At 61.6% G+C, this 115343-nt stretch carries 110 protein-coding genes, 2 tRNA genes and 1 pseudogene (1 of these 113 running past the window's edge); 46 read left to right on the top strand and 67 right to left on the bottom strand.

The window, feature by feature from the left end:
* Positions 1 to 433, top strand: the 3' portion of a protein-coding gene (locus tag E3T39_RS01250) for a methyltransferase (RefSeq protein WP_241979441.1). It extends 593 nt beyond the left edge of the window; only the last 433 of its 1026 coding nucleotides appear in the window; its start codon lies beyond the left edge, outside the window; it ends in the stop codon at positions 431 to 433.
* 100 nt (positions 434 to 533) lie between these two features.
* Here the strand turns inward: E3T39_RS01250 and E3T39_RS01245 are convergent, their stop codons facing one another.
* Together E3T39_RS01245 and E3T39_RS01240 are read right to left on the bottom strand one after the other, a co-directional pair.
* Complete coding sequence (locus E3T39_RS01245; RefSeq protein ID WP_134512957.1) at positions 534 to 1241, bottom strand: histidine phosphatase family protein; 708 nt, start codon at positions 1239 to 1241, stop codon at positions 534 to 536.
* 81 nt (positions 1242 to 1322) lie between these two features.
* Positions 1323 to 1395, bottom strand: a tRNA-Glu gene (locus tag E3T39_RS01240).
* Between the two features lie 141 nt (positions 1396 to 1536).
* Between E3T39_RS01240 and E3T39_RS01235 the strand changes: the two genes are divergently transcribed.
* The 3 genes from E3T39_RS01235 to E3T39_RS01225 all read left to right on the top strand — a co-directional run bounded on the left by E3T39_RS01235 (position 1537) and on the right by E3T39_RS01225 (position 4340).
* Positions 1537 to 2187, top strand: a complete 651-nt coding sequence (locus E3T39_RS01235; RefSeq protein ID WP_134512956.1) for an MBL fold metallo-hydrolase — start codon at positions 1537 to 1539, stop codon at positions 2185 to 2187.
* Positions 2188 to 2295: 108 nt separating this feature from the next.
* Positions 2296 to 3051: an ABC transporter ATP-binding protein gene (locus tag E3T39_RS01230; protein WP_134512955.1), complete on the top strand. Its 756-nt coding sequence runs from the start codon at positions 2296 to 2298 to the stop codon at positions 3049 to 3051.
* Positions 3048 to 4340 (top strand): ABC transporter permease, encoded by a 1293-nt coding sequence (locus tag E3T39_RS01225; protein WP_134512954.1) that lies wholly within the window; start codon positions 3048 to 3050, stop codon positions 4338 to 4340. Before E3T39_RS01230 ends, E3T39_RS01225 begins: the two co-directional genes overlap by 4 nt.
* Positions 4341 to 4457: 117 nt before the next feature.
* Here E3T39_RS01225 and E3T39_RS16060 read toward each other — a convergent pair whose 3' ends face one another.
* The 3 genes from E3T39_RS16060 to E3T39_RS01210 form a co-directional block, all read right to left on the bottom strand.
* Positions 4458 to 5360, bottom strand: coding sequence for a response regulator (locus E3T39_RS16060; RefSeq protein ID WP_166784005.1), 903 nt, complete (start codon positions 5358 to 5360; stop codon positions 4458 to 4460).
* 4 nt (positions 5361 to 5364) lie between these two features.
* Positions 5365 to 8205, bottom strand: a complete 2841-nt coding sequence (locus tag E3T39_RS01215) for a response regulator (RefSeq protein ID WP_134512953.1) — start codon at positions 8203 to 8205, stop codon at positions 5365 to 5367.
* A 312-nt stretch (positions 8206 to 8517) separates the two neighbouring features.
* Positions 8518 to 11124 (bottom strand): hypothetical protein, encoded by a 2607-nt coding sequence (locus E3T39_RS01210; protein ID WP_134512952.1) that lies wholly within the window; start codon positions 11122 to 11124, stop codon positions 8518 to 8520.
* Between the two features lie 279 nt (positions 11125 to 11403).
* Here E3T39_RS01210 and E3T39_RS01205 point away from each other — a divergent pair, with 279 nt between their 5' ends.
* Positions 11404 to 12165, top strand: coding sequence for a ParA family protein (locus tag E3T39_RS01205; protein WP_134512951.1), 762 nt, complete (start codon positions 11404 to 11406; stop codon positions 12163 to 12165).
* Positions 12166 to 12191: 26 nt separating this feature from the next.
* On the opposite strand, the gene E3T39_RS01200 is transcribed toward E3T39_RS01205, so the two are convergent.
* Together E3T39_RS01200 and E3T39_RS01195 are read right to left on the bottom strand one after the other, a co-directional pair.
* Entirely contained in the window at positions 12192 to 12410 is a 219-nt protein-coding gene (locus tag E3T39_RS01200) for a three-helix bundle dimerization domain-containing protein (RefSeq protein WP_134512950.1), read from the bottom strand.
* Positions 12411 to 12568: 158 nt separating this feature from the next.
* The gene (locus E3T39_RS01195) at positions 12569 to 13243 is read right to left on the bottom strand and encodes a haloacid dehalogenase type II (RefSeq protein WP_134512949.1); all 675 of its coding nucleotides are present in this window, start codon (positions 13241 to 13243) and stop codon (positions 12569 to 12571) included.
* A 348-nt stretch (positions 13244 to 13591) separates the two neighbouring features.
* On the opposite strand from E3T39_RS01195, the gene E3T39_RS01190 reads away from it, so the two are divergent.
* The 8 genes from E3T39_RS01190 (at position 13592) to E3T39_RS01155 (ending at position 23116) form a co-directional block, all read left to right on the top strand.
* On the top strand, positions 13592 to 16306 hold the full coding sequence (locus tag E3T39_RS01190) for a winged helix-turn-helix domain-containing protein (protein ID WP_134512948.1): 2715 nt from the start codon (positions 13592 to 13594) through the stop codon (positions 16304 to 16306).
* A gap of 121 nt (positions 16307 to 16427) precedes the next feature.
* Positions 16428 to 17117 (top strand): hypothetical protein, encoded by a 690-nt coding sequence (locus E3T39_RS01185; protein WP_134512947.1) that lies wholly within the window; start codon positions 16428 to 16430, stop codon positions 17115 to 17117.
* 43 nt (positions 17118 to 17160) lie between these two features.
* A complete protein-coding gene (locus E3T39_RS01180) occupies positions 17161 to 17403 on the top strand; it encodes a hypothetical protein (protein ID WP_134512946.1) in 243 nt (80 codons plus the stop codon).
* A 2-nt stretch (positions 17404 to 17405) separates the two neighbouring features.
* A complete protein-coding gene (locus E3T39_RS01175; protein WP_134512945.1) occupies positions 17406 to 18086 on the top strand; it encodes a DUF2306 domain-containing protein in 681 nt (226 codons plus the stop codon).
* 133 nt (positions 18087 to 18219) lie between these two features.
* Complete coding sequence (locus E3T39_RS01170) at positions 18220 to 18606, top strand: hypothetical protein (protein ID WP_174845076.1); 387 nt, start codon at positions 18220 to 18222, stop codon at positions 18604 to 18606.
* 516 nt (positions 18607 to 19122) lie between these two features.
* The gene (locus tag E3T39_RS01165; protein ID WP_134512944.1) at positions 19123 to 21315 is read left to right on the top strand and encodes an alpha-ketoacid dehydrogenase subunit alpha/beta; all 2193 of its coding nucleotides are present in this window, start codon (positions 19123 to 19125) and stop codon (positions 21313 to 21315) included.
* Complete coding sequence (locus E3T39_RS01160; RefSeq protein ID WP_134512943.1) at positions 21315 to 22565, top strand: dihydrolipoamide acetyltransferase family protein; 1251 nt, start codon at positions 21315 to 21317, stop codon at positions 22563 to 22565. Before E3T39_RS01165 ends, E3T39_RS01160 begins: the two co-directional genes overlap by 1 nt.
* Positions 22566 to 22585: 20 nt before the next feature.
* Positions 22586 to 23116: a VOC family protein gene (locus E3T39_RS01155; protein WP_241979440.1), complete on the top strand. Its 531-nt coding sequence runs from the start codon at positions 22586 to 22588 to the stop codon at positions 23114 to 23116.
* Positions 23117 to 23237: 121 nt separating this feature from the next.
* On the opposite strand, the gene E3T39_RS01150 is transcribed toward E3T39_RS01155, so the two are convergent.
* The 5 genes from E3T39_RS01150 to E3T39_RS01130 are packed head-to-tail and all read right to left on the bottom strand — an operon-like array spanning position 23238 to position 28943.
* Positions 23238 to 24947 carry an acetolactate synthase catalytic subunit gene (locus tag E3T39_RS01150; protein ID WP_134512941.1) on the bottom strand — a complete coding sequence of 570 codons (1710 nt, stop codon included), beginning with the start codon at positions 24945 to 24947 and terminating at the stop codon, positions 23238 to 23240.
* Positions 24948 to 24966: 19 nt separating this feature from the next.
* Positions 24967 to 25806: an SDR family NAD(P)-dependent oxidoreductase gene (locus E3T39_RS01145; RefSeq protein WP_166784004.1), complete on the bottom strand. Its 840-nt coding sequence runs from the start codon at positions 25804 to 25806 to the stop codon at positions 24967 to 24969.
* 8 nt (positions 25807 to 25814) lie between these two features.
* A complete protein-coding gene (gene lhgO, locus E3T39_RS01140) occupies positions 25815 to 27011 on the bottom strand; it encodes an L-2-hydroxyglutarate oxidase (protein ID WP_134512939.1) in 1197 nt (398 codons plus the stop codon).
* Positions 27012 to 27013: 2 nt separating this feature from the next.
* Positions 27014 to 27988, bottom strand: a complete 975-nt coding sequence (locus E3T39_RS01135; protein WP_166784003.1) for an ornithine cyclodeaminase family protein — start codon at positions 27986 to 27988, stop codon at positions 27014 to 27016.
* Positions 27972 to 28943 carry a zinc-dependent alcohol dehydrogenase gene (locus E3T39_RS01130; protein WP_241979473.1) on the bottom strand — a complete coding sequence of 324 codons (972 nt, stop codon included), beginning with the start codon at positions 28941 to 28943 and terminating at the stop codon, positions 27972 to 27974. The genes E3T39_RS01135 and E3T39_RS01130 overlap by 17 nt, the downstream gene beginning before the upstream one ends.
* On the opposite strand from E3T39_RS01130, the gene E3T39_RS16345 reads away from it, so the two are divergent.
* Positions 28839 to 29054 (top strand): hypothetical protein, encoded by a 216-nt coding sequence (locus E3T39_RS16345; RefSeq protein ID WP_241979486.1) that lies wholly within the window; start codon positions 28839 to 28841, stop codon positions 29052 to 29054. The two genes, E3T39_RS01130 and E3T39_RS16345, sit on opposite strands and share 105 nt — an antisense overlap.
* A gap of 23 nt (positions 29055 to 29077) precedes the next feature.
* On the opposite strand, the gene E3T39_RS01125 is transcribed toward E3T39_RS16345, so the two are convergent.
* From E3T39_RS01125 to hisD, 18 genes are all read right to left on the bottom strand, one after another.
* On the bottom strand, positions 29078 to 29782 hold the full coding sequence (locus E3T39_RS01125) for an ABC transporter ATP-binding protein (protein ID WP_134512936.1): 705 nt from the start codon (positions 29780 to 29782) through the stop codon (positions 29078 to 29080).
* Positions 29782 to 30507, bottom strand: coding sequence for an ABC transporter ATP-binding protein (locus E3T39_RS01120; RefSeq protein WP_134512935.1), 726 nt, complete (start codon positions 30505 to 30507; stop codon positions 29782 to 29784). The genes E3T39_RS01125 and E3T39_RS01120 overlap by 1 nt, the downstream gene beginning before the upstream one ends.
* Positions 30504 to 31547, bottom strand: coding sequence for a branched-chain amino acid ABC transporter permease (locus E3T39_RS01115; RefSeq protein WP_134512934.1), 1044 nt, complete (start codon positions 31545 to 31547; stop codon positions 30504 to 30506). Before E3T39_RS01115 ends, E3T39_RS01120 begins: the two co-directional genes overlap by 4 nt.
* Positions 31544 to 32431, bottom strand: a complete 888-nt coding sequence (locus tag E3T39_RS01110) for a branched-chain amino acid ABC transporter permease (protein WP_134512933.1) — start codon at positions 32429 to 32431, stop codon at positions 31544 to 31546. Before E3T39_RS01110 ends, E3T39_RS01115 begins: the two co-directional genes overlap by 4 nt.
* A gap of 18 nt (positions 32432 to 32449) precedes the next feature.
* Complete coding sequence (locus E3T39_RS01105; protein ID WP_134512932.1) at positions 32450 to 33718, bottom strand: ABC transporter substrate-binding protein; 1269 nt, start codon at positions 33716 to 33718, stop codon at positions 32450 to 32452.
* Between the two features lie 43 nt (positions 33719 to 33761).
* Entirely contained in the window at positions 33762 to 34523 is a 762-nt protein-coding gene (locus E3T39_RS01100; protein WP_134512931.1) for an SDR family oxidoreductase, read from the bottom strand.
* A 17-nt stretch (positions 34524 to 34540) separates the two neighbouring features.
* Positions 34541 to 35992 carry an aldehyde dehydrogenase family protein gene (locus E3T39_RS01095; protein ID WP_134512930.1) on the bottom strand — a complete coding sequence of 484 codons (1452 nt, stop codon included), beginning with the start codon at positions 35990 to 35992 and terminating at the stop codon, positions 34541 to 34543.
* Positions 35993 to 36049: 57 nt separating this feature from the next.
* The gene (locus E3T39_RS01090; RefSeq protein ID WP_134512929.1) at positions 36050 to 37267 is read right to left on the bottom strand and encodes an iron-containing alcohol dehydrogenase; all 1218 of its coding nucleotides are present in this window, start codon (positions 37265 to 37267) and stop codon (positions 36050 to 36052) included.
* Positions 37268 to 37558: 291 nt separating this feature from the next.
* Positions 37559 to 38215, bottom strand: a complete 657-nt coding sequence (locus tag E3T39_RS01085; protein ID WP_134512928.1) for a GntR family transcriptional regulator — start codon at positions 38213 to 38215, stop codon at positions 37559 to 37561.
* 133 nt (positions 38216 to 38348) lie between these two features.
* A complete protein-coding gene (locus E3T39_RS01080; protein ID WP_134512927.1) occupies positions 38349 to 39110 on the bottom strand; it encodes an SDR family NAD(P)-dependent oxidoreductase in 762 nt (253 codons plus the stop codon).
* Positions 39103 to 39870: an SDR family NAD(P)-dependent oxidoreductase gene (locus E3T39_RS01075; RefSeq protein ID WP_134512926.1), complete on the bottom strand. Its 768-nt coding sequence runs from the start codon at positions 39868 to 39870 to the stop codon at positions 39103 to 39105. The genes E3T39_RS01080 and E3T39_RS01075 overlap by 8 nt, the downstream gene beginning before the upstream one ends.
* A 105-nt stretch (positions 39871 to 39975) precedes the next feature.
* Entirely contained in the window at positions 39976 to 40374 is a 399-nt protein-coding gene (locus E3T39_RS01070) for a hypothetical protein (RefSeq protein ID WP_134512925.1), read from the bottom strand.
* Positions 40375 to 40423: 49 nt separating this feature from the next.
* Positions 40424 to 40693 (bottom strand): hypothetical protein, encoded by a 270-nt coding sequence (locus E3T39_RS16620; RefSeq protein ID WP_338145254.1) that lies wholly within the window; start codon positions 40691 to 40693, stop codon positions 40424 to 40426.
* A gap of 316 nt (positions 40694 to 41009) precedes the next feature.
* On the bottom strand, positions 41010 to 41903 hold the full coding sequence (locus E3T39_RS01065) for an acetamidase/formamidase family protein (protein WP_134512924.1): 894 nt from the start codon (positions 41901 to 41903) through the stop codon (positions 41010 to 41012).
* Positions 41904 to 41911: 8 nt separating this feature from the next.
* Positions 41912 to 42745, bottom strand: coding sequence for an amino acid ABC transporter ATP-binding protein (locus tag E3T39_RS01060; RefSeq protein WP_277612781.1), 834 nt, complete (start codon positions 42743 to 42745; stop codon positions 41912 to 41914).
* A complete protein-coding gene (locus E3T39_RS01055) occupies positions 42738 to 43391 on the bottom strand; it encodes an amino acid ABC transporter permease (RefSeq protein WP_134512923.1) in 654 nt (217 codons plus the stop codon). Before E3T39_RS01055 ends, E3T39_RS01060 begins: the two co-directional genes overlap by 8 nt.
* 89 nt (positions 43392 to 43480) lie before the next feature.
* Positions 43481 to 44281, bottom strand: coding sequence for an ABC transporter substrate-binding protein (locus E3T39_RS01050; protein ID WP_134512922.1), 801 nt, complete (start codon positions 44279 to 44281; stop codon positions 43481 to 43483).
* Positions 44282 to 44363: 82 nt separating this feature from the next.
* The gene (gene hisD / locus E3T39_RS01045) at positions 44364 to 45701 is read right to left on the bottom strand and encodes a histidinol dehydrogenase (RefSeq protein ID WP_134512921.1); all 1338 of its coding nucleotides are present in this window, start codon (positions 45699 to 45701) and stop codon (positions 44364 to 44366) included.
* 72 nt (positions 45702 to 45773) lie between these two features.
* Here hisD and E3T39_RS01040 point away from each other — a divergent pair, with 72 nt between their 5' ends.
* The 3 genes and pseudogenes from E3T39_RS01040 to E3T39_RS01030 all read left to right on the top strand — a co-directional run bounded on the left by E3T39_RS01040 (position 45774) and on the right by E3T39_RS01030 (position 47948).
* Entirely contained in the window at positions 45774 to 46679 is a 906-nt protein-coding gene (locus E3T39_RS01040; protein ID WP_134512920.1) for a LysR family transcriptional regulator, read from the top strand.
* A gap of 245 nt (positions 46680 to 46924) precedes the next feature.
* Entirely contained in the window at positions 46925 to 47374 is a 450-nt protein-coding gene (locus E3T39_RS01035; protein ID WP_134512919.1) for a single-stranded DNA-binding protein, read from the top strand.
* Between the two features lie 7 nt (positions 47375 to 47381).
* Positions 47382 to 47948 (top strand): annotated as a pseudogene (locus E3T39_RS01030) (hypothetical protein).
* Between the two features lie 55 nt (positions 47949 to 48003).
* On the opposite strand, the gene E3T39_RS01025 reads toward E3T39_RS01030, so the two are convergent.
* The 8 genes from E3T39_RS01025 to E3T39_RS00990 all read right to left on the bottom strand — a co-directional run bounded on the left by E3T39_RS01025 (position 48004) and on the right by E3T39_RS00990 (position 57493).
* The gene (locus E3T39_RS01025) at positions 48004 to 48696 is read right to left on the bottom strand and encodes a DUF6994 family protein (RefSeq protein WP_134512918.1); all 693 of its coding nucleotides are present in this window, start codon (positions 48694 to 48696) and stop codon (positions 48004 to 48006) included.
* Between the two features lie 133 nt (positions 48697 to 48829).
* A complete protein-coding gene (locus E3T39_RS01020) occupies positions 48830 to 49633 on the bottom strand; it encodes a GIY-YIG nuclease family protein (RefSeq protein ID WP_134512917.1) in 804 nt (267 codons plus the stop codon).
* A 736-nt stretch (positions 49634 to 50369) separates the two neighbouring features.
* The gene (locus E3T39_RS16340; RefSeq protein WP_241979438.1) at positions 50370 to 50852 is read right to left on the bottom strand and encodes a tyrosine-type recombinase/integrase; all 483 of its coding nucleotides are present in this window, start codon (positions 50850 to 50852) and stop codon (positions 50370 to 50372) included.
* A gap of 268 nt (positions 50853 to 51120) precedes the next feature.
* Entirely contained in the window at positions 51121 to 51759 is a 639-nt protein-coding gene (locus E3T39_RS16335) for a helix-turn-helix transcriptional regulator (RefSeq protein ID WP_241979437.1), read from the bottom strand.
* Positions 51760 to 52824: 1065 nt separating this feature from the next.
* Positions 52825 to 53868 carry an alcohol dehydrogenase catalytic domain-containing protein gene (locus E3T39_RS01005; protein WP_134512916.1) on the bottom strand — a complete coding sequence of 348 codons (1044 nt, stop codon included), beginning with the start codon at positions 53866 to 53868 and terminating at the stop codon, positions 52825 to 52827.
* Positions 53869 to 53896: 28 nt separating this feature from the next.
* A complete protein-coding gene (locus E3T39_RS01000) occupies positions 53897 to 55177 on the bottom strand; it encodes a four-carbon acid sugar kinase family protein (RefSeq protein WP_134512915.1) in 1281 nt (426 codons plus the stop codon).
* Positions 55177 to 56442, bottom strand: a complete 1266-nt coding sequence (locus E3T39_RS00995; protein WP_134512914.1) for a RuBisCO large subunit C-terminal-like domain-containing protein — start codon at positions 56440 to 56442, stop codon at positions 55177 to 55179. The genes E3T39_RS01000 and E3T39_RS00995 overlap by 1 nt, the downstream gene beginning before the upstream one ends.
* Before the next feature lie 22 nt (positions 56443 to 56464).
* Positions 56465 to 57493 (bottom strand): 2-keto-3-deoxygluconate permease, encoded by a 1029-nt coding sequence (locus tag E3T39_RS00990; RefSeq protein ID WP_134512913.1) that lies wholly within the window; start codon positions 57491 to 57493, stop codon positions 56465 to 56467.
* A 130-nt stretch (positions 57494 to 57623) separates the two neighbouring features.
* Between E3T39_RS00990 and E3T39_RS00985 the strand changes: the two genes are divergently transcribed.
* Positions 57624 to 58469 carry a GntR family transcriptional regulator gene (locus E3T39_RS00985; protein ID WP_134512912.1) on the top strand — a complete coding sequence of 282 codons (846 nt, stop codon included), beginning with the start codon at positions 57624 to 57626 and terminating at the stop codon, positions 58467 to 58469.
* Between the two features lie 288 nt (positions 58470 to 58757).
* On the opposite strand, the gene E3T39_RS00980 is transcribed toward E3T39_RS00985, so the two are convergent.
* A complete protein-coding gene (locus tag E3T39_RS00980) occupies positions 58758 to 59759 on the bottom strand; it encodes a LacI family DNA-binding transcriptional regulator (protein WP_134512911.1) in 1002 nt (333 codons plus the stop codon).
* A 223-nt stretch (positions 59760 to 59982) separates the two neighbouring features.
* Between E3T39_RS00980 and E3T39_RS00975 the strand changes: the two genes are divergently transcribed.
* The 9 genes from E3T39_RS00975 to E3T39_RS16250 all read left to right on the top strand — a co-directional run bounded on the left by E3T39_RS00975 (position 59983) and on the right by E3T39_RS16250 (position 68152).
* Complete coding sequence (locus E3T39_RS00975; RefSeq protein ID WP_134512910.1) at positions 59983 to 61008, top strand: zinc-dependent alcohol dehydrogenase; 1026 nt, start codon at positions 59983 to 59985, stop codon at positions 61006 to 61008.
* Between the two features lie 131 nt (positions 61009 to 61139).
* Complete coding sequence (locus tag E3T39_RS00970; protein ID WP_166784001.1) at positions 61140 to 61754, top strand: TRAP transporter small permease; 615 nt, start codon at positions 61140 to 61142, stop codon at positions 61752 to 61754.
* Positions 61754 to 63013, top strand: coding sequence for a TRAP transporter large permease (locus tag E3T39_RS00965; RefSeq protein WP_134512908.1), 1260 nt, complete (start codon positions 61754 to 61756; stop codon positions 63011 to 63013). The genes E3T39_RS00970 and E3T39_RS00965 overlap by 1 nt, the downstream gene beginning before the upstream one ends.
* A 115-nt stretch (positions 63014 to 63128) precedes the next feature.
* A complete protein-coding gene (locus E3T39_RS00960) occupies positions 63129 to 64151 on the top strand; it encodes a TRAP transporter substrate-binding protein (RefSeq protein WP_166784000.1) in 1023 nt (340 codons plus the stop codon).
* Between the two features lie 75 nt (positions 64152 to 64226).
* A complete protein-coding gene (otnK, locus tag E3T39_RS00955; protein WP_134512906.1) occupies positions 64227 to 65501 on the top strand; it encodes a 3-oxo-tetronate kinase in 1275 nt (424 codons plus the stop codon).
* A complete protein-coding gene (locus E3T39_RS00950; RefSeq protein WP_166783999.1) occupies positions 65491 to 66120 on the top strand; it encodes a class II aldolase/adducin family protein in 630 nt (209 codons plus the stop codon). The genes otnK and E3T39_RS00950 overlap by 11 nt, the downstream gene beginning before the upstream one ends.
* Positions 66121 to 66914: 794 nt before the next feature.
* Positions 66915 to 67574, top strand: coding sequence for a hypothetical protein (locus E3T39_RS00945; protein WP_134512904.1), 660 nt, complete (start codon positions 66915 to 66917; stop codon positions 67572 to 67574).
* A 30-nt stretch (positions 67575 to 67604) separates the two neighbouring features.
* Entirely contained in the window at positions 67605 to 67826 is a 222-nt protein-coding gene (locus E3T39_RS16055) for a hypothetical protein (RefSeq protein ID WP_166783996.1), read from the top strand.
* Positions 67823 to 68152: a hypothetical protein gene (locus E3T39_RS16250; RefSeq protein ID WP_241979435.1), complete on the top strand. Its 330-nt coding sequence runs from the start codon at positions 67823 to 67825 to the stop codon at positions 68150 to 68152. The genes E3T39_RS16055 and E3T39_RS16250 overlap by 4 nt, the downstream gene beginning before the upstream one ends.
* Positions 68153 to 68425: 273 nt before the next feature.
* On the opposite strand, the gene E3T39_RS00935 is transcribed toward E3T39_RS16250, so the two are convergent.
* Complete coding sequence (locus E3T39_RS00935; protein WP_206751153.1) at positions 68426 to 69631, bottom strand: IS30 family transposase; 1206 nt, start codon at positions 69629 to 69631, stop codon at positions 68426 to 68428.
* A gap of 975 nt (positions 69632 to 70606) precedes the next feature.
* On the opposite strand from E3T39_RS00935, the gene E3T39_RS00930 reads away from it, so the two are divergent.
* Complete coding sequence (locus tag E3T39_RS00930) at positions 70607 to 71005, top strand: hypothetical protein (RefSeq protein ID WP_134512902.1); 399 nt, start codon at positions 70607 to 70609, stop codon at positions 71003 to 71005.
* Positions 71005 to 71262, top strand: coding sequence for a hypothetical protein (locus E3T39_RS00925; RefSeq protein ID WP_134512901.1), 258 nt, complete (start codon positions 71005 to 71007; stop codon positions 71260 to 71262). Before E3T39_RS00930 ends, E3T39_RS00925 begins: the two co-directional genes overlap by 1 nt.
* A 30-nt stretch (positions 71263 to 71292) precedes the next feature.
* Here the strand turns inward: E3T39_RS00925 and E3T39_RS00920 are convergent, their stop codons facing one another.
* Entirely contained in the window at positions 71293 to 71763 is a 471-nt protein-coding gene (locus E3T39_RS00920; protein ID WP_134512900.1) for a hypothetical protein, read from the bottom strand.
* 271 nt (positions 71764 to 72034) lie between these two features.
* Here E3T39_RS00920 and E3T39_RS00915 point away from each other — a divergent pair, with 271 nt between their 5' ends.
* Positions 72035 to 72646, top strand: a complete 612-nt coding sequence (locus tag E3T39_RS00915; RefSeq protein WP_134512899.1) for a hypothetical protein — start codon at positions 72035 to 72037, stop codon at positions 72644 to 72646.
* Between the two features lie 768 nt (positions 72647 to 73414).
* Here the strand turns inward: E3T39_RS00915 and E3T39_RS00910 are convergent.
* Together E3T39_RS00910 and E3T39_RS00905 are read right to left on the bottom strand one after the other, a co-directional pair.
* Positions 73415 to 73939 carry a hypothetical protein gene (locus tag E3T39_RS00910; RefSeq protein ID WP_134512898.1) on the bottom strand — a complete coding sequence of 175 codons (525 nt, stop codon included), beginning with the start codon at positions 73937 to 73939 and terminating at the stop codon, positions 73415 to 73417.
* 448 nt (positions 73940 to 74387) lie between these two features.
* Positions 74388 to 74504, bottom strand: coding sequence for a DUF3761 domain-containing protein (locus E3T39_RS00905; RefSeq protein ID WP_134513253.1), 117 nt, complete (start codon positions 74502 to 74504; stop codon positions 74388 to 74390).
* A 457-nt stretch (positions 74505 to 74961) separates the two neighbouring features.
* Between E3T39_RS00905 and E3T39_RS00900 the strand changes: the two genes are divergently transcribed.
* Together E3T39_RS00900 and E3T39_RS00895 are read left to right on the top strand one after the other, a co-directional pair.
* Positions 74962 to 75567, top strand: a complete 606-nt coding sequence (locus E3T39_RS00900) for an HIRAN domain-containing protein (protein ID WP_134512897.1) — start codon at positions 74962 to 74964, stop codon at positions 75565 to 75567.
* Between the two features lie 170 nt (positions 75568 to 75737).
* Positions 75738 to 76253: a recombinase family protein gene (locus E3T39_RS00895; protein WP_478213410.1), complete on the top strand. Its 516-nt coding sequence runs from the start codon at positions 75738 to 75740 to the stop codon at positions 76251 to 76253.
* Positions 76254 to 76331: 78 nt separating this feature from the next.
* On the opposite strand, the gene E3T39_RS00890 is transcribed toward E3T39_RS00895, so the two are convergent.
* From E3T39_RS00890 to E3T39_RS00880, 3 genes are all read right to left on the bottom strand, one after another.
* Positions 76332 to 76403, bottom strand: a tRNA-Gln gene (locus tag E3T39_RS00890).
* A 104-nt stretch (positions 76404 to 76507) separates the two neighbouring features.
* Entirely contained in the window at positions 76508 to 78031 is a 1524-nt protein-coding gene (gltX, locus tag E3T39_RS00885) for a glutamate--tRNA ligase (RefSeq protein WP_134512896.1), read from the bottom strand.
* 88 nt (positions 78032 to 78119) lie between these two features.
* Complete coding sequence (locus tag E3T39_RS00880; RefSeq protein WP_134512895.1) at positions 78120 to 79061, bottom strand: LysR family transcriptional regulator; 942 nt, start codon at positions 79059 to 79061, stop codon at positions 78120 to 78122.
* A gap of 82 nt (positions 79062 to 79143) precedes the next feature.
* Between E3T39_RS00880 and E3T39_RS00875 the strand changes: the two genes are divergently transcribed.
* Complete coding sequence (locus E3T39_RS00875) at positions 79144 to 80217, top strand: aminotransferase class V-fold PLP-dependent enzyme (protein ID WP_134512894.1); 1074 nt, start codon at positions 79144 to 79146, stop codon at positions 80215 to 80217.
* Positions 80218 to 80321: 104 nt separating this feature from the next.
* On the opposite strand, the gene E3T39_RS00870 is transcribed toward E3T39_RS00875, so the two are convergent.
* Genes E3T39_RS00870 through E3T39_RS00860 form a run of 3 tightly spaced genes read right to left on the bottom strand, consistent with a single transcriptional unit; the run spans position 80322 to position 83248 of the window.
* A complete protein-coding gene (locus tag E3T39_RS00870) occupies positions 80322 to 81050 on the bottom strand; it encodes a fumarylacetoacetate hydrolase family protein (RefSeq protein ID WP_134512893.1) in 729 nt (242 codons plus the stop codon).
* 33 nt (positions 81051 to 81083) lie between these two features.
* The gene (locus tag E3T39_RS00865) at positions 81084 to 82181 is read right to left on the bottom strand and encodes a branched-chain amino acid aminotransferase (protein ID WP_134512892.1); all 1098 of its coding nucleotides are present in this window, start codon (positions 82179 to 82181) and stop codon (positions 81084 to 81086) included.
* Positions 82178 to 83248: a 3-isopropylmalate dehydrogenase gene (locus E3T39_RS00860; RefSeq protein WP_134512891.1), complete on the bottom strand. Its 1071-nt coding sequence runs from the start codon at positions 83246 to 83248 to the stop codon at positions 82178 to 82180. Before E3T39_RS00860 ends, E3T39_RS00865 begins: the two co-directional genes overlap by 4 nt.
* 112 nt (positions 83249 to 83360) lie before the next feature.
* On the opposite strand from E3T39_RS00860, the gene E3T39_RS00855 reads away from it, so the two are divergent.
* The gene (locus E3T39_RS00855) at positions 83361 to 83612 is read left to right on the top strand and encodes a DUF6458 family protein (protein ID WP_134512890.1); all 252 of its coding nucleotides are present in this window, start codon (positions 83361 to 83363) and stop codon (positions 83610 to 83612) included.
* Here E3T39_RS00855 and E3T39_RS00850 read toward each other — a convergent pair whose 3' ends face one another.
* A complete protein-coding gene (locus E3T39_RS00850; protein ID WP_241979471.1) occupies positions 83613 to 85133 on the bottom strand; it encodes an MFS transporter in 1521 nt (506 codons plus the stop codon).
* A 247-nt stretch (positions 85134 to 85380) separates the two neighbouring features.
* Here E3T39_RS00850 and E3T39_RS16580 point away from each other — a divergent pair, with 247 nt between their 5' ends.
* Complete coding sequence (locus E3T39_RS16580; RefSeq protein WP_134512889.1) at positions 85381 to 85980, top strand: TetR/AcrR family transcriptional regulator; 600 nt, start codon at positions 85381 to 85383, stop codon at positions 85978 to 85980.
* A gap of 143 nt (positions 85981 to 86123) precedes the next feature.
* On the opposite strand, the gene serA is transcribed toward E3T39_RS16580, so the two are convergent.
* Positions 86124 to 87716 (bottom strand): phosphoglycerate dehydrogenase, encoded by a 1593-nt coding sequence (serA, locus tag E3T39_RS00840; protein ID WP_134512888.1) that lies wholly within the window; start codon positions 87714 to 87716, stop codon positions 86124 to 86126.
* Positions 87717 to 87802: 86 nt separating this feature from the next.
* On the opposite strand from serA, the gene E3T39_RS00835 reads away from it, so the two are divergent.
* On the top strand, positions 87803 to 88198 hold the full coding sequence (locus E3T39_RS00835) for a DoxX family protein (RefSeq protein ID WP_134512887.1): 396 nt from the start codon (positions 87803 to 87805) through the stop codon (positions 88196 to 88198).
* Here the strand turns inward: E3T39_RS00835 and E3T39_RS00830 are convergent, their stop codons facing one another.
* The 9 genes from E3T39_RS00830 to E3T39_RS00790 form a co-directional block, all read right to left on the bottom strand.
* Positions 88199 to 88567, bottom strand: coding sequence for a hypothetical protein (locus tag E3T39_RS00830; protein WP_134512886.1), 369 nt, complete (start codon positions 88565 to 88567; stop codon positions 88199 to 88201).
* Positions 88564 to 89073, bottom strand: a complete 510-nt coding sequence (locus tag E3T39_RS00825) for a DNA polymerase III subunit gamma/tau (RefSeq protein WP_134512885.1) — start codon at positions 89071 to 89073, stop codon at positions 88564 to 88566. The genes E3T39_RS00830 and E3T39_RS00825 overlap by 4 nt, the downstream gene beginning before the upstream one ends.
* Before the next feature lie 24 nt (positions 89074 to 89097).
* The gene (locus tag E3T39_RS00820) at positions 89098 to 90396 is read right to left on the bottom strand and encodes an Nramp family divalent metal transporter (protein WP_134512884.1); all 1299 of its coding nucleotides are present in this window, start codon (positions 90394 to 90396) and stop codon (positions 89098 to 89100) included.
* A 241-nt stretch (positions 90397 to 90637) separates the two neighbouring features.
* The gene (locus E3T39_RS00815) at positions 90638 to 91327 is read right to left on the bottom strand and encodes a DUF998 domain-containing protein (RefSeq protein WP_166783998.1); all 690 of its coding nucleotides are present in this window, start codon (positions 91325 to 91327) and stop codon (positions 90638 to 90640) included.
* 100 nt (positions 91328 to 91427) lie between these two features.
* Complete coding sequence (gene ilvC, locus E3T39_RS00810; protein WP_134512882.1) at positions 91428 to 92456, bottom strand: ketol-acid reductoisomerase; 1029 nt, start codon at positions 92454 to 92456, stop codon at positions 91428 to 91430.
* A gap of 45 nt (positions 92457 to 92501) precedes the next feature.
* The gene (ilvN, locus tag E3T39_RS00805) at positions 92502 to 93011 is read right to left on the bottom strand and encodes an acetolactate synthase small subunit (protein WP_134526991.1); all 510 of its coding nucleotides are present in this window, start codon (positions 93009 to 93011) and stop codon (positions 92502 to 92504) included.
* Between the two features lie 2 nt (positions 93012 to 93013).
* Positions 93014 to 94822: an acetolactate synthase large subunit gene (locus tag E3T39_RS00800; protein WP_134512880.1), complete on the bottom strand. Its 1809-nt coding sequence runs from the start codon at positions 94820 to 94822 to the stop codon at positions 93014 to 93016.
* 66 nt (positions 94823 to 94888) lie between these two features.
* Positions 94889 to 96583, bottom strand: coding sequence for a dihydroxy-acid dehydratase (ilvD, locus tag E3T39_RS00795; protein ID WP_134512879.1), 1695 nt, complete (start codon positions 96581 to 96583; stop codon positions 94889 to 94891).
* 62 nt (positions 96584 to 96645) lie between these two features.
* Complete coding sequence (locus tag E3T39_RS00790) at positions 96646 to 98907, bottom strand: bifunctional alpha,alpha-trehalose-phosphate synthase (UDP-forming)/trehalose-phosphatase (protein WP_134512878.1); 2262 nt, start codon at positions 98905 to 98907, stop codon at positions 96646 to 96648.
* A 105-nt stretch (positions 98908 to 99012) separates the two neighbouring features.
* Here E3T39_RS00790 and E3T39_RS00785 point away from each other — a divergent pair, with 105 nt between their 5' ends.
* The 8 genes from E3T39_RS00785 (at position 99013) to E3T39_RS16615 (ending at position 105390) form a co-directional block, all read left to right on the top strand.
* Positions 99013 to 99201 (top strand): hypothetical protein, encoded by a 189-nt coding sequence (locus E3T39_RS00785; RefSeq protein ID WP_134512877.1) that lies wholly within the window; start codon positions 99013 to 99015, stop codon positions 99199 to 99201.
* A 117-nt stretch (positions 99202 to 99318) separates the two neighbouring features.
* Entirely contained in the window at positions 99319 to 99828 is a 510-nt protein-coding gene (locus tag E3T39_RS00780; protein ID WP_134512876.1) for a hypothetical protein, read from the top strand.
* A gap of 69 nt (positions 99829 to 99897) precedes the next feature.
* Positions 99898 to 101673 carry a glycoside hydrolase family 15 protein gene (locus E3T39_RS00775; RefSeq protein WP_134512875.1) on the top strand — a complete coding sequence of 592 codons (1776 nt, stop codon included), beginning with the start codon at positions 99898 to 99900 and terminating at the stop codon, positions 101671 to 101673.
* An 86-nt stretch (positions 101674 to 101759) separates the two neighbouring features.
* A complete protein-coding gene (locus tag E3T39_RS00770; RefSeq protein ID WP_134512874.1) occupies positions 101760 to 102362 on the top strand; it encodes a biotin transporter BioY in 603 nt (200 codons plus the stop codon).
* A complete protein-coding gene (locus tag E3T39_RS00765; protein WP_134512873.1) occupies positions 102359 to 103039 on the top strand; it encodes an energy-coupling factor ABC transporter ATP-binding protein in 681 nt (226 codons plus the stop codon). Before E3T39_RS00770 ends, E3T39_RS00765 begins: the two co-directional genes overlap by 4 nt.
* Positions 103040 to 103049: 10 nt before the next feature.
* A complete protein-coding gene (locus E3T39_RS00760) occupies positions 103050 to 103643 on the top strand; it encodes an energy-coupling factor transporter transmembrane component T family protein (protein WP_134512872.1) in 594 nt (197 codons plus the stop codon).
* 133 nt (positions 103644 to 103776) lie between these two features.
* Positions 103777 to 104778, top strand: a complete 1002-nt coding sequence (locus tag E3T39_RS00755) for an FKBP-type peptidyl-prolyl cis-trans isomerase (protein ID WP_134512871.1) — start codon at positions 103777 to 103779, stop codon at positions 104776 to 104778.
* 444 nt (positions 104779 to 105222) lie between these two features.
* On the top strand, positions 105223 to 105390 hold the full coding sequence (locus E3T39_RS16615) for a hypothetical protein (protein WP_166783997.1): 168 nt from the start codon (positions 105223 to 105225) through the stop codon (positions 105388 to 105390).
* 68 nt (positions 105391 to 105458) lie between these two features.
* On the opposite strand, the gene E3T39_RS00750 is transcribed toward E3T39_RS16615, so the two are convergent.
* The 4 genes from E3T39_RS00750 to E3T39_RS00735 form a co-directional block, all read right to left on the bottom strand.
* A complete protein-coding gene (locus tag E3T39_RS00750) occupies positions 105459 to 106367 on the bottom strand; it encodes a glycine betaine ABC transporter substrate-binding protein (RefSeq protein WP_134512870.1) in 909 nt (302 codons plus the stop codon).
* A 115-nt stretch (positions 106368 to 106482) separates the two neighbouring features.
* Positions 106483 to 107430: an ABC transporter permease gene (locus tag E3T39_RS00745; RefSeq protein WP_134512869.1), complete on the bottom strand. Its 948-nt coding sequence runs from the start codon at positions 107428 to 107430 to the stop codon at positions 106483 to 106485.
* Positions 107427 to 108749 carry a quaternary amine ABC transporter ATP-binding protein gene (locus tag E3T39_RS00740; protein ID WP_194085988.1) on the bottom strand — a complete coding sequence of 441 codons (1323 nt, stop codon included), beginning with the start codon at positions 108747 to 108749 and terminating at the stop codon, positions 107427 to 107429. Before E3T39_RS00740 ends, E3T39_RS00745 begins: the two co-directional genes overlap by 4 nt.
* 338 nt (positions 108750 to 109087) lie before the next feature.
* Entirely contained in the window at positions 109088 to 110485 is a 1398-nt protein-coding gene (locus E3T39_RS00735) for a cation:dicarboxylate symporter family transporter (RefSeq protein WP_134512868.1), read from the bottom strand.
* A gap of 135 nt (positions 110486 to 110620) precedes the next feature.
* Here E3T39_RS00735 and E3T39_RS00730 point away from each other — a divergent pair, with 135 nt between their 5' ends.
* Both E3T39_RS00730 and E3T39_RS00725 read left to right on the top strand, forming a co-directional pair.
* The gene (locus E3T39_RS00730) at positions 110621 to 112300 is read left to right on the top strand and encodes a sensor histidine kinase (protein ID WP_134512867.1); all 1680 of its coding nucleotides are present in this window, start codon (positions 110621 to 110623) and stop codon (positions 112298 to 112300) included.
* Positions 112297 to 113013, top strand: coding sequence for a response regulator (locus tag E3T39_RS00725; protein WP_134512866.1), 717 nt, complete (start codon positions 112297 to 112299; stop codon positions 113011 to 113013). Before E3T39_RS00730 ends, E3T39_RS00725 begins: the two co-directional genes overlap by 4 nt.
* Here E3T39_RS00725 and E3T39_RS00720 read toward each other — a convergent pair.
* The 3 genes from E3T39_RS00720 to E3T39_RS16310 form a co-directional block, all read right to left on the bottom strand.
* Positions 113010 to 113816, bottom strand: a complete 807-nt coding sequence (locus E3T39_RS00720; RefSeq protein ID WP_198416071.1) for an enoyl-CoA hydratase — start codon at positions 113814 to 113816, stop codon at positions 113010 to 113012. The two genes, E3T39_RS00725 and E3T39_RS00720, sit on opposite strands and share 4 nt — an antisense overlap.
* The gene (locus tag E3T39_RS00715) at positions 113813 to 115021 is read right to left on the bottom strand and encodes an enoyl-CoA hydratase/isomerase family protein (protein WP_134512865.1); all 1209 of its coding nucleotides are present in this window, start codon (positions 115019 to 115021) and stop codon (positions 113813 to 113815) included. Before E3T39_RS00715 ends, E3T39_RS00720 begins: the two co-directional genes overlap by 4 nt.
* Before the next feature lie 142 nt (positions 115022 to 115163).
* Positions 115164 to 115343: hypothetical protein (locus tag E3T39_RS16310; protein ID WP_206751152.1), on the bottom strand; the 180-nt coding region annotated here is incomplete at its 5' end.

Here is a 115343-nt window from a genome sequence, read left to right as displayed (position 1 = left end):
CGCATCCGCTCGAGAAACGGTATCGCTTCTAAAACTCGACGGGCGGGTTGAGGTCCAACTGACCAATCTCTTCCCCGAGGGGCGGGCCGATCTCATCGTCTGCAATCCACCATGGATCCCGGCGACCGCTCACTCCCTGCTCGATGCGGCGGTCTACGACCCTGGATCTCGCATGCTCAAGGGATTTCTGGCGGGCGTGCTCGACCATCTGGAGCAAAACGGTGAGGTCTGGTTGGTGCTTTCCGATTTTGCCGAGCTGGTGGGGCTACGCTCCCGCGGCGACCTCCTGAACGTGATCGGTGCGGCCGGCCTGCGCGTGATTGGCGCACTTGAAGCGCCCGCCAGACACTCGCGAGCGAGCGACACGAACGACCCGCTGCACGCGGTGCGCGCGAACGAGGTCACGTCCCTCTGGCGCCTCTCTGCCAGCTAAACCCTGCGCTCAACCCATCGGTCTGCGATAGCAGTGTGCTCTGAGCACCGCCTGAAAAGTAAGTCGACCTGCCCCACGATCTGTGGGGCAGGCAAAGATTTTATGAGCGCACGGTCTGTGGCGCAGCGTGACCGGGCCCGCCGCCGACCGGCGCGTCGGCCCCTGGGGCACTCGAGCGCAACCAAGACAGATCTCCGGCGTCGGTATTGGTGGCAAAGACCGTCGGACGATTGGGCCCGTAGCGCACGATCGACACCGAGGCCGGACCGACAGAAATGCGCTGAAACAGGTCCAGGTGCATGCCGAGCGCATCGGCCAGGATCGACTTGATAATGTCGCCGTGGCTGACTGCCGCCCACACCGCGTCCGGCCCGAATTCCGCCTCGACCCGTGCGTCGTGGCGCCGGATGGCGGCGACCGATCTTGCCTGCATGGTCGCCATTGACTCTCCGCCGGGAAAAACGACGGCTGACGGCTGCGTCTGCACGACCGGCCACAGTTTCTCCAGGGTCAGCTCACCGAGCGATCGGCCCTGCCAATCCCCGTAATCGCACTCCGTGATGTCCACATCCTCGGACGTCGCCGGGGAACCCGCCTGGTGCTGCAGAATCAGGGCCGAAGTCTGCTGGCACCGCTCCAGCGGGCTCGAGACCAAACCGACCAGGGGAACGGCAGCAAGCCGCTCGGCCGTGCGGGCGGCTTGGTCACGCCCCACCTCGTCGAGCCCGACGCCTGGAGTTCGTCCGGCTAACACACCGGTGGCATTGGCTGTGGTGCGACCGTGCCGCACAAGAATGACTGTGGCCATGCCTACGAGCCTATACAGGCGCACCGACGCCTTGAACCAGGAAAGCCCGGCGCCTTCACAGAGTAGGCAGCCGGGCAATTGTGACCCCAGCGGGATTCGAACCCGCGTTACCGCCGTGAGAGGGCGATGTCCTAGGCCGCTAAACGATGGGGCCGTTTTTGCAACTTACCGAGTATGCCACACACCGGAGCCCTCTTCCAAACTGGGTGCCCGCGGCGCGCCGTAGCGGCTGCCGACAGCATTCAAGAAAGCGGATGCTGTTGCGCCACGACACGAATCGGGGTTAGCTCAGGGCATGAAACTGACCAAGCTGGAGCATGCCGCCCTGATCATCGAACTTTCCGGCAAGAAGCTCTACGTCGACCCAGGTTCGTTTACCATTGCGCTCACGGGCACGGCGGGTGCCGTGGCCGTAGTCATCACCCACGAACACGCCGATCACTGGACTCCGGAACAACTGGGCCGCATCATCGAAATGAACTCCGATCTGCGCATCTTTGCGCCGGCCGGCGTTGCGCGGGCCATTGCCGCCGTCAACGCTGATCTTGAAGTGACGACGGTGCAGGCCGGTGACGTGATGGAAGTCGGCCCTTTCACCCTGCGCTTCTTCGGCGCCACCCACGCGGTCATCCATGAATCAATCCCGGTGATCGACAACGTCGGAGTTCTCGTCAATGACGAGCTCTACTACGCTGGCGATGCCTTCACCATTCCCGAAGGGGTCGAGGTCGGCACGCTCGCTGTGCCGGCCGCGGCACCCTGGATGAAAATCAGCGAGGCGATGGACTACATTTTCGCGATCAAGCCCAAGCGCTGCTTTCCCACCCATGAAATGCTGCTCTCTCGCGCCGGCAAAGACCTGTCCAATGCGAGATTCCAAAACGTCACCCAACTTGGCGGTGGTGAGTTCTTCCCCCTCGAACCGGGCGACAGCCTCGACCTGTAGACCGACGCGGGCCGCAGCATCCCTCAGCAAACGTGCAGTAACTGCAATTTAGAGTGCAGTTACTGTATATGAGGCCCGTATGGGTCGCACAGAACCGAGGGAAGCACGATGAACTCCGAGTGGGTAATTGATGCACAGGGCCTGGAGAAATCCTATGGGTCGGGTGCGAGTCGTTTCGACGCACTGAAAGGCGTGTCCGTTCAGATTGCACCCGGCGAGACCGTGGCAATCGTCGGCAAGAGCGGGTCAGGCAAGTCAACCCTCATGCACCTGCTCGCCCTGCTCGACGAGCCCGATAAGGGATCGCTGCAAGTTGCCGGCACAGACGCCAAGTCGCTCTCCAAGCGCGCGGTCAACGAGCTGCGCAATAAGGAATTCGGCTTCGTCTTTCAGCAGTTCTTTCTCACCCCCAACGTGAGCGTGCTCGACAACGTCATTCTGCCGCTCAAGATCGCCGGCATCGGCTCCAAGGAGCGTCGCCGCCGCGGCATGGAAGTTCTCGAACAGCTCGAACTGACCGACAAGGCCGGCAACAAGGCCACGACCCTTTCGGGCGGGCAAAAGCAGCGCGTCGTGATCGGTCGCGCCCTGGTGAATGCGCCGCGGGTGATCTTTGCCGACGAACCTACCGGAAACCTCGACACCGCCACCGGCACCGTGGTCGAAGACATCCTGTTCGAGCTCAATCGCAGCCAGGGCATCACACTCGTCATCGTCACCCACGACGAGGAACTCGCCGCCCGTTGTGACCGGCAGGTCTACATTCGCGACGGACTGGTCGTGTCCCACCCCGGTTCGCCCCCCGCGGGGACGCACGCGCTGCACACCCCGGAAGCACGAACCACCGCCGGAGGCACAGCATGAGAGCCAAAGACCTCGTCGCCACCGCGATCTCCAACACTTTTCGCAGCAAGCTTCGCACAACGCTGACCGTTCTGGCCATCTTCGTCGGCGCGTTCACTCTCACCCTCACCAACGCCGTCGGCGCCGGCGTCAGCCAGTACGTCGACGCTCAGGTAGGCGCCCTCGGCTCCCCCGACGTATTCATCATCACGCAGGCGAGTGACGCCACGACGGCCGGCGACGGCCCGGTCAAATATGACCCGAATAGTTCAGCGTCCGTCTCCAGCCAGCAGGGTCCCCCCGGCACCACGACCAAGGCGCTGACAGATTCCGACCTCACCAAGATCGGCGAGACCGCGGGTATTGTGTCGGTCGATCCGATTCGCGCTGTTCAGCCCGACTACATCCAGTACGACTCCGGTGCGCAGTTCGAGTTCAGCATCAACGCCACCTCCGCCGTCACTACGGCCGACCTCACGGCGGGCGCACAACTCGACGGCGGCGCCACGGAGGCCCAGCTGGTCTTGCCCGACAGCTTCGTGACTCCGCTCGGGTTCGCGTCGGCAGACGACGCGGTGGGGGCATCCGTTTCTATCGGAATCACCGACATTCTCGGCGCGAAACACACAGTGAACGCCACCGTCGTCGGCGTCTCGCTCGAGAGTCTGCTCGCTGCGGGCGCGGGGGCCAACGACGCGCTAATAGCCGAACTGGCTGACGCGCAGTCCGGCGGCATCGACACCGCCGTCACGAGTTACGGTGTGGCCGTGGCTCACTTCGACAATTCCCTGTCAGCGGATGCCGTCACCGCGCTCAAGGCTGACCTCGCCACCCAGAACTACGCTGCGAGCACCATCGAAGACCAGCTCGGCGCCGTGCAGACGGTGATCAACGGCATCGTGGGGGTGCTCAACGCCTTCGCCGTCATTGCCCTGATCGCGGCGGCATTCGGCATTATCAACACCCTGCTGATGAGCGTGCAGGAGCGCACCCGCGAGATCGGCCTAATGAAGGCCATGGGCATGAGCGGCGGCAAGGTGTACACCCTGTTCAGCCTCGAAGCGATCGTTATCGGATTCCTCGGCAGCGCCATCGGTGCTGGTGTAGCGATCGGGCTCGGCTCAGCCTTGAGCGCCGTCCTGTCGCAGGGGTTGCTCTCTGGGCTGCCGGGATTGAACATCCTCTTGTTTGAGCCGGCAGCTGTGGCCTTCGTCATTCTGTTGGTCATGCTGATCGCGTTCCTCTCCGGTACCCTGCCGGCTCAGCGGGCGGCCAAGCAGAACCCGATCGAGTCGCTGCGGTACGAGTAGCGCTATACCGAGTAAGGCATGACCGCCACCCCGACGCCACGCACCCAGGTACCCGTGCGCCCGCAAACTCGTGAAGACAAGCGTCACGAGACGAGGCTGCGAGTGGAACAAAGCGGGTCAATGCTCGTGGTCGGATTCCAGGGGTAACCATTTCAATAGAGCCGCCCGCAGCTTGGCGAGATGGAGGGGGCGTATGAGATAGTCGTTCATGCCGACGGTGCGGGTGTGGTCGGCATCGCCGCGCACCGCGCTGGCTGTCATCGCCAGGATCGGCATATGTACACCTGGCCCCTCCGCCGCTCGAATGGCCGTGGCCAATTCGAAGCCGTTCATCTGTGGCATTTGGAGGTCAGTGATCACCAGGTGGTAGTCGCCCGTTGTCCACAGCTCGAGGGCTTGAGCACCGTTGTCCGTCAGGTCGGCCTCGTATCCGAGCAGGTTCAGCTGCCACAGAATAAGCTTTTGATTGGTCGAATTACTGCCGGCTACGAGAATACGAGTGGCATCCGGGGAGCGAAGTGTCGTCGCTCTTTTCCCTCTGGGAAAATCCTCACCCGTCGACCGGTCTTGCACCGAGAAGCCGGAAGACGAATCCATCGGGTTCGAACCGTTGCCTACTGTGGAACACACTTCTTCCGACGCGTCCTCATCGTCAGCGTGCGGCAGTAACCAGTGGATCGCGTCTTGAAGCTCCTGATAGTGCAGCGGCTTGGTGATGTAGGCGTCACAAGCAGCCTGACGCGCCCGGTCCTGATCCCGCGACATGGCCATCGCTGTCAGGGCGATCACCGGAATTTGGGCGGTGGCGGGGTCGCTCTTCAGCAGGGCGGTGGCGGCGAACCCGTCCATTCCCGGCAGCTGGATATCCATCAGAATCAAATCTGGCAGTTCAACCCGGGCGAGCAATAAACCGCTCTCAGCATCGACGGCCTCCGACGTCGTGTGGCCGGCCCGATGCACCAGCAGCGTGGCGAGCTTCATATTGATGGGATTGTCTTCAATGACAAGAATTCTGGCCACATTGCTACCCACCTTCCGGGTCGCCGCGAAGTTCGCCAGACTTCAAAGCGCGCTTGACCTCGGCGATGAAGGAAGTTCGGTTGAACTTCTCTGTACCGAGCACGCGCACCGGCTGGGTTGGGTCACTGTCAACAGCCGCCGATTCCCGCTTGGTGAGTGGCTTGCCAGACACGATCAACACGGGGATATGTTCGGTACTCTCGTCGCTCTGCAACGCCAACACCACCTCGTAGCCGCTAAACCCTTCCATCATGAGATTGAGCAAAACCAGGTCAGGATGCAAACGTTGCGCCATCTCAATGGCCTCGTCTTTTGTGAAAGCGCGCTCGACCGCATACTCCGGGCGAGTCAGAAAGCGTGCGATCACATCAACAGTTTCGGGGTCATCGTCAGCGACCAGAACACGTCGGGTGCGCCGGGCGTCAGGGCTGAGGCCGAGCGCTTTCAACGACTGTTGCAGCGCCTGTCGGCTGATCGGTTTCTCCAGTACGGCGGCCGCGCCGTGCGTCAAGGCCAGGCTCACATCGGTGTCCCCCGCAATTATCACAATCGGAACGGCGGCAAGATCCGAGAACTCGTGCAGGCGAATCAGAAAACCCCAACCGTCCATTCCCGGCAGACGGATGTCGAGGGTTATGAGGCTGAGACGCTGTTTCGGGGCAAGGTTCAAACCCTCTTCACCGCTACGGGCGACGATGACCCGAAACTCTTCAGCCTCCAGCAAAAGCCGAAGAACCTCGGCCCCCTTGGCGTCGTCCTCAATCACGAGAACAACGTGCTTGTCGGTTTGCTCCTCACTTGCGCGCGACTGCTGAAAGCTCTCGGCCACATCGGAAACAATCCCTGTCGCCGTATCCGGGGATTCGACCCCTGAGTCAGTCTTCACCTGCTTCGTGGCAGGAACCGCGTCGCTCTCGTCTCCGCCGGTGCGGGCCTCTTCCTTCGCCGCTTCCGGCGCCGCTTCGGCCAATTCGCCGACAGTGGGCAGCTTTCCGTTTCCCACCACACTGGCCGCGCCACCGGGGTCGCGGCGCACCGAAGCCTTGGGCTGAACGTCGGAGCTGGAAGCTCCATCTAGCGTCTTCGAGGCTTCTGACACTCCGTCGGAAGTCGATGTTTTTGTCGCCCTCCCCGGCCAAGCTGGCGCCTGGCCATCGGTTGCGCCCAGTGGAAGCCAAACGGCAAAACTAGATCCCGCGCCGGTCTCGCTGGCCACAGCAACGGTGCCTCCCTGCAACTCCACCATCTGTTTGACCGTGGCGAGACCGAGTCCGGTGCCTTCGAACTTGCGCGCCAAGGTGCTGTCGATCTGACTGAAAGCGAGAAAGAGCTTAGACATATTTTCACGTGAGATGCCCATTCCCGTATCGTCGACGCGAATTTCCAGAAAATGATCGACGTCGCTCTTCGGAAGTGGAAAATCATGCACCGGTCGGGTGCCGACAATTTTACCCACTGCACTGCGCGGCACCCTTCTCGCCGTGAGCGTGACCGCGCCGAGGTCAGGTGTGAACTTGACCGCATTTGACAAGAGGTTATAAACGATTTGCCTGGTCTTGCGTCGGTCAAGCAGTGGCATCCCCAGATCGTCTGCCCCGTCGAATACAAGGTGCAGCCCATGGACCAGAGCGTCTTCTCGCACGATCAACAAGCTTTGATCCAACAGCGACCGCACATCCACCGTTTCCAGCTCAATGTCCATCATCCCCGCCTCGACTTTGGACAAGTCGAGGATGTCGTTGATCAGCGACAGGAGGTGGTGCCCACTGGAATAAATGTCTCCGATGTACTCGCGCTGCGTCGCGGTAAGCTCCCCGATGAGTCCATCCTTAAGCGCCTCTGAAAAGCCGATGATGGCGTTCAATGGAGTGCGCAGTTCGTGGGACATCGTTGCCAGGAACTCCGTCTTCATGCGGCTGGCGTGTTCCAAATCGATGTTCGTCTTTTGGAGTGCTTGTTCGAAGCGCTTGCGTTCTGTCACATCACGGGCCGAAGCAAATACACCCTGCACCACTCGATCTCGATCGTAGAAGGTCGCGGCATTGTACGACACATCGGTCTCGTCGCCATCTATGGAGCGCACCGTCAGTTCGTAGTCGCTCACCTTGCTCTCGGTCAGAGCACGTTTAATGGCCGTGTCTGCCCGGGCCGGATCGGTAAAAAAATTGCGGCACGGGGCGCCGATGAGCTCGTCCCTGGTGCGCCCAGTGAGTTTGATCATCTGCTGGTTCACGTCAGAGATGATCCCCCGGGTGTCGGTCATCATAAGCGCATCGATGTTCGATTCGATGAGCGACCGCGTGTAGAACTGCTGGTCGCGCAGCCGTTGGTCGAGTACAGATTGGGCCATCGATACCTGATTACGCGCTGTGTCGTCGGTGCTGATCAGCAGATATCCAATAATCTCCGCATCGTCGTGACGTAACGCCGTGACCGACATCGTGGTCGGAAAGCGACTCCCGTCCTTTCGAATCGTCGTCAATTCATAGACATCTTCGATTCCACGACTCGCCTTATAGGCCAGGGCCTCAAAGCCGGGTTGAATTTTGGTGCCGAATTCGGCGCTCAACTGCGCCGCTCGAGCGATGATTTCGTCTGTGTCGTGCAAATCTCCTGGCACCGCCGTGTTCACGACGTCTTCGGACGTGTAGCCGAGCATGCCTTGCGCGCCCACACTGAAGATTTGTATGACTCCCCTGGCGTCGGTAGCGACACATGCAAAATTGGCGCTGTTGAAGATGGCATGCTGCAGGCTCACCGCCTGTTCCAACATGTTCTTGTCCGCGACATTCTTCTGTGCGCTCGAATACTCGTCGCTGGCGAGAGTCGACTTTTCTTTATTCATTCCGTAGTGGCCCGACGACCGAGAGTCGCCCGCACCTCGGGGATTTGTCATTTCCGTCACGCCCTCCGTGATCTATCAATGCGCTAACGGCGATAAATGAAGTGAAACATTTTGCAGTTAGATTGAGAGATACGGTGTCGGCACGTTCACCGAGCTTGATTGCCGCGAGTCGACCGAAGAATTTCCCTCGCCTCAATCTATATCATGAAACATTCTCAGCTGACCCCCGCCTGGGGGTGGTGAGAACGCCCACCCCCGGGCATAAAAAAGTTCGGGTTCGGCGCAAGCCGAACCCGAACCTCTGATGCTCGGTTAGTAGAGCGAGGTCACCACAACCTCACCGTCGACGACGTTCACTTCAGCGCTGATCGTGAGGTAATTCTCAGTGGTCTCATGACGGATCTCGGTAGAAAAGCCGTAGTCGACGTCGTACTCCATATTCACGACACCGTAGGTGTCGGAGGAGACGGTCAAACCGCCGTCCTCGTACGACAGATCCACGGTGAGGTCGGGCGCTGTAACGAGGGTGTAGACCACGTTGGAGTAGTAGGAAGAGATGTACCCCATGTTCGGGCAGTCATCAGACGCGGCCTCTCCCTCGGCGAGGCAGGTCGTGATGAGCGTGTTCACGGCCGCCAAGGCGGCGGCTTCGTACTCGGCCGTTGGGTTGGCCGTGAACGCATCGTCGCTCGATTCGAACTCTCCGTACCCCCCGAGAAGCCCGCTCACGACATAGGTCACCGATGATTCTTCGAAATAGTCCGTGGCTGGAATGGCCACTTCGTAGGTGCCGGGGAAGGCCGGCAGGGTCAACCCGTCGTCCTTGGTCGTACCGATCGACAGGCCGTTCGCCTCGAGCTCCACGTCGCCCAGTCTGGTCGGTACGTAGACGTCGATCTGACCAGGCTCGGCGTTCAGAATGGACCAGTTATCGGCAACCAGCCAGTCGGTGCTCGTTCGGGTGAGCTTCAGCACGGCGGAATCAGAAACTCCGCCCTGTTTGAAGTGCACCTCGATCTGAGCGACATCCTCGGTTATGGTGATATCCGAAATGGCGGCGTCTTCGATGCGATCTGTCGCCAGCCCGAAGATTTCGTTGGAGAGCAGGCCGTCACCGGCATCCGCTGAAGACCCGAGCAGTTTCAGGGCCGTCGAGGCGTTGCCCTTTTCCAACGCATCGAGGTAGGCGGTCGCAACATTCTGCGGGCCAAAGACCGAGGAACGCACGATACCGCCAGCCACACTTGCCGCGATGATGAGCAGCGCAGCGGCACCGACGATGATGGCGCCGATCTTCACTCGCTTCGCGGTGGCCGGAGACATGGTACTGGTCGCGAACGGGAGCGGCACAGCACCCGGCTGGCCGGCCGCGGTGACATCGGTTGTGACGGGATAGCCAGTGATGGGATCGATGCCGTACGCCACCTCTGTTTCAGGAAGGGCCGCGCCAGCTGCAACGGTTCTAACCGGCGCGAGGGGTGCCGTCGGCACAACGGGCAAGAGGCGTTCCTGACCCGATAGCTTCACGAGAGCGCCGATTGCCCCTGGCGTTGCATAGGCCAAGATAACCGGTGCGACAAAGCGCGTCAGGGCCTCAATAGCAGCGCCCCAGAGTGCGAAGATCAGAAAGGTCCACGCAGCGGGCCCAAACGTTCCCGACGCCGAGGCATTCTCGGGTGCGGTCATCGACGCCGTAACCAGAGCGCTGCCAAGAAGCTGCAGCACTAAACCGAAGACCAGGTACGTAGCGATGGTGGCCAGCCATGACAGGGGTGCCGGGCGCACGCGATTGCGACGAACGGCGAGCAGCAGCGAGGCGGCGACTGCCAGAATCAAGGCGAGTAGCACGATGAGCCAGATATAGCCGGTGATTCCCTCGCTGAACACGGAGAGATTTTGCTTCGTCTGCTCGTTGGACGCGCCGCCCAGGCTGGCCAGCACACGGTCCAGATCACTCAGATCGGCGGAGAAAGCTCCCAACATGCCGATGACGACGGCGTTGATGGCGAAGGTGAGCAAGAACACGGGAAGCACTCCGACATATTCGTCGGCCTCGGACAGCGGGGTCAGAATTGCCAGCACGACCGCCAGCACGGCGATGAAGGCACCGAGGTGCAGGGACGCAATACGCACGGTGCCCCACGGTAGCCAGGTGGCGCGGGCAAGAAGACGCGACCATCCGTCTGTGGCTTGCAGCCGGGCCACGTAGGAGACGGTGAATCCGATGACGAGCGCGCCGAGGAACGAACCGACTGATGCCGCGGAGGTCGAGCCGACAGGAATGTCCAACTGCAGGTCGGGGAACCGCACAGGGAGCACCGCGGCCAGCACGGTCACCCCGATGGCGAGCGTGAGCCCAGACACGGCCGACAGAATGAGGACCGAGGAGCCCTGCCAGACGCCGCGCCCCACGAAACGACTGGAAAGATAGCTGCCGACCAGTAGAGCGGCAAATACCAGCAGCGGCAGCACTCCCACAGTGACACTCGCGGCGAAGGAGATGATGTAGTCAACTTCGGTCGACGCGCCAAGCTGGCCGAACGTTGCCATTGCGACCAACTGCACTGGACCGGAGACAAGCCATCCAGCCGAGAACATCTCCCAGCCGGTAAGAAGTCCGGTCAGGGCAACAGTAAGAAGCGCGACAACAAACGCTGCCCCGTACCCGATCCCAGCGGATGCGACGGCTCCCCGCCACGCGCCCGGTGCGATCACGGAAAACGCATTCGGCCCGCTCGGCCCCTGAGCGAGCGGCTGCCCGGCCGGACCAGCGTACGGATTGGCCTGCGTGAGCGCGGGCTGAGCGGGCTCTGAATTCACTGCGGGCTGGCCCGGCGCAGTCGGAGTCGGAGTCGGCGGTATCGATCCGGCCTGAAATGGATTCGGTGGCGTGGTCGGCGGCGTGTTTTCAAGCGACATGAATGTCGTGATCTCCCCAAGATTGGTGTGTGCCAACACAGGGTGAACATCACCTGTGTATTCCATGAGAAATTAGTGGCAATTATCAGCCTATTGCACCCCAAAGATGCCTCTCACCGGCTCCTTCGAAGCTCCAGACCGAGAATGTGGAGAGTCTTGGACTCGTCCCCTACTGGAACCAAGGCACGTACCTGGCCGCTGAGGGCGCCTCCAGCGCGACACGGTATCGAGGCGCCAGTGGTCCCCCGGCGCCGCGAAGTTGACTCCTATGATGGGCTCATGAAGACCGTCGCGGTGTACAGCACCAAGGGTGGCGTCGGCAAGACAACGACGGCGGTCAATCTCGCCTGGGAGGCTTCCCACGAGTGCCGAGTGCTGCTGTGGGACCTGGACCCGCAGGGCGCCGCGACGTATCTCCTCAATGTCAAAGCGAAGGTCAAAGGCGGCGTGGATTCCCTCATTCGAGGCAAAAGCCACGCGGATGCTGTCATCCGGCCGACCGCGTACGAAAACCTCGATGTGCTGCCGGCGGATGACACCTATCGAGATCTCGATCTGTTCCTTGACTCAGCCAAGAAGTCGACGCAGCGTATCGCCAAGGTGCTGAAGTCGGTCTCGAACCAATATGACGTCGTGATCCTCGATTGCCCGCCCGGGGCGTCCCTCGTGGCTGAAAACGCACTCAACGCGGCCGACCTTGCCGTGGTCCCCCTGGTACCGTCGCCGCTTTCACTACGTTCGCTGGCCCAGGTCAACGAAATCATCGCGGCATCGGATCGGCCGCCTAAGGTATTCGCATTCCTTTCGATGGTGGATCGCCGCAAACTTGTACACCGCTCTGCCGCAGAGGCGCTGCCGCGCGAACATCCACAGGTGATCGACCTCGTCGTTCCCGCGACCGTCTTGATCGAACGGATGGGCGCCGAACGCGCGCCGATAGGAACGTACGCACCGAGCACTGAGGCTGCGCGGGTATTCGCCCAGCTCTGGAAACACGTTCGCTCCGCGTCGAAGGTCAAGCCGGGCTCGCGGCCCGGGTAGGACGTTGCGCTGCAGCGCAATCAACGCTAGGCCGCGCGCGGAGCTGCCTTCCGCTCCGCGCGCAGCTGCGATCGCGCTGCGTGTTCAACCAGCACCGGGATGAAGTCCCGGATGGGTTTGTCAGAGAGGGAAGCGTGGCACGCCGTCACGACCGCTTTCACCCGATCCGCCGGCAGATCGGCGTATCTGATCTCAAGCCGGCGAACCATATCGTCGACCGCATTCTTTTCCTGCTTTGAGTCCATAACTCATTGTGCCCTGCATGCCGTGTTGTTTATAACCAGATTCGCCACCCTGTATTGCGCGCGATGACGACGTCGAGGGCGACGACCGCTCTCCCGCGAGGTGAGAACCATGGGCGTGAGTTGCGGCGTCGCATTCATAGCCACCGAGCACGGACTTCCTAAGCCTGAAGGCGCTCGGCGAGCTCGCTGAGATTTGGAACGGTGTAATCCGGTGTCGCAAAGTAGCTCGGATAAAGTGCATCGGTTCGGTTCAGCCAGGCGGTGCGCAGGCCAGCCCGGGCTGCCCCGTGGATGTCCCAGGGGTGCACGGCCACCAGGAGCATGTCGGCTGGTCGAACTCCGAGAGCCTCCGCCGCGTATTGGTAGGCGGAACCGACTGGTTTCCATTGCGGGGCATCCTCGACAGTGAGGAGGGCCTCAAAGTCAGTCCGGATCGCCGCCGCGGTCAGCATGGTCTGGGCCAGCTGGGCGGACCCGTTGGAGAGGGTTGCGAGGCGACATCCCGCATCCTTGAGCGCCCGCACCCCGTCTGCAACGTCCGGGTGCACCCTCAATGCCCCGAGGCCGTCTAAGACGTGGTTTATCGCCTCGTCGATAGGTCTGGTCAGGGCAACGTCGCGGAACAGGGCACGCAGGATCTCCGCGCCCACCACGGAGAATCTCACGCTGCCCCCAGACGCGGCGAGGGCGAACCCATCCCGCAGCAAGGATGCGAACCAAATGCGGGCCAGGTAGCCCGGGGCACCGACCTCTACGAAGCGATTCTCCATCGGAGACATGTCAGAGAGGGTTTCATTGACATCAAAAACTATTACCGGCATGGCTGGGTTCATGGTGGACTCCTCAAGTTTGGTCAATGTACCAGCTGCTGTGAACCGACCGGTCGTGCCTCGGTCCAATCACAAAGATGGACGAGCGTTTTGTTCGCGGTTTCCCCTAAAGCAGCACAGACAGGACGGTGAACACTGTGCGGTCCACCATTTCACGGTCCTCCAGTTTGCGCAAAGCGTCTGCCAGGAGCTGTTCCATATTGGCCCTATTCGACCACTTTCTTGTCCGCAGCTGTCTGTCAAAGTCTGGCGTGCGGCCGCTCGCTGTCACGACGACGAGCCTCACGTGGGTGCGGTGTCCAATCCAGCGGTTAGGCCGACAATACGGCCTCACATCCCTAGGATGAGGTCATGGCGATGCCGGTCCTGGCCACCAAGTTCTTCATCCCGCTGCTCCGGACCCGAGCCGTGCCTCGACCGCGCCTCGTTGACCAATTAGCCGAGGGGCTCTATTCCGGTCGAAAGCTGACGCTGGTCTCTGCCCCGGCCGGGTTCGGTAAGTCCACGCTGCTCAGCGAGTGGATCGCCGATGCCCAGCTAGGAGACCCACAGCTGAGGGTCGGCTGGCTGTCGCTGGACGCGAGCGACAACGACCCGGCCCGCTTTTTCTCCTACCTCCTCAGCGCCGTGCAACGGGCTGATCCCGCCATTGGCGCCGACGCGCTCGCCCTTCCGTCCTCCTCATTGGAGCTGACGCTGACGGCTCTGATCAACGACGTCGCGCAATGCTCCGGCGCAATCATTCTGGTTCTCGACGATTTTCAGGTGATCGAAGACACATCGATTCGAGAAGCCCTCGTGTTCCTCCTCGATCACCTGCCGTCCAAGCTGCACCTGGTTATCGCGAGCCGCTCCGATCCGTTGCTCCCGGTAGCCCGCCTCCGCGCCAGCGGAGAACTTACCGAGCTGCGTGCGGCCGACCTGCGTTTCACGCCGAACGAGGCCGCCTCCTTCCTCAACGAGACAATGGCCTTGGGGCTTTCCGCTGAGGATGTCGGCGCGCTCGAAACGCGCACAGAGGGTTGGATAGCCGGGCTCCAGTTGGCCGCCCTGTCGATGCGGGAGCGTGCGGATGTCTCCGGTTTCATTCAGGGATTCACCGGAAGTAACCGCTTCGTGATCGACTATTTAGCCGAAGAGGTAGTGCAGAGCCAGCCCGAACGGGTGCGCGAGTTCCTGCTGAGCACCGCGATCCTGGACAGGCTCAGCGGCCCCCTCTGTGATGCGGTCACCGGACAGACGGACAGCAACGGCATGCTCGATTCACTCGAGCGGGCCAACCTGTTCCTTGTGCCACTCGATGACCGGCGCGAGTGGTACCGGTACCACCACCTCTTTGCGGATGCTTTGCGAGCGCGATTGTTGCGGGATGGGCCGGTTCGCCTGGCCGACCTCCACACGCGCGCTAGCGCGTGGCACGAGCAGAACGATCTAGCGGAGGACGCAGTCACGCATGCGTTGGCGGCAGGTGATTTCGAACGGGCCGCCCGGATCATTGAGGGAGTCGTTCCGGCAGTTCGCAAGAGTCGACAAGACGCCACTCTGCTGCGCTGGCTGACGCTATTGCCGGAGCGCGTGATCGCTCGCCGGCCCATTCTGGGCGTCTATCGAGCGTGGTCCGCACTCGTGGCCGGTGACGTGGATGCTGTCGAACCCCGGCTTCACGCTGCCGAGAAGTCCCTTGGTGCCCGGAATGATGATGGAAGCCCTGCGCACGAGTCCGTCGAGGGCGACGAACTGCGGATGCTTCCCGTGACGATCGCCGTCTATCGGGCGGCCGTTGCGCAAGCACGGGGCGATGTGATCGGAACACGGGAACACGCTCAACGAGCGTTCGACCTCACCCAGCCTGACGATCATCTCGGACGCGCTTCGGCGGCCGGTTTCCTCGGGCTGGCATCATGGGCAACCGGCGACCTCGAGGCGGGGGTGCGGGCGTTCGGCGAGGTTAGAACGAGTCTGCGTCTGGCCGGGAACACCGCTGACTTGCTGGGCACCACGATCGTGGTGGCCGACATGCTCATCCCGCAGGGCAAGTTGCGGGAAGCTCAACGGTTGTACGAACGGGCCCTGCAGCTGGCTGCCGAGCAGGGTGAGCCACCTCCGCAGTCAACGGCCGACCTGCACGTGGGGATCAGCGAACTGCTCCGGGAACACAACGACCTTTCGGCCGCCACCGATCATCTGGCGGGCAGCGAAGCGCTGGGCGACGATGCCTCCACGCACGAAAATCGGTACCGGTGGTTCGTGGCGATGGCGCGGATCAGAGAGGCCGAGGGACAGCTGGACGCCGCCGTTGACCTGCTCGATTCGGCGGAACGTCTGTATCGGCGGGGGTTCTTCCCAGAGGTGCGCCCGATCGCCGCGATGAGAGCTCGCGTTTGGATCACACAGGGCAGGCTGGCTGAGGCTAGGGCCTGGGCTTCGGAGCGAGGTTTGTCGACAGCGGATGAGCCGAGCTATCTTCGCGAGTTCGAACACATCACGCTCGCGAGGCTCGTGATCGCGCGGCACCCGGTCGACCGGGACCAGGGCACCATCCAGGAGGCAACGGGGCTGTTGGACCGGCTGCTCGCGGTGGCGGAGGCAGCAGAGCGCACGGGTACCGTCAACGAAATTCTCATCCTGCAGGCCCTCGCCCACTCAGCCCAGGGCCACGCGGCCCAGTCACTCCGCGCCCTGGACAGAGTTCTCGTCCAGGCCGAGCCGGAGGGGTATGTGCGACTTTTCCTGGATGAAGGGGCGCCCATGGCCGTGCTGCTCCGTGCTGCCACCAACAAGGGACTCGCGCCGGCCTACGTTCGTCTCCTCGATCGAACCTTCAGACAGGCCGGGAATACGACCGTGCCCCGGACCGCGACGGCCCAGCCACTCGCGGCTCTGAGTGAGCGAGAACTGCACGTGGTCAGGCTGATGGCGACCGAGCTGACCGGCCCGCAAATCGCCCGCGAGCTGTACGTCTCCGTGAACACCCTGCGCACACACATCAAGCACATCTTCGGAAAGCTTGAAGTAAACAGCCGCCCGGCGGCCGTGCGCCGCGCCGAAGCCCTGGGCTTGATCTAAGACCTTAAATCACCACATGCATCACCGTGCGGGGTGATGCCGGGTCACCACCCGTCTTCGTAAATTCAGTGGTGTACCCAGGTAACCGCCCGGGGCAACTCCAGAATCGAGGAGAACACTCATGAGTATCACGACCTCCGCACTGACCCGCGGGACCGCCATCGCCGCCGCCTTCTCCGGGCTGATCTTCATCGGCATCCAGTTCATCCACCCCGCTGACGAAATCGCCTCCCTCGCCACGCAAATGTGGGTGACCGTGCACATCCTCAGCTTCGGCATGGCCGTCCTCGGCCTGATCGGCCTCACCGGCCTCTACCTCCACCAGTGCAAACAGGTCGGAGTGCTCGGTCTGATCGGCTACGTCATGTTTGCGTTCTTCTTCGTTCTGCAGTCGGCTTTCAACTTCGCCGAAGCGTTCATCGCCCCGTTGATCGCCAAGGACGCTCCGCAACTCGCCGGAGACTTCGTCGGACTGTTCGGCCGACACCCCGCGGTGACCGACCTCGGCCCGCTCGCCGCACTGCCGGCTGTAGGAGGCGCGCTGTACGTCATCGGCGCCCTGGTGTTCGGCATCGCCATTCTTCGCGCCCGCATCCTGTCGCGCGGGGCCGGCATCCTGCTGATCGTCGCGGCGGCGCTGACACCCGTCGCCGGCCTGCTTCCGCACACTATCGAACGGATGGCCGCCATCCCTATGGGCCTGGCCTTGATCTGGCTCGGATACTCGCTGTGGTCGGTTCAGCGCAAGAACACAGCACAGGCCCGACTCAGCCAGCAGGCCGCCCGCCTGCATCAGACGCCCACGATCTGACGAAACCAGTGCAGGATTTCGCCACCCGAAAAGGAGCAGTGCTATGAGCGACGCACCCACGCCTCCGCACGAGCACACCGCCGACCAGTATGAAATTCGGCTCCAGGGGCAGCTCGACGAAACCTGGGGCGAGTGGTTCGAAGGCTTCACGCTGATCAACGAGAACGACGGAACCACCACCCTGACCGGCCCAGTCATGGATCAGTCTGCCCTGCACGGGCTGATGCGGCGGGTCGCCAACCTGGGCGTGACATTGATCTCGGTCAACGTTGCACGGAGACAGTAACCATGACGAAAAGCACCGCGACTGTCGCGTCAGCCCGCGGCACGCAAACGAAGCGTCCTCAACGGCAGTGGCTCGCACCAGCCGGACTGATCCTCCTCAGCCTCATCCCTGTGCTGGCGGGAGCCGCGCGACTCACCGAGTTAACTGGCGGAGCCGTCGCCACCCCGCAGAACGCCCGGTTCCTCGACTCCCCCGTGCCCGTGGTGACACACATCGTCAGCGTGACCGTGTACAGCCTGCTCGGCGCTGTCCAATTCGTTCCCGCACTTCGCCGACGCGCCAGCGGCTGGCATCGCATCATTGGACGCATCCTCATCCCCGCCGGTTTGCTCGCAGCCCTCTCGGGGTTGTGGATGGCGGCCTTTTACCCGCACCCGCCTGGCGACGGCACGCTCCTGATGGTCCTTCGACTGGTCTTCGGTTCCGCGATGGTGGCGAGCATCGCCCTGGGCATTCGCGAGATCGTACGGCGAGACTTCATCCGGCACAGCGCGTGGATGACGCGGGCCTACGCGATAGCGGTGGCCGCCGGCACCCAAGCCCTGCTACTCATCCCCGCTTCGGTCATTTTCGACTCGACCAACGAACTCTCCCGCGCAATATTCATGGGTGCCGCCTGGGTCATCAACCTGTTGATCGCGGAGCATGTCATCCGTCGGCGAGCGCGGCCGGCCGGACGATGATTATGCAATTCACCCCCAACCAACCTCGTGGGAAGACAACCATGCCAAATGCAACATTGCCTGCCACGAACACGGAACTCACCCACAGCCGAAGCCGTGCTCACTTTGTGCCGGACACCAGGATGGACTCACAATGCCGTTGAATCAGCTTCTCGCGATACTTGCCTGCGCAGTTCTGGCCGGCCTGACCATTTTCCAAGCCGCGCTCATTGCCGGAGCGCCTCTGGGAAAGCTGGCCTGGGGCGGACAGCATCGCGTCCTTCCCGCCAAGCTGAGAACCGGGAGCGCCATTTCCATAGCCATATACGCACTCTTCGCCTATGCGGCTCTGGCCAAGGCGAGCCTCGTCCCGCCGATGATCAACGGACCTCTCACAGCGATCGCCATGTGGGTGATAACGGCATACCTACTGCTCGGCGTCGTCATGAACGGGATCTCCCCCAGCAAACCAGAACGCCTCATCATGACCCCGACCACGCTGGCTCTCGCAGTGATCTACCTAGTCCTTGCGATCCGATGACGGTCGGCGCGGTCACGACATTCCTGTGAGGCCATTCGCCGACCAACCCTGCTCGACCGTCCGGGTCGACGAGGACGGCCGCCTCCAGCGCCGCACAACGGGCAGCATTCCACGTCGGTGGCCGTGCCCGGTTGAGACCCGGGCACCGACGACAGCTTTGCGGATGTCGACGCCGCCGAGTTCATCGCGCCCGATCGATCGACGTGGACGGCTCGGGTGGAGTTTATCTCCACACCGGCGAGGCCATGACGAGGGACAGTCCTGGCAACCGCGCCAAGTAGACCAGAGTGCTCCCCGAAAAGCCCGAGCCACTCTTCGCGGTACATGGCATTGGAAGTCAAAGTCGGCTATTCAACGTGAATGTATCCAAATATGTCAGTGAAGACGGATGTTGACGGTAATCTCTTCCGATTTGCCTTGCATTGGATCCATTCGGTCCGTAATGTTGAACTCGGCGTCAATCGCTCCAACCGTTCCTAGGCGCGCTTGAAGTCCACTGTCAAAGGAGAAAGTGGAATGGCACAAGAGAAGCAGCTGCAGCCAGGGTCGACTTGGGTCGAGCTCAGATCGACGAGTGACGACTGGAAAGGCGCTGATCCAAACTTTCTCCTCACGATGCTCGGGCAGCTACACCTCATTCGCGCCTTCGAGGAGACGGTGCTTGAGCTTGCCGGTGAGGGACTCGTGCATGGCCCTGCACACTCGAGCATCGGCCAGGAAGGAGGCGCCGTCGGATCGATAGCCGGCCTGCGATCAACCGATGCCGTGAACGGATCGCACCGAGGACATCACCAATTCTTGGCGAAGGCCATCACTCACGTATCGCCGCAGGGCCTGAACCCTCAGTCGCTCGTGACCGGTGACATTCAAGTCGTTCTACAGCGCACCCTCGCCGAGATTCTCGGTTTGGCACAAGGCTATTGCCGGGGGCGCGGTGGTTCGATGCACCTGCAGTGGTTCGAGGCCGGAGCGCTCGGAACGAATGCAATTGTTGGCGGCGGGGTGCCGCTTGGCGCCGGAAATGCCTGGGCCCAAAAGGCTTCCAAGACTGATGATCTGACAGTGAGCTATTTTGGGGACGGCGCTGTGAACATCGGATCGGTGCTAGAGACACTCAATCTGGCATCTGCTTGGAAGCTCCCCCTGTGCTTCTTTATCGAGAACAATTTGTACGCGGTGTCAACGTCGGTTACCGAAGTGACGGCCGAGCCGCGACTCTCAGCGCGTGCGCTCGGATTCAATATCCCTGCCTGGCGGGTGGACGGAATGGACCCGCTCGCGGTTCACCTCGCCATGAAGAAGGCCGAAGAGCACATGCGTTCGGGCGCCGGTCCTGTCGTCATCGAGGCCGAGGTATATCGGTTCTTCCACCAAAACGGCGCATACCCGGGGAGTGCCTTCGGCTATCGCAGTAAGACGGAGGAAGCGGAGTGGCGCGCTCGTGATCCGCTGGTTCGTACTGCCGCCGAACTGACAAAACTCGGGCTCATCGACGAGGCGGGGACAACATCCATCCGCGCGCAGGCCCAGAGCGCGATGAGTGCAGCTGTAGCAATGTTGGTCGAAGGTGATCCCACGGGCAAGCCCGGCACTCGGCGCATTCGCACTGATCTGTGGCCAGATGCGGGGTTCAGGGACGTCGGTGTCCGCGGGGACCTTTCGGAGCTCCACGGCGCACAAACCCAGGAGGAATGGGACTACACCGGACCAACCACCCAGGGCAAGTTCATTGACGCGGTGGCAGCGGTCATGGATCGCCGAATGAGTGTCGATGACCGAATCGTCGTGCTCGGGGAGGACGTACACCGACTCAAAGGCGGAACGAACGGCGCGACAAAGGGACTGTCCGAAAAGTTTCCCGAGCGCGTACTGGGCACGCCGATCAGCGAAAACGCCTTCGCCGGTTTGAGCGGTGGCATCGCTTTGGACGGAAGATTCCGCCCCGTCTTCGAGTTCATGTATCCGGATTTCCTCTGGGTGGCTGCTGATCAGGTCTTCAACCAGATCGGCAAAGCCCGGCATATGTTCGGAGGGGATAACCCCGTGCCCGTCGTGCTTCGCACCAAAGTGGCGATGGGATCCGGATACGGGTCGCAGCATTTGATGGACCCTGCTGGAATTTTCGCAACAAGTCCAGGGTGGAGGATCGTAGCGCCCTCGACGCCGCACGACTATATCGGGCTTATGAACGCGGCACTCGCGATCGATGACCCCGTGATCGTCATTGAGCATGTCGACCTTTATGCACAGTCGGGCTCCTACCCGACCGACAACCTCGATTACCAGACCCCGTTCGGAAAAGCCGCGATCCGCCGAGTGGGCAACGATGTCACGGTCATTAGCTACCTCTCCATGGTGCACAGCGCACTCGAGGCCATAGAGCAAACCGGCATCGACGCCGAGCTGATCGACTTACGCTGGCTCGATCGTGCCAGCATCGATTGGGAGACCATCGGTGCAAGCGTGCGCAAGACCAACAGCGTGTTGATCGTTGAGCAAGGTGCGATGGGCACTTCCTACGGCGGGTGGCTCTCTGACGAGATCCACCGACGATTTTTCGACTGGCTTGATCGGCCAGTTGCCAGGGTCACCGGCGGCGAAGCGTCACCAAGTATTTCCAAGATTCTCGAACATGCTGCTATTGCCCAGACTGAGGACGTGGTCGCAGCTCTCTTCTCTGCGCAAAAAGACTTCGGCGGTCGCAGCTGATGGCACAAGTAATCCGAATGCCTGAAGTATTTGCCGGTTCCAGCGAAGCAGCGCTCTCCAGCTGGCTAGTGCAGGCAGGTGATCACATCGAAGTCGGAACCCCTCTCGCTGAAATCGAAACGGATAAGGCGAATGTCGAGTACGCCGCCGAAACGGCTGGAATCATCGGCACAACTCTCGTGGTACCGGGCGACTCAGTGAGTGTCGGTGCCCCAATCCTGGTGCTTCTTCAGATTGGCGAGGCCCACTCCGAGATTCAACCATTTCTCGACGCGCTCAGCAATGACCGGCCAACGCCCGTCTCCGCCACGGACGAGAAAGCAGACTCCATCGAGCTGGGCCATCAAGTGGAAGTGATGACCACATCTGATCAACGGCTCTTCGCGAGCCCAATCGCGCGCCGAATCGCCCGGGATGCCGCAATCGATCTGAATCGGTTACGCGGAACGGGACCTGCAGGACGAATAACTCGAAGGGACGTCGAAGCAAGTATGGCCGCGAGGCCAATGCACACGGCTTCCGTTGTCGCGCAGTCGACGGAGCCAGGCCAGCCCGCCACCGGCCGTCAGGTCAGCTACGAAGAGATCCCTCACTCTGGAATGCGACGGGCTATCGCTCGTCGACTCACTGAGAGCAAGTCGACCGTTCCACACTTTTATCTGACCGCCGAATGTCGCGTGGATGAGTTGTTTGCCGTCCGTGCTCGCATCAATGAGACTTCAACGACCCGCATTTCCGTCAACGACCTGATCGTAAAGGCTGTTGCTGGTGCATTCGTTGAGGTGCCTGAAGCGAATGTGACCTGGACAGATTCAGCGATGTTGCGTCACCGCGCCGTTGATATCTCCATCGCGGTAGCAACACAGGAGGGCCTATACACTCCCGTGGTGCGAGCAGTCGAAACTCTCACGATCTCGGCGCTCAGTCAGCAAATTTCCGAGCTCGCGACCCGGGCCACAGAACGTCGATTACGGCAGCATGAGTTGGAGGGCGGGAGCTTCTGTGTGACGAACTTGGGGATGTACGGAACGTTGGAGTTCTCAGCGATTCTTAACCCACCTCAGTCGGGAATTCTCGCGGTCGGCGCCGCGAACCAACAACCTGTCGTCGCCGATGGAGCTTTGAGTATCGCCAAGGTAATGCGCTTCACGCTCTCCGTTGACCATCGCGCCATTGACGGAGCGATGGCCGCAACATGGCTCGCTGCATTTACTCAGCGGATCGAAAATCCGCTCTCCCTGCTCGTCTAACTCTTGAAAGGAGAATCGTCGTGAATCGAGGGATTCCCGGTCTACGCGGCACTGAACACATTGGCTTTACCGTTCCTGATCTTCTTCAGGCCCACGATTTTTTTGTCGACGTCATTGGCTGCGACTTCATCTACTCGCTAGGCCCAATGCAACACGACGACGACTGGATGACAGAGCATCTCAACGTCGATCGCCGAAGTGTCGTCAAAGAGCTGCGATTTTATCGTTGCAAGTTCGGCCCGAACTTCGAGGTATTCGAGTACTCCGCTGATCCACCGCAACAGCCCCAACCTCACAACAATGACATTGGTGGTCATCACATCGCCTTCTATGTCGACGACATTGACGCCGCAGTGGCGTACCTGCAGAATCGCGGAATTCGGATCTTGGGCCAGCCCGTTGCGAGTCAGCGAAGTGCAGAAGGGCAGCGCTGGGTGTATTTTCTGAGCCCGTGGGGCATGCAGTTCGAACTCGTCAGCTACCCCACCGGTAAGGCCTACGAACTTGTCGACACCAAACGCCTCTGGCATCCTGCTCAGCCAGACCTGTAGAGCAACGACTTCACTCTCCGGAGCGAAACGCCGCCGAATCTTTCGCCACTAAGCATGCGTCAAGGGCCATACCGTTCTGCCAAAGGCAGAGCCGCATGGCCCTTGACGTTCAGGACTTCAGTCAGGCCGTGGCCACGGGCGGGTGTTCATCCCACGCTGCGATTGGCGGATAGGCGTCGGGGTCGGTCATGACCTCGATGAGAAAGAACTCCCGCATCGCGAACGCCTGAGTCAAAGCCAGCTCCAGTTCAGCCACGGTCGAAACGCGGCGCGCCTGCGCGCCCACAGCGAGGGCAATGGCGGTGTGGTCGACCGGAGAAATCTCAATCGCACTCGTCGACATCGCAAATGCGCTGAGTTCGGCGTGCTTTTGAAAGCCGAAGATGGAATTGTTGAGCACAATTGAGATAACTGGATGATTGTTCCTGACTGCGGATTCCATTTCGGCCCAGACGTGGCCAAAGCCGCCATCGCCGCTCACGCACACCACCCGTTTGTCACTCTGCGCTGTCTGCGCGCCCATCGCCATCGGCAAGCCCCAGCCAAGGCCGGCTAGTCCACGAGGGGAGATAAAGCGCTGACCGACTGATTTGGCGGTTAGGAAGTTAGTCATCCAAATACTCGAATAGCTGGCGTCAGCCACTGCAATGTCGCCGGCACTCATGTGCTGGTCCACCACGGCCATCACGTGCTGGGGGGTCAATAGTGCCGATGCGCTATCCGACCTGAGTCGGCTCGAGCGTTCTTTCGCGGCCTCTTTCGCCAGCCGGATTTGGCTGACAGCGGCCCGTCGTGATTGCTCCCGCATGGTCAGGTCGCGAGCTGCCAGCTCATCGATCAGGTCCTCGATACCCAGAAGAGCGTCGCCGACAAGCCGAATGGACTGATAATTGCGCCCGACCTCGATGCCATCGACGTCGAGGTGAATGTAAGTTGCATTCGAAGGAAAGAGAGTCCAGGCGTCGGTTCCGTTTTCGTTGGTACGAGTTCCGATGAACAGCACTACGTCGGCCTCTGTGACGAGGGAGCGCGCCAGATAGTTGGGTGCCTGCTTGCCGAAAGCATTTCCCACGACGCCGATCGAGAGCTCATGAAGTTCGCTTACCGAGCCTTTACCCATATTCGTCGTGGCCACGGGGATGCCGCTGAGTTCTTGCAGCCGTGTCAGCGCACCGGATGCACCAGACAAGTGCACGCCGCCGCCAGCCACAATGAGCGGATGTTTGGCTTGCGTCAAAGCGTTCGCGGCTAAGACGACGCCCGAGTGCGCTGGCCGTGTTCTATCCAGAGGGAACCTGCCGAGAGATGCGGTTCGAGGCGTCGTGTCGTGTTGTGCAACCTCCATCAGGAGGACGTCGCGCGGAACCAGCAGCACGACCGGGCCTGGACGTCCCGTTGTTGCTATCGTGACGGCGAGGTCGATGTACTCGTTGATTCTGGTTGGATCATCCAGCTGCTTGATCCACTTCGTACATGCTGAGAAGAGACCTACGTGGTCGAATTCTTGAAATGCATTTCGATCACGTTGGGCAACCGGAACTTCTTGCACAATCGCGATGACAGGAGAAGATGCCTTCATCGCTTCCGCGAGCGGCGCCACTAGCAAGGTTGCAGCTGGGCCATTTTGAGCGCCCACGAGGGCAATCCTTTGCGAGACACGAGCGTACGCATCTGCCATCGCACCGCCGGCATTTTCTGTCCGATAGGCGATCTGACGCATTCCGGCTTTCTCGGCGGCCAGAAAGAACGCCGTCGGCAGGGATTGTCCGAAAATGTCGGTAACACCGTGTCGTTGGAAACTTTCAACCATTAGTTGGGCAACATTCATCATTGAATTCCTCGTTCTCTATTTATTGACGTGACGTAGCGAAATTGAGGGATCCCCCGTCAACTTTCAGGGTTTGACTCGTGATATATCGAGACCCCTCCCCCGCAAGAAATTCAATCGCTGACGCGCAATCTTCGGGTGTTCCGATCCGGCCCAGTGCAATCCGGTTCTCGACACTCTTTTCACCGACTTCAGCGAAAACCTTGGACAAGCGCCCAGTGGCGATATAGCCAGGTGCTACGACATTGACTCGGATTCCGCGTGGGCCCAGTTCATTCGCGAGAAAGCGTGAGTAGTGGGCGACGGCCGCTTTAGCGCTCCCGTACGCCGAGTACATGGCCTCAGTTGCGGCTTCTCCCGCTTGGGAGCCTATATTGATGATGCTGGCTCCCGAACCCATGATTGGAATCGCGAGCTGACATGCTATTACCGTCGAAACCAGATTGCGTTCAAAATTGTCACGGAGATCTCGGATCGGGAGGGTACTCGGTCGAGTGTCGAGACCCTGAGAATAGCTACCACCACCGACGTTATTGACGAGAACGTCCAAGCCGCCCCACGCCGTCTGGATTGAGTCGACCACGCCCTTCATGGCTTCCTCGTCTGTTGCATCCACTTCGTAGCCCAACGCTTGAACTCCGATGTCGTGCAGTTCGCTCACAACAGTGTCACCCCGCATCAGAGCGGCTTCCGCTTCGTACTCACGGAATGAGTGCAAGCTAAGGTCGGTCACCGCAACGTCCGCTCCGGCACGGGCGAGATGCAGGGCGTAGCTGCGACCAAGCCCCCGGCCGGCGCCGGTAATCAGCACGCGCTTTCCCTCCAGCGTGCCACGGACGAGCTGTCGAAGGTCGGGGTTCACTTGTGACGTCATGGCTTCACAGCCATATACGTTTCGAGCACATAGTCGGCAATAGCCATTGCCGACGTGGCCGCCGGTGACGGCGCATTGCGCAGAAGAGTGACCGGCCCCACCTGGTCGACTGCGAAGTCATCAAGCAGGCCACCATCACGGCCCCACGCTTGCGCGCGCACGCCCGCTGCGGTCTTTGCCACGAGGTCGCTCATCCGCAGCTCTGGGACAAACCGTCTGGCCTCCCGAAAATACAGCGGCTTGAAGAGAGAGGCGGAGATCTCTTTGGCACCCATTCGCCAGTGTTGTTTGGCCAGTGCCGGCGCCCCGGGCCAAGTGAGAGATCCCCACGAGTCCTTCAGAGAGATGCTCGACCATTTGTAGCCTTCGCGTGCCAATGCCGGTACCGCGTTCGGACCAACGTGCACGTCGTCGTAAACACCCCGTGTGAAATGAACACCAAGAAATGGAAACCGCGGATCCGGCACAGGGTAGATCATGCCGTTAACGAGGTGTTGACGGGAACTATCGAGCCCCCAATACTCGCCCCGGAACGGCAGGATTCTTGGGCTGGGAGAGGCTCCGATCATCGCAGCGACAACATCGGATTGTAGCCCGGCGCACACAATGAGCCGGTCGAATCGATGTTCCTGAGAACTCGTAACGACGGTGATCTTGCCAATTTCCTGTGTGATGCGGAGGACTTCTTGCCCGAGCAAAATCTCGCCACCATTCTTGCGAACATCATCGGCCAGAGCCTCTGTGATGGACGCGTAGTCAACAACCGCCGTGTGTGGCGAATGCACTGCCGCCACCCCGGCAACATGTGGTTCAACTTCTCGCATCTCGGCCGCCGACATCCGGCGAAGGCCCGGCACACCGTTCAGACGCGAGCGATCTTCGATTTGGTCCAGCCGGACAATTTCTTCCGCGTTCACGGCAACAACCGTTTTACCAACTTCACGATACGGCAGGTTCTTGTCGATACAAAAGTCCCTCGTCATCTCGCGGCCAGCGGAGCAGAGGCGCGCTTTCAGCGACCCGGGTGCGTAGTACAACCCCGCATGCACGACCCCCGAGTTGTGACCTGTTTGGTGCATGGCAACGCGATGTTCCTTCTCGATCACAGTGACTCGGATCGATCGCGAGGCGAGCGCTCGCGCGACGGCAATCCCGACGATTCCTCCGCCGATAACACCAATGTGTTCAGCCACGACTACCGCCGCCCCGCGACGACGCCGCCAGAAATCGGTAACACCACGCCGCGCCCCTGGGCCGTCGCTTTTTCGAAGGCGACTCGACCGAGGGCGGTGTCCCACGAGCCTGCACCGTGGGCGATGAAGGCGGTAGTTTGGTTGTCACCCTCGCGCCCGATGGCTCTTCCTGCAATGACGTCGCCGAGCAAACCAACGGTCTCCCAGCCGATCGTTCCGGCGTCGACCGCACGCAGCAGTGTGCCGCCTTCGATCCGTGCCTGGTCCAGGTCATCTGTGACCAAGACGTCGATACCCGAAAGTACGGCTGGCGCAGCCTCGCTATTGAGCGGATTATTGGACCCGGCGAAGACGTAGTGCGTGCCTGGTCGCAGGTGGCTAGCCTCGATGATCGGATTGTGTGACGAGGTCATGGTGACCACAATGTCGGCGCCATCGATCGCGCTGTCGACCGACGTCACCGGTTCGACTGACAGGGAGAACCGTTCCGAGAAGTCGGTCGCGAATTTCTGAGCATTCTGTGGGCTTCGGCTGAACACTCGAATTTTGGAGATATTTGAAGACCGCACGATGGCTTCAGCCTGCGTCCAGGCCTGGTAACCGGACCCGATGAGGCCAAGTTCGTCTGCATCTGCTCTCGCTAGGGACTGCGTGGAAATACCCGACGCGGCGCCCGTGCGCAATTGGCCGAGACGATCTGCTTCCATCAGAGCGTCACAGGTTCCGTCTGAGGCAAAGAGCATGAACCAGAATTTCGCTGCACCAGAACCGGTCACGTAGATCTTGGCGCCAAGACTCTGCATCTCGTCTACAGCACCACCCAGAATGTTCAGGTTAAGTGGTCCCAGACTCGCTCGGGACCGAATCGCATTGTTTGTCGTTCCTCGGCCCTGCCCACCCAGCGCGGTGCGCACAGCTGTCAGCGCGTCATCCATGGAGACAAGGTCGTTCACGTCATCTTCAGTGAGAAAGATCATCTTTGGTGCTCCCTGTAATAGTTTTCGTGGCGCCTCCGGGCACGACGACGGCCTTGATGACCGAGGCTTGTTCCGTAGCGCTGATGGCGGCATCAACGTCAGTGAGGTGGTAAGTAGAAACCATTGGTTCGAGGCGGTCTTGCCACCCGACAAGAAGCTCGTGGGCCGTGGAATAGTCGGCACGCGTGTAGCCGTACGTTCCGTACAGCCGGAGTTCGCCCCTGACCATCTGATTGACATCGAATGACGGCGCTCTCGCAAAAAGAGCAACGACAACCAAGGTTCCTCCACGGCGTAGGCTCTCGACGGCGCCGCTGAACGCCGCTTCGGCCCCGGACGCCTCGATCCAAGCGTCAACGGGCGGTCCTGCAGCCAGCCCATGATGTCCGTAGATAGTTTTGATGCCCAAATGTTCGGCAAATTCCCGTCGAGTCTGAGGGCCAGCCTCCGGGCAGACAAGTTCCACGTCAGCGCCCGCTGCTGCCGCAAAAAGACACGACAGGATGCCTACAGCACCGGGTCCCGAGACTACGACTCGGCGCCCTCGAAGATTTTCGGCGAGCTGGCCAACCGCGTGAGCTGCCACAGCGGCCGGTTCGATTAGCGCCGCTACCGACGCCCTCAAGCTGTTGTCGATTACAAAGACTCGGTCAGCGTCCAACACAAAATACTGCGCTAAAGCACCGTCAAAGGACAGTCCGAGGCAATCGCGCTCGAGACACAGCTGCGGCGCGCCACTGAGACATGTCTCGCACTCCAAACAGCCGTCAATTGCCATGGGGACAACGCGGTTTCCGATGCATGCCGAATCGACGTTGGCGCCGGTTCGGACAATGCGCCCTACCGCCTCATGGCCGAGAGTCACACGCTCGGGCATCCACTCGTAGCCGACGTGCCCATTTATGGCATGGATATCGCTGCCACACAGGCCGACAGCTTCGGTCTCTATAAGCACCTGCCCAGGACCCGGCAAGGGAACCGGGAGCACTTCAAGCCCAATATCTCGACGATCTCTGCTCTTCTTGACGAGAGCGTGCATCTGCTCAAGAACGAATGGATCTGCTGACGCAGTGTCTAAGTGCACCATCATCAGTGGCCTAGGTACGATTCTCGAACCAACGCGCTCTCCATGAGTTCCTGCGCTGTGCCGGCCACTCGAGTCACACCACTCTCAATGATGAACCCGTGATGGGACACAGCCAGGGCGTTCTGAACGTGCTGCTCAACGATGAGAACGCACACGCCCTCTAACGCGATCTCCTGGACGAGAGAAAACATCTGTTTGACAATCAAGGGCGCTAGGCCCAAAGACATCTCATCGATCATTAGCACTTTAGGTTGCGCCATCAACCCTCGCCCCACGGCGACCATCTGCTGTTCCCCTCCCGACAGCAATCCCGCATCCTGATTGCGGCGTTCCTTAAGCTTGGGGAAACGCTCATAAACCCGTTCCAACCGGGACCCAGTCTTGCGGTCTTTGCGCCCACAGTAGCCGCCGAGCAAAAGGTTGTCCTCGACGCTGAGCGTACCGAAAAGTTTTCTCCCTTCCGGCACGTGAACGAGTCCCAACTCAACTCGCTCCTGCGGTGAGGCAGTGGTAATGTCCTCCCCGTTAAAAGTTACGCTCCCGCTGGCGGCCGGAAGAATGCCGCTGATCACACGTAACGTTGTCGATTTTCCGGCGGCATTGGGCCCGAGAAGAGCTACTACCCCTGATTCTGATACCGCGAGACTCACGTTCTCGAGTGCTTGCGCATCGCCGTAGTACGCCGAGATATTCTTGACCTGAAGCATTAGTCTTCTTCCCCCAAATATGCCGCGATGACGCGGGGATCGCTGACGACATCAGCCGGCAGGCCGTGTACGAGCACGCTTCCTCTATCGAGGACCATCATTCGATCGGAAACTTCCATGACAGCGGAAACGAGATGTTCGATCATGAGAATTGATACACCACGATCCCGCACCTTCTTAATGAAGGGGAGCACATCAATCACCTCTCGGCTGTTGAGTCCCGCGAGCACCTCGTCAAGCAACAGCAGTTTTGGGCCAGTCGCCAGCGCCCGAGCGACTTCCACTCGTTTTCGTTGAGCCAGAGTCAAGCCCTCAGCCGGCTTCTTGGCGAGGTCTGCGATGCTCAGCTCGTCGAGCAATTCCATGGCCCGGAGCCGTGCTCGTCGCACACTCGAGTCATTGACCAGGAGCGGCACCATCACATTTTCGGCCACGGTCATCCCGGTGAACGGCCGGACCACCTGAAACGTACGCCCGATGCCACGTCGGGCACGGCTGGCCGGATCCAATCGAGTGATGTCTCCGCCTGCGAAAGCCACTGAGCCAGCATCCGGATAGTGCATGCCAGAAATTAGATTGAAGAAGGATGTCTTACCTGCACCGTTGGCGCCGATCAGACCTACAATTTCACCGTGCTGCAGGGTCAACGAGACGTCACTAACCGCCTGCACTCCACCAAAACGCTTAGAAACTCCCTCGACTTTGAGAATGGTCGCGTTCGTCATGAGCGCCCTCCTTCGGAATTGGCGAGTTCCTGTTCGGGCTGGATCGGTCCTGACGCGTCTGGAGCCGTGCCGTCACTTCTATTTTCTGGGCGGAAACGCCGATACAGCTTTTTCATACCCGATACGATCCCTCCCGGCATTACCCGAACAATGATGATCAGCGCAACACCGTAGATCACAAAGTTGAGGCCTTGTGTGGTGCCCGAGAACGTGGTGCGCAACCACTCACCGAGTGGTGTCATGACAATCGCTCCCACGATTGGCCCGGCGACGGTCCCCATCCCGCCGATGATTCCGTTCAGCGCTGGCTGGATCGAGTAGAGCGGAGTGGAAAAGTTTGTTTCCGGGTCAATGACAAAGAGATACATGGCTGCGAACGCGCCAAAGGCTCCAGTAAGGGCGGCGCTGATAACCAGCGCCGCGAGCTTAAGACGAGGAGTCCTAACCCCGAGGGCACGAACGGCTTCATCATCGGAGGCCGAGGCTCGCAGGTGGTATCCCATTTTGGAGTAATAGATCCAGATGGAGATGCCAATCGCGATCAGTGCCATCGCCAAGACGATGTAGTAATACGGTTCGCGTGAGGAGAACGAGATGAGAGCAAATCCCTGGGTGGGCGGAGTCGTAATGCCGACCGACCCGTTGGTCAGTGGAACAGCATAGATCGCGATCAAGCGCAGTGATTCTGCAAAAGCCAGTGTTGCCAGGGCAAAGAATGGTCCACGCAACCGTAAAAGCGGCACAGCTAGGAGCAAGGAACCAAGCGCAGCGGTTACCATCGCCGCCAAGATTCCGAGCCAAGGGTTGACATCCATTTTTACGTAGAGGATCGCCACGGTGTACGATCCGATCCCGAAAAAGGCGGCATGCCCGAGCGAGAGAATTCCACCAAAAGCGAGAATGTTCCAGGCCACGGTGACCCCCACGTAGATGAGGATCATCACGCACACATGCAGGATGTATTGATCCGATGTGAAGACGGGGACGAGCCCGGCTGCAGCCACCAACCCGAGAGTCCAAATAAGGCTTTTTTTCTTCATTTGAGACCTACTTCCGCGTTGCGAGCTGACCCACCGAAGATTCCTTGCGGGCGAACCAAAAGAACGATGATGAAGACCGCGAACACAGCGACTTGTTGCAGGGCCGGGTCGATATAGGTACCCGCCAGCGTTTCAACGGCACCAAGGAACAGCCCACCGATCAAGGATCCGGCCATGTTCCCCAGGCCCCCGAGTACAACAACGACAAACGCCAGAAGCGTGAAATGGGCACCGGCCAGTGGGAAGACTGATTGGAAGGGTCCAATCAGTACTCCAGCGATCGCCGCCATCGCCGTTCCCAGCCCCATCGCGACTAGATAGTACTTCTTCACGGGAATACCGATGAGTCCTGCCGTCTCACGGTCCTCCGCCAAAGCGCGAAGGACCTTTCCCGTGAGGGTCTTCTTCATGAGGTAGAACAGCGCGATGACCAAGGCAATGGCCACCAGGAATGCGGTGATGCGACCGTAGGTGGCTGTGACGCCAAGCACGCTGAAGTTTTGTTCGGCCCAGGGGAACGTGGTGCTTCTGTATTGCCCCCCAAAGAGTACGAGCGCAAGGTTTTGGAGCAAAACGGATAAGCCCAAAGTCACAAAAATCTTGATCGTCGGAGAGGAGTTCTGCATGGGCTGAAGGATGAACCGCTGTAGCAGAACACCGAACCCAAACATAAGCGGCGTGATGATGAAGATTGAAATGTAGGGGCTGAGACTCCAGGCCGTCCACATCCAGAACGTGGCATACATTGCGATCATGACGAGCTCACCGTGCGCGAAGTTGATGATCTTCACGACTCCAAAGATGAGGTTCAGGCCCACGGCGATCAATGCGTAAACTCCGCCGAGGAGGAGACCGGCCACGAGTGTTTGAACGAGGAGATTCATATTTGACTTCCCGAAGGGTCAAACGCCGAATGGCGTTGCGGGCAGTGGGGCGCGGATGGCGGCTTGTTCCGGCCAGACGGTTTCGAGCTGGTCGCCGTTCCACTGCATGACGTAGACATCGGCGAGTTCGTTCTGGTTGTTTTCGTTGAGCGAGAAGCCCCAGCCCGACGACGTGGTGCCGATTTCCAGCTTGAAGTTCTGGGCGGCTTGACGGAATTCTTCTGGGTCGTCGCTGCCGTTCGTTTCTTCCAAAATGTCAAAAAGCAAGTTCGCACCGGTGAAGTTGGCGAGGGCGTGGCCCGAGGCGGGAAGCGAGTCGTAGCGTTCCTCGTAAGCGGCCGTGAACTCGGTGATGCCGGGAGTGAACTCTTCGTTGACATGGATCTGCGTGAAGTCAACGTCATAGACGCCATCGGCCGCCTCGCCCAAGGCATCGTGGAAGCCCTTGAGGCTGTGGCCCCCGCCGGTGCCGATGAACGCGCCCAGCTGCAACCCATTGTCACGAATCTGGCGTCCGAGCAGGATCGCATCCGCCGCATACGACACGGCAATGACGATATCCGGCGCCTTAGCCTTCAGGCGCAACACCGTCGACGACAGGTCGGTGGACTTGGCGTTATAGGGCTCCAGCGAGAAGTTGACCAGGCCGGCTTCCGCCGCATCGATAACGGCGTTTTCTGCGACGGACTGCCCATACGCCGAGTCCTCGTGAGCCAAAATCACATTCAACTCAGACACAGGCTTGCCAAGTTCCTCCGCGAGGTGCTCGGTAATGAACCGCATCTGAAGTTTCGTAAACGAGCCTGCTGCCGGGTTGAACCGGAAAACGTTCTCATAATCGCGGTCAGTGATCGCCTCCGAGACTGCACCCAGCTCGACGAACGTGCTGCCGCCACGAGCGAACACCTCCGACGCAGCCAAGCTCAGCCCGGAAGAGTAGGAACCGACGGCGAGGTTAATGTCTGAATCCGACGCCAAACGGCGAGCCTCCGACGTCGCTGCGTTCACGTCGGGGACATCGGCAAAGACCATCTCAATGGACTTATCGGCCACACCCCCGGCTGCGTTGCGCAGGTCGGTCGCGATCTGCACTCCGCGCCACGATTCCTCACCCAACAGGGCAAGCGAACCCGACACCGGGAAGAACGCCCCAATCTTGATCGAATCCGACGACGACGACGACGCCGCCGTCGAACACCCCATCAACAGCGGAAGGGCAACAACAGTCGCCACCCCCAACGCCGAAAGCCGCACAAGCTTGCGCTTTGCAATCTTCTTAACACCCATTTTCTAAGTCCTTTCGTCATTGAAAAGTAAAAAAGTAAATCGTTTACGCGGCGGTCCATCCGCCATCGACCATCAGCAGCTGCCCGGTCACATAACCGGCAGCGGGAGAAGCGAGAAAGATGGCCGGACCGACGAGGTCTTCTGGCTTGCCGAAACGCCCCATAGGTATTCGGGCCAGCATCTTTTGCTTCCGATCGGAATCGTTAAAAGCCGCTTCGGTGAGTTTGGTGTGAATGTAGCCAGGACCGATTCCGTTCACTCGAATGCCGCGCGAAGACCATTCACTACTGAGGCTTCGCAAGATTCCATACACACCCGACTTGCTCGCGGTGTAGGCCACGACATCGGGAACGGATAGGTGACTGGTCAACGAGCCGACGAAGATATGGCTGCCCTCCCGCGCGTCGCGGAGCTGGCGTTTGCCGATTTCCTGGCTCAGCATGAATGGCGCGGTGAGATTCACGGCCAGGACGCGATCCCATTCGGTGTGGGAGAAGTCCTCCGCCGCTTGTCGGTGTTGTATGCCTGCCGCGTGCACAACAATGTCCAGTCCGCCGTCCATTTCGTGCTCAATTTCATCGATCAGTGCGGGGATAGAAGGCGTGTGCGAAACATCGCCGACGAAAGCCGTTGCGTAGTGACCGATGCCCGCGGCCACCTCTTTGATCTCAGAGGCGGTGCGAGAGACCAGGGCTACTCGCGCCCCAGCGGCAGCGAATCCTTCTGCAATAGCTCGACCAATTCCCCGGCCCGATCCGGTGACCAGAGCGCGCTTGCCCTGCAGCGTAAGTCCTGTGTCTGACATGGGTCCCTTGGTTCGCGTTAGTGCGTTCGGATTGCTGCAGTTTTGGTGCGGCTATAAAAGCTCAAGGCGATGAGCCCCTGTTCTTTGAACGGCGAGCCAGAGTCGTTGAAACCTCCAAATGGATGGTGAATATCCCAGCCTGTTGTTGGCTGGTTCACGGAGACCTGCCCCGTATCAACTGCTTCCACGAACTGGAACGCTCGTTCCAGGTCTCGAGTGAAGATGGCGCTAGAAAGCCCATAGGTGGAGTCGTTCACCGCAGCAATAGCGTCTTCGGGTGTGTCGACGACCAGCATGGACAGGACCGGACCAAAGACTTCTTCGTGCCAAATGGAACATTGATCCGTCACGCGCAAGAATGTCGCATCAACAAACGACCCGCCGCGAGCCAAACCGTCTGACGCCGACGTGGTCGCGAGAGTTGTTGCTCCCTGATCAAGAGCTCCGGCAACAAGCTTCTCGATCGAGCACTGGGCGTCAACGCTGATAACCGGCCCGAGATCGACACCCGGCTGGTCGCCAGCTCCGATGCGCAGGGCCTCCATTGCGACCCGGATGCCTGCGACCAAGTCAGCTTCAATATCGTGTTGAACGATTAGTCTGCTGGTCGCGGTGCAACGCTGGCCGGCTTGAGCGAACGCCCCGGCCACGATTGCGGGAATGGCCAATTTCAGGTCGGCGTCGTTGAGCACCACGACTGCGTTCTTTCCACCCATCTCCGTTTGCACGCGGATATTTCGCCCCGCGAGCTTTTTCCGGAGAGCGGTGCCGACGGCAGTAGACCCGGTGAATGACACTGCTTTGATGGCAGGGTATGAGACCAAGCGGTCGCCAATCTCTGCTCCTCGCCCGGTGACGGTTCCGAGAACTCCAGCTGGCAGCCCGGCAGCGTCCAAGATCTGAGCCAGAGTGAGAGCGATGAGCGGAGTAGCCGTTGCCGGCTTGAGTACAACGGCGTTCCCCGCGAGCAATGCCGGCGCCAGCTTTCGTGCGGGGGTGAGCAGCGGGTCGTTCCACGGCGTGATGAGAAGTGTGACGCCGACGGGCTCGCGCAGCTGACTGGTGAAGGTTCCCGGCCGGGCATCCGCTAGATATTCACCGAACGGCAGTCTGGCCATGCCCCCGTAATACTCAAAAAACTCGGCTGTCTTTGTGACTTCTCCCGTGGCCTCAGCGCAGGTCTTGCCCATTTCACCGACGATGATGTCAACGAGTTCGGCGCTTCGCAGGCGGATGGCCGTGGCCGCCGCCAAGAGCACTTGTCCCCGTTGAAGCAGTCCCGTCGCGCGCCAGACCTTGGCACCCGCCTCTGCGGCGGTGAACACGGCGTCGAGATCGGTTTTGCTCATCGCCGGCACGCGGCCCACGACTGTTTGGTGCGTGGCCGGATTGCTGACGGTGATCCACGATCCATCCGCTGATTCAGCAAACGTGCCATTGACAAGATTCTTTATGGAACCGAATTTCATGTGAGTAGGACTCCTTAACAACGTTGGTGAGGAATTACGCGGCTGGTTGCCGTGTCGCTAGTGCTGGTCCGAGCTCGCAAGGACCCCAGTCACCGCGAAGGCGCCTAAGACATCACCCGAGCGCATTGATTGAAGCATCTCGAGAATGGTGGACTCATCGAAGGCAACCGGGTTGTTGGGCCGCGGGTAGTCCGTTACGCAGCGGCTCGCCATTGATGCTTCTGTGCTTTCCGGCACCCGCGCCTCGTCGAGACTGGTTGGAAGCCCCAATCTCCGCGTGAGTCCCTGTATAGCAAGGGCCGCGTCGAGCAGATTGTCGCTCTCCCCCTGGGTGAGCAACTGGGCCAATTTTATAGCCACTCCGGGGTTCAGCGACTGGTTGTAGGCGATGCAGTACGGGAGTGCCAAAGCGCATGACGTGCCGTGCGGCATCGGCTGCTCGTGCGCAAGGCAATAGGCCAAAGAATGACCAAGAACGACACCGGCGTTGATCGCCTGGCCGCCGAGGTGTGCGCCCCAGAGGCAGCTAGCCAAGGCGTCCTGATCTCCACCGAATGCCTTCTCCAGATTCCCGACGAGGAGCTCGATGGCCAGCACGGCGTGATGAGCTGACATCGGTGATCCTGCTGTCGACATGAGCGCTTCGACGGCGTGTGCCAAGGCGTCCATCCCTGTCGAAGCGATAACGCCCCGCGGCAGCGACGCCACCAGATTGGGATCGATGATGGCAATCGCCGGGAGAAATTTCGCGCAGGAGACGACTCGCTTCGATCCAGCCACGGTAACCATCGCAATGCGGGTGGCTTCGGCACCGGTACCGCATGTGGTCGGGACGAGGATGAGGGGTGCGACGCCCTCCCCTGGCTCGACAACACCGAGCCAATCCGCAGTATTACCGTCGTTGCGAATCAGCAATGAGAGCATCTTCGATGAATCCAGTACGGATCCACCGCCCATGCCAATCACGATATCTGCACCGGCATTGCGGGCCGTTGCAGCAGCCGAATCGATGACCTCGCTCGTTGGTTCGCTGCCAAACCCAGAAACGAGTGTTACCGCGTATCCGTTCCGCTCGAGGTCTGTAACCAGATCACGCGCCAGGCCCGCATTGAGTACGGCGTCATCAACCGCGACAACGACATTGCCTGAATCCATCCCTACATGAGCACGGAGGAGGGACGCGACATTGCCGGAGGAGCCTCGCCCGCACACTACCGCCGACGGCGATAGAAAAACTGAAGTGGTCTCGATATTTGGTAGCCATTCGTTTGACATCTTTGTCACCTTTTTTCTATTGGATCCAATCTACATCAGAACTGTAGACATCGAATACATATTTTCAAGACTCAATCTGACGATGTGGTTGACTCGCGGCCAACTATGAATCATATATCCTTCAAAACTCCTGTTCATAGGCATTTTTATGCCATTCTGCACAGCAAATGCGTCAACAACTGCGTAGAGCGCTCACCCACCTCAATGCGCAAGAACCTTCATTTAGGATCCAATACACGAAGTGGAGTCATCAGCGCGACGGCTCCCCCGCCGTCATCGGCATAAACCCGACTACTGAAAAATGTCTTTTCGCTCGCGCAAGTCCAGCCGTGTGCGTCTGATGTGGCCCTGGACCAGATTCCCTGCAGTGTCGCGATCGCGCCGTCTGATGCTCTCCACGATGAGACGATGCTCAGCATCGGTGACCCACTTTCGTTCGACCAGGAATGCCTCGGCGAACGCACGGCGGTAGTGCTGCGTTGAATTCCAAAATCGCTCAACGAGTTCGTGCATAAGGGTAAAATTGGCCCCGGCGTAAGTCAGGAGGTGGAACTCACGATCCAATCGCAAAAAGGATTCAACGTCCTTTGCAGCGGCGATTTCTTCGGCCAGCGCCTCCAACCGGTCGATCTGTTCGTCAGAGAGTCCATCGACACTTTCGCGGACAGCGAAAGATTCAACTCGTTCCCTCAGTTTGTATATTTGGTCAAATTCAAACGCATCTAGCTTCGATACCCATGCGCCGCTGTTGGGGACAATACTGACGAGCCCTTCGGCCGCCAGGAGTTTCAGCCCCTCTCGAACCGGAATGCGGCTCGATCCAAACTTGCGCGCGAGCATCTCCTGGCCGATGCGTTCCCCCGGAGCCAACTCACCATTCAAGATCAAGACACGCAATTGATCCGCAATACGTGCGCCAGCCGCAATATTCTTTTTGCCATCATTCATCGGTGTATCTCCAGTCCCGATCGTGCTCGGATACCAATAGTTTTGAAGACGCGCGTGTTTCGCTTTCAAGGACGCCTCTACGCCGTGTGCTCGGTACCGCGCCCTGGGTGACTCGTATCTTCTCTCTATCGAGTCAACCGGCCATGAAAAGGCCGCCGTTCACATGGATCACTTCACCGGTAATAAACGATGCGCCATCGCTGCACAGAAACGCAGCCACCTGCGCAACTTCTTCTGGTCGTCCGTGTCTCCCGAGTGGTGTTCGTGATAGCGCAGAAGCGCCTTGCGACTTGACGAACTCGGCGGTCATGGGTGTCTCGATCGTCCCAGGAGAGATTGCATTGACGCGAAGATGGGGGCCGGCTTCGAGCGCGAGACTGCGTGTGAAACCGATGATGCCGGCCTTGCTGGCAGAGTAGTGCGCGTGGCCGAAACTCCCACGATGCCCTGCAATAGAGGCAAAGTTGACAATCGAACCACCCTCTTGCATATCAGGCAACACTCGACTCAGGAGATAGAACACTCCATCCAAATTGAGCGACATGACCGCTCGCCATTGTGCGTCTGTCATCTCACTGACTGTAACTTCTGGGTATATGCCGGCTGCGGGAATCACAAAGTCGAGATGTCCAAAGCGCCTCCGCGCGACATCAAGGGCATCATCGATGTCTGAAGAATTCGAAGCATCCCCGACGACGATTGCAGCGCGCTCTGGATCTGAAAATTCCTTCCCCAGTGCCCTGAGCTGTTTCTCGTCACGATCGAACATCACCACGCTCGCTCCGGCTGCGTAAAACAAGCGGGCGATCGTGCGGCCAATTCCACCCGACGCCCCGGAAAGAAACAATACTTTCCCGGTGAAATCAAAATGAATGGACTTAGCGCGTTCAGTCATACCAGTTCCCGTCCACGGACATTCCGCCATCCGCCATGAGTAGATGTCCGTTCACGTACGACGCAGCCGGTGTAGCAAGAAAGTAGATGGCTTCAGCAATTTCGGCCGCTTCAGCGAAACGGCCCAGGGGCGTTCGGTCAGTAATGAGGCCATCGCTGAGCCTTCCCGAGGCCACAAGTGCATCGGTAAGGTTTGTGCGCACGTATCCGGGCCCGACTGCGTTGCACCGGATACCCCTCCTCGCCCATTCGACGGCAAGTGTGCGGGTCAGCCCGGCAATGCCAGCCTTTGCAGTCGTGTAGCTCGCTCTTCCAGGCATGCCAACCAGGCTGGCAACTGAGGCGATGTTGACTATTGAGGCTCGGTTGGATTCGATTAACAACGGGAATGCTGCTCGACAGGATCGCATTGAGCCGGTCAAATGAATGTCCAACATATTCATCCACGACTCATCAGTCACATCTTCACTGGGAGATGGTGCGGCAACGCCAGCACAATTGACGACTGCGTCGAGGCGGCCTTCATTTTCTCGTATCGAATCGTAGGCGGAGACGACTGTCACGTTTATGGTGACGTCGACGATGATTCCGCGCGCGCTTGGCCCGAGCTCACGGACGGCTGCATCGAGGGACGCCGGTTGATAGTCCATCAGAACAACTTGACCGCCGCATTCGACCCATTTGCGGGCAAACGCAAGGCCGATGCCTGAAGCGCCACCCGTCACCGCTGCGACCGGTGCTGTCGCTGTCTTTGCATTCACTAAACTCTCCTTTGAGTGCGTGATTGGTCCGGGTAAATTCTGCGTGAATTTCGCAAATGGATCCCAAAAGCCCCGATTACCTGTCACAGAGCAATTATTGCACCTTCATTTACCACTTTGGGATACATACCTGTACATTTCAACGTCTGCGAGCGTCAGACATTGGGAACTGGACCATTTCCTCGCGTGTTCGTTTAAGTCGAAGTCAAGCTCGACGATCTCGTGCTGGCGAGACACTTCCTGGCGGCCGAAAAGTAGCAGGCTACCCGAGCGGTCGGCGGTGAACGGGGATATCTTTCGCGTTCTGAGCAGTTGGAAGGGGATAGAAATGCGCAGCACCGCTGTCCGCGCAGCATTCCGAACATCTTCTACGGTGAGTAGGCCGGTCGCCACGCGCTCGACGATTTCCTGCATGGCGAAGTGCGAAATTAATGTGGACCGCTCGCCGCGACGCCAAAGCGCTGCGGGCGAACCGCGAGGGAATGGAAAGGTTGATGCGGGCACCGACTCGAAGCTTGTCCGCGCCGAAATCGGTCGACGACCTGGAATGACATCACGCGCTCCAAGACGCGCCCGACTGCCTCCGCATACGGCGGATATCTTTATCGGCGATCATCCGTTCCACCTGCGGGACCGCGCCCAACACGTGGTTACCCCGGCGTGAGGACACAGATCTCGTCGCCCGTGGGGTCAGTACCGCACACGACACGTCGCCCTGCCCAATATCTGCATCAGCCGCGCCCAGCGTTCGTGACCGAGGTACCTCGGCCGCTTGGTCATCACCGAGATACGGTCGCAGGTCGAGGCGGACGCGGGTCCACACGGTAATCTCAGGCACGCGAACGAAATCTAGATATGGACCGCCCCGCGGCCGACCTCAGCCAGGCTAAATCGTCGGTGGACTCATGCAAGGTCCAGTCCAGCGCCGAATTCACCGCGGCAATCGGCCCGGTGTCCCCGGAGATCGCTCGAGGCTCATGCACGCAAGACAAATTGGCCTCCACGTCGGTCGGAACCGTCCCCGGCACCTCGCCCTGGCCAATGTGCGCCCCGCGTCTTCAGCCGCTCGCGCCGCCAATCCGAACCGATGAGCACCGAAGGTATTGCGGTGCTGTGCCTGAGACTGTGGCGGCACCGAGTCAACGCGTGGTGGACGACGGCCCGAGCGCGGTATCCGCTGCACCCGTGAGCGAGAGCGCCAAACTACGGCGGGGGTTCACCACCTGGCACACTCGCACTTCGAGCAGCAGGCCCACGGCCAAGTAGGCGTCGGGTTGAGTCATGCCAGCATGCGCGGCGAGCAGGCGAGTGCATTCGCTCACCCCGCTCCTGAGGGCCTCATCGAAGGTATCGCCGGTCACGATGATCCAGTACTTACTGTCGCTGTCAATCGTGGCAAAGCGGGGCGCCCAGCCGCTCTGCACTCTCACGCTTAGCTGCACCTCAGCCGCCACTTCTATGCCGGTTCCGCACACCTCAGCGTCCCCCATCGCCGCGTGCACGTCGCCCAGGAAGAGACCGCCGCCCGGTACCTGCGCGGTGATCCACACGGTGGAACCAGACCGCGCCAGCACGGAGTCGAGGTTGCCGCCGTAGCTACCCAGTGTGCGCGGCTGCTGGCCCACGGCGGGCAGCAGCCCGATCGTGCCAATGTGCAGCTGAGGTGGCACGCTGATCGGGGCCCCCGAACCCCAGCCGATGGTGGGGTGCTGCGCCGACAACCGCCGCACGTGGGACTCCGGTGGCGCGTTCACGCCGAGGCCCGGCCGGGTCCAGGTATGGCCCCACGGCGACGCCGCGATCGAGCGGATGCTGATACCCACGGCATCGCCCACTTGCACCCCTGCAACGCCCAGGGCTCCATTCACGGGAAAAACCCGGGCGGAGTCGAGGTCGGCGTGGTTCCTGCCCTCGGCGATCTGGTTGCCGGACGCGTCGAGCGTGACACAGGAAAAGACCTCGCCGGCACTGACCGTGTTCGACAGTGCCAGCTCGGGGGAGAGCGCGTAGATCTGGTCGCGGAACACACGCATGGGCGTGCTCAGTTGGGGGACGTTTGCGACCGGCTCAGCAGGGCCCGGGTCTTGTCGTGCTGGGGATTGGTGAAGATTATCTCGGGCGGGCCCTCTTCCACGATAAGGCCTTGGTCCATCACCACAATGCGGGTGGCGATCTCGCGGGCGAACTGCATCTCGTGGGTAACGATCACCATAGTGGTGCCCTCCTCGGCGATGCGCTTGATCACAGCGAGTACCTCCCCCACCAGTTCGGGGTCGAGCGCCGAGGTCGGCTCGTCGAACAGCATCACAGCCGGTTCCATGGCTAGAGCGCGGGCAATGGCTACGCGCTGCTTCTGACCGCCAGAGAGCTTGGTGGGGTAGTTGTCGAGTTTGTCGCCGAGCCCCACCATCTCGAGGTGGTGCACGGCCTTGGTGCGGGCATCCGCTGCCGACATCTTCTTCACGTCGCGGAGGGGCGCCATGACGTTGCCCAGCGCGGTTTTGTTAAGAAAGAGGTTGAAGTGCTGAAACACCATGCCCACGTCGGTACGCTTCTTGGCGGTGATCGAGGCGCGCTCGGCGACGAGCTCGCCGTTCTGTTCGCGGTAGCCCACCAGGTGGCCGTGCACGTAGATGCGGCCGGAATCGATGGTCTCGAGTTTGTTTATGCAGCGCAGCAGCGTGCTCTTGCCCGAGCCGCTGGAACCGAGGATGACCACGGTCTCGCTCTGGGTCACCTGAAGGTTGACCCCCTTGAGAACTTCCACCCGGCGGGCTTCGTGCGTGCGACCGCGAAAACGATCCCACAGGGACTGCTTGTCTTCGGAGACGAAGGTCTTGTGCACTTCATGCACATTGATGATGTTGTCAGCCACGAGACCGCGCCTTTCGTTCCATGAGTACGACAATTCGAGCGAGCGGAAGACTGAGCATGAGGTAGAGAATCGCCGCTGCAGTGTAGATTTCCGTGGTCTGAAAAGTTTGGCTATTCAAAATGTTCGCGGTCTTGAGAATCTCGGTGACGGCGATCACCGAGGTGAGGGCCGTGTCCTTGACCATGGCAATGAAGTAGTTGCCGATGGGGCCGAGCGAGACCACGAACGACTGCGGTATAACCACGCGCCAGAGCGCCTTGGTGGGCGTGTAGCCGAGCGAGAGCGCTGCCTCGGTCTGGCCGGCCTCCACAGAAAGAATCGCCGAACGGAACACCTCAGAGAGGTACGCTGCGTAGTTGATACCGAGCCCGAGAATGCCCGCGGGCACCGGGTCGATGGCGATGCCGATGCTCGGTAGCACGAAAAAGATGTAGACAAGTTGCACGAGCAGCGGCGTACCACGAATCACCTCCACGAAGAACACCGCGACGGCCCGCAACACCTTGGACTGCGATATGCGCGCCAGGGCGGTGAGCAGCCCGAGTACGAGGGCAAGCAACATGGCTCCGGCAGCGAGCTGCAGAACAATCGGTACCGCGCCGAACAGGGCGGGGAACACGGCCAACGTGTCGGTAATGAATTCCATTTGGTGCGCCTAACTTGAAGGGTGATCCACGTTCGGAGCTGGCCGCCCCGACTTTTCAGTCGTAGCGGCCAGCACGGGTGAAGCGGTATCTACTCCGAGAGGTTGTCTTCGCCGAGTCCGTACTTCTGCAGAATTTCGAGGTACTGCGGCGTAGCCTTCAGGTCGGCCAGACCCGCGTTGATGTCTGCGAGCAGCTCGGTGTCTTCCATGCGCAGTCCGGCGCCGATGGTACCCGGGAAGTACGCTTCGTAGGGCGAGACAAGCTTGATCTTCGGGTTGGGCTTCTGCACCAGGCTGTAGGCGAGTACGGCACTGTCTGTGAAGGCCGCGTCGATCTGGCCGTTCTCCACAGCGGTGATGAGCGCCGCCTGCGAGTCGAAGTACTGGGTCTCGCTACCGCCCAGGGTATCGATCAGGTCTGTGAACACAGTACCGGTCTGGGCGCCGAGCACGAGGCCCGCCACGTCATCCCGGTCTTCCACGGTGGAGCCAGCCGGAACAAGCAGTCCTTCACCCTGCATGTACCACGGGTCGGTAAAGTTGATCTGCTCCTTGCGGGCGTCTGTGATGTACATAGCGTCCACGATCACGTCGGCCTTGTCGGCCACCAGTGCGGGAATGAGCGTGTTGAAGTCGGTCACGAAGACCTCCACGTTCCAGCCCTGTTGCTCGGCGATGGCGAGGAACATCTCACCGTCGATGCCAGAGAGCTCGCCGGTGGTGGCGTCGGTGAACGAGAACGGCGCGTCGTTGGAGGTGGCGATGGTGATGGTGCGCGCGGCACCGTCTGCACCGGCATCCGTGGTGTCAGCGGCACACGAGGTGAGCGCGAGTACACCGATAAGTGCCATCGGTACCAGAACCTTGAGGCGTTTAGCGAAGGGATTCATTGGATTTCCAACTTTCGGTTGCTGTGTGTGCGGTGCTGTGAGGGTAGGAGAAAAGCCGATGCCTGCGGCCGCGGTGGCGGCCTCAGACGAGGCTGGCCACCGTGCTCGCCAAGCGATCGAGCCGCAGGGTGGCCGTTGCCCTGTGAGCTTCCATCCCCTCGAAAGCGGAGATGGTTGCGACGTGGTTGGCCAGCATGGGGGTAGCGGCCCTCTCGACGCGCTGCCAGGTGAGGGGCTTGAGAAATCGTGATACCGAGAGGCCGGCCGATGAACGGGCACCCCGACCCGTGGGTAGTACGTGGTTCGTTCCAGAGATTCCCTTGTCGGAATAGGCCACCGTTGACCATTCCCCAAGGAACAGCGATCCGTAGTTCGAAAGGCTTTCCTGATAGTAGTCGTCATCGGCTGTCTGGATTTCCAGATGCTCGGGAGCGAGCATGTCCATCAGCTCGACGGCGGTCTCCTTGTTCTCGGCCACGTAGACGGTGCCGAAGTCGCGCCAGGCCGGGCCCGCGATTTGCTTGGTCGCCAGCGTTTCGAGCATCCGTTCGATGTGACGGATTACATCTTCGCCGAGCTGGCGAGAGGTGGTCACCAGGCACGCCGGGGACTGCGGGCCGTGCTCGGCCTGGCCCAGCAGGTCGGCCGCGACCAGTTCGGCATCCGCTGTGTCGTCGGCGATGACCGCCACCTCGGAGGGGCCGGCGAGCAGGTCGATCCCAACTCGGCCGAACAGCTGGCGCTTGGCTTCGGTCACGTAGGCGTTGCCGGCGCCGACCAGGATGTCGGCGGGCTGCTCGCCGAGCAGTCCGAATGCCATGGCAGCGAGGGCCTGCACGCCGCCGACGGCGAACGCGCGGTCGACGCCGGAGAGGTAGGCGGAGTGCAGCACGGCGGGGTGTGCTGCGGTGGGGCTCATGGGCGGGGAACAGGCGATGACGCTCTGCACGCCGGCGGCCTTGGCCACTCCGACGGTCATGAAGGCGCTGGCGAGAATGGGAAAGCGGCCGGCCGGTAGGTAGGCGCCGACGCGGGGGACCGGAATGTACTTCTGGCCGGCGATGACGCCGGGGAGGATCTCGATCTCGAAGTCGGTGAGGTGCTTGCGCTGTTCCAGGGCGAACACGCGGGTACGTTCGGCGCCGGCCGCGAGGGCCTCGCGCAGCTCGGGGGTGAGCTGGTCGCCGGTGCGGGCGAGCTCGGCCTGGCTGATCTCGATGTCGGCGCCCTCCCACTTGTCGAGCTGCTGGGAGTACTTGATGACGGCGTCGATGCCGTTTTTCTCGATGGTGCTAAGCATCTCCGAGACGGTTTTGATCACCTCGGGCAGACGTTGGGCGGGAATACCGCCGACGGCCGGTTCTTTGAGAACGGTGAAGGTGCCCGTGATGTGTTTCTTGTCGGCCTCGTTAATTTGCATAGTCGAAACCTAAGTTAATTGCGTGCTATCGCACAACCCGATATGAAGCGATCAAACCTATAAGGTAACCCTATGACAATTGTTCAGCTGCGCGCCTTCCTAGCCGCCTACACACTGGGCTCGTTCACCGCGGCGGCCAACGATCTGGGCACGAGCCAGGCGTCGATCTCCGAACTCATCCGCCGGCTGGAGGAGATTGTCGGCCTAAGCTTGTTCATTCGCGGCGGGCGGCGGCTGATCGCCACGGCGGCGGCCGACGAGTTACGGCGGCACGCCGAGCAGTCGGTGCGCTCGATCGACAATGGGCTTGAGGCGCTGCGGTCGATGGCCGCACTGGAGGGCGGGGTCTGCACGTTCGGCGTGCTGCGCAACGCAGGCTACTACGATCTCTCCGACCTCGTGCAGCGCTTCCACGTGCTCTATCCACAGGTGAAAGTGCGGCTGATCGGGCTGAATTCTGCCCTGGTGGCGGAATCGATTGCTAGCGGCGAGCTCGAGGCCGGACTGGTAGTGCTGCCCGTGCTCGAGACCGGGCTACTGATCAAGCCCCTGTTCCAAGACGAAGTTCTCTACGCGTCGGCCACGCGCGATCCGGCCCTGGGGCCGATGACCATGGAGGAAATGGCACAGTCGCAGCTGGTGCTCTACGACGCCTACGCCGGCTGGACCGATCCCACGCGCAAGCAGATTCTGGAGCGGGCGCAGATGCGGGGCCTGTCGATCGACCCGGTCATGGAGGTTGAACACGTGGAGACGGCCCTGAGCCTGGTATCGACCGGGGCGGCGGACACCATCGTGTGCCGCACCATCACTGAGGGGTCATCGTTTCCAAAGAATATTAACCTGGTTCCCTTCAAGGAACCGCTCTACGACACGATCGCGCTAGCCCAGCGGGAATCGACCTATCTGTCACCCGCCACGCTGAAGATCGCCGAGCTCGCCGAGAAGACGTTGCTAGCGCGGATGCAGATCGTGTAGCAGCCGGCCCGGGTCTGGCTACGGGCTGCGAAGCGCTGGGCTTGCCAGTGCGCGTGAGCGCCTCCGCTCGAGCTCGAGGGATAGAACCGCCGGGTGCGCAGTGCGGGCCCGGTTCTAAACAACGCGTCGGCTTTTTCGCTGCCAAAACCTGTCTCGTTCGCCTGCGACGGCTAGGGAGCCCTTGACGCACCTCCTAGGGAGCGCGGACCACGATGGTCCGCCCGAATCACAGGAGGTCAAGTCCCATGACACTTCACACCCAGCAATCGCTGTCCGGCTTCATGGCTTCCGACCCGCAGCAATCGGTCACCGAGAACGGCGACACCCGCTTCTACGTGCGCGTTGGCCAGCCGCACTTCCGCCACGAATACAGCGGCAGCTTCACCGCGCTCGAGCCGACGTTCCACGACCTTGTCGCCTATCGCGCCACCGCCGAATGGGCACTCACCCGCTTTGCCAAGGGCGACAGCTTCGTCGCCGAGGGCTATGTACGCACTTTCCAGGTCCAGCGCGATGGCGGAGTCATTCAACGCGAAGAATTCGTTGCTAAGAAGATTGGCCACGACCTCGCGCGCACCAACTATCAGGTCGACCGAGCTTATCGCTCTGCTCCGGGCAGCGAACAGGATGCGGCGACAACGATGACTGCAATCGCGCACGAGACGGAAGCGGCTCACGCCGACTCGGGGTGGTGAAGCAGCTATGACAGAGTCCCTGATCGAGTGGGCGTCCGGCGATCACGACGACCCGTTCGGCGCGAGCTCGTTGGACGACCTGGACGGGCCGCTCACGGCCGAGCCGCCGCATCCGATCAACTGGAACCTCCTCAGCGCCGACAACGCCGAGGCCGAATGGATCGAACTCAACCGCTGAGTGAACTGGCTGCGACGCACCTACGAACTGCCACCATCCGTCGTGCCGCCGTTCGGGCATCGGCACCCCGAACTCGTCTGGGAACTCTCGGCGCTGCACCTGCACTGGCTCGGCGCCTATAACCCTGACCAGCACGGATCCGCACCGCTCGGCTGGCATCGCGATTTCGCGGATGCCCGCCAGCGACTCCGCGACTGGGTCGCGATCTCGGGCACTCGGCTGGAGCGCGACCGATCGACGCGGCAGACGTCATGGCCAGGCGAAGCGCCTGCCGACGCCGTCGAGGACGTGGTCATCGGGGACCGCGACGAGGACTTCCTGCAATTTGTCGCCGACAACGTCGTACGGCGGCGCGAGTCCGAGGCTGCCTTTTACGCTCGCGACGGGACTGCCTGACGAACGCCGAGCAAGTCATTGATCTTGTGCTTACAGGGCCGCACGCCGATCCTCCTCACAGGCATGTGTCAGCGATTCGAGCGTTTCTGGCGCTGACGAAGGCAACGCTATTGGAGCGATACTGCTCATATGCCTTGAAATTCCCAGGGAGAGCAGGCGTTGAGAAGTCGTCGAACGTAGTGAAAAATTCGACGGTCGAACTATCCGGGCTGACGAGGTCTTGAAGCAGGAAGAATTGCACATATCCCGCAAAATCTCTGTAGAGACTGAAGAAGTCCGCGTATCGTGCAAGTGTTTCATCGAGCGGGCTGAGTTCGCCGTGGTAATGGCGCCGGATGCATTCAAGGGTCAAATCAAATCGGTCGCAAATCCGCGGATGCATACCGCGCGCGCCGTTGATCGTCGGCTTCCCCTCTATCCGATTGCCCGGAAAGATTATCGTGCCGCCGATCGTGCGCCCGATTCTATGAAAAGCCGCCCGGTCCACGTCCTCCACCTGAGCCATAATGTCCGCCATCCGAATCCAAGATGCGAACGTGTGAATAATCGTGTCGCTCGCCAGAAAGAATTCTCCGACACCGGAACTATGGTGCAGGTAGGAGCCTTCAGTTGATATGTCCAAAGTAAACAAGGCGCCGCCAGGCAGTTGCCTGCTCCATAGGAGCTGGTGATAACGCCGCAACGTTGGGCTGTGTTGGTCGGGGTCACGTCCGCCGGCATCCGATCGCACGTCGAAGCCAGTGTCGATCTGGCAATGCTGTGTCAGGACGTCGAGCCGAGAGGAGTGGCCCCAGAGCGACGTTGCACGCCCTGTTTTGAGTCCCCGGTTCGCCGTGTGCCGATAATCGCCACGTGATTCACCCCGCTCGAGTCAGAACAGTTCATTTGTCCGTTTGCTTGACGGCGTCGCCTGCCACGAGTTGGGCTGACGCAACATCAGCGTCGACATTCAGTACGTCTTCCTCACCGTCAAGTTGAGCGAGGAGCACTGCCGCGTTTTCCGCAAGTCGCCTGGCAGACTTCCACCTCAAGTCGACCGGGTCTCCGTCAATGCCGAGGATGACATCCGTGGCAATCGAAAAATGAACTTCGCCTCCAACAGAAAGATGACGGACCAATTCCTTGTGAATGCGGCGGCTCGTACGTTGACTTGAACGATCCGACTTCGCGTTTCGGTAGTCTCTACTCCGCCGGGCGAGACTAACGGACTCACCGATGTAGACAGTGCCGCGCCCACTTGAAGCGAGCGGCAAAAACGTGAAGCGGTAAAGCCCCGGCTCCTGGGGAAGAGGTGGAAAGACTGGCCAGCCGTCACCGTCCAAGATAATCCCGCCAGCGTAAAGCCACGTGAAGCTCGTCGTGGCCGAGACCGAACCAGCTTCACTTAGCAGACTGGCATCGAAAGTGCGTGAGCCGCCAGCGGACGATATGGGCAGGATGGCAGAAGCGGATTGCACGGAATCGGTCCGATATCCTAGCCTTCGCAGTTGACGCCGCGCGACTTGAGAAGTGAAATCGCTGTGGGGCAAGCCTGCCGCAATGCCAAAGGCCTGTTTGACGGGCCAGGCCTGTCCATCGATATAAACCGAGTACTCGAAGATGCGATCCGGTGTGTGTCCGCGGAGGCGAGCGCTTACTTCGGGCGCAGTAAGGTCACGCCGAGACCCGTTTACAATAAACTCCACGCGCGCATTCCCCCACTGATAGGTAAGAGTTGAGACTATCCCGCCCGTACGGATTCGACGAACGCGAGAACGCTGCTCAGCGGCAGTTCGTCCGTCGCCCTAGCTGACATCAGAGGGAATCACACACAGCGCTAATCGACCCGGCCATCGGAAGCACCTCATCTATAACTACGTTGTTTCGAGTTAGACGGCAACCCACGATATCGCCGTCTTGGGTGTAAGACGCGCCTCCTGAGAGATGGGGATTTCCAGATATCGGACTTGGCCCGCTATTCAAAACAACTTCGTAGGGCAGAATGACGACTTCTTGGATAATCTGGGACCCATCGCGAACGTAAACAATGTTGGCCGATCCTTCTCCTAGAAACTCATATTTGGTTACGAACGTTACGGGGATAGGGTCCGGCTCCGCGGTGGGTTCTTCAGCCTCCGGTATTGGAGTCGTCGGCGTCGTGGGAACTTCGGTTCTGGTGTCAGACGGCGTCGATGAAACCGGTCTTGGCGCGGCGGTGCCGGCACATCCGGTTAGGAAGAGCGAGGCTGCACAGAAAAGAGCCAGAAATACCGGTCGACGAATGGGTTGCATAGTCTCATGATGCTTCGTTCGCGTCTCCTGAAGCAAAAGCACCGGCACAAAGCGTTGCACCCTTTCCTCACTTGGGTGGCGCCAACCGCCGCCGCAACGCTGCTGGCCAACGAACTCGGCATACGGGCTGCCGCCGACATTGATCCCGATTTAGCCGCCGAGCACTTCATCGAGGATCTCGGCGGTCACCGGGTCGACCATGTAGGCGGTGACCACGTAGCTGTTTCGCGTGGTCTGCTCGTTGGCGTGGCCGAGCAGACGCGAGGCCAGCGTGATTCCGGCCGCACGCTCGATCAGCGTGGCGGCCGTGCGCCGATAGATGTGCGTCGTGTATTCATCGACGTCGACGCCCAGGTCAACAAGGTTGGCGCGCTCGTCCTCCACGAATGCGCGCAGTAGCCGCTCATAGTTGCTAACGCTCAACGAGCGGCCGGGCTTGGTGGGGAACAAGAACGCCTCCGGATCCGCCTCCGCAAGCACCAGACGGCGGCGCACCGCTGCCGCGGCCATCGACGGAAGTGCAGTGCTCCGCCGTCGGCGCGATCGCTTGGGAGAATTCTTCCGGTGCGTTCCTCCTGCCTTGGTGCTGACGATCGTTCCATTCACGATGAGGGTCGGCGGCAACGTTGTCATATCCACGTCACAGCGGCGCAGGCCGAGGCACTCGCCGATGCGCAGAGGGGGCCTATCATGACGTCCATTCCGTCAATCAGCGCTCGATAGTTGGGCCGCGGGCCGTCGTCGCGTGTGAGCCGCCATACCTGCGTGTGCGCGCGGATGCTAGTGATCTGCGTCGGGGTGAGCGCGGATTCCTTGCGCGGTGACATCGGCAGGTGTTGAACGTCCCACACGGGGTTCTGGGGCATGGCGTCGTCGCGCACGGCGTAGTTACAGAGCAGGCTCAAGACTGCGCGAGCTCGCCGCGCTTTGAGATGGTCTCCTCCTCCAAAATGCGCTGCAGGATGCGGTCGCAGCGACCGACGGTCAGGTGGTCAAGCCGCACTCCCCCGCACCGCGGCACGATGATCACGCGGGCAGTCGTCTCGTAGGATTCGCAGGTCGAGTACGACAAGCTGCCAGCCTCGGCACGGGTGAGAACCTGCGACAACCAGAGCTCGACCGTGTCGGCGATGGTGCTCGACGGCGAGAGCGCTCCGGAACCACCCGTGGCCATCGCCCTCGCTTGTCGATAGATCTCGGCGATAGCTTCATCGCGCGTATCGGCCGTCACGGCGTGGCGGTGCCGTGCCCCGCTATCGTCACGGCTGGTGCCGCGGGCGCGGTATCGGCCGCTCGCCAACTGTTGCACGTCGATTGAGGCCACTTCGCCAGCCATGATCTGTGGCCTAACCATGGCGGTGTTCGTGAACCCAAGTGAGCACGTCCTGCACGACGTAACGCACGAACGGCCGAGCTTGAGATAGGGCGGTCCGGTCTGCATCAGGCGCCAGTTCTCGAGCGTGCGCTCGGGCATTCGGAGCAGCTCGGCGAGTTCGCGCTGGGTGAGAAACGTGGGAGTGATTTGCGTCGTCGTGTCCATGCACACTAGGTGCGGCAGAGAGTTCGTGAGTAGCCCGACCGGGCCGGGACAAGCCCGTATTGGGCAGGGCACAACGACGTCCAAACAACCACCGACGGGGCTTTTGGTGTCGTTTACGGAAATTCGGCCTGTTTTAGGCCTGTCGGTCGGGATGGGCGATAAGTGATTTCGCCGCGGAATCCTTCGCCTGTTAGTGCTGGGGTACCTGGACTCGAATCAAGAACAAATGATAGCCGTCTTAGCTTTGTCGCCAACCCGCAGTAGGGGCAGACTCCCGCGGAATTCCGCGGTTCTCATGGATTTTAGGGTACGCATTGTACGGAGAAATACAGCCTGAATCTGGTTAGATTTTGGGGTTTATGGTGCGTTTCTGGTCACGTATTCCCAGCATCGCAAGTACTCCCGCCCCGGGGGGAGTAGCAATGCGGCGGTAGCTCCGTCCGCCCAAAGAACGATCCGGAGTCCCCGGCGGCCCAACGGAGTATACGCCGCGCTTTCCGTACACTGCTAGCTTGTCGTTCTTTGGGGATGGTGATAGTGGGGACGCGACATAGGGCAGGGTCCGAGAGACTGGAAACCGCCGGGGTACCGGGATGGCCAGCGTCAGTACACGATCTCCCCGTGCGTATGCCACCACAAAGCCAAACGCTCGGTCGAGCAACGTGATCGGCCTGCTAGCAGTCGAGTCCTGCAACGTCAGATTCGCCTGGCGGCTGCTTCGTGTCCACTGCCGTTCGTCGATCGTGCCCACTTCGCCGGCGGTGATCTAAGGCTTAGCCATGCCGGTGCTCCTGAACCCACGCGAGCACGTCTTGAACGTCAAACCGCACGTGCCGGACGAGGTTCATATACGGCAGCCCCGTCTGCGTCAGGCAATAGTTCGACTTCAAAGCGAAAAGTGGCTGAAGTTGTCCTCCCGACGTGGCATTCTGATCGCGCCTCTCGATGCTGCTGAGCTCCGAGAGGTCTACGAGGTTCTCATTGGGTTGGAAGGTCTCCTCTTGCACGATAGGCGATGATGCCGAAGCCGCGACGGTCCCGAAGCTTCTCGCCGCACACTTAAGTTCAGGTAAGCGATGGTACGAGCAGAACTTTTCCGGCTTCACCCGTAAGTAGATGGACGGCCTCTTCAGCTTGCTCGAGTGGAAGGCGATGTGTGACGAGGGAATCTAATTCGAGTCGTCCTGATTCAACAAGGAGTAACAGCTGTTCCCAGGAGTCCCAGAGTCGCCGGCCAAAGATGCCCCGGAGGGTGATGCCCTTCTTATTGATCTGGCCGGCGATGTCTACCTGCGCGTGCTCGCTGGGGTGTCCGATCGTGACGAGGGTTCCCTCAGGACGTAGAGCATCGAACATCGGCGCTAAGACTCCGCGCACGCCCGACACCTCGAACGCAACATCGAATCCTCCGCGTCGCCCGCCGATGTCCCGACACATTTCTACAACGTGTTCTCCCGGATGCGTCACCCGCGCTCCAATGCGCTTTGCTTGTTCCTGCCGGAACGGGTTGGGCTCGACCGCGATAACGTTTGCGGCACCCATGGCCAGAGCGATCTTGGCGATAACGAGCCCCACGGGTCCGCAGCCATTAATTAGAACGTTTTGGCCCGCTACGGCGTATCCGGAGCGCTGCACCGCATGCATGGCGACTCCGGCGCTTTCTAAGAGAGCTCCGGTCTCAAGCGAAACCGACTCGGGAAGCGGAACACAGATACCTTCGGGTACGGCGACCCGTTCGGCGAAGACCCCGTCGATGTGCATGCCAAGTATGCGTGTGCGCTCGCACATATGCGCAGTTCCCGTGCGGCATGGGTAGCACCGCCCACATACGATGTGACTCTCAAGGGCGACCCGGTCGCCGACCGCAAGGGACCGAACGTTTTCTCCTACGGAGAGGACTGTGCCCGAACCCTCGTGGCCGAGCACGACCGGAACCTTGGCGTTGAACGCCTGTGCGGACGGAGTCCACTCGTAGAGTTCTCGGTCAGTACCACAAAGCGAGGCGGCAGCGACGTCGATGAGTACATCATGGGGGCCCACAGTCGGTTCCGGGAGATCCTTATAGATCTCGAATCCACGCTGGGCGGCGGTCTTCACTACTGCTCTCATTGTTTCCTTCTTCCTAAATCACGGTGCTTCAGCGCTGTCCTGCGAAGCGTTGGAACGTGTTGATCGGTCCAACCTGCCCGCCCTTGAGAAGGAGCCGGCATCCGGCGAGATCCGATGCAGAATCGGTGCTGCAGATAGGGCCCGCGGTGACGAATTGCTCGTGCACGCGAAGTTCAGTGACGTTCATTGCGAGAAGTGCGTGACTAGACGTGTCGCCGCCGCAAACAACGACGTCCTGGGTCAAGCCCTGCCTCGTCATCAAACCAGCGAGCCTCCCAACGGTCCTTCCAATTTGGGCGGTGCTGGCGCTGCTACGACCAAAGCGTGGATCATCACTTCCCCGCAACGTGTGAGCAACCACGTCCTTTCCATCGCGCAGAGCGCGCTCGACGCACTCGACCCATGCTCCTCTAGGCTCCCCCTGAGTTAGTGCCTCTACGGGAATTGGAACGTCGACCCAGCCGCCTTCCAGAGCGTGCTCGATTTGCTGAGCTGTCGTTGACGAGGCCGACGCACTCGCTACGAGCGTAGGCCCAGACGCCGCGGTGAAAGACGGAGCGAAGCGATGCTGGCGAGACTTCATTCGAGCTAGTGCCGCCATGATGCCACCCGAGCCCACGACGACCGACGGGGCAACATGCTGCTCGAGCAGGACGGCGGCGACAGAATCAAGGTGCGCCGGGTCTACTGCGTCGACGACAAAAGCGGGGATGTCTGCTCGGCTCCGCAGTCGCGCCCACTCCGCGTCGAACAACCCGGCAGCATAGGCGGAGAGATGCAATCCGGGTGGGGGCATGCCATCAGACAACTGTGCTGCGAGCACCAGCCGAAGGTCTCCCTCTGACATCGGAGTCGAGGGGTGGCGCGACATGATTGGATGCCGGTCGAGCCGATAGACCTCTCCCTGGTAGACGCCGAAGTGTTGGCTGAAGGCGGTGTAGCGACCAAATTCTGGCTGTGCAGGGACGACGGGGATGGGTCCATGCTCGGGCAAGATCTCGTGAATTAGGTCGAGAGCACGACCAATGCTGCCGATGGTGGGCGAGGAATCGAACGTCGAGCACACTTTGTAGAGCAACACCTCGAGGTCCGCCGCCGCGAGCCGGGTAATCCCGGACCTCACGGCGTAGTCGAATTCTTCACCCGCAAGGGAGCGCGTGGGTCCCGCGATTCCAACAACATCGCCGCCCAAAGGAAGATCACGAGAGGCGTCAAGGATAAGTGTGCCGTCTAGGCCGAAGGCATGGGCTTGGGCGAGAACATCGGCGGCACCGGTGAGATCGTCAGCTAGGAAGCCGATGCGCGTCATCAGTTCTTGACCTCGAACGCGCGGACCGCGTGCTCAAGAGCCCTGTCACCGCGTGCTGCGCTCTCACGTGCCGAATCTCTTATGGGAAAATTGGCGACAGCCGCAGCCCAAGACTGTCGTAGGCTTCGAACCCCGGCGCCCGGGCCATCCGGGTGTGCTGCGATGCCGCCTCCGGCGAGCATCAGCAAGTCGGTGGTGGGCAGCGCCTTCCACGTCAGCTCGGGAGTAAAGACGTTTTGACCGGACGACAGAGCGGGTGCGGGGAGCAGGGTATTCCCGAGTGGAGTTAGGAGGCTGCGGATGTTTGACGTTACCTCGTCATCACGCTCATAAAATTTGCTGCCAAGCCCGCTTACGTGCACATGATCTGCACCGGCAAGGCGAGCAAGTTGCTGCCACACTCCGTATGCGATCCCGAGCCCGGGGTGACGCATTGAGGCGGCCAAACCCCCGCGGTGACCATGAATGGGAACTTGAGCGAAGCCGCGTAAGTATTCGAGCGCAGGCAATCCCATAACGGGGATAGTGAGCATCACACATCGCCCACCGGCTTCTACCACCAGGTTGTGTCGGCGTTCCAATCCTGCGATGTCGCCCGTGATGTTGAAAGCGTACATTGTGGGGTGCCCTGTGATCTGTTCTGCGGCCAGGATTTCCTCAGTTGCTATTCGCACCCGCGTCTCTAGCGGCAGGTAAGCCGGGTCTGTCATCAGCTCGTCGTCTTTAATAAAGTCGATCGAGGCGCGTGCCAAATCCCGGACCACGCTTCGGAACTCATTTTCGTCCAGACCCACATTAGGCTTGACGATGGTTCCCACTAACACGTCCTGCGCACCACCGAGAAGTTCACGTGTTCCCACCATGCCAAATGCGGGCCCGGCATGGGCAGCGATGTACTCTTCTGGCAGCGTAAGAGATTCCAATCTGCACGCAAACAGGTGGCTGAGCTCGAATAGATTTCCGGCCACGGACGTCAGCGTCGTCGCGAGATCAGGTCCCATATTCTCCATCGGGAATTCAATGGTTACCTCAGCGCGCGTGATCCGCTCCGGTCGGGACCGAGACGGCAGCGAAGGAGCCCCCTCGCCTAGGCGTTTAACGTGCAAAACTTCAGCCCCGTGCCGCTCCCGGATTCGGTCAGACTCTTGCGGGACGGAAATAAAAGTACCGCTGGACTGTTCTCCAGCTAACTGCGCAGCGGCCTGCTCAGGATCAATGTCAGATTCGATGTAGTAAGTAGCGGTTATTCGACGGCTGTCACGCATAAGTATTCTCCGAAGTAGTGGATCAGTCGGACACAGTCGCCGTTTTAAGGGCTTCTGTGGCAGGCACATTGCCTCTTAAGCTACCCGCTGATTTGAGGACGAAAGCCGCAACCAGCGGGGCGAGGAGCGCGGTGACGAGGACGGCACTGGCAGCTTGGGCTGTGGCAGCAGCGACGAAGGGCGCAAAGCTTGGGTCTGCAGCCGCGACGACGACCGGAACAGCCACCGCGTTTCCAGCAGTCGTGCCCGCAGCAAACCCAATTCCGCTCTCCCCGCCCCGGCGAAGCAAGAATCGGTAACCCAGATAAGTTAATCCACCGGTGAGCCCGACGACACCGATGCCAAGAAGGATTCCCATGAGTCCGCCCGTGACGATAGCCCCAAGGCTGATTCCCGTTCCTACACAAAACGACATGAACGGGATAACTACAGGAGGAACGCTGCGCAGGACCGTTGTCCATTCGCGGTCGACGGCACCAATGATGAGTCCGATCACAAACGGCACAATAGCCGCAACGAGAGCGAGGATCGGAATGTCTCCGAGCCCGGATGCACCGAGGAAGATCAACGCTAGGAATGGCCCGTCGTCGAACGCGCTGGCGACATAGGCACCCTGATCACGCTCATCGCCGTACTGTCCAGCAAAGGCGAGCCAAAGAGCTCCATTGCTATTACCGAAAATAGTAATCAGAGCCAGAATTGACACCCCAAAAATACCCTCAACTCCGACAGTGAGACCGAGAACGACCGCGAGAGTGATCGGGACGAGAGTCTTGGCTAGAAGTACGACCAGTGTGGTGCTCGCTGCTGCCTTCCCACTACGGCTCCCGGTGATCTGCGCGCCAGTAGCGACGATCAGCACCGCGATGAGCGTTAGCGTGCCGTCTCGAAAAAGTGCCGTTGTAAACCCGCCGATGCCAATTGCGTCAGGGAAGAAGTTGCCCGCCAATACACCGAGCCCAAGAGGAAAGAGCATTAATCCGCCGGGAACGCGGCCCATGAATCTAAACATGGGAAATCGGGACCGGGCGGCACTGGAAAACTGCGTCATTGCATCTCCACTTTCTGAATACAGCTTTGTCCGTATGATTGGTACGTACCATTATGAGTCTGTCGTGACTTCGCGTCAACTGCCGCAGTCGACCAAACTGTAGATACTGCACTGTCAAGAGGAAGAGCTGATGACGGTAGATCGCTTCAAGCCCAACGTTCTCGTTAGCACTAATGGCGTCGACCGCTCACTTACGCGGCCTCTTTACGTTCAGATCTTCGACGACCTTCGCCAACAGATCGAAAGCCGGCACCTACCTGCGGGAGCCGCACTACCGACCGAAAAGCAGCTACAGCTTGCCTACGGAGTCGCACGTAGCGTCATTCGGCAGGCGCTCGATGAGTTGGCGTCCCTCGGTCTGATCCAGCGGCAACAAGGTCGAGGGACCACCGTTGCGCCGCCTCACCAGCGTCGGTTCGCCCACCAAGCGGGGGGGCTGCGCCAGCAGGTTGCCCAATCGGGTAGCGACCTCAGCACAGAGGTGCTCTCCCTTTCGCGCTTGGCTCCGCCGGTTGAAGCGGCCGCGCAGCTCGGGACGCATCAAACCTGGCGACTCGTCCGATTGCGACGAGTCGATGGTCAGCCCGTTGTCTATATGGAGACATGGCTGCCCGAAAAGCTATTCCCTACTCTCACCGCAGAAGAACTGAGTGGAAAATCATTGCACGACTGGATTCGCTCGCAAGGTTTCGTGCCTGAAGGGGGCATGCGTCATCTGCAATCAGTGCCTGCCCGCGACACCGTCGCAATCCAGCTAGAGATTGCCCCCGGAAGGCCCGTTACGCTTATGGAAGGAGTAACCCGAGACGTGAACTCTCAGGGACTCGAATGGTTTAGGGCTTGGCACCATCCCAGCACCGTCTTCGACGTGGACGCTCGAGTCTCCCCACCCAACCCCGCAAGCACAAACGCAGACCGGGCCAAGATTCAAGAACTTCTTCGCGAGTTGCAATCCGTTATGGATCAGTCGGAGTAACAGTGCACGGCGTGCGCCCGTAGAGGGCGGTACTTTGCGCAGTGCGAGTGAGAGTGCTGATTCTACGTCGCCGAAGTCGCTCCATCTTCCGAGCTCACGGAGCCTCGCACGAGCACGCCCTTTGGCTCCGGGAATAGTCGTTGCCTGGCTCAATTCAGGCCCGCGATAGGGGTATTGATCGGTCACCGGCCACGCAAATGCAATTGAGCCTGGATAGAATTCGCCAACCCGGCATCCGACGTCCAATCACACATCCAGCACTCCTGCTCATGTGCGCCACCCGGCGGTCTACGGTGAGGGAACGCGTGCGGTCGAACCGCGAATGACCAGGTCAGTATCGAGTTGGACATCAAGAAAGGGCGAGGCGTCTCCGTTAATACGCGCCTGTAAGAGTTTGAGCCCCACTCGCGCCATCTCTTCTACGGGCTGTCGAATGGTTGTCAGGTCGAAGACTTCCCAACCAGACATCGGCAGTCCGTCCACGCCGATGACCCAGACATCCTCGGGTACGCGCAGTCCTAAAGTTCGAATCGCACTGATGGCCCCGTAGCCGAGAATGTCATTGCTACAGAAGACGGCACGGGGTAGCTGATCACCAGCAAAGACGTCCGAAACCGCTTTAAAGCCCGATTCAAAAGTCGGCTGCCCCCGGCTGATCCATTTGCGCCCAACCTCCACCCTTCCGGTGGCCCACAGCTCATCGAGAAAACCTGTTTCGCGCTCGGCAACGGCACGCATGTGATTCGGTCCCAAAATCATGCCGATATCCGTGATCCCCGCAGCGAGTAAGTACCGAGCAGCGAGCCTTCCAATTTGCAAGTTGTTTGAGGTGACCTGATCGCAGACTGGGTGGACCAGACCGCGGTTTACCAGGACTGTGGGAACCCGTTGCGCCGCAAGCTGCGCGATCGCAGTTGTTTCAAGCGTCGCCGAAGTGAAGAGAACTCCGTCGACCATTCCGGATCGAATCCCAGCCAGGGCAGCCGGGGTTGTCGGATCGTGCTCGTTCCACAACACGATATTCAACGTGGAAGCGCTCGCCGCCACGTAGATAGCCTCAAGCAACTCTGGAAAGTACGGGTTGGTGATATCGGACGCGACAACCCCGATCGTGCCGGTCTTATTGGTTCGCATCGCTCGCGCGTGAGCATTCGGTGCGTAATTTTCGAGCGCGATTAGAACGCGGTCTCGGGTCTCCGGTCGAACATTGGTGGCCCCGTTGAGGACCCTCGACACGGTCGACTGTGAAACGCCAGCAATCCGCGCAACGTCGTGACTATTGACGGCCAAGGCAACCCCTCTTCATGACAGTCAATGCGACGAAACCGGATTCGTGCGCGCCAGAACGGCTAGACAGCACTGCCAGACTTATGACTACGTAGTCTAGCCCAACGTTCAGAAACCAAAGTCCCAATGAAAACAAGCATTATCAACTATTTGCTTAATGATTACGTAGTCATTATGCTCATGACGAAGTCCTGACAGGGGCACGAAACTATCGAAGGAGATAGCAATGAGGGCCATAGAATTTACTCGAGAGCGCGCAGCGCGCGTTGTCGATATGGAGATTCCGGTCCCTGGGCAGGGCGAAGTTCTCGTACGAATAACTTCTGCAGGAATATGTGGCTCCGACCTGACTGCTCTAGGCGGAAAACATCCCTTTCGTGTGCCACCACTTATTTCAGGCCATGAGGGTGGCGGGATTGTCGAGTCCGTGCACGACAGCGTCTCTGCTGACTGGGTTGGCGCTCGCGTTGCCGTCGAACCCCAGCAGGCCTGCCGCACCTGCACGTCCTGTAAATTAGGAATCTACAATCTCTGCCGCAACCGTCTCATGCTCGGAATGCAGAACTGGCCCGGCACTCTCGCGGAGTACATCGTTGCTCCGGAAGAATGCCTCCACCGGGTCTCAAACACAGTGCCCATTGAGCTCCTGGCGCTGGCCGAGCCGTTAGCTGTCGCTCACCACGCCGTGTGCAAAGTACCCTCAGTCACCGGGAAACGCGTCGCCGTGTTGGGTGGAGGTGCCATTGGTGGCCTGATCGTTCACTTTCTTGCCGAGCGACGCGCCGAATCCATCGTTGTGACAGACGTTCGACCGCACAATCGTCAGTTGGGTTTAGAGCTGGGCGCAACGGCGGCAGTAGACCCGTTGACGTCTGGTTGGAAGGACGCCGCAGCTGGCTACGCCGCAGCTGGCGAGTTCGATATAGTCTTCGTCGCCGCAGCCGTGCCGCATATTGTGGACGATGCGATAGAGCTCTTAGCACCGCAGGGCATCGTCGTTCAAGTTGGCCTCTTTTCACGCTCGATTGATTTCGATATTGCCGCTATGCAGCAATACGAGAAGCTGATCGTTGGCTCAAACATCTACACCGCATTTGACTTTGTGGCCGCGGTCGAAACGCTCGAGAACAACGTAGAGAAACTGCAACGGCTCGTAACCTCTCAAACGAGCCTCGAAGCGGCTGCGGACTTCCTCACGAATAAAGCCCTCGGGAGGGTGGACGAAATCGTCAAGATGATCGTCGTGCCATAAGTGCAAGTCCGGACTGTGCTCTAGAACGCTGTCAGCGGCCCAAAACCCTGCGACCGGCTTGGCGGCAGACCATGGATCAACCTCCAACACAAGATCTACCCAGACAGCACGAACCATCAAAGGAGATTGGTGTGCCACACGAAACCAGCAACCCTAATTTCGGCAAATCGGGACCAAGTCTCATGGGCGCCCTCGACACCGCGCTGTGTTGGCTCGTCGGTATTGGCTTAATGTCAATGACCGCGATCCTGATGATTCAAGTGCTGGCGAGATACATTATCAATAGTCCGACAGTGTGGTCCGAAGAACTCGCCGTCAGCCTCTTTGTCTGGGTCGCAATGTTGGCAATACCTCTTGGCCTTCGCCGTGGGGAACACCTGACGCTCGACCTACTCACTCACCACATCCCACCCCTCGCGAACAAGGTGCTCGCCGTGGTTATCGCGACGCTGTCTGTCCTTACGTTTGTTCTCATCGGCTACTTCGCCTTCAAGCTCCTTCAGTCAGCCGATCGGCAACTTCTCGCTGGCATCGCCGGGGGCCTAGCCATTCAGGCGAAAGTCTCGTGGGTCTATTTGGCCATCCCCGTGGGCAGCGCACTGGCCGTAGTCTTCACGATCGAACGTCTCGTGCTTCTCTTACGCGGGAAGGTTCGTTTTTTAAACGTCGACGCTGATCAGGCGCTTGTCGACGGCGCCGGCCGCGACCTCGACACCCCTGCCTCAGAGAATGCAAGGGACAAATAATGGGCTACGCACTAGGAATCGGATTCGCTGTCCTAGTCATAATCGGACTACCGATCGGCCTCTCCCTCGGCCTCGGATCACTGATCGGCTTGCATTTCTTCAGCGATCTGCCCTTGGAAATCGCGGCACAACGCTTGGCAGCCGGACTTAGAAACTTTCCTCTGCTGGCCATACCCCTGTATATCCTCGCTGGCTCTCTCATGAATGCGAGCGGAATTACCCAGCGCCTGGTGGCATTTGCCTACGCTAGCGTCGGTAACATTCGCGGTGGCTTAGCCCAGGTAACGATCGTGACCACCGCAATTTTCGGCGGTATCTCTGGTTCGCAGGTCGCCGACACGTCGAGCGTCGGGCGTCTCATGATCCCTCAGATGATTGCTCGCGGGTACAAACCCCGATATGCCGTTGCAGTCATGGCAACGGCGGGCGCTATGTTCGTGACAATTCCGCCGAGCATCAATCTCATCGTGTATGGAGTGCTTGCTGAAGTGTCGATATCAGACCTCTTCTTCTACGGGCTGATTATTGGGGTCGCGTTCGTGCTCATGATGCTCATCATGGCGTTCATTGGTGCGATTGTCAGCAATCAGCCGAAAGAGCGTCGACTCTCAATCCGCGAGATATTCGTAGCCTTCCGGCGCGCAACGTGGTCCTTATTGATTCCCGTCGTCATCATTGGCGGAATCCGTATCGGTGCGTTCACCCCAACCGAGGGGGGTGCCGTCGCCGTGTCGCTGGCGCTGATCATCGGATTCTTCGTCCATCGCGAACTGACAATCAAGAAGCTCGTTCAATCGATCATCGATTCCGGAATCCTCGTCGGCGTCATCATGCTCGTGATCGCTGCGGCTCAGATGTACTCGTGGGCGCTCATCATCGGGCAAATTCCACAGAGCATCACCCGCTGGTTGCTCAGCATCACCGATGACCGCCTAGTTATCCTGCTTCTGATCAATGTGCTCATTCTTCTGGTCGGAACAGTGATGGAGGGAAACTCTGCACTCATCGTGTTCGTTCCCATTCTGCTTCCAGTCGCGCTGGCTGTCGGCATCGATCCGGTGCATTTAGGGCTGCTCCTTGTTGTCAATCTCGGTATCGGCCTGCTGACGCCGCCGGTCGGAATGTGTCTACTGATCTCGTGCAAAATCGGCAATATCAGCATCTCGCAAGCTGTCCCAGGCATGATGCCGTGGTTTCTCGCGTGCCTAGCGTTCCTGGCCGCTGTCACCTACCTGCCCGTGCTGCTCGGATGGGTCTGATCACGCGGGCTCAGCGACGGCGCTAAACGTCGCGCTTCAGATTGAAACGCACTTACACACACGCCCCATCGCCGATGGGATCTCAGAAAGGTATGTCATGACAAGGAATACGAAAATGGGCCGTAGTCGCAGGTACGCCGTCACCATAGCGGCACTCGCAACGAGTGCGCTGATGCTGACCGGGTGCTCGCCGGCAGCGAACCAGACACAAGCATTGGCTTCGGCAGGCGACATCGAACCCATAACACTGACACTCGGTCACTCATACGCCGTTGACAGCCTGCAAAGTCGCGCAGCCGAACAACTTGCCGAGCGGGTCTCCGAGCTCACAGACGGTGCCGTCACCATCGAGATATTTCCGTCGTCTCAGCTGGGAAGTTGGGAAGAAATGCAGGAAGGTCTAGAAATCGGCAGCGTCGACATCGTCATCGAGAGCCTTGGTTCGCTTGAGCGCTATACCGATCTCGCTGCAATTGAGGGAATTCCTTTTCTCTATACTGACGCCGCTCACTTCTTTGAGGTATGGGACGGAGAGATGGCCGACGAAATTCTCAACGCCGTTCGTGACGACAGTGGCTTCCAGCTTCTCGGCGCTATGTACCGCGGTGGTCGCCAGGTCAACAGCACCCGCCCTGTCGCCGAGCTGGACGACCTCGCCGGACTCAAATTGAGAGTTCCGAACCAACAGACCTACATCGAAACTTGGCAGAAGCTCGGCGCCAGCCCCACACCGCTCGCGTTCAGTGAGGTTTTCAGCGGTCTAGAACAGGGCGCTATCGAGGGTCAGGAAAACCCCATCGACGTAGTTCGTTACAGCAGCTTCTATGAGGTCGCCAAATACGTCACCGAGACAAACCACCTGTACGGGAACTACCACTTTCAGTTCTGGGGCGACAGCTTCGATGCCCTCCCGAAAGATGTGCGCAGCGCGCTGGAAACGTCCATTGATGAGGTGTCCGCGACTTACCGCGATGAATCGATACAAGAAGCGGTAGACAACAAAACTTTTCTCCAAGAAGCGGGAGTTGAATTCTTCGAGATTGACCTTGACGACTGGCGTAAGCCGGTCTCCGGCATGGTTCAAGGAGCCAACCCCACCGTTCGTGACTGGGCCGAGCGCATCAGCGCACTCGGATAGCGAGAGCAACGTTCCCTGGGAGGATGGGCAGCGATGACGCTGCCCTCCTCCCACGCAAAATAAAGGACAGGCTTTATGACTCAGAAAAGGCTAGTGCCCTGGCTCGGAGTAGTCGCCGACGATTACACCGGCGCTGCCGACTTAGCAGGGATGCTGGTGCGTGTCGGCGTGACGACGGTGCAACTCCTCGGTGTGCCGTTGGAGGAAGCAGAGATACCGTATGCAGAATGCCTGATCATCTCACTCAAATCTCGCACCATGCCGACCGAGCTGGCAGTGGCGGAATCTGTAGCCGCTGCCCGATGGCTCAGCCAGCGCGGTGCCAAGCAGATCTACTACAAGTATTGCTCGACGTTCGATTCGACCGCCACCGGCAATATAGGGCCGGTCACTGACGCCCTCGCTCATGAAGTCGGCGCGAAGTTAACAGTGATCTGCCCAGCCGTACCCGAGAACGGCCGAACCGTCTACCAAGGCAACCTGTTTGTGCATGAAAAGCCGCTCGCGGAATCGTCAATGAAGGACCACCCCCTCACTCCAATGACCGATTCCAATCTCATTCGACTCTTTGAGCGGCAATCTGCACTGAGCGCCGGTCGTGTTTCACTCTCGACAGTGCGCCAAGGGCCGACAGCGATAGAACAGCACTTCAAATTGCTCATCGACAGCGGCGTCACCGTCGCCGTCGTCGATGCAGTTGCGGATGACGACCTATTGGCTATCGGCCAGGCCGTCCGCGATGAGCCTCTCGTGACGGGCTCGGCCGGCTTAGCCCTCGGAATGGCGCGCGCGCGTAATTCGTCGCGACCCATCGCACCGACATCTCGACCTCTCCCGGCGGGTGCCAGCGTCGTGCTCTCTGGTAGCTGCTCAGCCGCGACCCAGAATCAGGTCGCGATCTTCAAGGCGACGCATCCGTCCTACGAGATTGATCCGTATCGAATAAAGTCAGGCGTCGACGTTGTTCAGGAAATTCTGGACTTCGCAGAGTTCAACTTGGAAAAAGTACCCCTGATCTATTCATCGGCTGATCCGAACAGAGTCAGGCAGATTCAGATCGACCTTGGAACATCGGAGTCGGCGGACTTGATCGAGTGCACCTTTGCCGAGGTCGCTCGCAGATTGGTCGCGTCGGGCGCTCGTCGACTTGTGATAGCCGGCGGCGAAACCTCCGGGGCAGTCGTCTCCGGCCTCGGCATCACTGCGCTGGAAGTTGGTCGGGAGATCGATCCGGGTGTCCCGTGGACAATATCGCTCAGCAACCCACCACTCGCCTTGCTCCTAAAATCAGGCAATTTCGGCACCGATGACGTCTTCACCAAAGCCATCGAGGAGAACTATGAACAGTGAGGAGGAACGACTACAACTGGTATCGACGGCACGAATTCTGCACGACGCCGGATACTCGCCTGGCACGTCGGGAAACATCAGTGTGCGGATCGGCGACGACATCATCGTCTCGCCGACCGGCACCAGACTCGGGTCGTTGAACGCAGACAACCTGAGCATGGTCGACCTCAACGGAGATTACATATCCGGGTCCAAGCCCACAAAGGAATCCGTTATGCACGCAGCGGTCTACCGCGCCCGTCCCCTCGATCGTGTTGTGATCCACCTACATTCACCGTTTGCAACCGCACTATCCTGCCTGAAGGGGCTGAACTCCAACGATGCCCTGCTGCCGCTGACGCCGTACTACATTATGAGAGTGGGACGGCTGCCGATCGTCCCCTATTTCGCACCGGGTGAAAAGTCCCTAGCGGCGGCAATCGAGCACGCTGCACACGACAGTCACGCGATACTGCTTGCAAATCACGGCACCCTAGTTTCGGCACCAACATTTGAGGATGCGTGCGCCGCCACCGAAGAAATCGAAGCAACTGCGAGGCTCTTCTTCACGATCGGTGAGCGGGCGACGAACACCCTCACCGCCCGTCAGGTCATCGAGCTGCTCGCAAAATTCCAATAAGCAACACACCCGGCGAATCGAGGCGAGGCACGACCTCGTCGCCGACCGCACCACCGCCAATCGGGCGCGCACCGCTTCGCCCCGGGTGACAGCTTTGTCGCCGACGGCTAGGTCCGCACCATATGAGTAGTGCGCGACGGCGCGAGTGCCCCGGAACCGCCGGTCGTCAGCGCTCTGCACTGCCGGAGGACTTCGGCGCACGCCTCATCCTCGGTGTCCGCCACGCAGAGAGGCGATGCAAGGCGCTGCTGTCGTCACGAGTGGATGCGCGAGCTCGGTACCGGCCGCTAGGAAGTAGTCCTAGGACGATCTCCCCAAGTTCGCCAGCGAGAATCTGCGGCCAAGACATGCCGGTGTTCGTACACCCAGGCGAGCACGTCCTGAACGTCGTATCGCACGTGCCGACCGAGCTTGAGGTACGGCGGCCCCGTCTGCGTCAGGCGGTGTTCGTGCATTGGGCGACCATGACGACCCCGTCGAGGGAACTGTTTGATGAACACGCTGGGTCCTGACGCGGGATGAGAGGATCAGTATCGCCCTACCTCCCTATCCGTCAACTCCTTGACGCAGTGCAAATCGGACGCACACTCACTTTTGTTAACGCCAACTGAAAACAGGGCCAGAAACCGCCGCAGAAGTGGCCCTGCTTTCAGTCGACGTTATTAACTTTTGCTTGTGGTGACCAACGCTCCTGTGTTTGAGTGAGCATACCTAACTTGGGTTTTGCAGGACCAAGGCGTCTTTGTAAAAACTTGAGCGATGGTTTGGTCAATGGAGATAAGGGAGAAGAGACTATGAAACTTTTTTCAAATAAGAAGGCTGTAGTGTTTGTTGCAGTACTGGCGCTGGCCTTCATGAACATCGCGGCTGCAAAACCTGCGGCGAATACCGGCCTGCCAGATAACGGAACGAATGTTATCCCGGCGGATCGGATCATCGATCGAACATCCGATAAAATACCTGTGGATAAAACCGCGACAAAGAAGTTACAGGAGCTTCAACAGAAGGAATCGTCGAGTCGTCAGTCGGTGACAGTCCGCACGCCTATCCCTCTACCCAACGGAGTCGAGCTGGGGACCGGCGAGGTGGTTCAAGTGAATTACAGCGACGGCGTGGTTACGCATCAGGCCGTCGCTGCCACGTGCGCCGTCACGTCGAGCGTCCAAAATCCGACAGTCGCAAACGGTTCTGCAAGGGCAAGCCACTCCTATGGGCTCAGTTCAGGCTGTTCAGAAACAACATCGGTGAACGGCATTTTGTCGTCCTATGCAGCACCTTGGTGGCATCAGAGAAGTTTTAAAACGACCTCGGTGCGTCCAGGTATAACTGCTTATTGGGTAACGTCCAAGACATGCGTGAACACCAGCAGTAGGACTTGGCACGCGGAGAATGCAGTTGGTTCGTCTGTCGTCGGGCTGACGCCCGATGTCAATCTGGCGTGCAATCCGGGATGATGGTGAGAGTACTTCAACGAGGAGGGCATCATGATTGAATGCCAGGTCCCTATTGAGATCAGCGAAACACGACCCGTCTTCTCTAGGACAGTGGTGTCCATGGTGTTGGGTCTCGTAGTGGGAGTATTGGCCTACTACGTCACTGCAGTGGTGGCGACCGCTCATATCCCCGGCAACTTCACGATCAACCCTCTGAGGTTAATCATGACCGGTATCGTCGGTGTACTGGTTGTTGCTATCGGATGGCAATGACCTTTGTCGGCCTGACTGCCGGCATCGCGGTTATCGCGGTTATCGCGGTTATCGCGGTTATCGCGGCTATCGCGGCTATCGCGGCTATCGCGGCTATCGCGGCTATCGCGGCTATCGCGGCTATCGCGGCTATCGCGGCTATCGCGGCTATCCTACTTGCTGTAGCCGGGCGAATCGCGCGGTCTGCGAACAGCTGGTTGGATCCGTTCAACGCAATAGGATTCGGCGCAGCGAGCGGATACCCGGCAATTGTCGGGGCCACGATGTTCACCGCGTCTGCTCCGAAAATGCGCTCTCACCGGATCCACGAGAGGTTTGCCTCATAAAGTGAGTGGGGCCAGCTGGTCGGGTTTGTTCGTCGCCCTAGTTCAACATTTTGCAACATGGAGCCAAAACGACTACACCCCGCAGAAGGAACTGCGGGGTGTAGTCGTAGTTGGTGAGAACGCGATACAGCGACACCGTACTAGCCGGGTTCACTGGACAGCCGAGTGGCGCAGACAGCTAGGGTCATATCTCCGATGAGATGCACGTCGCGTACGGCCGCTAAAGTTTGTGCAACAGAAAAAGTTATGATGTCTCGAATCCCATGGGCGATTTCAAGCGGTGGAAGCAACAGGGGCTATTTCCTTCTTCGAGACTAGCTCGCTGAGCAGGTCGGCTGGGGTGTTGCCTTTGAGGGTTTTGCGGGGCCGTTCGTTGAGTTCAGTGGCGACTTCGAGGAGGCGTTGAGCGCTGTGGGCGTTCAGATCGGTGCCTTTCGGGAAGTACTGGCGCAGTAAGCCGTTGGTGTTCTCGTTTGAGCCGCGCTGCCAGGGTGAACCTGGATCACAGAAGAAGATCGGAACCCCGGTTGCTTTGGTGATATCCACGTGCCGGGCAAGCTCGGTTCCCTGATCCCACGTCAATGACCGCCGCAGAAAAGCCGGCAGACCTTCCAGTACCCGGATGAGTCCATCGTGGAGTTCAGCGGAGCTGTGACCGTTGGGCAGGTGCATCAAGATGACGAACCGGGTCGTACGTTCAACCAAAGTCGCGATCGCCGATCCCGACGCCGACGCCGAACCGACGATGAGATCGCCTTCCCAATGACCGGCGACCAGCCTGTCGTTGGCCTCTTTGGGCCGTTCGCTCAGCATCACTTTGTCGCGAATTTTACCCGCCGCGTTCAGCTGCGTGTCCCGCGGTTTTCGCGCTGATCGGCCCCTTCGCAGGTGTCGGTGCAGGTGAACTCCGACGTAACTACGGCCTTGAACGTAGAGGCTTTGATAGATCGTCTCGTGGGATACCTGCAGTTCGTCTTGGCCGGCGAACACGACCGCGAGGTCGTCACTGATCTGCTGTGGACTCCAGTTCTTCCGCAACCGCTCCTCCACGGCAGCGGCAAGTAGTCGGTCGTCGAGCTTGCTGGGCTTGGGCCGGCCCGCTCTGATCCCGCAGCGTTTCTGCGCGGCGTAAGGCCGGTAGCTGCGCGTTGTCGGGTGGGAGTTGCGGCGTAACTCCCGACTGATCGTCGATGCGGAGCGCCCCAGATCCCGCGCGATCGCCCTGACACCCGCACCACCCAACCTCAGATCCGCGATGCGCAGACGTTCCTCTTGGCCCAAGTAGCGTCCCGAAGACGCAACGGCCGGAACGGGTATTCGCCCGCCAGCGGCCTTGATCCACCGATATCCCTGTCTGCGATTCACTCCTATAGATTCACACGCGGCCGCCGCTGACATCCCCTCACGGACCCGATCCCAGAACAAGTTCTCGCGATCCTTCAACACCACTCTCGACGCCATCAACAACACCTCACTCATACGGTGTTGCTACGACCCCTTGAAGCCGCCCAAGAGTTATGAGACGTCTCACGACAGCGCACCCGCTGTCATTTTCCGTTCACGTCTGCACAGCGACCCGCGTGTTTTCGGGGTTGTGCAGGCGAGTGTTGAGCACTGGTTTTTCCGTTCGCCCCTGCACTAAAAGGGTTTTTGCTCACTACTCCTCTGCACAAAGGAAGTGGCGGGGTGGACGGGGAATCGGTGCACATTGGCGAGTCCGGCAACGTTGACGTTGCCGGAAACTCTGTGGGATCGCACGAAGAGAGTGTCGGCGGTGATGGTGCAGTTGTCGGCACGAGCGATCGTCGGCAGGACCGCGTCGATGCAGCCGTGTGGTCGCGGTGGCCCGGTCAAGTTCAATGCCATGACCGCTACAGAAGGCCAACTGAGCAGAACAGAACGCGTCAGTCGAAGTTGTGCAGGCGAGTGTGAACACTGGCTTTTCCGTACTCCTCCGCACAAAACGCCCGTTTACCCGTACTCCTCTGCACAACGAACGTTTAGGTGGCGGTGTCGCCGGCGCGCTGGATTGCCCGGTAGACCGTGGATCTCCCGACCCTGAAGAGTTCCCAGCGATCTGCGTGGTGGTGTGTTCGCCTCTCCCCGAACGGGACGAGAGCAAGGGTCGACGTCGGTGTGGATGAGTTGTGCAGACGAGATCTTGACTGCTCAGTTGGCCTCTGGATTGGTCGCCCCGTCGTGGGGGGCTTCTCTGCGGTTCGGGGCTGTTCTGACGGACGCGGAACGATTCAGCCAGCCCAAGAGGTGCGCGTCAGACTCCTTTTGTGATGAACGGCTGCATCGTTCGGAGCATCGCGCAATGGTGGTCCCCGAGGGGGCTTGAGCCGATATGCGTGTTAGCCCCCCAACTGGGTCTGTTGGCGATGCCTCAGATACTTATAGCCTCGCAACGTCATCGCGCCAAGACGTGCGCCAGCAGAGTTAGGGGGCCTGATGGCAGACGACTTCGATCCGACCACCGCTCCGGAACCAGACCGGAGCACAGCAAAAAAGTGGTGGGTGGCACTGGCCGTCATCGTCGGCTTGGGCGTGCTGTTTCAGGGGCCGATCCTCGACGGCCTTGTGCAGAGCGATGCCTTCGTAGAATACGGCTACTGTGCAGACTTCGATTCCTGCGCACAAGCCGCCTCTGACGCGATGATTGAAGTTAGGCAGGAGGTAGGCGAGGACGTTGCGCGTGACTGCCTCGCTGCACATACCGCCGTAATGTCGCGCTTGCTTCGTGAGCAAAATGCTAAGGAGCGCGCCGGGATGTGCGTGGTGACCGGCGCAGTATTGAATGAACGCGTAGGAGCCGCGTTCTGGTCGTTGCCATGGCTGGTCGAGGACTAATGGATCTCGGAGGATATTCGCTAGCCGGTTGGCTCGGCTTCATTGTGGCCATGCTTTTTGCTGCGTACATCCTGTTTATTCCGGTCTATTGCGCAGAACTCATGTTCTGGAACCTGTTCCCGCCTCCACGGGGCTCTCGCTACCACAAGGAAAACATGTGGGTGGGCACGCACAAGGTCTTGGTCGGGTCGATCCTGTTTGTAGTTGCGACAGTCATCACCATCCAACTGGCCCAGGGCGTCATCTCTTCCAACTAGAAGAGGGCCGGTGGGCGATGCCGTTGCTGGTCAGCCCGCGCAGAGCGTGCTCAGCGCCATGTACGAGGTCTGCATGTCGGTGGTCGCGGTGGTGAACTCGGTCATGGCGCCCGTGTCCCCATCGACGTAAATCTTCGCGATCGCGTCACGCACGGCGGCGGTGTCTTCGTACACCGCGGTCGCGGCCGCCTTGACCTCCGGGGTGGTCACGGACTCCGAGACGGTGCGGAATGCATCGACGTTGGCGGTCCAGGCGTCAACGGCAGACTGCGGGTCGGAGGCAGCATTGGCGACCTCGGACATCGTGGTAGCCGCTTCGAGCAACGGTCCAGCCATGCTCACGCAGGCTTCGGCAACGGTCTGCTCGGTGCTCGTGTCTTCGGCAGGAGCGGACGTGGCAGCCGGTTCGCTGGACGGGGCGTCGTCCGACCCTCCCGAGCAAGCGGTGAGCCCCAGTGCTACGACGGCAGCGATGGTCAGAGCGACGATGCGACGGTTCATGCTGTGATTCCCCCAGAGTGAGTTGTGGATTCTTACGTCCATCCTATGGCTGCGACGTGGCCCGTCCTGAAGATGGATGAAATGGAAGCTCGCGCACCGCCTCCGAGACGCCAAGGCCCCACGACTGTCACGATCGAAGCACTCAACAGCTGGGCTGCTGCGGTCTCGAGCAGCCGGGAAATGAGATTCCAGACTTCGACCTCGTGTTCTTGTCCGACCCGCCGACTTACGCTGCGCGGCTGGCGTTGAGGAGCGGCGGTAGGCTCCACTCGTGACAATTGATCTGGGGCCAATGCGAGGTGTCCTCGGACAGTTGACTACGCCGACGGTGCTTCTTGGCCTCATGTGCTACACCCTGAATGGAGAAGCAGGGGCGGCGAAGAGAGCCGCACAGTCCTTCCTCGCCGGCCGCGAACGAGATGCTACAGCCCGGTTCATAGGACCCAAGAAAGCGGAGGCGCGTCTCATGGTTACGACAGCCGGCACCGCCGCGGCTTTCATCTGGCCTCTTGACTCCCGGAAGCGGGCCCTTCGTGGCGCTTTCCCTCGCCGCGGTGAAGACCTCCGACTCCTGCTGAATCTCGACGAGAACGAGCTCAGCTCGCTGAGGGGGGTACGCAACAGCCTCATGCACATCGACGAGCGAATGGAGGAGCTATACCTCAGTGATTCTTTTCACTTGTTCTCAGTGTGGAAAATCACGACAGATCCCGTTCAGGGCGGCAACTTCATGTCCTGGAATCCCGAGACGGAGGTATTGAGCTTTCTGGACCTCGAAATTTGTGTACCTAACCTAATCGAACTCCTCACTCTTATTGAGCACCGAGCCTGGGCTGCCGTGCAAACTCTTCAGCAAGTCTTCGAAGAGGATGCACTCCCCTGAGGTTGGCACACTCACGATCGCAATCCGGTCCCGTCACAGCGGGCCCGAATCGAGCAGTCATCGAAATGACTCTTCGCTCGATCTCGGTAACAAGATTTGAGCCCATTGTGATGCCACGAGTAGCCCAGCAGCGAGTCCAACGTCGACGGGATCTGGCGATGCCCGTATAAGCGTGCAGTTCTGTGCGCGAGAGTCGTGCGTCGCGAACATTTGACTCGTTTTTGCTAGGCATGGGCGTCTTGATGTGCCTGTAGACAACCTGAGTGGCCTGGTCGGATATCGGGCGACGTGGACGACGCTGCCCCCGACTGGGACGGTCAACCATGCCCTGTATACGGCCACGAGGTGAATGCTGATGTCGTTGAGACCGCCCACCGTCTCAAGATCTGCCAACGCTGTCCTGAGTGGCTTCGTGCTGGTCGTGTCCGTCCCATTCTCGACCGACTGAGCAGCAACGTCCTGCCCGTTTAGCTCATGCGCCTCCTGACTGCCACCTGAAGCAGCTTGATTACCTGGGCCTCGATGTTTTCCGCGGATTTCTCATAACCCGCAAGTACTTTCCCGTTGTCATCTACCTCAACGAAGAAGGCACGAGCCGCTTCCACAAGCTCGATTACGCCCTCGGCGGTCGCTCCGGCACGGGGGCAATCGTCACACGCCGTCCCGGAGCCTAACGAGAAGCCAGCCAGGTAGCCGATCGTCCAACAGCCAGCAATACGCCCGAAATTGTGACTGTTAGCGCTTTGTGGCGGCGTTCTGTGATCGCTCTCAGCTCAGACGTCGACCAAAAATATACATGTTCGACCAAGCCCCGGCCTCTCCGGGGGATCCGCTTTCCGTAACGCTGACGATCTGGTAGCCGTTCTCGTTCAAGAGCTGCACGGCGGTTGCTACCGACTCTGCAACGTCTATTCCTTCAATCCCCGAGAACGTCCAGGAGCCGTCAGTCTTGGGGCGTCTTTCGAACCTTCCGTAGATGACCACGTTTTCGGGTGTCCGAGCTATCACTTCATTCTCTAAGGCTTGTCGGTCTCCCTCGATATAGGAGATCGAGTCGGCCGTGTAACGGGCGTCGTCCCTCGCGTCGGGCAACCAGGTTTCAGTGATGGCGAAGCGTAGGCCGGGACCGAAGGCGAGCTGTACAGATACTTCGTCTCGCTCGTCCCGGTAACCAGCAACCGGCCAAACTGCATAGCGGCCTTCCTGCATGAACTCAGTAGCCGATCGATCGACCGTCTCTGCCAGCTGATCCGATATAGCGATGACGAGACTGTCGTAGTGGAGATGCTTCATTCGTGCACTCTAACTGTGTACGTGGAGTCTCATGCGCTTTGGGAGCTGTAGCGGCAGCGCGGGACCCGGGTAAAAGGTGTACCTCATTCTGACGTCAGGACGAGCTTCCTACTGGCATCCGAATGGGGTCCACCTTCGGCCCGGCTGACAGCAGCGAGCCGTCCTTATAGAACTTTATTGACGGCGTGACGTCCTGCGGCGCCGCATGCACGATCTTCACCAGAAATGGAAGCGGAAGCCCGCGCCCGGCGGCGGCTGTGGATTCGCGCGCTGTTTATACCTGGGTGGTGGTGGCTCGGTTTTCACAAGGGGAGTGGACCACCAGGTCGATGCCGGCATCCGTGTTGAGCCCCGCTGTCGATGCCGTGTTTGAGGAAGCGGTACTGCACAAGCAGCTCGCCAGCAGCACTGAATTGGGGCCGGGTGTGCGCTTGCGTGCGTTCCTGGATTACTGGTACCAGACAGAGACGCCGCCATGCCAGGAGCACGTCCCCTGATGGTTCTGGGAGTAAGAGTAGCTGCCGTCAGAGCACTGGGCAGTTGGTGATTCACCGCACGCTGTCATTCCGACTACGAGTACGACGGCCAGCAGAATCGAGCGAATCCCGATTATCCGGTATGCCAGCACATTCTTAGATTAGGGAGAGATGCCTCCGGGGGCACAGCCCCAGTTCGCGGGTTACCCGATTGAGCTTGAGAGTGCCGAACGGATCATGCTGGGAACGCTGCAGGAATATCCCTCGGTAGTGGACACGGGGGAAGCGGCGTTGCTGTCACTGCGGTCTTCTCGGTGGACGCCGGACATGTTGCACTCCAGCCGGAGTTAGTCTGCTGATCGGATAGGGCATGGGCGTCGATGCTCTGGTCAGCACGTTCTACTTCTGGATCGTTTCGCCCTACAAAATCGCTGCCCCCCATTGGTACCAGTTGAGGTTGGTTGACTGCCATTGTTAGGACTGGATCAACGTAGGAGACGCTCGCGCGCGTATCGCGATCACAGGAACGGAAAACTGGAGGAGTATATGAATGATTCGATGTTCTGGGTCATCGTGGCTGTGGTCGCTCTTGTCTGTTGGGTGTCCTACGGAAATTCACGTGACAAGGAAAAAGCACTGGAAGCTAACCGTGTCCTCGTTCGCGAATTAGAGAGAGACCGCCAATACACGGATGGTCGGGTAGTCGACGAATTCGACCCCACGGTCTACAGCTACCCGCTCCTGCAGGCTCCATGGAACACGGGTTTTTTCGCCCCCGTCATGGAGGGGTGGCAGTATTCCGAACACGACCCAGCGAATGCATCCCGAGAAGTTGAGAACAGATTTCCGACTTGGATGTTCCTGATTCGAGAACCGAAGAATCGATATAATTGGAATGCGATCGCTGTCTACTCCTTAAACCACGTGGGTTCCGGCGATGTGTATCGGGAATACCGAGGGAATCGGCAGATCGGTTATCTGGATGCATCAGATGCTCAGGACTTCGCCCCTGTCCTCGATCGCTTCCCCTTGACTCGCGTCGCAATGCGAATCCACCATGTGGAAGACGGGTACAGGCCTTTCTACTCAACGTGGACGAGCCATTCACTTGAACAGCAACTGACCGAGTTCTATGAGCTAGGCAACAATTGAATTCTCGGCGCGTTGTCACCCTGTGGGGGCGACGGTGGGTGTCCCTGCACCCGCCATCACATTGGACTGGTTCTGGATCGTTTGCGACACGTAGAATATTTGACGGGTTGTGTGACAAATTTTCAAGGATCGAACTATGCGATCGCCTGGTCCCGTAATCGAACGCATAAATGACAGGGGTGAGCATGCTCGTCGGGTACATGCGCGTATCGAAGGCCGACGGGTCGCAGAGCACCGATCTCCAACGAGACGCGCTCCTGGTTGCCGGGGTTGACCCAGACAACCTCTACGAGGACCAGGCATCCGGCGAGAAGGACGACCGCCCGCACCTGGCGGCCTGCCTGAAAGCGCTGCGCCATGGTGACACGCTGCTGGTCTGGAAGCTTGACCGGCTCGGCCGCGACCTGCGCCACCTGGTCAACACGGTGCACGACCTCACCGACCGCGGCATCGGACTCAAGGTGCTCACCGGCGAGGGCGCGGCGATCGACACCTCGCATTCAATGAGAAAGACCGCTGGAACGATCATTGCCAGGAATCTCGGAGTCTCGGCCGCGACCACGGCGCTCGGCCACTCCAGCGATGCGGTCACACGTGGGATCTATATCGACTCGATCCAAACACCAACTGATCTCAGTGAGGCCCTGAGCTTGCTGACACCAGCCATAGAGGGCGGCCCAGAGTAGATCGAGAGTAAATCGCGACTAGTCGAATGCGGCGACCCGGGTTAAAGCAAAAAAGCCCGGAAATCCGGGCCTTGCAAGCTGGGGTACCTGGACTCGAACCAAGAACAAATGAACCAGAATCATCCGTGTTGCCAATTACACCATACCCCAATGCCTAATCCGAAGATCGGGCCGAGTAGTAGCCTAGCCCACTTGGGCTGGAGAGGCCAAACCGGGTTGTCCCCCGGCGAGTCGAAGCCTCACCAGCTCAGGGGTCAGGCGGTCGTCGTTACAGTCAGCGCCCGATCGAGCCGGCCCAGGGTCTCGGCCTGTCCGAGAATCTCCATCGACTCAAACAGCGGCGGCGAGATCTTACGGCCCGACAGCGCGACGCGCAGCGGTCCGAAGGCGACGCGCGGCTTGAGGCCCAGCCCCTCGATGAGGGTCTCCGCGAGCAGCGTGTGCACCCGGTCGGTGTCCCATTCCGCTGACGGAATACTTTCAAGCGCCGTGCGAGATGCACCGAGAATGTCGGCGGCGTTCTGCGGGAGCGAGGCGATGGCATCCGCTTCGAGAATCAGGTCGGCGCCGGTCACGAACAGAAAACCGAGCATGGCCGGGGCTTCGCCGAGCAGCGCAATGCGCTCCTGGATGAGCGGTGCGCCCTGGGCGAGCAGGGCCAGGTCGGCGTCGGTCGGGGTCTCACCGAGCACTCCGGCGCTCACTAGGTAGGGCACCAGGCGGGCGGCGAAGTCGGCAGCATCGAGCTGGCGAATGTGGTCGCCGTTGATCGATTCGGCCTTCTTCAAGTCGAACCTGGCCGGGTTGGGGTTGACATTCACGACGTCGAACGCGGCCGTGAACTCGTCGATCGAGAACACATCGCGGTCGTGGGTGAGTGACCAGCCCAGCAGCGCGAGGTAGTTGAGCAAGCCCTCGGGAATGAATCCGCGGTCGCGGTGCAGGAACAGGTTTGCCTCCGCGTCGCGCTTGGAGAGCTTCTTGTTCTTGTCGCCCATGACGTAGGGCAGGTGGCCGAAGCGGGGCACGAAGGTGGTCACACCGATGTCGATGAGCGCGTGGTAGAGGGCGATCTGGCGGGGCGTCGACGAGAGCAGATCTTCACCACGAAGCACGTGGGTGACGCCCATGAGAGCGTCATCGACCGGGTTGACGAAGGGGTAAAGCGGATGCCCGTTCGGGCGCACCACGACAAAGTCGCTGAACGAGCCGGCCGGGAACGTGATCTCGCCGCGCACGAGGTCGTCGAAAGAGAGCTCGGTGTCCGGCACGCGCAGGCGCAGCGCCGGGGACCGGCCCTCGGCCCGGTAGGCAGCCTTCTGGTCCGAGGTCAAGTCGCGCTCGAAGTTGTCGTAGCCCATTTTCGGGTCGCGGCCGAGGTCGCGGTTACGGGTCTCGATCTCTTCGCCGGTGACGAAGCTCTCGTAGATGTGGCCGCTCGCCTTGAGCTTCTCGATGACGCCGCGGTAGATGTCATAGCGCTCGGACTGGCGGTACGGCGCCTGGGGTCCGCCGACATCGACGCCTTCGTCCCAGTCCAGCTTGAGCCAGCGCATGGCCTCGACGAGCTGCAGAAAGCTCTCTTCACTGTCGCGGGCGGCGTCGGTGTCCTCGATGCGGAAGATCATTTTGCCGCCGGTGTGCCGGGCGTAGGCCCAGTTGAACATGGCGGTGCGAACCAGGCCCACGTGGGGCGTTCCGGTTGGCGAGGGGCAGAACCGCACACGAACGTCGGTTCCGGTGGCGGTAGAAAACGGGTGTGCAGTGGTGTCAGACATTACTGTCAATTCTAGAGGCGCGAGCTCCCCTAATCTTCTTTCCGGGCCCGGTTCCATGAGGAGGGCCCGGGATCCGGGCAGCCGCGACCTATCCGACCAGCGCGACGGCGACGAGCGCGCGCAGCGCAGCGGCCACGGCCGGCACCCGCTCGGCGCCGGCCGCCGTCACGGCATGCAGGGTGCGATGGTCACGCCCGGTCGTCGCACGAACCGACACGCCCGCGCGTGCGCCGACCGACTCGATCGCGAGAGCCGGAAGCAACGCCACGCCGATACCGGCCTCGACCAGACCGAACACGGCGGCGACATTGTCGGTTTCATAGGAGATGCGCGGCGCGAATCCGCGGCGATCGCAGAGGTCGAGCAGGTGACCGCGGCAGCGTGGGCAGCCGGCCACCCAGTTCTCGTCGGCGAGGTCGCGCAAGTCAACCGGTGCGACACCGCCGCCAAGCGGATGCCCCACCGGCAGCACGAGCATCATCTCGTCTCGTCGCAGGGTCGCCACCCGCAGCCCCTGCGCACTCTCCCGGTGCGGATCAACCCGATCCCCCGGGTAACTGAACGTGATGGCCAGGTCCGCCCGATTCTCGCGCACGGCGGCGACGGCCTCGGGCGGTTCGGCCTCCAGATAGGTGATACTGATCTGGGAGTGCCGTTCCTTCATCTGCGCGAGCAGGCTCGGCACGAGGGTAGCGGATGCCGACGGAAACGCCACGAGCCTCACCAGCCCGGCGCGCAGACCCTGCAACTCGGCGATCTCCCCCTGCGCTGCATCGAGCGCGGTCGCCACGGTCACGGCGTGCCGGGCGAGCACAAGGCCAGCCTCGGTGAGCCGAACGCCACGTCCGACCCGCTCGACCACGGCGAGCCCGAGTCGTTGCTCGAGCCGTTTGAGTTGCTGGCTCACGGCCGGTTGGCTGTAGCCGAGGGCGGTTGCGGCGGCAGTGATGGAGCCGCTCTCATGCACAGCACGCACGACGCGCAGGGCGTGGGCGTCAAGGTCAGAGCTCTGCCCGGGCAGATGAATCATAAAATGAATCATAACTTTGAATTATGAATTACATCGGATACTGGCCGTTGTCCTATGAATGCCCCCTGGCCACACTGGAACCATGACCCCCGCACCAAACCGCAAAAGCACCCTTAGCCTCACCGACGCACGCACCCAATACGCCTCCGGTCGCGGCTACCTGGCCGCCTGCACCCTCGGACTGCCAACTCACGCCACGATGGCCGCGATGCGCGCCGACACCGAGGCCTGGACCCGCGGGGAGGCCAGCGCCTCGCGTTACGTCGAGGTCGTCGAGCGCGTGCGCGTCGGCTACGCCGACCTCGTCCACGTCACGCCCGACCGGGTGTCGATCGGTTCGCAGACCTCGGTCATGGCCGGCCTGGTCGCCGCGAGCATCCCCGACGGCGCCGAAGTCGTACTGCCGCTTGGCGACTTCAGCTCGATGGTTTTTCCATTTCTGGCACAGGCCCACCGCGGCGTGACCGTGCGTCAGGTAGCACTGGCCGACCTGGCCGCGAGCCTCACCGCAAACACCTGGCTCGTGGCGTTCTCGCTCGTGCAGTCCGCCACAGGCACCGTGGCCGACAGCGTTGCCATCCGAGCCGCAGCCCAGGCTACGGGCACCTTCACCCTGTGCGACACGACCCAGGCAACTGGGTGGATGCCGGTCGACGCCGCGGCATTTGACGCAACAATATGCCACAGCTACAAATGGCTCGGTGCACCGCGCGGCGTAGCCTTCTTCACCGTCTCGGAAAACTTCGCGGCGCAACTGCACCCCATCAACGCCGGTTGGTACGCCGGAGACGACCCGTGGGCATCCTGTTACGGGCCGGCAATGACACTCGCCCACGATGCCCGCCGCTTCGACGTGTCGCCGGCCTGGCCGGCCTGGGTCGGTGCCGAGCCGGCCATCGATCTGTTCCGCAGCCTCGACCTGGCCGAGCTGCGCGCCCACAATATCGGCCTCGGCAATGCCCTGTGTGACGGTCTGGGGCTGCCCCGACTCGATCAGGCCATCATCAGTTGGCCGGATGCCGGTGGCCGCGACCTCGCGCGCCTCACCAACGCCGGCCTCACCGCCTCGGGTCGGGCCGGTCGCGCCCGCGTAGCTTTTCACCTCTTCAATGACGAAGAAGACGTGGCCCTGGCCCTCGCCGCCCTGCGCCCCTGACACCCGTGGACGGGGCCCGGGCCCCGCCCACGGGCCCAGCTTATAAACTGGGCCTAGGGCCATAAGGTGGGCCCAGGGGCGGGGCAGTCAAACACCGGGGCAGGTCAGGCCGGGCGCACCACCGGGTTTACGAGCGTTCCGATGCCGGCGATCGACATCGTAACCGTGTCGCCGTCGACGACGTCTGCCGGCGTGTCCATCGCACCGGCCAGAATCACGTCGCCCGGCAGCAGCGTGAAAACGCTTGAGGCGAAGGACACGAGCGCAGCAACGACGTCCTCGGTGGTGCGGTCGTCGTCGCCGAGGTCGACTGCCTGGAACTCCTCCTCATTGATCAGCCCGCGCAGCGGCGTGGCTGCCTCGTCGAACTCCGTCTCAATGATCGGGCCGAGCGGGAGAAACGTATCGAAGGCCCCGGCCCGCGTGGCAGAAACGTTTGCCAAATCGGCGGCGGTGACGACTGTCGCTACGGTGTAGCCGAAGACGCGACCAGTGGCATCCGCTGCCGAGACGTTCTTGGCGATCTTGCCAATGATGATCGCAAGCTGGCCATCGACCTCGACCCGATCGGAGGCGGCCGGCAGCAGAATGGCGTCGCCGGGGCCGACGACAGCGGTGTTCGGCCGAAGCACGAACGCCTCGGGAGATACCACCGCGACGATCTTCGAGCGTGGAATCACCGGTGCAAGCAACTTCACGTCGGCCAGGGCCACCCGGTCGCCGGTCGTGTCGAATCCGGCGAACATCGGGTCGCTCGTGAGCACGACCAATTCGTCATCGTCAACGATGCCGAACGCGATGGCGCCCTGGTAGCTGTAGCGTGCGATCTTCACGTGTCTCATTCCCGCCCGTAAAGGCCAAAAGCTTCAGTCTAGGCGGGTGAGCCAGCCGTGGCGGTCTGGCACGCGCCCATACTGAATGTCGGTGAGTTCCTGGCGCAGCGACATCGTGATCGCGCCCGCCGGAGCATCCGCTTCGCCGACCGTGAAGTCCTTGGCCTTGAGCTGGCCGATCGGGGTGACGACGGCGGCGGTTCCGCAGGCGAAAACCTCGGTGATGGCACCGGATGCGACGCCATCACGCCACTCCGCCAGAGTCACCGCGCGCTCTTCCACGGTCATACCGCGGTCGCGGGCGAGCTGCATGATGCTGTCGCGGGTGACGCCCTCGAGAATGGATCCGGTCAGGCGAGGCGTGACAATCGTGTCGGTGCCGTGCACGAAGAACACGTTCATGCCGCCGAGTTCATCAACGTTTGTTCCGGTCTCGCCGTCGAGAAAGAGCACCTGGGCACAACCGTTCTCATACGCCTCCATCTGGGGCAGCAGCGACGCAGCGTAGTTGCCGCCGCACTTGGCTGCGCCGGTACCGCCGCGGCCAGCGCGGGAGTAGTCGGTCGACAGCCAGATCTTCACCGGGGCCACGCCGTCGGCGAAGTACGCACCGGCCGGGCTCGCGATCACGTAGAAGCTCACCTTGTGGGCGGCGCGCACCCCGAGAAAGCTTTCGTTGGCGATCATGAACGGGCGGAGGTACAGGCTGGTCTCGGGCGCGGACGGCACCCAGTCGCCGTCGATCACGATCATCTGCCTGACCGACTCGATGAAGTCCTCCACCGACAGCTCAGGCAGGGCGAGGCGGCGGGCTGAGCGTTGCAGTCGCTCGGCGTTCTTCTCTGGCCGGAAGGTCCAGATCGAGTTGTCGGCGTGCCGGTAAGCCTTGAGGCCCTCGAAGATTTCCTGGCCATAGTGCAGCACCGACGAGGCGGGATCGAGCATCAACGGGCCGTAGGGGGTGACTCGGGCGTCGTGCCAACCGGCCTCGATCGACCAGTCGATGGTAACCATGTGGTCGGTGAAGTGCTTACCGAAGCTCGGGTCAGCGAGAATCTCATCGCGGTCGGCTTTGGCGCGCGCTTGTGTCGACGGCGTCAGGGCAAAAGTCAGGGGAAAAGTCACGGTCATTTCAGTACCTTGTCTGTCAAAAGGGTCACGATGGCGTCGCCCACCTCAGCGGTGCTGCGCCGCACCGTTACGGTGCGACGGGCTAGGTCGTCGGCCACTGCCTCGTTGACGCGAGCCGCGGCATCCGTCAGCCCGAGGTGGTCGAGCAGCAGGGCCACCGAGAGGATGGCCGCGGTCGGGTCGGCGAGCTGCTGGCCGGCAATATCGGGAGCCGAGCCGTGCACCGGCTCGAACATGCTGGGAAAGCGGCCCGTCGGGTTGATATTGCCGGAGGCCGCCAAGCCGATGCCGCCGCTGATTGCCGCTGCCAGGTCGGTGAGAATGTCGCCAAATAGGTTGTCGGTGACGAGTACATCAAATCTACTCGGATTCGTGACGAAGAAGATCGTCGCCGCGTCGACGTGCAGATAATCGACCGCAACCTGGGGATACTCGACGGCTACCTCGTTCACGATGCGCTGCCACAGGCTGCCGGCGAAGACGAGCACGTTGGTCTTGTGCACGAGGGTGAGGCGTTTGCGCTCGCGCCTCTGGGCCACCTCGAAGGCGTACCGCACGACGCGCTCGACCCCGTAGGCGGTGTTCACGGATACCTCGTTGGCGATCTCCTGGGCGGTGCCGCGGCGGATCGCACCGCCGTTGCCCACATAGGGACCCTCGGTGCCCTCGCGCACGACAACGAAGTCGACCACGCCGGGGGCGGCGAGCGGGCTCGTGACGCCGGGGTAGATCGTGCACGGCCGCAGGTTCACATAGTGATCGAGGGCGAAGCGCAGGCCGAGCAGCAGTCCCCGCTCGATATTGGCGTCTTTCAGGCGCGGGTCACCGGGAACGCCGCCGACCGCGCCAAGAAGAATGGCGTCGTGCTGCTGGATTGACGCGAGGTCGGCGTCCGTGAGCACGTCACCGGTTTCGAGGAACCGCGCTGCGCCCAACTCAAACATGCTCGTGTTGATCGTGATGTCGTCGCGGGCAGTGACAGCGCCGAGCACCTTGACGGCCTCGGCGACGACTTCCGGCCCAATCCCGTCTCCAGGAATGACGGCGAGTTTGATAGTACGAGACATGCGGCTCCGAACCGGTCAACGATCACCTGAATTGCTTGTAGTCAAACCTTACCTTTCTCGCCGAAGTGCCTAGGCTGGTGCGAAGCGCACTACCAACTGAAAGTGGGCAATCATGAGTATCGGACTGGGAATCTTTCTACTGGTCGTCGGCGCCATTCTGGTGTGGGCCCTCGATGTGACGGTCACCGGGGTGGATCTGCAGCTCATCGGCTACATTTTGCTCGCGGCCGGAGCGCTCGTGACGATCCTCGGCATCGTGCTGATGACGCGTCGCCGCAACAGCACGAGCACGACCCGCACCATCGCCGACCCCGCGAACGGTGAGCAGGTCACGCGCCGCGAGAACTCAATCGACGATCTGTAGCTAGCGCGCCCTGCGCAGCGCGACGAGCGCTACGACGGCCGCACCGAGCACGAGTGCAACACCGATCCACGCGGTCATTCCCACACCGCTGTCGAAAGCATGCCGCGCGGAAGCGAGCAGCTGCTGCGCCGCCCCGTGCGGCAGCTGCTCGGCCACAGCCACGGCTCCGCCAAGCGTTTCGCCGGCGGCAAGCCGTTCAACCGCATTCAGGCCTTCGGGCAGCAGTACCGCCGTGCGGTACGACACGGTAAGGATGGTGCCGAGCACCGCCGTGCCGAGCACCGCCCCCAGTTCGTAAGCCGTTTCGGACACAGCGGATGCCGCCCCCGCCTTTTCGCCCGGCGCCGTCGCCACAATCAATTCGTTCGACACGGTTTCGGCAGCGCCGATTCCGATACCGAGCAGCACGAAGGCCACACCGATGGAGAAGGCATCGATCTGCCCGCCGCGCAGCGCGATCGACGCGAACCCGGCGACGGATATCAACAGCGCCAATGGCACCACCCGAGACGGGCGTACCCGGCGGGCGATCGGCACGATCAGCAAGCCGGCCACGATCATCGCCACCAGGCCGGGCACCAGCACGAGGCCGGCCGAGAGCGGTGAGAGCCCGAGCACGAGTTGCAGGTGCTGCGAAATGAAGAAGAGACAGCCGACGAGGGCCGTCACGCTGAGCAGGTTGACACCGACGGCACCGCTGAACGCGCCGCGTTGAAACAGTCCCATGTCGAGCATGGGGTTCGGCAGGCGCAGCTGGCGACGCACAAACCACACGCCGAGGCCCAGGCCGAGCGCGATCGGGGCCAGAGTGAGCCAGGTCAAACCGTTCTCGGCGATGCTCTTGATGCCGTAGACAATTGGAAGCATGGTGCCGAGCGACAGCGCGATGCTAAGAAAATCGATGCGCCCTGGATGCGGGTCGCGCGACTCGGTAACCAGGATCGGTGCCAGCACGAGCAGCGGCAACAGCACTGGAACGGCGATCAGGAACACTGAGCCCCAGGCGAAGTGCTCGAGCAGGATGCCACCGACGATCGGTCCGAGCGCGCTGCCGGCCGCAAAGCCCGTAGCCCAGATGGCGATGGCGAGGCGGCGTTGGTCGCGATCCACGAAGGTGGATCGCAGCAGCGACAGGGTTGAGGGCATGAGCATCGCGCCGAAGAATCCCAGCGCCGCACGGGCAATGATCAGGCCTTCGACGCTCGGGGCGAACGCCGCGAACACCGAAACCACGCCGAATCCGGCGGAGCCGATGAGCAGCAAGCGACGTCGCCCGATGCGGTCGCCGAGGCTCCCCATGGCCACGAGCAGCCCGGCGAGCACGAGCGGGTAGATGTCCACCATCCACAGCAGCTGCACACCGGTCGGGCGGGTGGCCGTAGAGATCGCCGGCAGCGCAAAATTGAGTACGGTGTTGTCGATCGACACGAGCAGCACCGGCAGCATGAGCACGGCCAGCGCCCACCAGCGGCGACGGTCGGGCAGAGCGGATGCCGCTCCCCCGGTCGTCCCGGCGCTCACTGTGCGAGCTTCGGCCTCGGCGACATGGGTCCAGGACGCGCTGGCCTCGGCGACGCGGGCCTCGCGGGGCAGCACGGTGGGATTGGTGGGACCAGCGGGGGCAGACACGATCTCGTTCACTTTCTGGGTACTTTTTCGACCGCCATCGGCGGGACATCAACCTCGACTGTACCGGCTAGACGGTATAGTTGTCCAGTCCGCTTCTTGTGTCCAACCGACAGTCTGCGTGTTCGTTACCATGGCCCCTATGTCGAAAAATGCCCCCGCGCCATCCGCTCCCACTCGGGATCGGCTGCTCGACGCCTTTGAGGAACTACTGGTGGAGGGTGGCGAACGCTCCGCCACACTCGACTCTGTGGCGGCGGCAGCCGCGGTGTCCAAGGGCGGCTTGCTCTACCACTTCGCCTCGAAGGACGCCCTGGTCGATGGTCTGTTGGCCCGCCTCGACGCGCTCGCGCGCGAGGACGCCGACAACATCCGCACAGCTCCGGCAGGACCGGTCGACTACCTCATTCGCACCTCGGTGCATACCGGCAGTCCGCTTGATCGCGCTTACATCGCCGGTTCCCGGCTCGCCCAAGGCCGGGATCCCCGGGCTATGCAGGTGCTCAGCGACATTCGTCGACGCTGGCTCTCCGTCATCGAAGACGCCGTACATGACCCGGATACGGCCCAGGCGATCATGCTGATCAGCGACGGACTCTACGTCAACTCGTCGCTCGCCGCGCACGAAATCACACCACCCAGTCACACAGACGAATCGATGACGCGGCTGATCACCCTGATTGGCCGACTGCTGACCCACAACACAAAGTCGACTGAATTGGATACTCGGCTACCCGCGTGAGGGGTCGTAAAGCGACCTAAGACCACGCAGGGAAGGTCGATGTGCGACCCCTCACTACGCCGACTCACGGATTCGCCGTAGCTTCGGGACAGAAGAGTGGGCGCCTGCAGTGCAGGCGCCACTCGCATCCGTTCTGATCGAGCCTATTCGGTGAGGTCGATCTCCACCATGATCTCGGCGTTGATCGCGGTGCGCACCGCTGTCAGCAGCCCGGCCGGAACCTCGGAGTCGACGGTCAGTACGCTGAGCGCCTTGCCGCCGGCCTCGTGCCGGGCGATCTGCATACCGGCGATGTTGATGTTGGCCTCGCCGAATTCACGGCCGTAGACGGCGACGATTCCGGGACGGTCAGCGTAGAGCATGACAATAAGGTTCTTGGCGAACGGAACCTCAACGTCGTAGCCGTTGATCTCGACGATCTTCTCGATCTGCTTGGTGCCGGTGAGGGTGCCAGAGACGGAGACCTGCGAACCGTCGGCGAGGGCGCCGCGCAGGGTGATGACGTTGCGGTACTCGGGCGATTCGGCGTCGGTGAGCATGCGCACGGTGACACCGCGCTGCTCGGCCAACAGTGGAGCGTTGACGTAGGACACGGTTTCGCTGACGACGTTGGTGAAAATGCCCTTCAGCGCGGCAAGCTTGAGCACGCTGACGTCGTACTCGACGAGTTCACCGCGCACCTCGATGTCCACGCTCGTGAGCGGGCTGTGGGCAGCCAGTCCGGAGAACACCTGGCCAAGTTTTTCAACCAGCGGGATGCCGGGGCGCACGTAGGGATCGATGACTCCGCCGGCGACGTTGACCGCGTCGGGAACGAGCTCGCCGGAGAGCGCGAGGCGCACGGACTTGGCGACGGAGACTCCGGCCTTCTCCTGGGCTTCGTCGGTCGAGGCGCCGAGGTGCGGGGTGGTGATGATGTTGTCGAGTCCGAGCAGCGGTGAGTCGGTGGGCGGTTCGCTGACGAACACGTCGAGGCCGGCGCCGGCGATGGTGCCGGCGAGGAGGGCCCCGTGCAGCGCTTCTTCGTCGATGAGTCCGCCGCGCGCGACGTTGACGACGAACGCGGTCGGCTTCATCAGCTTAAGCTGGGCTGCACCGATCATGCCGGTGGTCTCCGGGGTCTTCGGCATGTGGATCGTGACGAAGTCGGACTGCGCGAGCAGCTCCTCGAGGGTGACCGGGGTCACGCCGAGCTGCTGGGCGCGAGCCGAGGTGATGTACGGGTCGTAGGCAATGACGTTGGTGCCGAAGGCCTGCATGCGGGCGGTGATGAGAGCGCCGATGCGGCCGAGGCCGATGATGCCGATGGTCTTTTCGTAGAGCTCGACACCGGTGTACTTGGAGCGCTTCCACTGGCCGTCGGCGAGGGCGCCGGAGGCGGCCGGAATGTGACGGGCCAGGCTCAGGATATGTCCGACGGTCAGCTCGGCGGCAGAGATGATGTTGGAGGTGGGAGCGTTCACGACCATGACTCCGGCCGCGGTGGCGGCCTTGATGTCAACGTTGTCGAGGCCGACGCCCGCGCGGGCGATAACCTTCAACAGCGGCGCGGCCTTGATTGCTTCGGCATCCATCTTGGTGGCTGACCGCACCAAAACGGCCTGCGCCGTGGCGAGCTCGGCGAACAACGCGGAGCGATCCGTGCCGTCGACGTGGTGAATGTCAAAGTCGGGCCCGAGGGCATCGACGGTGGCGGGGGAAAGTTCTTCGGCGATCAGGACGACGGGCTTCGACAATAAAATCGGATCCTTAGATTGCATTTGTTGGCGGCAGGGCAAGGGGCGCTACTCGGATTCCACCCTACCGGCTGCACAATAGACCAATGAGCAGCGACGTAATAGACGGTCTCCAACTGGTTCTGCGCGTGCTTCTGGCGCTGGTTTTCATTGGCGCCGGGATCACTCATTTTCAGCCAGCGGTGCAGCGCACGATGGCGGCGATGATTCCGCCGCGGCTTCGGCGGAGCGGTGTGGCCAGCCCAGTCAATCTCGTGTTGTTCACCGGGGTGTGCGAGATTGCTGGCGGGCTGGGATTGCTTTATCCACCGACCATGGTGCTCGCGGCCGGGGCGCTCGTGATCTTTCTGGCTGCTGTGTTTCCGGCCAACGCCTACGCTGCGCGCCATCCGAAGCGGTTCGGGCGGGTAGCGATCCCCTTTGTTCCCCGGCTCATCGCCCAGCTGGTGTTGATGGCCCTCATCGTTGTCGCGGTGCTCTAGCTAGACGATTAACTGACCGAGGCTAAACACAGCGGCAATGTCGAGCGACACGGCCGCCACCGTGCACAGCCCGACGAGCAGGGTCAGGGCCTGCACTCCGAAGGCCCGGTTGCGTCCCAGCCAGTAGGCCACGGCGTACACCAGCACGGGCAGGAGCACCCCGAAGATGAGCACGACCCAGCCGAAGCCGCTCAGCTGGGTGTCGAGGGACTGTGCCTGCAGGTTCAGCCCGACCAGGTTGCCGATGGCTTCCCACACGTCGTAGGCATAGAACAGTCCGAAGAATATTGCAATGCTGAACAGCACCCACCGGGGTGGGCGTCGACGGGTGCTGGTGCCGCCTCGGACATTGCCCTCTGCGTCGCTCATGAGCCAGCTCCCGAACCGGTAATGAAGGGCAAGGGGGCGAGCACGACGACGCCGATCAACAGCCAGATCAGTCGGGCACGCGGTCGATTGGTCGTGAGCCAATAGGTCACGCCGAACCAGGCGAGTGGCGCGGCTACCGCCAGCCAGGCGCCGAGCGAGAACATGAATTCGGTGACCGGGTCGGTGACGGATTTTTCAATGCGCGCAACACCGATGAACCAGCCAATCGTGTACAGCAGGTACATGCCGGCGAGGATGCCCATGCCGACCAGGGCAACGGAGCTCGCTGCCGCGCCGTCCGGCTCGGTGCCGTCCGGCTCGACAGCGTTAGACGTCGCCGGGTCGGTCGTCGCCGGGTCGGTCGCTGAAGTCGTCGGCTGCGGAACGGTCCATCCCTCGGGCAGACCACGCGGTTCGGGCGCCGCCCGATCTGTGCCCCCTGACGTCAAGGTCGGATCATCGTCGCCGGCCCAGTTCAGCGCATCGTCGTCGCGTGTGGCGTTCATTCCTAAAGAGTATCCGGTTGCCGACTAGGCCAACAGTGGAGCGAGCGCCGTGATCAGCTGCTGCACTCCGAGCACGATGAACAGCAGCGCGCAGATTCCGAGCGCCACATTCGTGAACCACTTATTGCGCCATTCCCGCGGGATGCGCTTGCCGTTCAACAGCCCCAGGAGGGTGACGGCGAGAAACGGCATGAACAGTGAGCCGAGCACGCCGTAGGCCAGAATGAGGCCGATCGGTGAGCCGAGCAGGAACAGGATCATGGGCGGAAAGGTGAGCCACAACAGGTAGAACTTGAAGTATTTGCCACCGACTAGGGTGTCCGGGTGGCCAGATTTCTTGCCGCGCATGTTGCCCCAGAAGTCGGCGAACATGAGGCTCACGCCGTTCCACACACCGATGATCGATGAGAAGGATGCCGCCCAGAAGCCCACCAGAAATCCGGTACCGACGACGACGCCGTACTTCTCGTTAAGCACCGTGGAGAGGTCGAGCAGTCCCTTGTCCCCCGCGCTCAGCGTGATGCCGGCAGCGGCGACGACCTCGGCGCCGACGATGAGCATTGCGACGACGAAGATGCCGGTCATGACGTAGGCCATGCGGTTGTCGATGCGCATGACTTTCATCCAGCGCGGGGTGGACCAGCCCTTTTCGCGCAGCCAGTAGCCGTAAGCGGCGAGGGTGATGGTGCCGCCGACGCCGCCGGCCAAAGCGAGCGTGTAGAGCACTCCGCCCTCGGGAATGATCGGCACGAGCCCGGCGAGCATGGCCGGAAAGTCGGGCACGGCTATGACGGCGAGACCGACGACCGTGATGAACATGATGCCGACGAGCACGGCGGTGACCTTCTCAAAGAAGGCGTAGCGGCCGAACCAGACCATGGTGAGACCGGCGAGACCCATGAGAACGGCCCAGACCGGCAGCGGAAAGACCGGGAACAGTGCGGCGAGGGGCAGGGCTGCCGACGACATGGCCGTTGCCCCGTAGACGAAGCCCCACAACATGATGTACGGCCCGAAGTACCAGGTGGTCCACTTGCCGAGGGACCGCCAGCCCTCAAAGATGGTCTTGCCGGTGGCGAGGGTGTACCGGCCGGCGCCCTCGACCAGCACGATCTTGAGGATCACGCCGAGAATGACCGCCCAGAGCAGGGCGTAGCCGTAGCGCGAGCCGGCCACGAGGGTAGCGACCATGTCGGCCGCTCCCACACCGGTGGCGGCCACGACGAGGCCGGGGCCGACGATTTTCCACTTGGGCAGTGGGCCATCGATTGGCGGTGTCGGTACGACCAGCTTGTCGTCGTCGGTGTATTTGCCTGAGGTCATGGTGGTGCCGGCCTTACGCGAGTGAAACGGATGGCCCCCCAGCGCGTGGCTTATCTGGCGTCAGACGCCCGCTACGCTGCGGCAAAGCTGTGCATCCGGGCACAGGACCTGATGAAAGCGACGTTCTCGCCCCCAACGTGGTGCAAGTCTACGTGCAGGGTCAGGGAGTGACGGTCGAGGCAGGTGGAATGTTGTGGTTCAGCCGAAGCCTGACGGCGTTTGCGCGCCCTTCCGCGCTGGGCTAATCGAGACGACGGATGCCCACGGCAACCGAATAAGTCCAGCCCAGAATGCCGAGGAGACAGACCCGCTCGGCGAGCCCGAACAGCGCGGGCTGCACGGTGAGGGTGAGTCCGAGAAAGAGCAAGCCCAGCACGGCGAGGGTGGTGAAGGCGAGCGCCAGTCCCCGAACCTCGGGCAGAAATGCGCTCCGATAGAGCCAGGCGGTGAGCAGCACAATCGCGATCAGGGCGACGACAAAGCCCACGGTGGCCACGACGAGGTGGATGGTACCGGCCGTTGTCACGGCGACCACGCCGTGACCGGCCGTGCCCGCTACCGCGCCGTTTCCCGCAGTCATCACATCGGTGGGGAAGAAGGCGAGCACACCCGAGCAGACACCGCCAAGCGCGAACAGTGCCAGGCCAGCGCCCAGAAGGCGGGGCGAGGGCTTGCTGGCTGGATAGCGTGTGCGCGCCGTAGCGTAGAGTGCGCTGACGGCGGCACCCGATGTGACCGCGCGGCCCAGAAAATTGAGGTTCATCACCCAGCCGTAGGGACCGACCGCGAGATTGCTCTCGGCGTCGCTGATCGGGCTGTAGTGGGGTGGCAGAAACTGCAGTACGACGTCGATGAGTACGTAGAGCAGCACGCCGACCATGGCTGCCGTCGCGCTGCGGCGCCGCCACACGCCTGAGGCGCGTGTGCTCATGCTGTTGACAGCCATAACCTCCGGCCTTTCCGCTGTAACGCACGAAGGGACCCTCGCGAACGAGGGCCCCTTCGTCAGGCGAATCGCATTCAGCGGATGCTTAGCGCGAGACCGATCCGTCGGTGTAGTCGTCGTCGGTCGACGCGTTCCACGCGAAGAGCTTGCGCAGGCTGCGGCCGGTGGCCTCGATCGGGTGCTCTTCGCCCTTCTTGCGCAGGGCGAGGAACTCGACTCCGCCGTTGTCCTGGTCGGCGATGAAGCGCTCGGCGAATGCGCCGCTCTGGATGTCGGCGAGAACGGCCTTCATGTTCTCCTTGACGCTCGGGTCGATAACGCGCGGACCCGAGACATAGTCGCCGTATTCTGCAGTGTCGGAAACGCTCCAACGCTGCTTGGCGATGCCGCCCTCCCACATGAGGTCGACGATGAGCTTGAGCTCGTGCAGCACCTCGAAGTAGGCAACCTGCGGCTGGTAGCCGGCCTCGGTGAGAACCTCGAAGCCGTACTGGATCAGCTGCGACGTGCCACCGCAGAGTACAGCCTGCTCGCCGAACAGGTCGGTTTCGGTTTCTTCGGTGAAGGTGGTTTTGATGCCGGCGGCGCGCAGGCCACCGATCGCCTTGGCGTAGCTGAGCGTCAGCGGCCAGGCGTTGCCAGAGGCATCCTTCTCGACGGCGACGATCACGGGAACGCCGCGACCGGCTTCGAATTCGCGGCGCACGGTGTGTCCAGGTCCCTTGGGGGCGACCATGATGACGTCGACGCCATCGGGAGCTTCGATGTAACCAAAGCGAATGTTGAATCCGTGTCCAAAGACGAGGGCCTTACCAGCGGTCAGGTTCGGAAGCACGTCGTCCTTGTACAGGTGACGCTGCACCTGGTCGGGAGCGAGGATGACGATGACGTCGGCCCAGGCCGCGGCATCCGCTGTGGACAGCACGGTGAAGCCGGCTTCTTCGGCCTTGGCCTTGCTCTTGGAGCCGTCCTTCAAGCCGACCCTGACCTCTACGCCGGAGTCGCGCAGGTTCTGCGCGTGGGCGTGACCCTGCGAGCCGTAGCCGATAACGGCCACCTTTTTGCTCTGGATGATCGACAGGTCGGCGTCTTTGTCGTAGAAAATCTCAGACAATGTGTATCTCTCCTCGTGAATTGATTGTTAGAAAAGCTGAAAACGTTAGTTTTTGAAAACTCGCTCGGTGATCGACTTGGAGCCGCGGCCGATGGCGAGCAGGCCGGACTGGGCCAGCTCCCGAATGCCGAACGGTTCGAGCACCCGCAACAACGCCTGGGTCTTGCCGCTGTCGCCGGTGACCTCGATCACGACGGCGTCGGTGGCCACGTCGACGACGCTCGCGCGGAACAGATTGACCGCTTCGAGCACCTGTGACCGGGTCGTGTTATCGACCTTGACCTTGATCAGCAGGTGTTCGCGCTGCACCGACTGGGCCACGTCGAGCTCGACGATCTTAATGACGTTGATGAGCTTGTTCAGCTGTTTGGTCACCTGCTCGAGCGGTACGTCTTCGACATCGACGAGGATCGTGATGCGGGACAGGCCGGGGATCTCGCTGTGGCCAACGGCCAGGCTTTCAATGTTGAAACCTCGACGTGCGAACAGGCCGGCGACGCGCGTGAGCAGGCCGGGCTTGTCCTCGACGAGCAGACTCAGAACGTGGCTCGTCACGGTTATTCGTCTCCCCAGGTCGGTGCGTGGTCTTTGGCGTACTGAACGAAACTATTGCTGACTCCCTGCGGAACCATCGGCCAGACCATGGCGCCGGGGCTCACGATGAAGTCGATGACGACCGGGCGGTCGTTGGTGGCGAGGGCCAGTTTGATGGCGTCATCGACCTGGTCCTTGCTGGTGACCCGAATGCCCAGCGCGCCATAGGCATCCGCCATTTTGACGAAGTCGGGCACCATGGCGGTTCCATGACCGGTGTTGAGGTCGGTGAAGGAGTGGCGTCCGTCGTAGAACAGCGACTGCCATTGGCGCACCATGCCGAGCGACGAATTGTTGATGATCGCGACCTTGATCGGGATCTTGTTGATCGTGCAGGTGGCGAGTTCCTGATTGGTCATCTGGAAACAGCCATCTCCGTCGATCGACCAGACGACCCGGTCGGGTTCGGCGACCTTGGCGCCCATGGCGGCCGGAACGGAATAGCCCATGGTGCCGGCGCCGCCGGAGTTGAGCCAGGAGTTGGGGCGTTCGTACTTGATGAACTGCGCCGCCCACATCTGGTGCTGGCCGACGCCGGCCGCGTAGACGGCCTCGGGGCCGGTGAGCTCGCCGATGCGCTGGATCACGTACTGCGGGGCAAGCAGGCCGTCGGTCGGTTCGGTGAAGCCGAGCGGGAACTCTTCCTTCAGGCCGTGCAGGTAGGTCCACCACTCGGCCGTGGCGGGCACGGAGACGTCGGATGTTGCGCCCTTGGCGGCATCCGCATAGGCCAGGATGAGGTCCGCGATGACGTCCTTGGCGTCTCCGACGATGGGTACATCGGCCGTTCGGATCTTGGAGATCTCGGCCGGGTCGACGTCGACGTGCACGATCTTCGCGTTGGGCGCGAATTCGCTGATCTTTCCGGTCACCCGGTCGTCGAAGCGTGCTCCGAGCGAGATGATGAGGTCGCTCTCCTGCAGCGCGAGCACGGCCGGGACCGTGCCGTGCATGCCCGGCATGCCGAGGTGCTGCGGGTGCGAGTCGGGAAAGGCGCCACGAGCCATCAGTGTCGTCACGACCGGTGCACCGGTCGACTCAGCGAGCTCGAGCAGTTCGGGCGAGGCGCCGGCTCGGATGACGCCGCCACCGACGTAGAGCACGGGCTTCTTCGCGGCCAGCAGCAGCTGGGCCGCGGCTTGCACCTGCTTGCCGTGGGCCTTGACGATCGGCCGATAACCCGGCAGGTCGAGTTTGGGCGGCCAGATGAACGGCGCCAGGTTCTGCTGGGCATCCTTGGTGATGTCGACGAGCACCGGACCTGGACGGCCGGTGGAGGCGATGTGGTACGCCGAGGCGATCGCGGCCGGAATCTCTTCGGCGCGACGAGCGAGGAAGGAATGCTTGGTGATCGGCATGGTGATGCCGATGATGTCGGCCTCCTGGAAGGCGTCCGTTCCCATCGAGGTGGAGAACACCTGGCCGGTGATCGCGAGCAGCGGCACCGAGTCCATGTAGGCATCCGCTATGGCGGTGACGAGGTTGGTAGCGCCAGGGCCACTCGTTGCGATGGCAACGCCGACCCGACCAGTGGCGGAGGCGTAGCCCTCGGCCGCGTGGCCGGCGCCCTGTTCGTGGCGCACCAGAATGTGGCGGATTTTGTCCTGGGTCATGAGCTCGTCATAGAGGGGAATGACGGCACCGCCGGGAATGCCGAAGACGTCGGTGACGCCGAGCAGTTCGAGGGTGCGAATGATTGCACCCGAGCCGGTGAGCATCTCCGGCTCTGTGGACGCCGGAGCTGAAGGCACGGGAGTGGGTTCCGTGGTCATGGTCGTTGAATCCCTACTTCGAATCGGTCGGTTTGGGCTTACCCGTGCGCGAGATCACCCGGTGCTTTAGCCGGTGATGGCGCCTTCGGCGGCTGAGTGCACGAGCTTGGCGTACTTGGCGAGGACGCCACGGGTATAGCGCGGGGGAAGAGGCGCCCAGCCTTCTCGGCGGGCGGCCAGCTCTGCAGGTGCGACCAGTAGGTCAAGCGTGCGAGCTGCGATATCGACCCGTATCAGATCCCCATCGCGCACGAAGGCGATTGGACCTGCGTCCACCGCTTCGGGTGCTATGTGGCCGATGCACAGTCCGGTTGTGCCGCCTGAGAATCGACCGTCCGTTAACAGTAGTACATCGGAGCCGAGCCCTGCGCCCTTGATGGCGGCGGTGATCGAGAGCATCTCGCGCATTCCCGGCCCGCCCTTGGGGCCTTCATAGCGAATGATGACTACGTCACCCTTGTAGATCTTGCCTTCGGTCAGGGCATCCATCGCCGCGCGTTCCCGCTCGAACACCCGTGCCGGTCCCTCGAAGACGGCGGCGTCGAAGCCGGCGGTCTTCACGACGGCGCCCTCGGGGGCAAAGGTGCCCTTGAGGATGGTGATGCCACCGCTCTTGTGAATGGGGTTGTCGAGGGTACGCAGTACCTCTCCGTCGAGGTCGGGCGGGTCGATCTCGGCGAGGTTCTCGGCCACGGTCTTACCGGTCACGGTGAGTGCGTCGCCGTGAATGAGACCGGCTTCGAGTAGCGCGCGCATGACGACGGGAACACCACCCTGGCGGTCGACATCGTTCATGACGTACTTGCCGAAGGGCTTGAGGTCGCCGATGTGCGGAACCTGGTCGCCGATGCGGTTGAAGTCATCGAGGGTGAGCTCGACCTCGGCCTCACGGGCGATGGCGAGCAGGTGCAGCACGACGTTGGTCGAGCCACCGAAGGCCATCGCCACGGCAATGGCGTTCTCGAATGCCTTGCGGGTGAGAATGTCGCGGGCGGTGATGCCCAGGCGCAGCATGTTGACCACGGCTTCGCCCGAGCGGTGGGCGAAATAGTCGCGGCGACGATCAGCGGATGCCGGGCTCGCCGAGCCAGGCAGGCTCATTCCGAGGGCTTCCGCGACGCTGGCCATGGTGTTCGCGGTGTACATGCCGCCGCAGGCGCCCTCGCCGGGAGCGAACGCGCACTCGATACGCTTGGCATCCGCTTCGCTCATGCGTCCGGCTTTGACCGCGCCGACGGCTTCGAACGAGTCGATGATAGTGATGTCTTTTTCGGTGCCATCGGAAAGTTTGACCCAGCCCGGCGCGATCGATCCGGCGTAGAGGAACACGCTCGCGAGGTCGAGGCGGGCGGCGGCCATGAGCATGCCCGGCAGCGACTTGTCGCAGCCGGCGAGCAGCACGCTGCCGTCGAGACGCTCGGCCTGCATGACAACCTCGACCGAGTCAGCGATGACCTCACGGGAGACGAGGGAGAAGTGCATGCCCTCGTGACCCATCGAAATGCCGTCGGAGACGGAGATGGTGCCGAACTGCAGCGGGTAGCCGCCGCCGGAGTGCACGCCCTCCTTAGCGGCCTGAGCCAGGCGGTCGAGCGACAGATTGCACGGTGTGATCTCGTTCCACGAGCTCGCAATACCGATCTGGGGCTTGTCCCAGTCGGCGTCGCCCATGCCGACAGCACGGAGCATGCCACGAGATGTTGTGGCCTCGATCCCATCGGTGACGTCGCGGCTACGGGGTTTCACATCGATCTCAGACATGCTTCCGAGTCTAGAACCTCGGCAGGCACCCGCGATTCAGTCCCTGGGCCTGAGCGAATCGCTCACTGCGCCTGCCCTGCCCGCAGGGCGGCGATGCGCGCCAGAACCTGGGTGACCTCGTGCGGGCTGCGTACCCGGTAACCGGCGAGGGTGGCACCCTGCCCGATTTTGAGCCCGACGTCATCGTCGCGCAGAGCCCCGAAGGCATCCTCGTCGGTCACGTCGTCGCCGGCGTAAAACACGCGATCGGCGCCGGTGTATTGGCGCAACTTGGTGACGGCGTCGCCCTTGGTGCTCGAGCGCACCGAGAATTCGAGTACGTTCTTACCTTCTCGAACGGTCAATGCTGGCAGCTGATCGCCCAGTTGCTCACGCGCTTGACGCTCGGCCTTCTGGCCGTCTTCCTCGGTTGCGAGGCGAGTGTGCAGGGCCAGGCCCGCGGGCTTGCGCTCAATGGTGGTGCCGGCGATCCCGCCGGAAATGCTCTCGAGCACCCGGGCGAGCGTATCGAGTTGCTCGAGTTCGGTGGAGAGCAGGTTGAGCTCGATCTCGGGGGTATCCAGCTGCACCTCGATGCCGTGCGAGCCGGTGAGGAGCACCGAGCTCTGCGGCTGGGCGACGTGTTGCAGGCTAACCAGGGCTCGTCCGGAAACGAGGGCGACTCGCACGCCCGGCAGGTCAAGCAGAGCCTGCACGGCTTCCCTCGTGCCGGCGATGGCGCGGGCATCTTCGGGATGGTCGACGTGGGGTGCCAGGGTACCGTCGAAGTCGAGGGCAATGAGCAGGTTCTTGGCGCCGGCGATGCTGTGCAGGGCCAGGTCGAGGTCGTCGGGAATTCCGGCTGGCACGGCGGCTCCACCGGTGAGCGCTCTGAGAAAGGAAGCCGACCAAACGGCGACATCGTTTTCGGCGACTTTGCGTCGCAGAGACCGCATGCGCCGCGAACGCTCCCGTTTGGGCATCTCCACCGCCCGCACGATGGCGTCCTTCGTGCCGTCAATGTCGTGCGGATTAATGAGAATCGCCTGTTTGAGTTCATCGGCGGCGCCGGCGAACTCGCTCAACACGAGCACTCCGTCAACGTCGAAGCGCGCGGCCACGTACTCTTTGGCGACAAGGTTCATGCCGTCGCGCAAGGCGGTGACGAGCATGACGTCGGCGGCGAGGTACATCGCGACCATCTCTTCGCGCGGATAGCTGTGGTGGTGGTAGCTGATGGCGGTGTGACTGATAGTGGAGAAATCGCCGTTGAGCCGGCCGACGGCGAGCTCGATCTCGTCGCGCAGGGCCATATAGGTACTGACGCGTTCGCGTGACGGGCTGGCGACCTGCACCAGGGTGACGTCTTCGACGCTCAACCGACCGTCGGCGAGCAGCTCACCAAAGGCCTTGATACGGTGGCCGATGCCCTTGGTGTAGTCGAGCCGGTCGACGCCGAGCATCAGTGTTTTGGGGTTGCCCAGGTCTGCGCGAATTTGGCGAGCTCTGGCTTGAATATCGGGTCGCCGCGCTAGCTCTTCGTAGCCAGCGGAGTCGATCGAGATGGGAAAGTGCTTGGCGATGACGCGGCGCGACTCCCCGTTTTCACCGGTCGGCACGTCGATGACCACGCCGCGGGTGGGGTAGCCGTAGAGGCGACGTACCGCCTGCGAAAAGTTACCGGCGTCTGCACTCCGCTGAAAGCCGATGACGTCAGCACCGAGCAGCCCGTGCAGAATTTGTTTGCGCCAGGGCAGCTGCGCATAGATTCCATATGGCGGAAAGGGAATGTGATTGAAGAAGCCGATGACGAGGTCGGGTCGGGCTTCGCGCAGCATGCGCGGCACGAGCTGCAGCTGGTAATCGTGAACCCAGACCGTTGCCCCCGGGGCAGCGACCGCGGCAGCCGCCGCCGCGAATCGACGGTTGACGGCAATATACGCTTCCCACGTTTCGCGGTGAAAGCTTGGCGGAGCAATAACGTCGTGGTACAGCGGCCAGAGTGTGTCGTTGGAGAAGCCCTCGTAATAGTTCTCAATGTCGGCTTCATCGAGCCTCACCGGCACGAGCGAGATCCCATCATTTTCGAACGGTTCGAAATCGCGGTCGGCGACGCCCGGCCAGCCGACCCAGGCTCCGTGCGAGGAACGCATCAGCGGTTCGAGCGCGGTGACCAGTCCGCCGGGCGAGGTACGCCAGGTGACGGCGCCGCCCTCGGCTTCTTCGTAATCCACCGGCAGCCGGTTGGAGACGACGACGAAAGTGTACGTGCCGGCCGGGGCATGCGCGGGCTCTACCGGGGGCGGCTCGATCTGGGACCGTGTGGGTTCGGCTGAAGTTGTAATGGATCATCCGTTCCGGGTACACCCGAGGTGCACACCTGTGTGGCAGTTCCAAGGTTACCAGTCGGGCCACGCCTATTCCCGGGTAACCTGATGCCGGAGGAACACATGCGAAAGTTCTTGTTCAGCAGCGCAATGATCGGCGTTATCGCCGGTGGGTGGAACACCGTACAGGCCACGCGGCACGGCCCGCGGGACTGGCGCCTGGTGATGCTGTGGCTCGGGTGGGGCCTGAGCGCCGCCGTCGCCGTCGGCACGGTCATCGAAGACGCGAATAAACGTCAAGTCGAGAGCTGAATTCAACCCCCAATCGGCGTGTTCGGCGGCGTGTCCCCCGGTAAGTCGACGACTTGTCACCGAAAATGAACAGAGTGGCTCATTTCAACTGCACACGCGCACCGGAAAGGGGCTTTCATGTTTGGTCGTCGACGCCGACGTTTGGCCGCGAATGCGGCGCTGAGCGTCGCCTCCGCCCCGGTACTCCGCGACGAACAGATCTTCGAGCTGCTGCACGACAAGCTCAGGGCGCTGGTCGGTGAGCACGGCGCCTGGACGCTCGTGGCCCGCAGCGCGGACGACACCGAAGTCATTTTTCACGGGTTGAAGGCCAGAGAGATCGCGACCGAGCTGACCGAAGCGATCACCACCGAACAAGCCGCTTTGCGCGGCGAGAGTAGTGGTGAGCCGACCGCTCTGTCCTGGTCGCCCGCACCAATCACAACCTGGAGCGAACCGGCCGGAAGCCAAATCCCAGCACGGGACGCTGCACCAATCGACGCCGCCCCAGCCAGCACTGCCCCGGTCCACGCCACGCTCACCGAAGCCATGTTGGTCGAAACGAGCGATGACGATCTGGCTGCAGCATCCGCTGCCTGGATCGACAAGGCCTCCGCCACGCTCGCTTCGGCCCGCCTCGTCGCCTGACCGCAACGGCGGCGACGTCGGCGCCCGATCGTCGGCCAATTCTCACCCTGGTGCTGACAGTATGGCCTGATGGCACTCAATATCGAGGACTATGCGCTCATCAGCGATTGCCACTCGGCGGCGCTCGTGGGTCTAGACGGCAGCATCGACTGGCTGTGCCTGCCGCGCTACGACTCCGCCTCAATGTTCGGGGCGCTCCTCGGCGATGAGAACGACGGTCGTTGGCTACTGGCCCCGGCCGACAAGGGAGCCACCGCCACTCGCAGCTATCAGGGCGATACCTTCGTGCTGTCGACGGTGTGGACCACACCCACCGGCCAAGTCGAGGTACTCGACTTCATGCCGCACGGCGACGGCCGGGCCGACCTGGTGCGCCGGGTGCGCGGCATCAGCGGTACGGTGCACATGACCCAGGATCTGCGCATCCGCTTTGGCTATGCCACGACGATGCCGTGGGTGCGCCAACTCGAGGGCGAGCCGGTACACGGCCTCGTCGCGATCGCCGGGCCCGACGCCATCGTGGTGCGCGGACCTGCCCTGCGCGCCGCCGACCACCGCCACGTGTCCCATTTCGACGTCACGACCGGCGACACGATCGACGCGCAAATGACTTGGTACCCCTCGCACCGCGACACTCCACCCGCCATCGACATTGATGCTGTCCACGCCGCGACCTGCGCCTGGTGGCAGAAATGGGCGTCGTGTTGCAGCCATCAGGGACCCTTGCGCGCCCAGGTGGTTCGTTCGCTGCTCGTCCTGCGTGCGCTGACGCATGAGCGAACCGGCGGCATCGTGGCGGCCGCGACGACGTCGCTGCCGGAGCAGATCGGCGGCACCCGTAACTGGGACTACCGCTACGTCTGGTTGCGCGACGCCTCGCTCACGCTCGAGGTCCTACTCAGCCACGGCTACGAGGTGGAGGCCGACGGCTGGCGCGCCTGGCTGCTGCGCGCCATTGCCGGCGACCCCAACGATGTGCAGATCATGTACGGTCTCTCCGGCGAGCGCTACCTCCCCGAGCGTGAACTGACCCGCCTAACCGGTTATAAGGGCTCCTCCCCCGTGCGCGTTGGAAACGGCGCGGTCGACCAGTTCCAATCGGACGTGATCGGTGAGGTGATGGTGGCCCTCCATGCCGCCCGTGCTGCGGGCGTGCGCGAGAACGAGTTCTCCTGGCCGCTACAGCGCGCCCTCATGAGCTTTCTCGAGAAGAACTGGCGCCGCGCAGACCAGGGGATTTGGGAGGTACGCGGCCAGCCCCGCGAATTCACCCACTCGCGCGTGATGGTCTGGGCCGCCTTCGACCGCGCGGTGCGGGGCATCGAAGAGTGCGGCCTCGACGGTCCGCTCGACCGCTGGAAGACCCTGCGCGATGAGGTGCGCACCGACATCGAGACTCGCGCCTTTGACGCGAAGCGAAATAGCTACATGCAGTACTGCGGTAGCGGGGAGGTGGATGCCTCTCTTCTCCTACTCCCGCAGGTCGGCTTTTGCGCGCCCACCGATCCACGTATGCTCGGCACCGTGGCTGCGATCGAGGCCGACCTCATGCGCGATGGGCTACTGCTGCGTTACCGCACCCACGCCGCGGTCGACGGACTGCCGCCGGGTGAGCATCCGTTTCTGGCCTGTTCCTTCTGGCTGGTCGAGCAATACGCCAAGTCGGGAAGACTCGAAGACGCCAATGCGCTCATGGACCGGCTCGTCGGCTTCGTGAACGATGTCGGGCTGCTCTCCGAGGAGTACGACGTGACCGATGGTCACCAGATGGGCAACACCCCGCAAGCGCTCTCTCACCTGGCCCTGGTGCGGGCAGCGGATGCCATTGTGGCCGCTGGGTCGTGATCCCAATCACGACCTCTACAGTTCACGGTGTTTTGTTGTAGGTATTCTTCAGCGGCGGGTGGGCACCGAAATCTAGATTTGAAACCATGACCGAAACCGTTCGTGTGAGCGCCCCGACGAGGCGCCTTCTGCCCGCCCGCGACCTGGCCCAGATCGCCATTTTTGCCGCCCTCATCGCTGCGCTCGGACTGGCCGGCCCGCTCAACATCGGGCCAGTGCCGATCACCCTGCAATCGCTCGGCGTAATGTTTGCCGGGGCGATTCTCGGCCCGCGCAAGGGAACCCTCGCCGTGCTGTTGTTTCTCATTCTCACGGCGGTCGGTCTGCCTCTGCTCGCCGGAGCGCGCGGAGGAATCGGCGTGTTCACAGTGAGCCCAGCGGCCGGCTACCTCTACGGCTGGCTGTTCGGGGCCTTCGTCACCGGGTATCTCACTGCCCGTCTGCTGCCGAAGTATCCGTTCTGGCTGGCCCTCGGTGCCACGATTCTCGGCGGCATCGTCGCGGTCTACCTGATCGGCATTCCGGTCATGGCCTTGAACCTCGGCCTGCCGCTCTGGACCACGCTCGGCCTGAACATCGCCTTCATTCCTGGAGACCTGATCAAGGTCGTCGTGACCGTGCTCGTCGCCCGCCAGGTGCACAAGGCCTACCCTGGCCTGATCGCGAAGGGTCGCCGGCCACAAGCGTGAGCGTCATATGCTTCGACCAGGTCGGGCAGTCATTCGGTGACCGCAGGGTACTGCGCGACGTGAATCTCAGCCTGACCGAGCACCGCATCGGCATCGTCGGTGCGAACGGATCGGGCAAATCCACGCTCGTGCGCATGATCAACGGGCTCGTGACTCCCACGAGCGGAACCGTCACGGTGGACGGACAGAACGTGGCCCGCCATGCCCGCGAGGTGCGCCGCAAGGTGGGGTTCATTTTCACGAATCCCGACAACCAGATCGTGATGCCCACCGTGCAGGAAGACGTGGCCTTCACGCTTCGGCGGCGCGGCCTCTCCCCCGCCGAAATCGCTGAGCGCACGGCGGCGGCCCTCGAACAGTTCGGTTTGAGCGAGCATGCCGAGCACCCGGCGCACCGCCTCTCCGGCGGGCAGAAGCAGCTGCTCGCCCTTGCCGCCGTACTCGTGGCGGAGCCGGCCACTATCGTTGCCGACGAACCGACGACCCTGCTCGACGCTCGAAATGCCCGGCGCATCGGCGAGCTGTTGCAGACACTCCCCCAGCAGGTCATCGTCGTCACCCACCACCTGCACCTGGTCGAAGAATTCGACCGCGTGATCGTGATCGAAGAGGGCACGGTCGTCGCCGACGGTGCGCCCGCGCAGTCCCTGGCGGCCTACCTCGCCCTGCTGAAATGAGCAGCGGTAAATGATCGGCCTGTACAGCCCCGGTACCTCGCTCATTCACCGGGCGCCCACTCTCCTCAAACTGTTTCTGCTCTCGCTCTGCGTCGTTCTCATCGGAACGTCGTCCAATCCGTGGGTCGTCGGCGGTGCCGCGGCCGGCGTTGCGCTGCTGTTTCTGGCGGCCCGCGTTCCCGTGCGAGCGGCCGCAGCCCAGATCGCCCCGATTGTGCTGATTCTGCTCGTCGCGGTACCGATCCAGGGATTGCTCTCCGGCTGGACGATCGCCGCTCTCATGGCGGGCCGGCTGATTGTGGCGGTGGCCCTCGCGGCCCTGTTCACGATGACCACAACGGTCACCGCCGTGCTCGAAGCGTTCCAGAACCTGCTTCGACCGTTCCGCAGGTTCATCGACACCGACCGAGTGGGACTCCTCGTCGCGCTCACCATCCGCTGCATTCCCCTGGTGAGCGATATCGTGCGTGAGGTGCTCGAGGCCCGCACGGCACGCGGCACGCGGGGCTCCCTCCTGTCGATCGCCGTTCCGGTGGTGGTGCGCTCGCTCTATGCAGCGGATGCCCTGGGCGAGGCCCTGATCGCCCGCGGCCTCGACGACTGACTGGTGTTTACCGGGGCGGCACGCCGAGGCATCCACTCAGGCGGTTCATAGGCGAAGCGTGGCAGAGTGAGAACTTGGCCGTTCATGCCACCCCAATATCGAAGCCCGCACCTACGATCTCGAAAGAGGCCCCGTGTCGAAAATTCCTGCCCTGCTCACCATTGTGGGCCTCACTCTCGCCCTCACCGCTTGTGGCAGCAGCGACACCCCCGAAGCAACGGATTTGGCTTCTGCCGCCGACGCTGCCTACAGCGAATGCACGGCACCCGGCGCGGTTTCCGACGCCGTCGATGTGACCGGCGACTTCGGTGCCGTGCCCACGGTCAAATTTGATGAGCCGCTTGACCCGTCGTCCACCCAGCGCACGGTTGCCATCGAGGGCGCTGGGACCACCGAAGCTTCCGGCGGCTCGTTGGTCGGGGCGTCACTCTCCGTGTATAACGGCACGACTGGAGCGACCGTACAGGAGACGACGTACCCGACCAGTGGCGCGAGCGAGACCATCACGGTGGGCGAAACGTTCCTCCCCGGTTTGGTGCGGGCGGTCAACTGTTCTGTTGAAGGCGATCGCATCGTCACCGTCAGCACAGCGGGCGACGCGTTCGGCGCAGACGGCGCTGAGCAGCTTAAAATCGCCGCCGGAGACTCCGTCGTATTCGTCATCGACGTCGTCTCGATCACGAACTTGGCCGACCGGGCTGACGGGGTGGACCAGCCGGCTGTACCGGGCCTGCCCACCGTTGAACTCGCCAAAGACGGTGCCCCGACCATCACCATTCCCGACGCCGAGGCACCGACTGAACTACAGATCGCCACCTTGAAGCTCGGTGATGGCGCCGTTGTCGCCGACGGTGACACCGTATCGGTCGAATACACCGGAGTTGTCTGGGCCACCGGCGAAACGTTCGACTCGTCCTGGACCACCGTCGGACCGACAACCTTTGTCACCAGCCAGGTCGTTCCGGGCTTCGGGGCTGCGCTCGTCGGCCAGACCGTCGGATCTCAGGTCCTTGCGGTTCTCCCACCAGCCGAGGGCTATGGTGAAGCCGGCAATGACAGTGCCGGAATCAGCGGAACGGACACCCTCGTGTTCGTTGTCGACATTGTGGCCACGGCGGCGACACCCGCCGGGTAGCCTGTCCCCCGGAACCGCCCGTCGATCTTTGGGTCGACGGGCGGTTCTTTTTTGCCCAGTGAGGACCGTTTCCTGAGTGTCTGCCCAGCCGCACGATGCACCGGCATGACAGTGTGGAGATCAGGTACTAACGGCCCGGCACCGTGCCGGGCGTGAGTTCGACCACCGAAAGAGGCTATTCACCTGACATCCACACTCCCCACCACGTCCACTCCCAACAAAGTCCAGGCCGCCGCTCCGGCACCCGTCGCATCCGCGGTCAAGCCGACGACCATTGACGAATATGTTGCCGCTCCCGCCGAGCCGCTGGCAAGCGTCGTCGGGCTGCTCCGCGACAAGTTTGACCTGGGCCTGCCGGAGACATCGACGGAACTGTGGCACGGGCATCCGGTCTGGCTCGAAGATGACCTGCCGATAGCTGGATTCAAGGCATATCCGACTTTTGTGACCGTGTTGTTCTGGCGCGGCCAGGCCATCACCGATGACTCGGGCAAGCTCAACGCGAGCGGGTCGGCGGAGATGAGTGAGTTGAAGCTACGCACTGTTGACGATTTTAACGGCGACCTCTTCGACGGCTGGCTGCGGCAGGTGCGCGAGCTCGAGGCGGCCTAACCACCACGAGGTAAGACAGAACGGCCCGCGTCGAAGGACGCGGGCCGTTCTGCATGCAGAAACCGTGACTAGCTGGTGAGGCCGTCCACGTACTCCTGGTTGTCTTCGATCCACTGAGCGATGACCGGTGCGTAGTCCTGGCCGTCGTAATCGACGAACATGGCCTGCTCAAGCGAGTACAGCGTGTCGAGGTCCATCTCGAAGTTCTCGACCCACTCCGCCGCCTGCGGGAAGTCCGTCTTGAAGTCGGTGCTGGCGTAGGAATGGATGCTTTCCACGCCGCCCAGGGCTCCCTGCGGGTCCTCAAGGTTCTTCAGCGGGAACTTGTTGTAAGCCCAGTGCGGTTCCCACAGGGTGACGACAATGTTCTCGCCGTTATCGGTGGCCGTCTGTAGTTCGGTCAGCATGGCCGCCGTCGACGAGGTGAGGTATTCCATGTCCTCGAGGCCGTAGCCGGGAATAACGTTGTCCGTGGTCGCGAGGGTCAGGCCGGCGCCGGGCTCGATGCCAACGATGCGGTTGCCGAACAGGTCGGCGTTGGCCGCGAGTTCCTCGAGCGAGTCGATCGGGGCATCCGCGTTGACCGCGATGGCGTTCTTGGACTCTTCGTTCCACGCACCGAGGTCGACGATGTCGTCGCCGTATTTTTCGAGGTAGGACGCGTGGGTGACCGGCAGCCAAACGTCCATATTCAGGTCGTAATCACCGGTCGACAGTCCGGAGTACACCGGTGCGATGTCACCATATTCGAGCTCGACGTTGTAGCCCTTCTCATCGAGAATGGCCTTCCATAGCTCGGATGCAGCGATGGCCTCATCCCAGCCGTTGAACACGGCGATCGACATGTCCTTCTTGTCTTCATTGCCGTTTCCGACGGTTTCGGTCTCACCGGAACCGGCGCAGCCGGTGAGAGCGAGAATACTGACGGCTCCGAGTGCGAAGCTCGACTTGATACGTGATTTGGAGGGGTTCTTCATTGGTCTTCCTTTCGTGCCACCTGCTGTGGTGACTGGGGTTGACGCTTGGTGCATACGGCGAAAGCCGCACTGTGGAACGGATGCGGATGCATCCGTAAATCTGAGTTGCCGCCGGTCAGACTCGGGCCGGTTCACCGACCGGCTGAGGGGCGCGAGTGGTCCCGGCACCGGATGCCAAGCCATCGGTTGCACGGCGCGACCGCAGAACGCGACGGATATTGCCGAAGAAGCCCATCGAGTCCGCGCTGCCGAGCGACGCGGTAATGCGGTCGAGGAAGATTGCGAGGATCACCACGGCCAGGCCGGCCTCGAAGCCGAGTGCGATGTCGATGCGGTTGAGGCTTGCCACGACCTGCGCGCCGAGGCCGCCCGCGCCGACCATACCGGAGATGACGACCATAGAGAGCGAGAGCATGATGACCTGGTTGATGCCGGCCATGATGGTCGGGGTGGCCAGGGGCAGCTGGATCTGACGCAGGATGCGCCACGGCGACGCTCCAAAAGCCTGCCCGGCTTCGACAACTTCCTGGTCCACGCTGCGGATGCCGAGCTCGGTCAGGCGCACGCCGGGAGCCATGGCGAAGATGATGGTCGCGACGATGCCGGGTACCACTCCGACGCGAAAGAGAATGAGCGCCGGGATGAGGTAGACGAACGCCGGCATGGTCTGCATGAAGTCGAGTACCGGGCGGATGATGTTCGAGGCGAGCGTGGACTTGGCCGCCAGAATGCCGAGGGGAACGCTGATCGCAATCGCCAGCACGCTCGCGACGAGCACGAGGGCGAGCGTGTCCATGGCGTTCTCCCACTGGTCGACGCCCAGGATGACGAGAAGGCCCACGACGGTTCCGACCGCGAATTTCCAGCCACGAATTCCGAAGGCGAGTACGCCGAGCACGAGCATGATCGCCCAGAACGGCGGCGCTCCGAGCAGAAACTCCACGGACTCGTAGGCGCCGTCGAAGAGGGCCCGAATGAAGACGAACAGAAAGCCGAGGGTGTCGGTGATGTAATCGACGAAGGATTCAACAACGGAACCCAGGGGAAGACGAAAGTCGTTCATGCGCGCGCTCCTTCGGTGTTGAACAGTGCGTCATCGGCCGTATCGCCCAAAATGTCGGTTATCTGGCTGACCGAGATGGTGGCAGGCGGCATCACGACCGGCAGCGGACCGGTATTCGTCGTGACGTTCCCGATGGCGGCGAGCAGGGTCACTCGAGGAATTACGCCGAGCAGCCGGTTCTTCTCGTCGACGACGGCAATCGGCAATTCGCTCTCAACCGAGGGCTCAACGAGGTCGACCAGGGCGGTTTCGGGGAGCACCGCTTTAGCGTCATCACGAATGATGCTTCGCAGATCGGTCTCGCCGGCTTTGACCATTTTCAGTACATCGCGGTCGCGCACGATACCGGCGAAGCTGCGGTCGCGGTTGAGCACAAAAGTGACGGATGTCTGCAGGTCGCGCATGGTACGCAGGGCCGCCCGGGGGCCTGCGGTCTTCGTGATGACCGACCGCACCGGTTCCATGACGCTCGCGGCGGTGAGCACTCGAGCCCGGTCAACATCCTGCACGAACTGGGCGACGTAGTCGTTGGCCGGGTCGGTGAGGATCTCCTCTGGCGTGCCGATCTGCACGATGCGGCCATCGCGCATGACGGCGATGCGATCGCCGAGAAACATGGCCTCGTTGAGGTCGTGCGTGATGAAGATGATCGTCTTGCCGAGTGCGGCCTGCAGCTCGATGAGCTGCTCCTGCATTTCGCGGCGAATGAGCGGGTCGAGGGCCGAGAACGCTTCGTCCATGAGCAGCACGTCGGTGTCGGCGGCGAGGGCACGTCCGAGGCCGACCCGCTGCTGCATTCCACCGGACAGCTCGGAGGGCAGGTTGTCGGCCCACCCGGCAAGGCCGACCAGATCGATGATCGTCTGGGCCTTCGCCAGGCGTTCCGTACGACCCATACCCTGAATTTCAAGGCCGTAGGCGACGTTGTCGATCACCGTGCGGTGCGGCAGCAGGGCGAAGTGCTGGAACACCATCGAGATGCTCTTGCGACGTACGTCGCGCAGTTCCTTGGCGGAAACACCCGTGATGTCGGTGCCGCCGACGGTCACGGTGCCGGAGGTGGTTTCCCACAGTCCGTTGAGCATGCGGATGAGAGTCGATTTGCCCGAGCCGGACAGGCCCATGACGACGAAGATTTCGCCTTTCTTGACTTCGAATGAGGCGTCAATGACGGCGGCCACTCCGAGAGACGAGATCTCTGCGCGGCTCTTGCCGGCTTTGAGCTTCTTGACGATTTCGTGCGGGCGGCGCCCGAAAGCTTTGTAAAGGTGATCTGCTTTGACTGCTATGGATTCTGGACGAGGAATACTGTCGGTCACGCGTTCTCCGGTGCACGCCCCCGTAGCCGATCTCACGGTCTACGACGCGCTGTGCTCTCGTGTCGGACGGGTAGGCACCGAGCGGCCCGGACGCGAGAATCAGCGTGGGCTGGGGCGATCATGGGATCACGTCCGTCGGCGCCTCACCATACGCATGCGGCCGTTCCATCTCAAATGGTGGCTACGCGTGCGCGTCCTGGTGAAGGGTTGTAAGACCGTTCACGAGCCTAACATACCGACTTTTCGGTGCACCGAAAGAATGTACAAAAGGGGGTGCCGCCCGGGAGGACTCCTCCGGACGACACCCGTAGCGCGAGTCTAATACCCGCGTTATCTGCCTAGGCGCGTTCCAACACCGCGGACTGCGCGGCCTTTTCGGCGGTGCGCTGGCTGTCGGATGCGCTCACATGGCCATGAGTGAGCATGGTGCGTTCGTCGAACGGTTCGAGCTTGTCGAGCACGCGATCAAGCTGCCCCCGATCGAGTTCCTTGGTCCAGGAACCGATCATGACGGTTGCCACGGCGTTGCCGGTGAAGTTGGTCAGCGCGCGGGCTTCGGACATGAACCGGTCGATGCCAACGATGAAGCCGACACCGCCGACGAGTTGCGGAGCGTGGGCCTGCAGGCCAGCGGCCAGGGTAGCGAGGCCGGCGCCGGACACTCCGGCGGCGCCCTTGCTCGCAATGATCATGAAGACGAGCAGTCCGATCTGTTCGCCGAGGGCGAGGGGCTGGCCGAGTGCGTTGGCGATGAACAGCGACGCCATGGTGAGGTAGATCGCGGTGCCGTCGAGGTTGAACGAGTAGCCGGTGGGTACGGTGACACCGACGACGGGCTTGGAGACTCCGAGGTGTTCCATCTTTGCGATCAGTCGTGGCAGGGCGGCTTCAGACGACGAGGTCGACACGATCAGCAGGTATTCCCGGCCGAGGTAGCGCATGAGCTTGAAGATGTTCACGCCCGTGACCAGTTTGAGCAGGCCGCCGAGGATGACCACTATGAAGATGATGCAGGTGATGTAGAAGGCGGCCATGAGCGTGAACAAGCTGATCACGGCCTGGATTCCGGTGGCACCGACGACCGCGGCGATCGCGCCGAACGCACCGATCGGGGCGAGCCACATGACCATGATCAGGATGCGGAATACCAGGGCCTGCACGTGCGCGATGCCATCGAGAATCGGCTTGCCGGCCGCGCCCATTCGCTGCAGGGCGAAGCCGGCGATGAGTGCCACGAGCAGCGTCTGCAGAATGTTGCCGCTGGTCAGCGACGAGAACAGGGTGGCGGGAACGATCCCGAGCAGGAACGATTTGGTGTCGGCCGATTCAGTGGCTTCAAAGGTGGCATCCGACAGGTTGATGCCCTCGCCCGGGTGAATCATGTTGCCAACGACCAGGCCGATTCCAAGTGCAAAGGTCGACATGATCAGAAAGTAGCCGAGGGCCAGGCCGCCGATCTTGCCGACGGTGGCGGCCTTGGCGATCGAGCCGATGCCGAGAATGATCGTGCAGAAAATGATCGGGGAGATCATCATCTTGATCAGGGCGATGAACAGGTCACCGAGCGGCTTGAGCGAGACGGCGAAGCCCTCGGGTCCGCCCCAGACCAAGCCGACCACGATACCCAGAATAACCGCGACGATGACGGCCATGTAGAGGTAGTGCGAGGAGTCGATTCTCTTCTTCGGTTTGCCGGCCTTGTTGAGTTTGCTGCGGGTTGATGGCGTCGCTGTCATGTCAGACTCCTATGTCTAGGCTTAACCTGGCCCACCACGGGCTCCGGCTGGTGCAATTCGTTCCACACTGGTCGACGCAGACCATCGGCGCACGGTTGCGGTCATATTGTTCACGAGCTCACGAAGGAGCATGCAGTGCGTAAAGAATGGAGCATCGCTCGGCGGCTCTTCTTCGCGCACGCGCTGTTCATCGTCGTGCTCACGGTCTTCGTCGGAACGGCCTTCTTCGTCGACGCGCGTGATCGCGGCTACGTCGAGACCGGCAATCGGATGCTCGCGGTCGCCACCGCCATCGCCGACAGTCCGCTCGTGCTCACGGCGAGCCAGTCGGCCGACCAGAGCGAATCCCTGCAGCCCTACGCGCTCAAGCTGAGCGCCGATGCCGGGCTCGACTTCATCACGATCATGGCCCCGGACCGCACCCGCTGGACCCACCCCACCGCCACCGAGATCGGCAAGGACTACATCGGCGCCATCGAGCCCGCTCTGTCCGGAACCGCCTTCACCGAAATCAGCACGGGAACCCTCGGGCCATCCGTTCGTGCCGTGGTACCGGTAACGGATGACGACGGCACCGTCCGCGCGCTGGTCGCGGTGGGCACCACGACGAGTCACATCACGATCGCCCTGAACGCCCGGCTGCCCTCGGTGCTCGGTCTGGCGCTCGGGTTGCTCGCGTCGGGGTCTGTGGTGACCTGGCTGCTCGGGCGCTATTTGCGCCGGGTGACCCTGGGCTGGGGACCGGAGCGCCTCGCACAACTATTCGTCTACTACGATTCGGTACTGCACTCGGTTCGTGAGGGGCTTGTGCTGGTCGACCTGCACGGCGATCTCGTGCTGTACAACGATCAGGCGTCGCGCCTGCTCGGCATTCCGCCACGGCCGGCTGCCGGCAGCGACGAGCGACCGCCCACCCTCACCGAATTGAGCCTGCCCCCGAGCCTCGGCGAGTTGCTGCGCAGCGGCCGCACTGCGCACGATGAGATTCATGTCACCGGTACGCGGGTGCTGGTGGTCAGCCAGGAGCCCGCGATCGCGTCATCGACCTCGGCGACTCGGGCCAAGTCAACCCCGATGGGATTCGTGGCGACGATTCGCGACCACACCGACCTGCAGAACCTCGGCAGCGAGTTGCAGTCGATGCAGACCCTCTCCGACGCGTTGCGGGCGCAAACCCACGAGCACTCCAACCGCCTGCACACGATCGTGTCGCTGATGGAGCTCGGCCGCACCGATCAGGCCCTCGAATTCGCCACGAAAGATCTCGAGCTGAGCCAGCGGCTCGCCGACGAGATGGTCGGTTCGGTAGATGAACCGGTCATCAGCGCCCTGATCATGGGCAAATCGGCGCAGGCCAATGAGCTGGGAATCGCTCTGACCGTCACGGCATCGGGCACGCTCACCCGGTCCGGGCTGTCGATTCAGGATCTGGTGACCGTGCTCGGCAACCTGGTCGACAATGCGCTCGACGCGGCGAACGCCGGCCCGGACCCTCGTCGTGTCTCGGTCACGGTGTCATCTACCGAGCAGGCCGTGGTGATCGAGGTCGCCGACAGCGGCCATGGCGTGGCCCCCGACATCATCGACGACGTGCTTCGTCTCGGATTCAGCACCAAGGATGCCGGCGCTCACGAAGCAGGCGACACGGTGCCGGGCCGTTCGATCGGTGGCCGCGGTCTCGGTCTGGCTCTGGTGCGGCAGGCGGTGACCCGCCTCGGCGGCACGCTTACCATCGGGCGGCGCGAAGGCGCCGTCTTCACCGTGACGATTCCGGCCGTGACTCGTCCGGTCCTGACCGGTGGAGATCAATCATGACTGAGGCCGCGCTTCCGGTCATCCGCGTGCTCGTTGTCGAGGACGAGCCGCTAGCCGCCGAGGCTCACGCCGTCTATGTGGGGCGACTGGCCGGCTTCGAGCTTGCCGGCACGGCAGGCACCGGGCAGGAGGCTTTTCGTCGCGTCGCAGCCGCCGCCTCGGCCGGAACCCCGATCGACCTCGTGCTCATGGACATGAACCTGCCCGACAGCCACGGGCTCGACGTGAGTCGGCGCATCCGCGCGGCCGGCCTCGCCACAGACATCATCGCGATCACCGCTGTGCGCGACCTCGACAACGTGCGTGGAGCGATCGCGGCCGGAGTCGTACAGTATCTGATCAAGCCATTCACCTATTCGACCTTCGCGACAAAATTATCCAGTTACCGGGACTTTCGTGCGGAACTGAACGGGCAGGCATCCGTCGTGACGCAGTCGGCAGTCGATCACGCCTTTGCGAGCCTGCGGGCGCCGACCGATATTCCCCGGCCCAAGGGGCTGGCCGAATCGACCCTGAACCCGGTGGTCAGGTATCTGCAGGCGCAGGCTGCGCCCGTGTCGGCGAGTGAGCTGATGGAGCCGCTTGGACTGTCGCGCGTGACGGCACGGCGCTACCTGGAGTATCTCGCCGACACCGGCCTGGTGCTGCGCGCTCCCCGATACGGCACGCCGGGACGGCCCGAGAACGAGTACAGCTGGAAGAGCGGGCGTTAGCGGTTCGTGAAAACCGGTGGCCTCTTCTCGATAAAGGCGGCCATGCCCTCGCTCTGGTCGTCGGTGGCGAACACCGAGTGAAACAGGCGTCGTTCCAAGTGGATGCCGGCGCCGAGCATCGACTCGTACGCCGCGTTCACGACCTCCTTGGCGAGCATGGCGATCGGCGCCGATTTCGCGGCGATGTCGGTGGCGGTGGCGAGCGCGTCGGCCATGAGGTCGGCGGCCGGCACTATGCGGGCGACGAGGCCGGCGCGCTCGGCTTCGACCGCGCCGATGGTGCGGCCCGTGAGGATCATCTCCATCGCTTTGGCCTTGCCGACCGCGCGGGTGAGGCGCTGGGACCCGCCCATGCCCGGAATGACGCCGAGCTTGATCTCGGGCTGGCCGAAGGTGGCGGTGTCGGAGGCGATGATGAAGTCGCAGATCAGGGCCAGTTCGCAGCCGCCGCCGAGGGCGTGGCCGGATACGGCGGCGATGACAGGGGTGCGCACGGCGGCGAGCCGGTCCCAGCCGGCGAACCAGTCCTTCAAGTACATGTCCATGTAGCTCATCGTCGACATCTCCTTGATGTCGGCGCCGGCTGCGAAGGCGCGTTCCGAACCGGTGATGATGATCGCGCCGATCCCGGGGTCGGCGTCGAGCCGGGTGGCGGCACCGACGACGTCCTGCATGGTGGCGAAGTCGAGGGCGTTGAGCGCCTTCGGTCGGTTCAGGGTGATGACGCCGACGCGGCCGTGGCGTTCGAGCAGGATGTTGGCGTAGGTATCCGAGTCGTCAGTGGTCTGGGTGCGCTCGCTCACGTGGTGGCCTCTCGTTCGGTGGTCGGTGTGGGTTCGAAGTTTTTCGGGCGTGGCAAGCGCAGCTCGCCCTCACCGAGCGGCGCGAAGTGCGCTTGAACGTCAGCGTCGCTGACAGCGCCAAGGGTGCTCGGCTGCCACCGGGGATTGCGGTCTTTGTCGATGACCTGCGCGCGAATCCCCTCGATCACGTCGTGGCCGGCCACCATGCGCAGGGATACCCGGTATTCCTGTTCGAGCACCTCTTCGAGGCTGCCGAGGTCGCGGGCGCGGCGGAGCGAGGCGAGGGTGACTTTGAGCGCGGTCGGTGATTTGGCCAGAATGGCGGTCGCTGCCTCCTGCGCTGCCGCGACGGATGATTTCTGCAACCGGTCGATGATCTCGGGCAGGTCGTCTCCGGCGTAACACTCGTCGATCCAGGCGCGTTCTAACAGGAGCGGCCCCGGTGGCACGATCGTGGCCGCGTGTTCGGCGATGGCTTCGGCAGCGGGCATCCGTTTCAGTGCGTCGACCAGGGAATCGAGCCGGGCCGAGTCAACGAAGCTGTCCGCGAGTCCGAGGGCGATGGCGTCGGCGCCGGTCATGGTCGCCGCGGTGAGGGCGAGGTGGGTGCCGAGTTCGCCGGGGACACGCGAATACAGGTATGTTCCCCCCACGTCGGGCACGAAGCCGATGGTCGTTTCGGGCATGCCGAGTTTGGTGCGTTCGGTCACGACGCGGTGCGCGGCGTGTCCGGAGACGCCGACTCCCCCGCCGAGCACGATGCGGTCCATGAGAGCGACGAAGGGTTTGGAGTACCGCTTGATCTGCGCGTTAAGCCTGTACTCGTCTGCCCAGAACCGTGCGTTCTCTTCGGGGTCACTGCCAGTATCGGTCTGGGCGTCGGTGCGGCCATCGCGATAGATCGAAACGATGTCACCGCCGGCGCAGAAGGCACGATCTCCACTTCCGGTGAGCAGAACGGTGCGCACTGCAGGATCGTCGGCCCACTCCGTGAGGGCTTCGGCGATGGAACGGATCATGGCGTGGGTCAGCGCGTTGAGCGCCCGCGGCCGGTTCAGGATGATGCGTGCGAGCGGTCCATCGCGCTGCAGCAATACTTCTTCGTCGCGATCAGGGGATGCGACAGTGGGTGCCGCGGCGCTTATACCCGGCTCCACTGTTGTGCTCTCGTCCGAGATGCTGTCGATCGAATCCGTGCGGGGCATAGAAGACCTTTCCGCGTCGATGCGGTTGAGTAGGGGTAAGCGTTAGCACAGTCTATCGACGTGAACTTTCTGGTCTGCGAGCAGTCGAGAAACTGACGCAGGGCTCCGCCGGAAGGGCAAAGACCCTGCCGGGCGGTGCGCGCTAGAAGGGTTGGGGGTCGGGGTCCGCGATGTCCCAAGCAGAGGCCCACGGGTCGGGAGGGGTCGGTTCGACTGCGGGCCCGGGTTGCGGTGGTGACGTGTCGGACTGTTCTCGCGGTGGGCCGATGCGGGTGGCGGGATCGGTGGCGCAGTGCTTGCCAGCCGGACTGGTCCAGTTGAG

This window comes from Cryobacterium suzukii, from assembly GCF_004403185.1.
GTDB lineage: Bacteria > Actinomycetota > Actinomycetes > Actinomycetales > Microbacteriaceae > Cryobacterium > Cryobacterium suzukii.
The sequence above is the reverse complement of the archived record's forward strand: the minus strand, read 5'-3'. Positions and strand labels throughout refer to the sequence as shown.

Bases quoted from the DNA above. Each gene is read 5' to 3' on its own strand.
- E3T39_RS01245 (WP_134512957.1), bottom strand. From the start codon at position 1,241: ATGGCCACAGTCATTCTTGTGCGGCACGGTCGCACCACAGCCAATGCC.
- E3T39_RS01235 (WP_134512956.1), top strand. From the start codon at position 1,537: ATGAAACTGACCAAGCTGGAGCATGCCGCCCTGATCATCGAACTTTCC.
- E3T39_RS01230 (WP_134512955.1), top strand. From the start codon at position 2,296: ATGAACTCCGAGTGGGTAATTGATGCACAGGGCCTGGAGAAATCCTAT.
- E3T39_RS01225 (WP_134512954.1), top strand. From the start codon at position 3,048: ATGAGAGCCAAAGACCTCGTCGCCACCGCGATCTCCAACACTTTTCGC.
- E3T39_RS01215 (WP_134512953.1), bottom strand. From the start codon at position 8,205: ATGAATAAAGAAAAGTCGACTCTCGCCAGCGACGAGTATTCGAGCGCA.
- E3T39_RS01210 (WP_134512952.1), bottom strand. From the start codon at position 11,124: ATGTCGCTTGAAAACACGCCGCCGACCACGCCACCGAATCCATTTCAG.
- E3T39_RS01205 (WP_134512951.1), top strand. From the start codon at position 11,404: ATGAAGACCGTCGCGGTGTACAGCACCAAGGGTGGCGTCGGCAAGACA.
- E3T39_RS01200 (WP_134512950.1), bottom strand. From the start codon at position 12,410: ATGGACTCAAAGCAGGAAAAGAATGCGGTCGACGATATGGTTCGCCGG.
- E3T39_RS01195 (WP_134512949.1), bottom strand. From the start codon at position 13,243: ATGAACCCAGCCATGCCGGTAATAGTTTTTGATGTCAATGAAACCCTC.
- E3T39_RS01190 (WP_134512948.1), top strand. From the start codon at position 13,592: ATGGCGATGCCGGTCCTGGCCACCAAGTTCTTCATCCCGCTGCTCCGG.
- E3T39_RS01185 (WP_134512947.1), top strand. From the start codon at position 16,428: ATGAGTATCACGACCTCCGCACTGACCCGCGGGACCGCCATCGCCGCC.
- E3T39_RS01180 (WP_134512946.1), top strand. From the start codon at position 17,161: ATGAGCGACGCACCCACGCCTCCGCACGAGCACACCGCCGACCAGTAT.
- E3T39_RS01175 (WP_134512945.1), top strand. From the start codon at position 17,406: ATGACGAAAAGCACCGCGACTGTCGCGTCAGCCCGCGGCACGCAAACG.
- E3T39_RS01170 (WP_174845076.1), top strand. From the start codon at position 18,220: ATGCCGTTGAATCAGCTTCTCGCGATACTTGCCTGCGCAGTTCTGGCC.
- E3T39_RS01165 (WP_134512944.1), top strand. From the start codon at position 19,123: ATGGCACAAGAGAAGCAGCTGCAGCCAGGGTCGACTTGGGTCGAGCTC.
- E3T39_RS01160 (WP_134512943.1), top strand. From the start codon at position 21,315: ATGGCACAAGTAATCCGAATGCCTGAAGTATTTGCCGGTTCCAGCGAA.
- E3T39_RS01150 (WP_134512941.1), bottom strand. From the start codon at position 24,947: ATGATGAATGTTGCCCAACTAATGGTTGAAAGTTTCCAACGACACGGT.
- E3T39_RS01135 (WP_166784003.1), bottom strand. From the start codon at position 27,988: ATGATCTTTCTCACTGAAGATGACGTGAACGACCTTGTCTCCATGGAT.
- E3T39_RS16345 (WP_241979486.1), top strand. From the start codon at position 28,839: ATGGCCGAGAGTCACACGCTCGGGCATCCACTCGTAGCCGACGTGCCC.
- E3T39_RS01125 (WP_134512936.1), bottom strand. From the start codon at position 29,782: ATGCTTCAGGTCAAGAATATCTCGGCGTACTACGGCGATGCGCAAGCA.
- E3T39_RS01120 (WP_134512935.1), bottom strand. From the start codon at position 30,507: ATGACGAACGCGACCATTCTCAAAGTCGAGGGAGTTTCTAAGCGTTTT.
- E3T39_RS01115 (WP_134512934.1), bottom strand. From the start codon at position 31,547: ATGAAGAAAAAAAGCCTTATTTGGACTCTCGGGTTGGTGGCTGCAGCC.
- E3T39_RS01110 (WP_134512933.1), bottom strand. From the start codon at position 32,431: ATGAATCTCCTCGTTCAAACACTCGTGGCCGGTCTCCTCCTCGGCGGA.
- E3T39_RS01105 (WP_134512932.1), bottom strand. From the start codon at position 33,718: ATGGGTGTTAAGAAGATTGCAAAGCGCAAGCTTGTGCGGCTTTCGGCG.
- E3T39_RS01100 (WP_134512931.1), bottom strand. From the start codon at position 34,523: ATGTCAGACACAGGACTTACGCTGCAGGGCAAGCGCGCTCTGGTCACC.
- E3T39_RS01095 (WP_134512930.1), bottom strand. From the start codon at position 35,992: ATGAAATTCGGTTCCATAAAGAATCTTGTCAATGGCACGTTTGCTGAA.
- E3T39_RS01090 (WP_134512929.1), bottom strand. From the start codon at position 37,267: ATGTCAAACGAATGGCTACCAAATATCGAGACCACTTCAGTTTTTCTA.
- E3T39_RS01085 (WP_134512928.1), bottom strand. From the start codon at position 38,215: ATGAATGATGGCAAAAAGAATATTGCGGCTGGCGCACGTATTGCGGAT.
- E3T39_RS01080 (WP_134512927.1), bottom strand. From the start codon at position 39,110: ATGACTGAACGCGCTAAGTCCATTCATTTTGATTTCACCGGGAAAGTA.
- E3T39_RS01065 (WP_134512924.1), bottom strand. From the start codon at position 41,903: ATGCGTGTGTTCCGCGACCAGATCTACGCGCTCTCCCCCGAGCTGGCA.
- E3T39_RS01055 (WP_134512923.1), bottom strand. From the start codon at position 43,391: ATGGAATTCATTACCGACACGTTGGCCGTGTTCCCCGCCCTGTTCGGC.
- E3T39_RS01050 (WP_134512922.1), bottom strand. From the start codon at position 44,281: ATGAATCCCTTCGCTAAACGCCTCAAGGTTCTGGTACCGATGGCACTT.
- hisD (WP_134512921.1), bottom strand. From the start codon at position 45,701: ATGCAAATTAACGAGGCCGACAAGAAACACATCACGGGCACCTTCACC.
- E3T39_RS01040 (WP_134512920.1), top strand. From the start codon at position 45,774: ATGACAATTGTTCAGCTGCGCGCCTTCCTAGCCGCCTACACACTGGGC.
- E3T39_RS01035 (WP_134512919.1), top strand. From the start codon at position 46,925: ATGACACTTCACACCCAGCAATCGCTGTCCGGCTTCATGGCTTCCGAC.
- E3T39_RS16340 (WP_241979438.1), bottom strand. From the start codon at position 50,852: ATGACAACGTTGCCGCCGACCCTCATCGTGAATGGAACGATCGTCAGC.
- E3T39_RS16335 (WP_241979437.1), bottom strand. From the start codon at position 51,759: ATGGACACGACGACGCAAATCACTCCCACGTTTCTCACCCAGCGCGAA.
- E3T39_RS01005 (WP_134512916.1), bottom strand. From the start codon at position 53,868: ATGAGAGCAGTAGTGAAGACCGCCGCCCAGCGTGGATTCGAGATCTAT.
- E3T39_RS01000 (WP_134512915.1), bottom strand. From the start codon at position 55,177: ATGACGCGCATCGGCTTCCTAGCTGACGATCTCACCGGTGCCGCCGAT.
- E3T39_RS00995 (WP_134512914.1), bottom strand. From the start codon at position 56,442: ATGCGTGACAGCCGTCGAATAACCGCTACTTACTACATCGAATCTGAC.
- E3T39_RS00990 (WP_134512913.1), bottom strand. From the start codon at position 57,493: ATGACGCAGTTTTCCAGTGCCGCCCGGTCCCGATTTCCCATGTTTAGA.
- E3T39_RS00985 (WP_134512912.1), top strand. From the start codon at position 57,624: ATGACGGTAGATCGCTTCAAGCCCAACGTTCTCGTTAGCACTAATGGC.
- E3T39_RS00975 (WP_134512910.1), top strand. From the start codon at position 59,983: ATGAGGGCCATAGAATTTACTCGAGAGCGCGCAGCGCGCGTTGTCGAT.
- E3T39_RS00965 (WP_134512908.1), top strand. From the start codon at position 61,754: ATGGGCTACGCACTAGGAATCGGATTCGCTGTCCTAGTCATAATCGGA.
- E3T39_RS00960 (WP_166784000.1), top strand. From the start codon at position 63,129: ATGGGCCGTAGTCGCAGGTACGCCGTCACCATAGCGGCACTCGCAACG.
- otnK (WP_134512906.1), top strand. From the start codon at position 64,227: ATGACTCAGAAAAGGCTAGTGCCCTGGCTCGGAGTAGTCGCCGACGAT.
- E3T39_RS00950 (WP_166783999.1), top strand. From the start codon at position 65,491: ATGAACAGTGAGGAGGAACGACTACAACTGGTATCGACGGCACGAATT.
- E3T39_RS00945 (WP_134512904.1), top strand. From the start codon at position 66,915: ATGAAACTTTTTTCAAATAAGAAGGCTGTAGTGTTTGTTGCAGTACTG.
- E3T39_RS16055 (WP_166783996.1), top strand. From the start codon at position 67,605: ATGATTGAATGCCAGGTCCCTATTGAGATCAGCGAAACACGACCCGTC.
- E3T39_RS16250 (WP_241979435.1), top strand. From the start codon at position 67,823: ATGACCTTTGTCGGCCTGACTGCCGGCATCGCGGTTATCGCGGTTATC.
- E3T39_RS00935 (WP_206751153.1), bottom strand. From the start codon at position 69,631: ATGAGTGAGGTGTTGTTGATGGCGTCGAGAGTGGTGTTGAAGGATCGC.
- E3T39_RS00930 (WP_134512902.1), top strand. From the start codon at position 70,607: ATGGCAGACGACTTCGATCCGACCACCGCTCCGGAACCAGACCGGAGC.
- E3T39_RS00925 (WP_134512901.1), top strand. From the start codon at position 71,005: ATGGATCTCGGAGGATATTCGCTAGCCGGTTGGCTCGGCTTCATTGTG.
- E3T39_RS00920 (WP_134512900.1), bottom strand. From the start codon at position 71,763: ATGAACCGTCGCATCGTCGCTCTGACCATCGCTGCCGTCGTAGCACTG.
- E3T39_RS00910 (WP_134512898.1), bottom strand. From the start codon at position 73,939: ATGAAGCATCTCCACTACGACAGTCTCGTCATCGCTATATCGGATCAG.
- E3T39_RS00905 (WP_134513253.1), bottom strand. From the start codon at position 74,504: ATGACAGCGTGCGGTGAATCACCAACTGCCCAGTGCTCTGACGGCAGC.
- E3T39_RS00900 (WP_134512897.1), top strand. From the start codon at position 74,962: ATGAATGATTCGATGTTCTGGGTCATCGTGGCTGTGGTCGCTCTTGTC.
- E3T39_RS00895 (WP_478213410.1), top strand. From the start codon at position 75,738: ATGACAGGGGTGAGCATGCTCGTCGGGTACATGCGCGTATCGAAGGCC.
- gltX (WP_134512896.1), bottom strand. From the start codon at position 78,031: ATGTCTGACACCACTGCACACCCGTTTTCTACCGCCACCGGAACCGAC.
- E3T39_RS00880 (WP_134512895.1), bottom strand. From the start codon at position 79,061: ATGATTCATCTGCCCGGGCAGAGCTCTGACCTTGACGCCCACGCCCTG.
- E3T39_RS00875 (WP_134512894.1), top strand. From the start codon at position 79,144: ATGACCCCCGCACCAAACCGCAAAAGCACCCTTAGCCTCACCGACGCA.
- E3T39_RS00865 (WP_134512892.1), bottom strand. From the start codon at position 82,181: ATGACCGTGACTTTTCCCCTGACTTTTGCCCTGACGCCGTCGACACAA.
- E3T39_RS00860 (WP_134512891.1), bottom strand. From the start codon at position 83,248: ATGTCTCGTACTATCAAACTCGCCGTCATTCCTGGAGACGGGATTGGG.
- E3T39_RS00855 (WP_134512890.1), top strand. From the start codon at position 83,361: ATGAGTATCGGACTGGGAATCTTTCTACTGGTCGTCGGCGCCATTCTG.
- E3T39_RS16580 (WP_134512889.1), top strand. From the start codon at position 85,381: ATGTCGAAAAATGCCCCCGCGCCATCCGCTCCCACTCGGGATCGGCTG.
- E3T39_RS00835 (WP_134512887.1), top strand. From the start codon at position 87,803: ATGAGCAGCGACGTAATAGACGGTCTCCAACTGGTTCTGCGCGTGCTT.
- E3T39_RS00830 (WP_134512886.1), bottom strand. From the start codon at position 88,567: ATGAGCGACGCAGAGGGCAATGTCCGAGGCGGCACCAGCACCCGTCGA.
- E3T39_RS00825 (WP_134512885.1), bottom strand. From the start codon at position 89,073: ATGAACGCCACACGCGACGACGATGCGCTGAACTGGGCCGGCGACGAT.
- E3T39_RS00820 (WP_134512884.1), bottom strand. From the start codon at position 90,396: ATGACCTCAGGCAAATACACCGACGACGACAAGCTGGTCGTACCGACA.
- E3T39_RS00815 (WP_166783998.1), bottom strand. From the start codon at position 91,327: ATGAGCACACGCGCCTCAGGCGTGTGGCGGCGCCGCAGCGCGACGGCA.
- E3T39_RS00800 (WP_134512880.1), bottom strand. From the start codon at position 94,822: ATGACCACGGAACCCACTCCCGTGCCTTCAGCTCCGGCGTCCACAGAG.
- ilvD (WP_134512879.1), bottom strand. From the start codon at position 96,583: ATGTCTGAGATCGATGTGAAACCCCGTAGCCGCGACGTCACCGATGGG.
- E3T39_RS00785 (WP_134512877.1), top strand. From the start codon at position 99,013: ATGCGAAAGTTCTTGTTCAGCAGCGCAATGATCGGCGTTATCGCCGGT.
- E3T39_RS00780 (WP_134512876.1), top strand. From the start codon at position 99,319: ATGTTTGGTCGTCGACGCCGACGTTTGGCCGCGAATGCGGCGCTGAGC.
- E3T39_RS00775 (WP_134512875.1), top strand. From the start codon at position 99,898: ATGGCACTCAATATCGAGGACTATGCGCTCATCAGCGATTGCCACTCG.
- E3T39_RS00770 (WP_134512874.1), top strand. From the start codon at position 101,760: ATGACCGAAACCGTTCGTGTGAGCGCCCCGACGAGGCGCCTTCTGCCC.
- E3T39_RS00760 (WP_134512872.1), top strand. From the start codon at position 103,050: ATGATCGGCCTGTACAGCCCCGGTACCTCGCTCATTCACCGGGCGCCC.
- E3T39_RS00750 (WP_134512870.1), bottom strand. From the start codon at position 106,367: ATGAAGAACCCCTCCAAATCACGTATCAAGTCGAGCTTCGCACTCGGA.
- E3T39_RS00745 (WP_134512869.1), bottom strand. From the start codon at position 107,430: ATGAACGACTTTCGTCTTCCCCTGGGTTCCGTTGTTGAATCCTTCGTC.
- E3T39_RS00735 (WP_134512868.1), bottom strand. From the start codon at position 110,485: ATGACAGCGACGCCATCAACCCGCAGCAAACTCAACAAGGCCGGCAAA.
- E3T39_RS00725 (WP_134512866.1), top strand. From the start codon at position 112,297: ATGACTGAGGCCGCGCTTCCGGTCATCCGCGTGCTCGTTGTCGAGGAC.
- E3T39_RS00715 (WP_134512865.1), bottom strand. From the start codon at position 115,021: ATGCCCCGCACGGATTCGATCGACAGCATCTCGGACGAGAGCACAACA.